The 115,343-nt window shown below is 48.8% G+C and carries 106 protein-coding genes and 1 tRNA gene (2 of these 107 running past the window's edge); 37 read left to right on the forward strand and 70 right to left on the reverse strand.

The features are described from left to right. From ACJ67_RS08255 to leuC, 18 genes are all read right to left on the reverse strand, one after another. Positions 1 to 398: the 5' portion of an O-succinylhomoserine sulfhydrylase gene (locus ACJ67_RS08255; RefSeq protein ID WP_049638664.1), read on the reverse strand. The gene continues 787 nt to the left of window position 1, outside the view; the window shows 398 of its 1,185 coding nt (coding positions 1–398); the start codon lies at positions 396 to 398; its stop codon lies beyond the left edge, outside the window. Positions 399 to 592: 194 nt separating this feature from the next. Next, positions 593 to 2,128, reverse strand: coding sequence for an amidophosphoribosyltransferase (purF, locus tag ACJ67_RS08260; RefSeq protein WP_049638665.1), 1,536 nt, complete (start codon positions 2,126 to 2,128; stop codon positions 593 to 595). Positions 2,129 to 2,159: 31 nt separating this feature from the next. Next, positions 2,160 to 2,678: a CvpA family protein gene (locus ACJ67_RS08265; RefSeq protein ID WP_049638666.1), complete on the reverse strand. Its 519-nt coding sequence runs from the start codon at positions 2,676 to 2,678 to the stop codon at positions 2,160 to 2,162. Positions 2,679 to 2,684: 6 nt separating this feature from the next. Next, positions 2,685 to 3,461 carry an SPOR domain-containing protein gene (locus ACJ67_RS08270; protein ID WP_049638667.1) on the reverse strand — a complete coding sequence of 259 codons (777 nt, stop codon included), beginning with the start codon at positions 3,459 to 3,461 and terminating at the stop codon, positions 2,685 to 2,687. 47 nt (positions 3,462 to 3,508) lie between these two features. Next, complete coding sequence (folC, locus tag ACJ67_RS08275) at positions 3,509 to 4,804, reverse strand: bifunctional tetrahydrofolate synthase/dihydrofolate synthase (RefSeq protein ID WP_082163970.1); 1,296 nt, start codon at positions 4,802 to 4,804, stop codon at positions 3,509 to 3,511. Next, positions 4,804 to 5,670 carry an acetyl-CoA carboxylase, carboxyltransferase subunit beta gene (gene accD, locus ACJ67_RS08280; protein ID WP_049638668.1) on the reverse strand — a complete coding sequence of 289 codons (867 nt, stop codon included), beginning with the start codon at positions 5,668 to 5,670 and terminating at the stop codon, positions 4,804 to 4,806. Before accD ends, folC begins: the two co-directional genes overlap by 1 nt. A gap of 51 nt (positions 5,671 to 5,721) precedes the next feature. Next, a complete protein-coding gene (gene trpA, locus ACJ67_RS08285; RefSeq protein WP_049638669.1) occupies positions 5,722 to 6,522 on the reverse strand; it encodes a tryptophan synthase subunit alpha in 801 nt (266 codons plus the stop codon). A 92-nt stretch (positions 6,523 to 6,614) separates the two neighbouring features. After that, positions 6,615 to 7,817, reverse strand: a complete 1,203-nt coding sequence (trpB, locus tag ACJ67_RS08290; RefSeq protein WP_018985133.1) for a tryptophan synthase subunit beta — start codon at positions 7,815 to 7,817, stop codon at positions 6,615 to 6,617. 22 nt (positions 7,818 to 7,839) lie between these two features. Then, positions 7,840 to 8,487 carry a phosphoribosylanthranilate isomerase gene (locus tag ACJ67_RS08295; protein ID WP_049638670.1) on the reverse strand — a complete coding sequence of 216 codons (648 nt, stop codon included), beginning with the start codon at positions 8,485 to 8,487 and terminating at the stop codon, positions 7,840 to 7,842. Next, complete coding sequence (gene truA / locus ACJ67_RS08300) at positions 8,487 to 9,278, reverse strand: tRNA pseudouridine(38-40) synthase TruA (protein WP_049638671.1); 792 nt, start codon at positions 9,276 to 9,278, stop codon at positions 8,487 to 8,489. Before truA ends, ACJ67_RS08295 begins: the two co-directional genes overlap by 1 nt. Before the next feature lie 81 nt (positions 9,279 to 9,359). Continuing rightward, entirely contained in the window at positions 9,360 to 12,236 is a 2,877-nt protein-coding gene (locus ACJ67_RS08305; protein WP_049638672.1) for a FimV/HubP family polar landmark protein, read from the reverse strand. Positions 12,237 to 12,444: 208 nt separating this feature from the next. After that, entirely contained in the window at positions 12,445 to 13,557 is a 1,113-nt protein-coding gene (gene asd, locus ACJ67_RS08310; RefSeq protein ID WP_049638673.1) for an aspartate-semialdehyde dehydrogenase, read from the reverse strand. A 42-nt stretch (positions 13,558 to 13,599) separates the two neighbouring features. After that, positions 13,600 to 13,719 carry an entericidin A/B family lipoprotein gene (locus ACJ67_RS08315; protein WP_156171663.1) on the reverse strand — a complete coding sequence of 40 codons (120 nt, stop codon included), beginning with the start codon at positions 13,717 to 13,719 and terminating at the stop codon, positions 13,600 to 13,602. 17 nt (positions 13,720 to 13,736) lie between these two features. Further along, positions 13,737 to 14,231, reverse strand: a complete 495-nt coding sequence (locus tag ACJ67_RS08320) for a YajQ family cyclic di-GMP-binding protein (protein ID WP_049638674.1) — start codon at positions 14,229 to 14,231, stop codon at positions 13,737 to 13,739. Positions 14,232 to 14,332: 101 nt separating this feature from the next. After that, entirely contained in the window at positions 14,333 to 14,644 is a 312-nt protein-coding gene (locus ACJ67_RS08325; RefSeq protein ID WP_049638675.1) for a pyrimidine/purine nucleoside phosphorylase, read from the reverse strand. Positions 14,645 to 14,819: 175 nt separating this feature from the next. Further along, positions 14,820 to 15,890 (reverse strand): 3-isopropylmalate dehydrogenase, encoded by a 1,071-nt coding sequence (leuB, locus tag ACJ67_RS08330; RefSeq protein WP_049638676.1) that lies wholly within the window; start codon positions 15,888 to 15,890, stop codon positions 14,820 to 14,822. A gap of 94 nt (positions 15,891 to 15,984) precedes the next feature. Then, the gene (gene leuD / locus ACJ67_RS08335; RefSeq protein WP_049638677.1) at positions 15,985 to 16,623 is read right to left on the reverse strand and encodes a 3-isopropylmalate dehydratase small subunit; all 639 of its coding nucleotides are present in this window, start codon (positions 16,621 to 16,623) and stop codon (positions 15,985 to 15,987) included. A gap of 12 nt (positions 16,624 to 16,635) precedes the next feature. After that, the gene (gene leuC, locus ACJ67_RS08340) at positions 16,636 to 18,042 is read right to left on the reverse strand and encodes a 3-isopropylmalate dehydratase large subunit (protein ID WP_049638678.1); all 1,407 of its coding nucleotides are present in this window, start codon (positions 18,040 to 18,042) and stop codon (positions 16,636 to 16,638) included. Positions 18,043 to 18,165: 123 nt separating this feature from the next. On the opposite strand from leuC, the gene ACJ67_RS08345 reads away from it, so the two are divergent. Then, the gene (locus tag ACJ67_RS08345) at positions 18,166 to 18,984 is read left to right on the forward strand and encodes a helix-turn-helix transcriptional regulator (RefSeq protein ID WP_231587129.1); all 819 of its coding nucleotides are present in this window, start codon (positions 18,166 to 18,168) and stop codon (positions 18,982 to 18,984) included. On the opposite strand, the gene cimA is transcribed toward ACJ67_RS08345, so the two are convergent. The 5 genes from cimA to ACJ67_RS08370 form a co-directional block, all read right to left on the reverse strand. Then, on the reverse strand, positions 18,985 to 20,574 hold the full coding sequence (cimA, locus tag ACJ67_RS08350; RefSeq protein WP_049638679.1) for a citramalate synthase: 1,590 nt from the start codon (positions 20,572 to 20,574) through the stop codon (positions 18,985 to 18,987). 4 nt (positions 20,575 to 20,578) lie between these two features. Continuing rightward, positions 20,579 to 21,802, reverse strand: a complete 1,224-nt coding sequence (locus tag ACJ67_RS08355) for an argininosuccinate synthase (RefSeq protein WP_049638680.1) — start codon at positions 21,800 to 21,802, stop codon at positions 20,579 to 20,581. A 269-nt stretch (positions 21,803 to 22,071) separates the two neighbouring features. Next, positions 22,072 to 22,986, reverse strand: coding sequence for an ornithine carbamoyltransferase (argF, locus tag ACJ67_RS08360; RefSeq protein ID WP_049639836.1), 915 nt, complete (start codon positions 22,984 to 22,986; stop codon positions 22,072 to 22,074). A 22-nt stretch (positions 22,987 to 23,008) separates the two neighbouring features. Then, positions 23,009 to 24,199 (reverse strand): aspartate aminotransferase family protein, encoded by a 1,191-nt coding sequence (locus ACJ67_RS08365; RefSeq protein ID WP_049639837.1) that lies wholly within the window; start codon positions 24,197 to 24,199, stop codon positions 23,009 to 23,011. 62 nt (positions 24,200 to 24,261) lie between these two features. Next, positions 24,262 to 24,753: a urate hydroxylase PuuD gene (locus ACJ67_RS08370; protein ID WP_049638681.1), complete on the reverse strand. Its 492-nt coding sequence runs from the start codon at positions 24,751 to 24,753 to the stop codon at positions 24,262 to 24,264. Between the two features lie 428 nt (positions 24,754 to 25,181). Here ACJ67_RS08370 and mqo point away from each other — a divergent pair, with 428 nt between their 5' ends. Together mqo and ACJ67_RS08380 are read left to right on the forward strand one after the other, a co-directional pair. Further along, the gene (gene mqo / locus ACJ67_RS08375; protein ID WP_049639838.1) at positions 25,182 to 26,669 is read left to right on the forward strand and encodes a malate dehydrogenase (quinone); all 1,488 of its coding nucleotides are present in this window, start codon (positions 25,182 to 25,184) and stop codon (positions 26,667 to 26,669) included. A gap of 143 nt (positions 26,670 to 26,812) precedes the next feature. After that, positions 26,813 to 28,573: an adenylyl cyclase gene (locus tag ACJ67_RS08380; RefSeq protein ID WP_197080590.1), complete on the forward strand. Its 1,761-nt coding sequence runs from the start codon at positions 26,813 to 26,815 to the stop codon at positions 28,571 to 28,573. A gap of 24 nt (positions 28,574 to 28,597) precedes the next feature. Here the strand turns inward: ACJ67_RS08380 and ACJ67_RS08385 are convergent, their stop codons facing one another. From ACJ67_RS08385 to rnr, 3 genes are all read right to left on the reverse strand, one after another. Next, positions 28,598 to 30,373, reverse strand: a complete 1,776-nt coding sequence (locus ACJ67_RS08385; protein WP_049638683.1) for an ABC transporter ATP-binding protein — start codon at positions 30,371 to 30,373, stop codon at positions 28,598 to 28,600. Positions 30,374 to 30,387: 14 nt separating this feature from the next. Continuing rightward, positions 30,388 to 31,149, reverse strand: a complete 762-nt coding sequence (rlmB, locus tag ACJ67_RS08390) for a 23S rRNA (guanosine(2251)-2'-O)-methyltransferase RlmB (RefSeq protein WP_049638684.1) — start codon at positions 31,147 to 31,149, stop codon at positions 30,388 to 30,390. 137 nt (positions 31,150 to 31,286) lie between these two features. Then, entirely contained in the window at positions 31,287 to 33,764 is a 2,478-nt protein-coding gene (rnr, locus tag ACJ67_RS08395; protein WP_053092891.1) for a ribonuclease R, read from the reverse strand. 35 nt (positions 33,765 to 33,799) lie between these two features. Between rnr and ACJ67_RS08400 the strand changes: the two genes are divergently transcribed. Further along, positions 33,800 to 33,884, forward strand: a tRNA-Leu gene (locus ACJ67_RS08400). A gap of 590 nt (positions 33,885 to 34,474) precedes the next feature. Here ACJ67_RS08400 and ACJ67_RS08405 read toward each other — a convergent pair. The 8 genes from ACJ67_RS08405 to pabC all read right to left on the reverse strand — a co-directional run bounded on the left by ACJ67_RS08405 (position 34,475) and on the right by pabC (position 40,361). Then, complete coding sequence (locus ACJ67_RS08405; protein WP_018985110.1) at positions 34,475 to 34,843, reverse strand: hypothetical protein; 369 nt, start codon at positions 34,841 to 34,843, stop codon at positions 34,475 to 34,477. Between the two features lie 102 nt (positions 34,844 to 34,945). Then, entirely contained in the window at positions 34,946 to 35,710 is a 765-nt protein-coding gene (locus ACJ67_RS08410) for an MBL fold metallo-hydrolase (RefSeq protein ID WP_049638685.1), read from the reverse strand. Continuing rightward, positions 35,692 to 36,477: a TatD family hydrolase gene (locus ACJ67_RS08415; RefSeq protein WP_082163976.1), complete on the reverse strand. Its 786-nt coding sequence runs from the start codon at positions 36,475 to 36,477 to the stop codon at positions 35,692 to 35,694. The genes ACJ67_RS08410 and ACJ67_RS08415 overlap by 19 nt, the downstream gene beginning before the upstream one ends. Before the next feature lie 39 nt (positions 36,478 to 36,516). Beyond that, positions 36,517 to 36,879, reverse strand: a complete 363-nt coding sequence (locus ACJ67_RS08420; protein ID WP_049638687.1) for a PilZ domain-containing protein — start codon at positions 36,877 to 36,879, stop codon at positions 36,517 to 36,519. A 28-nt stretch (positions 36,880 to 36,907) separates the two neighbouring features. Beyond that, positions 36,908 to 37,903 (reverse strand): DNA polymerase III subunit delta', encoded by a 996-nt coding sequence (gene holB / locus ACJ67_RS08425; RefSeq protein ID WP_049638688.1) that lies wholly within the window; start codon positions 37,901 to 37,903, stop codon positions 36,908 to 36,910. Further along, the gene (gene tmk, locus ACJ67_RS08430; RefSeq protein WP_049638689.1) at positions 37,900 to 38,505 is read right to left on the reverse strand and encodes a dTMP kinase; all 606 of its coding nucleotides are present in this window, start codon (positions 38,503 to 38,505) and stop codon (positions 37,900 to 37,902) included. Before tmk ends, holB begins: the two co-directional genes overlap by 4 nt. A gap of 22 nt (positions 38,506 to 38,527) precedes the next feature. After that, positions 38,528 to 39,535, reverse strand: a complete 1,008-nt coding sequence (mltG, locus tag ACJ67_RS08435) for an endolytic transglycosylase MltG (RefSeq protein ID WP_049638690.1) — start codon at positions 39,533 to 39,535, stop codon at positions 38,528 to 38,530. Next, a complete protein-coding gene (gene pabC, locus ACJ67_RS08440) occupies positions 39,522 to 40,361 on the reverse strand; it encodes an aminodeoxychorismate lyase (protein ID WP_049638691.1) in 840 nt (279 codons plus the stop codon). The genes mltG and pabC overlap by 14 nt, the downstream gene beginning before the upstream one ends. Positions 40,362 to 40,558: 197 nt before the next feature. Between pabC and ACJ67_RS08445 the strand changes: the two genes are divergently transcribed. Further along, positions 40,559 to 40,993, forward strand: coding sequence for a hypothetical protein (locus ACJ67_RS08445; RefSeq protein ID WP_049638692.1), 435 nt, complete (start codon positions 40,559 to 40,561; stop codon positions 40,991 to 40,993). A gap of 17 nt (positions 40,994 to 41,010) precedes the next feature. Here ACJ67_RS08445 and ACJ67_RS08450 read toward each other — a convergent pair whose 3' ends face one another. The 5 genes from ACJ67_RS08450 to ACJ67_RS08470 are packed head-to-tail and all read right to left on the reverse strand — an operon-like array spanning position 41,011 to position 45,814. Next, positions 41,011 to 41,505, reverse strand: coding sequence for an aminoacyl-tRNA deacylase (locus ACJ67_RS08450; RefSeq protein ID WP_018985101.1), 495 nt, complete (start codon positions 41,503 to 41,505; stop codon positions 41,011 to 41,013). 25 nt (positions 41,506 to 41,530) lie between these two features. Next, entirely contained in the window at positions 41,531 to 41,893 is a 363-nt protein-coding gene (locus ACJ67_RS08455) for a nucleotide pyrophosphohydrolase (RefSeq protein ID WP_049638693.1), read from the reverse strand. 27 nt (positions 41,894 to 41,920) lie between these two features. Then, the gene (locus tag ACJ67_RS08460; protein ID WP_231587131.1) at positions 41,921 to 43,108 is read right to left on the reverse strand and encodes a class I SAM-dependent RNA methyltransferase; all 1,188 of its coding nucleotides are present in this window, start codon (positions 43,106 to 43,108) and stop codon (positions 41,921 to 41,923) included. Beyond that, positions 43,101 to 43,892, reverse strand: coding sequence for a polyamine aminopropyltransferase (locus tag ACJ67_RS08465; protein WP_049638694.1), 792 nt, complete (start codon positions 43,890 to 43,892; stop codon positions 43,101 to 43,103). The genes ACJ67_RS08460 and ACJ67_RS08465 overlap by 8 nt, the downstream gene beginning before the upstream one ends. Further along, positions 43,892 to 45,814, reverse strand: a complete 1,923-nt coding sequence (locus ACJ67_RS08470) for a ribonuclease catalytic domain-containing protein (protein WP_049638695.1) — start codon at positions 45,812 to 45,814, stop codon at positions 43,892 to 43,894. Before ACJ67_RS08470 ends, ACJ67_RS08465 begins: the two co-directional genes overlap by 1 nt. A gap of 117 nt (positions 45,815 to 45,931) precedes the next feature. Between ACJ67_RS08470 and ACJ67_RS08475 the strand changes: the two genes are divergently transcribed. From ACJ67_RS08475 to ACJ67_RS08485, 3 genes are all read left to right on the forward strand, one after another. Continuing rightward, entirely contained in the window at positions 45,932 to 47,521 is a 1,590-nt protein-coding gene (locus tag ACJ67_RS08475) for a YdiU family protein (protein ID WP_049638696.1), read from the forward strand. A gap of 8 nt (positions 47,522 to 47,529) precedes the next feature. Beyond that, positions 47,530 to 48,003 (forward strand): Fur family transcriptional regulator, encoded by a 474-nt coding sequence (locus ACJ67_RS08480; RefSeq protein ID WP_049638697.1) that lies wholly within the window; start codon positions 47,530 to 47,532, stop codon positions 48,001 to 48,003. Positions 48,004 to 48,126: 123 nt separating this feature from the next. Continuing rightward, a complete protein-coding gene (locus tag ACJ67_RS08485; RefSeq protein ID WP_049638698.1) occupies positions 48,127 to 48,543 on the forward strand; it encodes a thiol-disulfide oxidoreductase DCC family protein in 417 nt (138 codons plus the stop codon). A 178-nt stretch (positions 48,544 to 48,721) separates the two neighbouring features. Here the strand turns inward: ACJ67_RS08485 and ACJ67_RS08490 are convergent, their stop codons facing one another. Continuing rightward, on the reverse strand, positions 48,722 to 51,046 hold the full coding sequence (locus ACJ67_RS08490) for a DUF1989 domain-containing protein (RefSeq protein WP_082163978.1): 2,325 nt from the start codon (positions 51,044 to 51,046) through the stop codon (positions 48,722 to 48,724). 332 nt (positions 51,047 to 51,378) lie between these two features. Here ACJ67_RS08490 and ACJ67_RS08495 point away from each other — a divergent pair, with 332 nt between their 5' ends. The 4 genes from ACJ67_RS08495 to ACJ67_RS08510 all read left to right on the forward strand — a co-directional run bounded on the left by ACJ67_RS08495 (position 51,379) and on the right by ACJ67_RS08510 (position 55,565). Continuing rightward, positions 51,379 to 52,845, forward strand: a complete 1,467-nt coding sequence (locus tag ACJ67_RS08495) for an NAD(P)-binding domain-containing protein (protein WP_231587288.1) — start codon at positions 51,379 to 51,381, stop codon at positions 52,843 to 52,845. A 115-nt stretch (positions 52,846 to 52,960) separates the two neighbouring features. Next, positions 52,961 to 53,566, forward strand: a complete 606-nt coding sequence (locus ACJ67_RS08500) for a dimethylamine monooxygenase subunit DmmA family protein (RefSeq protein ID WP_049638700.1) — start codon at positions 52,961 to 52,963, stop codon at positions 53,564 to 53,566. Beyond that, positions 53,563 to 54,516: a PDR/VanB family oxidoreductase gene (locus tag ACJ67_RS08505; protein ID WP_049638701.1), complete on the forward strand. Its 954-nt coding sequence runs from the start codon at positions 53,563 to 53,565 to the stop codon at positions 54,514 to 54,516. The genes ACJ67_RS08500 and ACJ67_RS08505 overlap by 4 nt, the downstream gene beginning before the upstream one ends. An 11-nt stretch (positions 54,517 to 54,527) precedes the next feature. Then, on the forward strand, positions 54,528 to 55,565 hold the full coding sequence (locus tag ACJ67_RS08510) for a DUF3445 domain-containing protein (RefSeq protein WP_049638702.1): 1,038 nt from the start codon (positions 54,528 to 54,530) through the stop codon (positions 55,563 to 55,565). A gap of 14 nt (positions 55,566 to 55,579) precedes the next feature. Here the strand turns inward: ACJ67_RS08510 and ACJ67_RS08515 are convergent, their stop codons facing one another. Next, entirely contained in the window at positions 55,580 to 56,959 is a 1,380-nt protein-coding gene (locus tag ACJ67_RS08515; RefSeq protein ID WP_049638703.1) for a PAS domain-containing protein, read from the reverse strand. A gap of 152 nt (positions 56,960 to 57,111) precedes the next feature. On the opposite strand from ACJ67_RS08515, the gene ACJ67_RS08520 reads away from it, so the two are divergent. The 12 genes from ACJ67_RS08520 (at position 57,112) to ACJ67_RS08575 (ending at position 72,588) form a co-directional block, all read left to right on the forward strand. After that, positions 57,112 to 58,845: a histidine kinase gene (locus ACJ67_RS08520; RefSeq protein WP_082164121.1), complete on the forward strand. Its 1,734-nt coding sequence runs from the start codon at positions 57,112 to 57,114 to the stop codon at positions 58,843 to 58,845. A 14-nt stretch (positions 58,846 to 58,859) separates the two neighbouring features. Next, positions 58,860 to 59,501, forward strand: coding sequence for a two-component system response regulator NarL (gene narL / locus ACJ67_RS08525; RefSeq protein WP_272227256.1), 642 nt, complete (start codon positions 58,860 to 58,862; stop codon positions 59,499 to 59,501). 358 nt (positions 59,502 to 59,859) lie between these two features. Beyond that, a complete protein-coding gene (locus ACJ67_RS08530) occupies positions 59,860 to 61,530 on the forward strand; it encodes an APC family permease (protein ID WP_156171704.1) in 1,671 nt (556 codons plus the stop codon). Positions 61,531 to 61,750: 220 nt separating this feature from the next. Then, positions 61,751 to 62,860, forward strand: coding sequence for an aminomethyltransferase family protein (locus ACJ67_RS08535; RefSeq protein WP_049638706.1), 1,110 nt, complete (start codon positions 61,751 to 61,753; stop codon positions 62,858 to 62,860). Positions 62,861 to 63,182: 322 nt separating this feature from the next. Further along, positions 63,183 to 63,974, forward strand: a complete 792-nt coding sequence (locus tag ACJ67_RS08540) for a ZIP family metal transporter (protein ID WP_231587132.1) — start codon at positions 63,183 to 63,185, stop codon at positions 63,972 to 63,974. Further along, positions 63,971 to 64,951 (forward strand): GTP-binding protein, encoded by a 981-nt coding sequence (locus tag ACJ67_RS08545; RefSeq protein WP_049638707.1) that lies wholly within the window; start codon positions 63,971 to 63,973, stop codon positions 64,949 to 64,951. The genes ACJ67_RS08540 and ACJ67_RS08545 overlap by 4 nt, the downstream gene beginning before the upstream one ends. Beyond that, positions 64,939 to 66,195, forward strand: coding sequence for a zinc metallochaperone GTPase ZigA (gene zigA / locus ACJ67_RS08550; RefSeq protein ID WP_049638708.1), 1,257 nt, complete (start codon positions 64,939 to 64,941; stop codon positions 66,193 to 66,195). Before ACJ67_RS08545 ends, zigA begins: the two co-directional genes overlap by 13 nt. 2 nt (positions 66,196 to 66,197) lie before the next feature. After that, positions 66,198 to 66,872 carry a DUF1826 domain-containing protein gene (locus ACJ67_RS08555; protein WP_049638709.1) on the forward strand — a complete coding sequence of 225 codons (675 nt, stop codon included), beginning with the start codon at positions 66,198 to 66,200 and terminating at the stop codon, positions 66,870 to 66,872. A gap of 241 nt (positions 66,873 to 67,113) precedes the next feature. Then, on the forward strand, positions 67,114 to 69,216 hold the full coding sequence (locus tag ACJ67_RS08560) for a TonB-dependent receptor (protein ID WP_231587133.1): 2,103 nt from the start codon (positions 67,114 to 67,116) through the stop codon (positions 69,214 to 69,216). Continuing rightward, positions 69,213 to 69,923 (forward strand): ABC transporter ATP-binding protein, encoded by a 711-nt coding sequence (locus tag ACJ67_RS08565; RefSeq protein ID WP_049638710.1) that lies wholly within the window; start codon positions 69,213 to 69,215, stop codon positions 69,921 to 69,923. Before ACJ67_RS08560 ends, ACJ67_RS08565 begins: the two co-directional genes overlap by 4 nt. Further along, positions 69,920 to 71,326 carry a DUF3526 domain-containing protein gene (locus ACJ67_RS08570; RefSeq protein WP_049638711.1) on the forward strand — a complete coding sequence of 469 codons (1,407 nt, stop codon included), beginning with the start codon at positions 69,920 to 69,922 and terminating at the stop codon, positions 71,324 to 71,326. Before ACJ67_RS08565 ends, ACJ67_RS08570 begins: the two co-directional genes overlap by 4 nt. Then, positions 71,323 to 72,588 (forward strand): DUF3526 domain-containing protein, encoded by a 1,266-nt coding sequence (locus tag ACJ67_RS08575; RefSeq protein ID WP_049638712.1) that lies wholly within the window; start codon positions 71,323 to 71,325, stop codon positions 72,586 to 72,588. The genes ACJ67_RS08570 and ACJ67_RS08575 overlap by 4 nt, the downstream gene beginning before the upstream one ends. A 10-nt stretch (positions 72,589 to 72,598) precedes the next feature. Here ACJ67_RS08575 and ACJ67_RS08580 read toward each other — a convergent pair whose 3' ends face one another. Then, positions 72,599 to 73,651 (reverse strand): M14 family metallopeptidase, encoded by a 1,053-nt coding sequence (locus tag ACJ67_RS08580; protein WP_053092916.1) that lies wholly within the window; start codon positions 73,649 to 73,651, stop codon positions 72,599 to 72,601. A gap of 215 nt (positions 73,652 to 73,866) precedes the next feature. On the opposite strand from ACJ67_RS08580, the gene pqqA reads away from it, so the two are divergent. From pqqA to ACJ67_RS08590, 3 genes are all read left to right on the forward strand, one after another. After that, a complete protein-coding gene (pqqA, locus tag ACJ67_RS14640) occupies positions 73,867 to 73,938 on the forward strand; it encodes a pyrroloquinoline quinone precursor peptide PqqA (RefSeq protein WP_081624291.1) in 72 nt (23 codons plus the stop codon). 222 nt (positions 73,939 to 74,160) lie between these two features. Further along, positions 74,161 to 74,475 carry a hypothetical protein gene (locus ACJ67_RS08585; protein WP_049638713.1) on the forward strand — a complete coding sequence of 105 codons (315 nt, stop codon included), beginning with the start codon at positions 74,161 to 74,163 and terminating at the stop codon, positions 74,473 to 74,475. A 183-nt stretch (positions 74,476 to 74,658) separates the two neighbouring features. After that, positions 74,659 to 75,354, forward strand: a complete 696-nt coding sequence (locus ACJ67_RS08590; RefSeq protein WP_049638714.1) for an OmpW family protein — start codon at positions 74,659 to 74,661, stop codon at positions 75,352 to 75,354. A 103-nt stretch (positions 75,355 to 75,457) separates the two neighbouring features. Here ACJ67_RS08590 and ACJ67_RS08595 read toward each other — a convergent pair whose 3' ends face one another. Further along, positions 75,458 to 76,291 (reverse strand): SAM-dependent methyltransferase, encoded by an 834-nt coding sequence (locus ACJ67_RS08595; protein ID WP_049638715.1) that lies wholly within the window; start codon positions 76,289 to 76,291, stop codon positions 75,458 to 75,460. Between the two features lie 255 nt (positions 76,292 to 76,546). Here ACJ67_RS08595 and ACJ67_RS08600 point away from each other — a divergent pair, with 255 nt between their 5' ends. Beyond that, complete coding sequence (locus ACJ67_RS08600; RefSeq protein WP_049638716.1) at positions 76,547 to 77,614, forward strand: YdiY family protein; 1,068 nt, start codon at positions 76,547 to 76,549, stop codon at positions 77,612 to 77,614. Positions 77,615 to 77,777: 163 nt separating this feature from the next. Then, positions 77,778 to 78,710, forward strand: coding sequence for a ribosome biogenesis GTPase YlqF (gene ylqF, locus ACJ67_RS08605; protein ID WP_049638717.1), 933 nt, complete (start codon positions 77,778 to 77,780; stop codon positions 78,708 to 78,710). Between the two features lie 15 nt (positions 78,711 to 78,725). Here ylqF and ACJ67_RS08610 read toward each other — a convergent pair whose 3' ends face one another. Next, positions 78,726 to 79,916, reverse strand: a complete 1,191-nt coding sequence (locus ACJ67_RS08610; RefSeq protein WP_231587134.1) for a GGDEF domain-containing protein — start codon at positions 79,914 to 79,916, stop codon at positions 78,726 to 78,728. A 203-nt stretch (positions 79,917 to 80,119) separates the two neighbouring features. Here ACJ67_RS08610 and ACJ67_RS08615 point away from each other — a divergent pair, with 203 nt between their 5' ends. Beyond that, positions 80,120 to 82,144, forward strand: coding sequence for a UvrD-helicase domain-containing protein (locus tag ACJ67_RS08615; protein WP_049638719.1), 2,025 nt, complete (start codon positions 80,120 to 80,122; stop codon positions 82,142 to 82,144). Between the two features lie 139 nt (positions 82,145 to 82,283). Here ACJ67_RS08615 and ACJ67_RS08620 read toward each other — a convergent pair whose 3' ends face one another. From ACJ67_RS08620 to ACJ67_RS08745, 26 genes are all read right to left on the reverse strand, one after another. After that, on the reverse strand, positions 82,284 to 83,252 hold the full coding sequence (locus ACJ67_RS08620; protein WP_049638720.1) for a glycosyltransferase: 969 nt from the start codon (positions 83,250 to 83,252) through the stop codon (positions 82,284 to 82,286). Between the two features lies 1 nt (position 83,253). Next, entirely contained in the window at positions 83,254 to 84,135 is an 882-nt protein-coding gene (locus ACJ67_RS08625; RefSeq protein WP_082163979.1) for a glycosyltransferase, read from the reverse strand. Beyond that, a complete protein-coding gene (locus tag ACJ67_RS08630; protein WP_049638722.1) occupies positions 84,116 to 85,642 on the reverse strand; it encodes a hypothetical protein in 1,527 nt (508 codons plus the stop codon). Before ACJ67_RS08630 ends, ACJ67_RS08625 begins: the two co-directional genes overlap by 20 nt. A gap of 40 nt (positions 85,643 to 85,682) precedes the next feature. Next, positions 85,683 to 86,813, reverse strand: coding sequence for a radical SAM/SPASM domain-containing protein (locus tag ACJ67_RS08635; RefSeq protein WP_049638723.1), 1,131 nt, complete (start codon positions 86,811 to 86,813; stop codon positions 85,683 to 85,685). Between the two features lie 149 nt (positions 86,814 to 86,962). After that, positions 86,963 to 87,757: a hypothetical protein gene (locus tag ACJ67_RS08640; protein ID WP_049638724.1), complete on the reverse strand. Its 795-nt coding sequence runs from the start codon at positions 87,755 to 87,757 to the stop codon at positions 86,963 to 86,965. Between the two features lie 4 nt (positions 87,758 to 87,761). Next, positions 87,762 to 88,367: a hypothetical protein gene (locus ACJ67_RS08645; RefSeq protein WP_049638725.1), complete on the reverse strand. Its 606-nt coding sequence runs from the start codon at positions 88,365 to 88,367 to the stop codon at positions 87,762 to 87,764. Positions 88,368 to 88,563: 196 nt separating this feature from the next. After that, positions 88,564 to 89,388, reverse strand: a complete 825-nt coding sequence (locus ACJ67_RS08650) for an FkbM family methyltransferase (protein ID WP_082163980.1) — start codon at positions 89,386 to 89,388, stop codon at positions 88,564 to 88,566. Positions 89,389 to 89,393: 5 nt separating this feature from the next. After that, positions 89,394 to 90,443, reverse strand: a complete 1,050-nt coding sequence (locus ACJ67_RS08655) for a phosphotransferase (protein ID WP_049638726.1) — start codon at positions 90,441 to 90,443, stop codon at positions 89,394 to 89,396. After that, a complete protein-coding gene (locus tag ACJ67_RS08660) occupies positions 90,443 to 91,252 on the reverse strand; it encodes an SDR family oxidoreductase (protein ID WP_082163982.1) in 810 nt (269 codons plus the stop codon). Before ACJ67_RS08660 ends, ACJ67_RS08655 begins: the two co-directional genes overlap by 1 nt. Next, positions 91,242 to 91,895, reverse strand: a complete 654-nt coding sequence (locus tag ACJ67_RS08665; RefSeq protein ID WP_049638728.1) for an HD domain-containing protein — start codon at positions 91,893 to 91,895, stop codon at positions 91,242 to 91,244. The genes ACJ67_RS08660 and ACJ67_RS08665 overlap by 11 nt, the downstream gene beginning before the upstream one ends. A 10-nt stretch (positions 91,896 to 91,905) precedes the next feature. Beyond that, on the reverse strand, positions 91,906 to 93,483 hold the full coding sequence (locus tag ACJ67_RS08670; protein WP_082163984.1) for a polysaccharide biosynthesis PFTS motif protein: 1,578 nt from the start codon (positions 93,481 to 93,483) through the stop codon (positions 91,906 to 91,908). An 8-nt stretch (positions 93,484 to 93,491) separates the two neighbouring features. Beyond that, complete coding sequence (locus ACJ67_RS08675; protein ID WP_049638730.1) at positions 93,492 to 94,037, reverse strand: GNAT family N-acetyltransferase; 546 nt, start codon at positions 94,035 to 94,037, stop codon at positions 93,492 to 93,494. Next, positions 94,034 to 95,083 carry a pseudaminic acid synthase gene (pseI, locus tag ACJ67_RS08680; protein ID WP_049638731.1) on the reverse strand — a complete coding sequence of 350 codons (1,050 nt, stop codon included), beginning with the start codon at positions 95,081 to 95,083 and terminating at the stop codon, positions 94,034 to 94,036. The genes ACJ67_RS08675 and pseI overlap by 4 nt, the downstream gene beginning before the upstream one ends. Positions 95,084 to 95,092: 9 nt before the next feature. After that, a complete protein-coding gene (locus ACJ67_RS08685) occupies positions 95,093 to 96,025 on the reverse strand; it encodes an ATP-grasp domain-containing protein (RefSeq protein WP_049638732.1) in 933 nt (310 codons plus the stop codon). Beyond that, positions 96,022 to 96,723 carry a metallophosphoesterase gene (locus ACJ67_RS08690; RefSeq protein ID WP_049638733.1) on the reverse strand — a complete coding sequence of 234 codons (702 nt, stop codon included), beginning with the start codon at positions 96,721 to 96,723 and terminating at the stop codon, positions 96,022 to 96,024. The genes ACJ67_RS08685 and ACJ67_RS08690 overlap by 4 nt, the downstream gene beginning before the upstream one ends. After that, complete coding sequence (locus ACJ67_RS08695; RefSeq protein WP_049638734.1) at positions 96,720 to 97,562, reverse strand: NAD(P)-dependent oxidoreductase; 843 nt, start codon at positions 97,560 to 97,562, stop codon at positions 96,720 to 96,722. The genes ACJ67_RS08690 and ACJ67_RS08695 overlap by 4 nt, the downstream gene beginning before the upstream one ends. Further along, entirely contained in the window at positions 97,552 to 98,451 is a 900-nt protein-coding gene (locus ACJ67_RS08700) for a bifunctional 2-polyprenyl-6-hydroxyphenol methylase/3-demethylubiquinol 3-O-methyltransferase UbiG (protein WP_049638735.1), read from the reverse strand. The genes ACJ67_RS08695 and ACJ67_RS08700 overlap by 11 nt, the downstream gene beginning before the upstream one ends. Positions 98,452 to 98,476: 25 nt before the next feature. After that, positions 98,477 to 99,526, reverse strand: coding sequence for a UDP-2,4-diacetamido-2,4,6-trideoxy-beta-L-altropyranose hydrolase (gene pseG / locus ACJ67_RS08705; RefSeq protein ID WP_049638736.1), 1,050 nt, complete (start codon positions 99,524 to 99,526; stop codon positions 98,477 to 98,479). Between the two features lie 10 nt (positions 99,527 to 99,536). Beyond that, complete coding sequence (locus ACJ67_RS08710; protein WP_197080592.1) at positions 99,537 to 100,385, reverse strand: nitrilase-related carbon-nitrogen hydrolase; 849 nt, start codon at positions 100,383 to 100,385, stop codon at positions 99,537 to 99,539. Beyond that, positions 100,345 to 101,673: a glutamate-1-semialdehyde 2,1-aminomutase gene (locus tag ACJ67_RS08715; RefSeq protein WP_049638737.1), complete on the reverse strand. Its 1,329-nt coding sequence runs from the start codon at positions 101,671 to 101,673 to the stop codon at positions 100,345 to 100,347. The genes ACJ67_RS08710 and ACJ67_RS08715 overlap by 41 nt, the downstream gene beginning before the upstream one ends. Before the next feature lie 3 nt (positions 101,674 to 101,676). Next, positions 101,677 to 102,441 carry a cytidylyltransferase domain-containing protein gene (locus ACJ67_RS08720; RefSeq protein ID WP_049638738.1) on the reverse strand — a complete coding sequence of 255 codons (765 nt, stop codon included), beginning with the start codon at positions 102,439 to 102,441 and terminating at the stop codon, positions 101,677 to 101,679. A 12-nt stretch (positions 102,442 to 102,453) separates the two neighbouring features. After that, complete coding sequence (locus ACJ67_RS08725) at positions 102,454 to 103,359, reverse strand: aldo/keto reductase (protein ID WP_049638739.1); 906 nt, start codon at positions 103,357 to 103,359, stop codon at positions 102,454 to 102,456. Then, positions 103,356 to 104,531 (reverse strand): UDP-4-amino-4,6-dideoxy-N-acetyl-beta-L-altrosamine transaminase, encoded by a 1,176-nt coding sequence (gene pseC / locus ACJ67_RS08730; RefSeq protein WP_049638740.1) that lies wholly within the window; start codon positions 104,529 to 104,531, stop codon positions 103,356 to 103,358. Before pseC ends, ACJ67_RS08725 begins: the two co-directional genes overlap by 4 nt. A 2-nt stretch (positions 104,532 to 104,533) precedes the next feature. Further along, positions 104,534 to 105,529, reverse strand: coding sequence for a UDP-N-acetylglucosamine 4,6-dehydratase (inverting) (gene pseB, locus ACJ67_RS08735; protein ID WP_231587135.1), 996 nt, complete (start codon positions 105,527 to 105,529; stop codon positions 104,534 to 104,536). Beyond that, entirely contained in the window at positions 105,530 to 106,450 is a 921-nt protein-coding gene (locus ACJ67_RS08740) for an SDR family oxidoreductase (RefSeq protein WP_049638741.1), read from the reverse strand. It lies immediately after the preceding gene. A gap of 73 nt (positions 106,451 to 106,523) precedes the next feature. Then, complete coding sequence (locus ACJ67_RS08745) at positions 106,524 to 108,308, reverse strand: ABC transporter ATP-binding protein (RefSeq protein WP_049638742.1); 1,785 nt, start codon at positions 108,306 to 108,308, stop codon at positions 106,524 to 106,526. 61 nt (positions 108,309 to 108,369) lie between these two features. On the opposite strand from ACJ67_RS08745, the gene ACJ67_RS08750 reads away from it, so the two are divergent. The 7 genes from ACJ67_RS08750 to ACJ67_RS08780 all read left to right on the forward strand — a co-directional run. After that, a complete protein-coding gene (locus tag ACJ67_RS08750) occupies positions 108,370 to 108,579 on the forward strand; it encodes a hypothetical protein (RefSeq protein ID WP_049638743.1) in 210 nt (69 codons plus the stop codon). Continuing rightward, entirely contained in the window at positions 108,548 to 109,681 is a 1,134-nt protein-coding gene (locus ACJ67_RS08755; RefSeq protein ID WP_049638744.1) for a glycosyltransferase family 4 protein, read from the forward strand. The genes ACJ67_RS08750 and ACJ67_RS08755 overlap by 32 nt, the downstream gene beginning before the upstream one ends. Beyond that, complete coding sequence (locus ACJ67_RS08760) at positions 109,674 to 110,270, forward strand: sugar transferase (protein WP_049638745.1); 597 nt, start codon at positions 109,674 to 109,676, stop codon at positions 110,268 to 110,270. Before ACJ67_RS08755 ends, ACJ67_RS08760 begins: the two co-directional genes overlap by 8 nt. Further along, positions 110,267 to 110,860: an acetyltransferase gene (locus ACJ67_RS08765; protein WP_049638746.1), complete on the forward strand. Its 594-nt coding sequence runs from the start codon at positions 110,267 to 110,269 to the stop codon at positions 110,858 to 110,860. Before ACJ67_RS08760 ends, ACJ67_RS08765 begins: the two co-directional genes overlap by 4 nt. Before the next feature lie 15 nt (positions 110,861 to 110,875). Then, the gene (locus ACJ67_RS08770) at positions 110,876 to 112,060 is read left to right on the forward strand and encodes a DegT/DnrJ/EryC1/StrS aminotransferase family protein (RefSeq protein ID WP_049638747.1); all 1,185 of its coding nucleotides are present in this window, start codon (positions 110,876 to 110,878) and stop codon (positions 112,058 to 112,060) included. Positions 112,061 to 112,065: 5 nt separating this feature from the next. Beyond that, entirely contained in the window at positions 112,066 to 113,985 is a 1,920-nt protein-coding gene (locus ACJ67_RS08775; protein WP_049638748.1) for a nucleoside-diphosphate sugar epimerase/dehydratase, read from the forward strand. A gap of 86 nt (positions 113,986 to 114,071) precedes the next feature. Further along, positions 114,072 to 115,343, forward strand: partial view of an ATP-binding cassette domain-containing protein gene (locus ACJ67_RS08780; protein WP_049638749.1) — the 5' portion only. The gene runs 636 nt beyond the window's last position; only the first 1,272 of its 1,908 coding nucleotides appear in the window; the start codon lies at positions 114,072 to 114,074; its stop codon lies off the right edge, out of view.

Below are 115,343 nucleotides of genomic sequence, written 5' to 3' on the forward strand. Positions count from 1 at the left end.
AAGGAAACCAGCGTCACCTCCAGCCCCCAGCGTTTGAGGATATTGGTAAATAATTGAACGGTTGTTCCAAAAATACTGCGTGACGCCACAATATGGTCGCCCGCGCTGCAAATACCCATGATGCACGCCAGAATCGCTGACATACCGCTCGCGGTTGCCACACACTGCTCTGCGCCTTCAAGGGCGGCCAGCTTGTCTTGGAACATGGTCACGGTTGGATTGGTAAATCGTGAATAAATATTGCCTGGTTCTGTGCCCCCAAAACGCGCCGCTGCCTGCGACGCACTTTTAAAGCGGAAACTGGAATTTAAAAACAAGGCTTCAGAGTTCTCTCCAAACTCGGTGGTGAGTGTGCCGGCCCGCACTGCCAGCGTTTCCAAATGGTATTGATCGTTCATGTTTCCTCAAACTTCTGTCCGCAAACGGACGGCAATAAAAAACCCGCTTTAGCATTGCGCTAAAACGGGTCTTTGGGGCTCTCGCTTTAGCGGAATTTATAATGCGCTCGCAAGCTGAGTTTGGCTTCGTTTAAAGTTCGCCACTCAAATCAGCGCAATTTCATTAAACGCCTTTTGCAGGCGCCTGTCAAGTCTTACTCCACGCCCACCAAATCTGTAGACAGCAGGTTCAAATCAAGTTGCGTGGTCGAGTTTGGGGGCAACTGTTTTTTGCTCATATCACTGCGTGCAGACTCAATCCGGTTCAAATATGCAGCATCAATATCGCCAGTGACATATTTGCCATCAAAGCAGCTGCAATCAAACTCCTGGAGGTGAGGATTAGACTTGGTAATACTTTCACGCAACGCATCGAGGTCCTGGTAAATCAAGGCATCCGCACCAATTTCGGCACAGATTTCTTCATCGGTACGATTGGTGGCCAACAGTTCGTGACGGCTAGGCATATCGATGCCATACACATTTGGATAGCGTACCGGAGGTGCCGCAGAGGCAAAATATACCTTGTTGGCGCCGGCATCTCTTGCCATCTGAACAATTTGCTGTGAAGTCGTACCGCGCACAATGGAGTCATCGACCAGCAGCACATTCTTGCCTTTAAATTCAATACCAATCGGGTTCAGCTTCTGGCGTACGGATTTTTTGCGCAAGGCTTGACCCGGCATGATAAACGTCCGGCCAATATAACGGTTCTTGATAAAGCCTTCACGGTAATCCAACCCCAGGGCAATGCCTAACTGCAAGGCACTTGGTCGGCTTGTATCCGGAATAGGAATCACCACATCAATCTGCTTATCGGCCCATTCACGCTTGATTTTTTCAGCCAGCAAGGTGCCCATATCCAAACGGGTTTGGTACACCGAGACGCCGTCGATGACAGAATCAGGACGGGCAAGATACACATACTCAAAAATACAGGAAGTCAGCTTTGGATTTTCGGCGCACTGGCGGCTAAACAGGTTGCCGTCCATATCGATAAACACCGCTTCGCCTGGCTCTACATCGCGCACAATGCTAAAACCCAACACATCGAGGGCTACGCTCTCAGAAGCCACAATATACTCTGTACCTTTGTCAGTCTCTTGCTTGCCGATGACCAATGGGCGAATGCCGTGCGGGTCACGGAAGGCCAGTAAACCGAAGTTGGCAATCATGGCCACTACCGCATACGCGCCTTTGCAACGCCTGTGTACGCCAGCGACAGCATCAAACACCATATCGCTGTTCAGCAACGCGCTTTTTGAGGTAGCTTCAATTTCGTGTGCCAGCACATTTAACAATACTTCGGAGTCTGAACTGGTATTGATGTGGCGTAGATCCTGCCTGAACATTTCGGATTTTAATTGTTCTGAATTGGTCAGGTTGCCGTTATGGCCCAATACAATACCGAATGGGGAATTGACGTAGAAAGGCTGCGCTTCAGCGGCACTGGAAGAGCCAGCTGTTGGGTAACGGACATGGGCAATACCCACATTACCGATTAAGTTACGCATGTGGCGCGTATGAAATACATCCTTCACCAGGCCATTATTTTTGTGCATGTGGAAAGTGTTGCCATCACAGGTGACGATACCAGCAGCATCCTGACCACGGTGCTGTAATACCAGCAATCCATCGTAGAGCAACTGATTCACCGGGTTCTTGCCTACAATACCGATAATTCCACACATAGTGACATCCTATCAAACACTCGATTACAAATTAAATAGTAGACTCATCTACCGGCTGCTGGTCCAAATGCACGTGCTCCGCAATACTAGATGGCATCCAGGGGAGCAATTTCAAGACCAGTGCCTCTACAGGGGCACTGAGCATGGCATTTGTCCAACGTATATCTTTTGGCAAATCAGTCATGGCCGCCAGCATGGCCAGGATACATACAATCAGCACACCCTTGGCAGTGCCAGCAACCCCACCAAGCACCCTGTTAAAACCACCCATACCAATGGCTTTCAGGAGAGTGGTTAACAACAGAGCACATAAGGCGCAGACAAACAGGACCAGTAAAAATACGATTAAAAAAGCTGCCATGGCCTTAATCGCTTCACCAGGGATTTGCTCAGGCATGTAATGCATTACTTGGCTGTTAAACCGGTTGGCCAAATAAAAAGCCAGCACCCAGCCCAGCACAGAGAAAAGCTCATGTATCGCTCCGCGCATCAGCCCCACCAGAATAGAGAAACCTATGATGCCCAGTACCAAGTAATCAAAAATGGTCATAACCTATCAGGACTTGGTTGCCACAATACCGCTAAACCCTGCTGCCTGCAGTTTTTGTAATGCTGCCGCAGCCTCATTGCGGGTCGCGTAAGTGCGCGTACGCAAACGTAGCTTCTGCCCGGCGGCATCTACACTTTCAGTGGCAGTTTCAAACCCGGCCTGCTTCAGTTTGGATTGCAGATTTTCCAAGTTCTTGGGATCTGAAAAAACGCCAAACTGCACAAAAAACTTACCACTTTTTTTATCGGATGCTGCTGGCTCTTCTTTAGGTTTGGCCGGCGCAACTTTGGGTTCAACTTTGGGTTCAACTTTGGGTTCAACTTTGGGTTCAACTTTGGGTTCAACTTTGGGTTCAACTTTGGGTTCAACAGTCACATGCTTGGTTGGCGCTGGTGGTTCTGGCATCACGACTGGCTTGGGCGCCTCTACTTTAGCGAGTTTTTGCGGCTCAGCGGCCACAGTGTTTGCTGGCGTTGCAGCGTCTTCGATATGGGCTTCAGCCACCTGTGCAGCCTGGGGTGTGTTTGGTGTATTGGCAGCAGAGGCTATTTCGTTATCGATGACCACCTCATCATCGGGTAACTCAAGGATGGGTTCACGATTGGCCTGGCGGTTAACAACCGTGATTTCAACATTGTCGTGACTGGATTCGACCACTCTGTCTTTAAGCACAAAAGGCAGGATAATCAACATCAGGACCACCAGGGCAATTGCCCCTACCAACCGCCTGCGAGCGGTTTTTTTGAGCAACAGTTCGTTGTCGGTCACAGCATCTCTAGCCATAATGTTTTGAAGTTCTCACTCAGGTCAATGCGCAAACAGGACAGCCTTTACAAGGCCCACTGATCAGGCGTTAATTCCAGTATCGCGGCCACCGTAAAGAATGAACCGAACACAATGATTTTATCATTTTTTGCAGCCTTTTTATAAGCAGACTGTAATGCAGCGGCCAAATCAGCATACGGGTAAATATGTTGGGGAGAAACATATGGGCTTAAACAGGCTTGCAGGAAGTCTATGCTGGCGGCGCGAGGATGCTGTATAGGTGCAACATGCCACTCATCAATCGCATTATGCAAAATATCTACCACGCTGGCGATATCTTTGTCAGACAGCATGGAAAACACGGCAATCACTTTTCCACCTTCTACGCTGAGGCGCTGCAAATTATCGCGCAAGGCACGGGCAGCATGGGGGTTATGCGCCACATCCAGAATCACATCAGGTGAGCGGTGCCAATACTGGAACCTGCCGGTCACCTCTGTCCCAGTCAGTGCCTGTAATAGCTGCGCTTCTGCCACGGGCAATCTGTCATGCAGTGAGCGCACGGCAAACATCACATTGGCGGCATTGTTCCATTGATATCGGCCAAACAAACTTAAGCTGCCAATATCCAGTTGACCGTGCGCATCACGATAGTGGGCTTTTTGCGTATCACTGACATCAATCTGGTAATCGATTCCAAAGCGATTCAATGTCACTCCCAGGGAGCGGGCATACAGCAACAAAGAGGCGGGAGGATGGGCATCACCGCAAATAGCTATCTGCTGCGGGCGATAGATGCCTGCTTTTTCATGACCAATCAATTCACGCGTATCGCCAAGGAACTCCATATGATCCAGGTCGACATTGGTCACGATGGCACAATCCGCATCGACGATATTTACCGCATCCAGACGCCCGCCCAAACCAACTTCAAGCACTACGACATCAAGAGGTTCTTGTTCAAAGGCCCACAATGCGGCCAAGGTACCCATCTCAAAATAAGTCAGCGTGATATCAGCACGCGCTTGCTCTACCGCAGCAAACGCGTCACATAATTGCTTATCCGCGATTTCTTCGCCATTGAAGCGCACGCGTTCCTGATAATGCAAGAGATGCGGGGAGGTGTAACAACCAACGCGGTAACCGGACAAAGTGTAAATACGCTCAAGCATGGCACAAGTCGATCCTTTACCATTGGTCCCCCCGACAGTAATGACGGTAAAGGGAAATTTCAATTGCAAGCGGTTTGCGACAGTTTGTACACGGCCCAAACCCATTTCAATGGATTTGGGATGCAGCGATTCGATGTAACCGAGCCAGTCTTCAACGGTTTTTGGCAGCTCGGGTATCACAGGTGGCATCAGGCAGCTTTGGTTAGATTCAACAAGCTGGACAATAACTGACTCAGTTTTGCACGCATTTCACGGCGGTCTATGATCATATCAATGGCACCGTGCGTCAGCAGGAATTCTGCGCGCTGAAAACCCTCCGGCAAAGTTTCGCGAACGGTCTGCTCAATCACGCGCGGCCCGGCAAAACCAATTAGCGCATTCGGCTCAGCCACAATCACATCGCCAAGCATGGCAAAACTGGCAGACACGCCACCCATAGTCGGATCAGTCAGCACGGAAACATAAGGTAGTCCGGCCTCAGACAATTTGGTCAATGCCGCACTGGTTTTAGCCATTTGCATCAATGACAAAAGCCCTTCCTGCATACGCGCACCGCCACTGGCAGAAATACAGATAAATGCACATTTATTCTCGATTGCTGCCTGCACGCCGCGCACAAAACGCTCACCGACCACAGACCCCATGGAACCACCCATGAACTTGAATTCAAACACCGCGGCGACCACAGGCACGCTTTCTATCGTACCGCGCATGACAATCAGTGCATCTTTTTCTTTTACATCACGCTGTGCAGCTTTCATACGCTCAGCATAAGTTTTACTATCCTTGAACTTCAACGCATCCACTGGCGTGACATCGGCCCCAATCTCAACACGTCCTTCTGCATCAAGCAGTACATTGAGACGATCACGCGCACCCAAACGATGGTGATGTCCACATTGAGGACACACCTCCAGGTTGGCATCCAGATCTGTCCGGTAAAGAACCGTCTGGCAGGAATCGCATTTATGCCACAGCCCCTCAGGCACATTGCGCTTCTGTACGGAGCCAACGGCGCGTTTAATCTTTTGTGGAATCTTGTCTAACCAACTCATAATCTCTCCTGCTTAAATATTGCGATGAGGTATAGTTTCGCTCTTGGCGGACTATACGGAATCAATCGCAGTACGCAATTCCTTCATTAATGCCTGCACATTATTGATCAGATTATTTGCATCCGACCCCTCAATCGCCAGCACCATACGGCTACCCACCACCACCGCATCAGCAATCGCAGCCACTTCACGGGCTGTCGCAGCGTCTTTCACACCAAAACCTACGCCAATTGGCAGGCTGGTTTGCTTGCGAATCTCAGCGACACGCTTTTTAACTTCAGTAATATCCAGGTTGGCAGCACCCGTCACGCCCTTGAGGGAAACATAGTAAAGAAAGCCCGTTGCCTGTTTCACAATCAAGTCTGTACGCGATGGTTCTGTCGTAGGCGACAACAGGAAAATGCTATCCATTCCCGCATCGGCGAGCTCGCGGTTAAATGCTTCGCACTCTTCTGGTGGATAATCCACCGTCAGCACGCCATCTACCCCCGCCTCTTTAGCCAAGGCTACAAATTTCGCACTCCCCATCGCCTCTATGGGATTGGCATAGCCCATCAGCACAATCGGCGTGTTTTGATTGGTTTCACGGAAGGTTTTCACCATTTCCAGGACCTTGCGCAGGCCCATTTTATGCATCAGGGCGCGCTCGCTGGCGCGCTGAATCACAGGGCCGTCAGCCATCGGGTCAGAAAACGGGACGCCAAGCTCAATCATGTCTGCCCCGGAACTGACCAACGTATGCATCAACGTCACTGTTTGGTCAGGATCCGGGTCACCTGCTGTGATATACGGAATCAGCGCCTTTTTACCTTGCGCTTTGAGTGCAGAAAATACAGATTGAATGCGTGACATAAGAATATTTTTTTAATGAACTCAAATAATGACGTGTTTTGCCACCCTGCCGAACGATGAACTCACCCCTCAGATCGGCAGGCGTATCAGCGTCACAGTGTAATGTTAGCCAGGCGTGCCACCGTATTAATGTCTTTATCACCACGACCAGACAAGTTCACCAGAACGACCTGGTCTGGGGACATGGTTTTTGCCATTTTCTCGGCATGTGCCAGTGCATGACTAGTTTCCATAGCAGGAATAATGCCTTCAGTACGGCACAGATTATGAAAGGCCGCCATGGCCTCATCATCGGTAATGGCCACATATTCAGCACGCTTGATATCTTTTAACCAGGCATGCTCAGGACCTACGCCCGGATAATCAAGACCTGCAGAAATCGAATGCGTCTCGATGATATTGCCATCCTCGTCCTGCATGAGGTAAGTACGGTTACCATGCAACACACCAATCGGACTATTTGCGGTCAGTGGCGCCGCATGCTGGCCGGTATGCAGTCCATGTCCGCCAGCCTCTACACCTATCAGGCGTACTCCTTCGACATCAATGTAAGGATAGAAAATACCCATGGCGTTTGAACCACCGCCAACACAGGCCACCACGGCATCTGGCTGTCGGCCTATCATTTCCTGCATTTGCTCTTTGGCTTCAATGCCAATCACCGCCTGGAAATCACGCACCATCATCGGATAAGGATGTGGGCCTGCCACAGTACCGATAATGTAGAAAGTATTAGAGATATTGGTGACCCAGTCACGCATGGCTTCATTCAATGCGTCTTTCAGAGTTTTGGAACCACTTTCGACGGGGACTACTGTGGCACCCAACAGCTTCATGCGGAAGACATTCGGCGCCTGGCGCTTGACGTCTTCTGCACCCATATAGACAACACATTCCAGGCCTAAACGTGCAGCAATCGTGGCCGTTGCCACGCCATGCTGGCCGGCACCCGTTTCGGCGATAACGCGAGGCTTACCCATGCGCTTGGCCAGTAAAGCCTGGCCGATTGTATTATTGATTTTATGCGCACCGGTGTGGTTTAAATCTTCGCGCTTAAGATAAATTTGCGCACCCCCCACTTTTTCTGACAGACGCTTGGCATGATAAATCGGGCTGGGTCGTCCAACAAAATGCTTGAGGTCGTAAGCGAACTCAGCCAGGAATTCAGGATCATGACGATATTTTTCATACATCACGCGCAGTTCTTCCAAGGCTTCCACCAAGGTTTCTGCAACAAAAACGCCGCCGAAAGGGCCAAAATGGCCGCGCTCATCAGGCATGTCATAGACTTTCATGCGTTACTCCGTCTCTCGTTTGTTACTCTAACCACCCATTACGTGCAGCATCACACTGCATCACCTGCTGCATGAATGCAGCTATTTTTTGTGAGGATTTAATTCCCTTTTCTGCCTCAACACCACCACTGACATCCAAAGCATAAGGGCGTACCTGAAGCATGGCCTGGGTCACATTATCAGGATTCAAACCACCAGCCAGAACTAGCGGCTTTTGCATACCAGCCGGGATCATTGACCAGTCAAAGGCCTCTCCTGTTCCACCTACCGCTTTTTCTGAATAGGTATCCAGCAATAATGCTGTCGCCGATGCAAAATCAAGCTCGCATTGTATCAAATTTACCCCTGGTTTGACGCGGATTGCTTTGTAATATGGCAGATTAAATTGCGCGCAATAGTCCGCAGACTCATCCCCGTGAAACTGCAAACAATCCAGGCCTGCGATCACGATCGCCTCACGCACTTCACTGGCTGTAGCATTCACAAACAAACCGACTTTGCTGACGAATGGCGGCAACATCACCGTGATCGCCTGCACCTGAGCGGGCAGGACAGCACGTGGGCTAGGGGCATAAAACACAAACCCTAACGCATCTGCACCTGCACTAATCGCTTCTAATGCATCCTGCTGACGTGTGATACCACAAATTTTAACTCTGGTTCTTGTCATCAAATATCCTGATTTCCCTCATCCCAGCGCGCCTCGCAATGAGGTAATTGCCAGCCAGCATCGTAATCGACACCGGTGAAATACAAACCATCGGGCATAAATGTGGGTGGTGAAAGTCGCCTGTCCTTATGCTCAAGCAACTCAGCAAACCCACTCACACTGAGCTTGCCCTGTCCGACATAGACTAACGCGCCCACCATATTACGAATCTGGTGCTGCAAAAACGCATTTGCCCGAAAACTGAAAATGAAGTATCTGCCATGCTGGATAACATCCGCCCGCTGCATAGTTCGTACCGGACTGCTTGCCTGGCACTCGCTGGCGCGAAAAGCACTAAAATCATGTTCACCGACCAGTAACTGAATGGCTAGTTGCATCACATCAGTATTAAGCGGCCTATGATACCAGCCTACACGGCCGTGCTGGCTAGCGGGGGCAACTGGATGGTTAAACAATATATATTGATAGCTGCGGGCGCGGGCACTAAACCGGGCATGGAAATCATCCGCCACCTCATTTGCCCACAATACCCGTACCCATGCGGGCAAATGGGCATTCGTGCCGCGTATCCAGGCACTTAATGGTCTGACCACGGAAGTTTCAAAATGTGCCACTTGCATCAATGCATGCACGCCAGTGTCGGTCCGTCCAGCAGCGTGTAATCGCACAGGCTTGCCCCCCACCTGCGCTATCGCCCTTTCCAGGGCATCCTGAACACCTGCGGCATTCGGCTGGCTTTGCCACCCTTGAAAATAGGCGCCGTGATATTCAATGCCAATCGCAATTTTCATGGCGCCTAGTATAAGTGCTGCATGCAATAACACCTAATGCAACAGTTAAAAATAAACAAGGCCGGAAATCCCGGCCTTGTGTTACGCAATTTTAGAGAGCAACTCGTTGGCGCGCTGTCGCTGACGCTCGCCTCCTTCGGCCAGCACCTCCTCAATCAGTTCCTTGGCACCGATGGCATCTTCCATATCTATGTATGCCTGGATCAAGTCCAGCTTGGTATTCACTTCTTCCGGCTCATCTTCCGGTATCTCTAGGCTTGTAGCTGAGGTATCGGCGACATCAAGAGAAATCTCTGGAAATGCAACTTCGTCCGAAGTAGCTGCAGGTGGTGCGACTTCATTTAAAGACTCGACTGGAGATGCCAGGTTGATCTCATCAATATCCAATACGTCATCATCAGACGCCTGCTTCGTTGTATCTTTTGGACCACCCAGCTCTAGTGACAACTCTGGTAAAGACTCAAAAACGGCATCTTCGGTCGAGAGCGTTTGTTCTCCACTGCCAATTGATAATGACTTGTTGGCACTCGTTTCAGCCACACTGACATCATCCTCCAGGTTCAATGAAGGCAAGTCCAGTGACTTAGGTGTTAACTCCACATCAGCATCCATGGATACATCATCATTCAAAACGGTTTGGCCAGAAGGCTCAACTTCGAAACGGAGAGGTTCTTCAGCTTCCGGCTCTGCTGCAACTTCAGCTGCAGATGATGCTAACTCGCGCGGCGCCTCATCAGGCTGTGTATCCGCAAAATCAATCGATGGCTCAACCTGGAGTGCATTCGTGGTCTCAGTTTCAGGTTGCAAACCAGTGACTTCATTCGTCTCATTTTGTGCAGCGACACCCTCCTTGCGTTCATCCGAGGCTTGCTCCTCAGATGCGCTGGCAGCAGCGACGGCTTGCGAAGCCTCATCAAACTCCAGTACTGGCGCCTCAAAGTTGAAGTTATATCCCTCTTCTTCAGCTTGCGCTTCATCGGCTGCAATCACAGCAGGCTGTACTAATTGTGCACTAGCATCTTCTGCGGAAACCGTACCATACAGCGGATTTTCCGGGTCCACTTTCTGGCCCATGGCGGTCACTTTGGACCAGGTAGCATCTGCCGGGCCTACTTTGGCATACAACTCACTGGCCAATGATTCAAAAGCGACTTTATTGCCAGTCGCCTGATAAATCTCAAGCAATTTCAACTTGAGCTCCTGGCGTTCTGGATCTTTCTGGATCGCATCCTTAAGGATTTCTTCAGCTTGAGCATCACGGCCATATGCCATGTAGACTTCAGCTTCTGCAATCGGGTCTACATCATGCGAATCTATCATGCCTCCGACGCCACTTTGCGAGAAGTCAGTCAGGAAGGAAGTATCGCCGGAAGCAGCAGCCTGTGTATCACCAAATACGGTGTTATTTTGCATCTCGGTCGCTGGCGAGGTCACAATCACGTCTTCAAACGTATCAATCTGTTTTTTACGACGTATCCTGATCAAGGCCCAGACACACAGCAATATTGGCAGTGCGATCAAAGCCCAGGGCAATACCGGGCTAATGTTTTTCAGACGCTCGAGCAACACATGCATAAATGAAGGCGGTTGACCAGTCTCCTCCGCAAAGGTTGCAGGTACTGGCGGCTCAGCCTTGGCTGGCGGCTGCTCAGCAGCAAGCTTATCCTGTGCTTCTGGAGGTGGTGCCGTTTGAGCTTGCTCCGCAGGTTTTTCCTGTGTTGCAGGCTCTGTTTTTACCCCAGCTTGGGATTCGGTCGCCTGCGCAGCATTTTTCTCAGCCTGCGCCATGGCGTTATTCTTCATTTCCATGAGCTTCTTCATGTCTGCAACTTGCTTCTCTAGCGCCGCAGCACGCGATTGCTCTTCTTTAATGGCATTTTCCTTGGCAGTCGCCTCTTCCTGCGCAGCGGTTGCTTTGCTAGCTGCCTTATCTGCCTGTGAGGTCGATTTCTCATCTCCCGCAGATAACTTCAATACATCTTTTCCAGCGTTGGCTTGCGAGGCTGGCTTGTCACCTGCACTGCCGATCTTGCCAGCCGATTGCTGGGCATTCCCGCCCATGTTGCTTGGCTCAGACTCTTTAACCACTTTAGCCAATGTGTTTTTGTAAGCTAGCCAATTCGCCGTGTGCTCTGCGACCAGGCTCCTGGCTTGCGGTCGGCTGATACTGTCCAGAGTGGCCTGATCAGGCATCCGAATAATCTTTCCAACTTTTAGACGGTTCATGTTCTTGCCATCAAATGCCTGCTGGTTGGATTGATACAAAGCAGCCAGCATTTGCTCGGTGCTGATATTGTCAGGTTTCATCTGCCGGGCAATTGCATATAAGGTATCGCCACGTTCTGTGGTCACTGAATCCGAAGGGGTCTCAGTGGTTTCAGGGGTTTCTTTAGGGGTGGCCTTTGCCTTGACTGACTTTGCCGACTTTTTCGGCGCAATTGCAGCAGGCTCCTTTGGCAACGTTTGGGTGGCTGGAGTAGCAGGTTGAATCGAACTAGGGGATGGTGCTGGCTGGCTGGCAATGGGCAAGCCAGCCGATTCGGAAACATAATTGGAGTTAAAACCTGGAGGATCAAGTAAAAGCGTATACTCTTTGACCAGACGACCTGTCGGCCAATCGACCTGGATCAACATGTCTAGGAAAGCCTCGGTAATTGGCTGCGTACTACTTAACTTGAGTACAGGCTGACCTTTGGTGTTATTGCCAACTTCAATCTTGATAAATGGGTAAGAAGCCGGTTTCTCCAGCATCTGGTCCTGATAGACCTGTTCACTGGCTAACGCTGCCTGAATACTATTCAGTTCATTAGGCGTCACCGCCAATAGCTCAATTTCCGCATTCAGCGGTTCCCCAAGTTTTGAGCTGGAAATCATGGTCCCTAAACCGGCTGCGTGCACCGAAAAGGCTGTACTCAAACTCAAGGCAAAGGCTATTTTTTTTAATTGAAATTTACTCACCGATTAACCCTTAGTAATTCATGGCGTTTGTCAAAATAGCATCATTCACACAGCCACGCAAGCGCACCCAGGCTGCTTGAGAGCAATAAACAGATGGATTTGAGGCTACAGTAACCATTAAACAGGATTGCACCAAAAGCAAAAGCCCGAAAAGACCATGATTTTATTGATAAATCATAGCTTTACGGGCTGCTACTTAAACAATTACTTAAGATTCGACCAGAATCCTCAACATTCTGCGCAAAGGTTCTGCAGCGCCCCATAACAACTGGTCACCTACGGTAAATGCTGACAGGTATTCACCACCCATCGCCAGTTTGCGCAAACGCCCTACTGGCGTCGTCAGCGTGCCGGTAATCGCTGCAGGGGTGAGCTCCCGCATGCTGACCTCTCGCTCATTTGGAATGACTTTAGCCCAGTCGTTCGCTTCAGCCAGCATCTGATTGATTTCATCCAGTGGCACATCTTTGCGCAGCTTGATAGTCAACGCCTGGGAATGGCACCGCATGGCACCGATACGCACACACAGACCGTCAATCACAATCGGGTTCGCTTCACGACCTAAAATCTTGTTGGTCTCTACGCCGCCCTTCCATTCTTCTTTACTTTGACCATTCCCTAAGTCCTTGTCGATCCATGGGATCAGACTGCCAGCCAATGGCACGCCAAAGTTAGATTTAGGCAACTCTTCGCTGCGGATGGTATCCGCCACTGTTTTATCGATCTGCAAAATGGCAGAAGCTGGATCTGCCAGCAAATCAGCGACGGAGGCATTCAGTACGCCCATCTGGCTAATCAGTTCACGCATATTCTGTGCGCCTGCGCCTGAAGCCGCCTGGTAGGTCATGGAAGTGGCCCACTCGACCAAGTCAGCCTTAAACAGGCCATTCAGTGCCATCAACATAAGTGAGACGGTACAGTTGCCGCCGATCCAGTTTTTGCCGCCATTGGACAATGCATCTTTAATCACATGCATGTTCACCGGGTCTAAAATGATCACGGAGTCTTTTTCCATGCGTAAGGTAGAGGCCGCATCGATCCAGTGACCGCTCCAGCCAGTTGCCCTCAATTGCGGAAACACCTCGCTGGTGTAATCCCCGCCCTGACAAGTGACGATCACATCCATCTGGCGTAAAGCGTCAATATTCTTGGCATCTTCAAGCGCAGGCGAATCCTTCCCAACTTGAGGCGCCGCCCCACCTGTTTGCGAAGTCGTGAAAAATTGCGGCTCAATATCCGCAAAATCGTTTTCCTGCATCATGCGCTGCATCAGCACGGAACCAACCATGCCACGCCAGCCTACAAACCCTACTTTTAACATAGTGACTCGATATTTCAGCCGGTCAAACCGGCATTACAGTAATTATTTGGAAGATTTTTGAACAGCTTCACCCGCTTGTTCAATATCCTTGCCCATGCCATTGATCGTATTGCACCCTGCCAATACCAACACCGCCAGCACCAATGTCATCCACTTTGCCATCTTTACTCTCCCAAGCATTAATCTCTAAAGTTACCAAATTTTAAAGGAAAATCAGTAATACTCTTTTTCACAAACGCAATTGCCTCTTGTAAGACATCACGCTTGGCACCATTCACCCGCACCGTGTCGCCCTGAATCGTCGCCTGCACTTTCATGCCGCTGTCTTTGATCAGTTTCGTGATCTTTTTTGCCAGGTCACTGTCGATCCCGTCACGCACACGCAACTCCTGCTTGACCTTGTTACCAGAAACCTTTTGCACATCTTTGTGTTCCAACCTCTTGGAGGATTCAGGCTCTTTTTTCTCCATGGCTGGCAAAAGGATATCTTTCACCTGGTCAAGCTGAAAGTCATTATCGCCAAACAGGGTAATCACTTTATCTTTTTCGTTGAACTCAACCTTGGCCGACGTGCCTTTGAAATCATACCGATTGGTGATCTGCTTCACAGACGCATCAATCGAGTTTTTCAAATTGACCATATCGACTTCAGATGTAATATCAAAACTTGGCATATTTAACCTTCACAAGCGATGACAGGACAAGGCGTGAGCGCGCAGACAGTACAACTCAGTACGGCAAGCGTTCACAACGCAGTCCTGTCGAGCAGTCACAATTATTCGAAGTGGCAGACGTAGTCTACTGTTTCTATTGTCTCAATATCAAAACTGGAATTCCCCGGCACCGTGAATTTCTCACCGCCTTTGTAAGTAGTCCAGTTCTCTTCGCCTTTTTGACGTACCTTGCATACACCGTCATTAATTTCCATCAACTCTGGAGAGCCAGTGTTGAAAGTCAATGTACTTGGAAAAATCACACCGACAGTGCAACGTGTTCCGTTCGGAAACAACACGGTATGACTCACACATTTGCCATCAAAATACACGTTGGCTTTCTTTTTTACACTGACGTTATCAAATTGCGCCATTTTAAATTCCTATTTAATTTCAATATGCTGCAAATAAGAGATGGACTATATCACATCAAAAACTGAGCGAGCAGGATGAGTTGCAAGGCGCACAGCACGGAGAAACCGGAATGTACATGAGTACATGAGGATTTCGAGTACTGCGCAACACCGCAAATCGCCTACGTAGCCAGTTTTACATGGCCGCCACGATCTGGTCACCCATCTCGGAGCAAGAAACTTTCTTCGTGCCCTCTTCATAAATGTCACCCGTGCGGTAGCCAGCAGCCAATACTTTTTTCACTGCGTTCTCAATACGTGTCGCAGCAGCCTCGTTATCAAAGCTGTAACGCAACATCATGGCTGCAGATAAAATGGTCGCAATCGGGTTAGCCAGGTTTTTACCGGCGATATCAGGCGCTGAGCCGTGTGATGGCTCATAAAGACCTTTTTTGCTTTCATTCAGTGAGGCTGAAGCCAGCATGCCGATGGAACCAGTCAACATGGAAGCTTCGTCAGACAGGATGTCACCAAAGATATTACCGGTCACCATCACGTCAAACTGTTTTGGATTGCGGATCAACTGCATGGCGGCATTGTCCACGTACATATGGCTCAGCTCCACTTCCGGGTATTCTTTTGCCACATCAATGACAATCTCTTTCCAGAATTCAGTGGTTTCCAGCACGTTGGCTTTGTCGACAGAACACAACTTCTTGCCGCGTTTCATGGCGATGTCAAACGCCACATGCGCAATCCGGCGCACTTCTGGCTCGCTGTAAATCATGGTGTTGAAACCTTCGCGCACGCCTTGCTCATTGGTACGCATCCCGCGTGGCTGGCCAAAATATACGTCACCGGTCAGTTCGCGCACAATCATGATATCCAGACCGGCCACCACTTCTGGCTTCAGTGTAGAGGCATTCGCCAGCTCAGGGAACAACACCGCAGGACGCAGATTAGCGAACAAGCCCAAGTCCTTGCGAATGGCAAGCAGACCACGCTCAGGACGCAACGGGCGATCCAGGTTGTCGTACTGCGGGCCACCGACTGCACCCAGCAATACTGCATCGGCTTTACGACAGATTTCCTGCGTAAACTCAGGGTATGGATGACCGTACTGGTCATAGGCCTGGCCACCGAGCGGCGCTTCGGTGAAGGTCATGTCCAGACCTTCTTTTTTCAAGACTTCCAGTACGCGCAAGGCTTGCGCAATAATTTCCGGACCAATGCCATCACCAGGCAACACTGCAATATTTAATGCCATTATTTTTTCCTTAAACTTAATATTCTTTTGTCATTCCTACTCAGGTGTGCCAATTGAAGCTTGCCTGGATTCCCGCCTTCGCGGGAATGACGGATCACGCGAACAACCAGGGCTGCGACGCCTTATGCTTTTCTTCAAATGTCTTGATTTTGTCTGCATGTTGCAAGGTCAGGCCAATTTCATCCAAACCGTTCAGCAGGTTGTGTTTACGGGTAGGCGTAATGTCAAAGCTGAATGACTTGCCAGATGGCGTGGTCACTGTTTGTGCTTCCAAATCCACATTAAGCGTGTAGCCTTCATGGGCGAAGCATTCTTTAAACAGGTTATCGACCTGCTCAGCAGACGCCACAATAGGTAAAATACCGTTTTTGTAGCAATTGTTAAAGAAAATATCCGCAAAGCTTGGTGCAATAATCACTCGGAAACCTTGGTCTTCAATCGCCCAAGGCGCATGCTCACGGGAGGAGCCACAACCAAAATTATCACGTGCCAGCAGCACTTGCGCGCCCTGGTAACGTGGCTGGTTGAGGACAAAATCCGGGTTCAGTGGTCGTGTGCTGCAATCCATGCCAGGCTCACCATAATTGGTGTAGCGCCACTCATCAAACAGATAAGGACCAAAGCCGGAACGCTTGATGGACTTCAAAAACTGTTTCGGGATAATCGCGTCCGTATCCACATTGGCACGATCCAGCGGGCAGACCAGGCCATTTAAAGTTGTAAATGCTTTCATAGTGTTCTCCTCTTATGCACTGCGCACATCAACAAAGTGACCTGCAATCGCAGCAGCAGCAGCCATTTCCGGGCTCACCAAGTGCGTACGGCCACCCGGGCCCTGACGGCCTTCAAAGTTACGGTTAGAGGTCGAGGCGCAACGCTCACCGGGACTCAAACGGTCTGAGTTCATCGCCAGGCACATGGAGCAGCCGGGTTCACGCCATTCAAAACCGGCTTCAATAAAGATTTTATCCAGGCCTTCAGCCTCTGCCTGGCGCTTCACCTGGCCAGAACCCGGCACCACCATGGCGAGCTTGATATTGCCAGCCACCTTTTTGCCTTTGGCGACGCTGGCCGCCGCGCGCAAATCTTCAATGCGGGAGTTGGTGCAAGAGCCGATAAAGATTTTATCCAGTTGAATTTGGTCAATCGGCGTATTGGCGGTCAGGCCCATGTATTTCAGGGCATTCTCAATACTGGTGCGCTTGGTTGCATCCGTTTCCTGTGAAGGATCGGGCACGGTAGAGCCGATAGGCAATACTTGCTCAGGAGAAGTCCCCCAGGTCACTTGTGGCGCAATCTCGGCACCATTTAATACCACCACGGTATCAAATGTGGCGTCAGTATCTGATTTCAATGTGTTCCAGTAGGCCACTGCCTTGGTCCAGTTCTCACCTTTAGGCGCATGCAAACGGCCTTCAAGATAAGCAGAGGTTTTTTCGTCTGGCGCCACCAGGCCTGCACGGGCACCGGCTTCAATCGCCATGTTACACAGGGTCATGCGGCCTTCCATGGACAAGCCACGAATCACATCCCCACCGAACTCAATGGCGTAGCCGGTACCGCCAGCGGTACCGATTTTACCGATAATGGCCAGTGCCACATCTTTTGCAGTGACGCCTTTACCTAATTGACCATCCACGCGTACCAACATGCTTTTGGATTTTTTAGCCACCAGTGTTTGTGTTGCCAATACATGTTCAACTTCGGAGGTACCAATCCCGTGAGCCAACGCACCGAAAGCACCATGAGTAGACGTATGGCTGTCACCACAAACCACGGTCATGCCTGGCAGTGTGGTGCCATTTTCAGGCCCAATGACATGGATAATGCCCTGGTCTTTGTTTTTAAACGGGAAATACACCAACGCACCAAACTCTTTGATGTTGTTGTCCAGTGTTTCCACTTGCAGGCGAGAAATCGGGTCTTCAATGCCCTTGTCCCAGTCTTTAGTTGGTGTATTGTGGTCAGGGTTAGCCACAATGCTGGAATTGCGCCATGGCTTGCGCCCTGCGATACGCAGACCTTCAAACGCCTGCGGGCTGGTCACTTCATGGACCAGGTGACGGTCGATATAAATCAAACAGGTGCCATCCGCTTCTTCGTGCACCACGTGCGATTCCCATAATTTGTCGTACAGCGTTTTGCCTGCCATGACAGTTCCTTTCTTACCATGCAAATATTGATAAAACCCGCGCAGAATACCTAAGTTTTAATACCCTTACAAGAAGATAGTTTATACTAGTATTAACACTACTACTTTAATGCTGTTTTTATCATGCAAGCCATTGAACCAACAGGTAAAACAATTGTGGATACCCGCCGTCAGGAACTGGCTGAATTTTTGCAGGCCATGCGTCAACGAGGCAGCCCTGAAGAATTTGGTTTCCCATCAGGCTCCCGACGCCGCACCCAAGGTTTGCGACGGGAAGAAGTGGCGCAGCTGGCAGGCATCAGTGCCACCTGGTATACCTGGATAGAACAGGCCCGCGAAGTGAATGTCTCGGCGGATGCCTTAGCCCGGCTGGCTACTGCACTTAAATTAAGCAAGTCTGAACGCAGTTATTTATTCGACATGGCTGACCGCCGCGATCCGCAAGCACATCATGCCGAAGTGGACACTGCGCCAGAAACCTTAGTCGCCATGCTGGCCGAAATACAGATTCCAGCCTATATCATGGGCCGTACCTGGGATATCCTGGCCTGGAACCCACCTGCGGGAGCCTTATTTACCGGGCTGCTGGATAAGGAGTGGCCATCAGACCAACGCCCTAACCTACTACGGTTTGTATTTATTTACCCAACAGCCAGAGAGTTTGTGGTGAATTGGGAGATGCGGGCACGACGACTGGTGGCGGAGTTCAGGGCAGATAGCCGCTCTCGCCTCGAAGAGCCTGACGTCAAGCAGTTGGTGGATGAGCTCAGCAATGCCAGCATGGAGTTTGCGCAATTCTGGAAACAGCACGATGTGCTGGAAAGACAAGGTGGGCAACGCGAGTTTCAGCATCCACAATCTGGGTTTATTCAATTCCAGCAGGTCACCTTACGCCCGGTGGAACAAGAACATTTAAAACTGGTGTTACTGCAACCTGCCTGATCAGGCAGCCACCCTAGGCTTAACGGTTTGCACCAGTTTGTATTCCAGCGCATCCTTCAGCGCCAGCCAGGAGGCCTGGATAATGTCAGAGGATACGCCTATCGTGGCCCAGCTGGAATGCTGGTCGGAAGATTCGATCAGCACGCGCACTTTGGCAGCCGTCGCCAGGTTTGAATCGAGTACGCGTACCTTGTAATCAATCAGCTTGATATCCTTGATGGCAGGATAAAACGGCTCCAAGGCTTTACGCATGGCTTTGTCCAGCGCATTTACAGGGCCATCCCCCTGCGCTGTCGCCGCAGTCTCCTGTCCACGCACACTTAGATGGATGCTGACAGAAGAGTTGAGGCCATCTGCCGAAGGCTCATAGATATTGACGTTGTATTGCTTCAGGCTGAAAAAAGGCTCAAACTTGCCCAGCAGTTTTTGCATTAACAGCTCAAAAGAACTCTCGGCATTTTCAAACTGGTAGCCTTCATGCTCGAGTGCTTTTAAATGCTCCAGGATATTAATGGCCGCTTCAGACTCTTTGGTCAGTGTCGGGTCTAGCTGTTGCAGCTTTCGTAAAATCGCGCCACGCCCTGCCACTTCAGACACCAAAATCTGCCGCTCGTTACCCACCGTGCCTGGGTTGATGTGTTCGTACGACTTAGGGTTTTTATTCACGGCATCAATATGCATGCCGCCTTTATGCGCAAAGGCATCCTGACCCACATAAGGCGCTTTGTCGTTGAAAGCGACGTTCGCCACTTCACTCACAAAGCGGGCCGCGGCAGTGAGCTCCGAAAGCTGCACTTCAGAAATACAATCCAGGCCGAGTTTGAGCTGCACATTAGGGATAATCGACACCAGGTTGGCATTGCCGCAGCGCTCGCCGATGCCATTCATAGTGCCCTGCACTTGAACGGCGCCCGCCTGGACAGCGGCCACAGAGTTGGCGACAGCCATTTCGCAATCGTTGTGGCAATGAATGCCAATCTGCACTGACGGAAACTGTTTAACAACGGTCTCAGTCACGGCGAAGATTTCATTTGGGAAAGTGCCGCCGTTGGTGTCACACAAGGCTAGCACATCCGCCCCGGCATCCACCGCCGCTTGCAGCGTCTGCATGGCGTAAGCGGGATTGGCTTTATAGCCATCGTAGAAGTGTTCTGCGTCAAACACCACTTCTTTGCCCTGCGCTTTCAAGTAAGCAATGGTGTCACCTATCATCGCCAGATTTTCTTGCAAGGTCGTCCGCAAAATGTCGGTGACCTGGTAATCCCAGCTTTTGCCAAAAATCGCCACCGCTTCGGTATTCGCTGATAACAGCGATTGCAGGTTTTTATCCTCCGCAGCGGTGATACCGATACGGCGTGTGCTGCCAAAAGCAATGATTTTGGCGTGCTGCAATGTCAATTCGCCAACGCGCGCGAAAAACTCCAGATCTTTAGGATTAGAGCCCGGGTTCCCCGCTTCAATATAGCCGATGCCCAGTTGGTCCAGGCGTTGCACGACCTTGAGCTTATCCTCAACTGAAAACGAGACTCCCTGTGCCTGCGCGCCATCACGCAGGGTGGAATCATAGGCAATGACGCGTCGGTTGGCCATAAAATTACTTTTTACGGTTGTGGAGGTTGGCCGCAATACGCATACGCAAAGCGTTCAGCTTGATAAAGCCGCCTGCATCTTTCTGGTCGTAAGCGCCTTTGTCGTCTTCAAATGTAGCAATGGTCGAATCAAACAGTGAGTCAGTCTTGCTGTCACGGCCAACGACAATCACATTGCCCTTGTAGAGTTTGACGCGCACCCAGCCATTCACAGTGGCTTGGGTATGATCGATCAAGGTTTGCAAGGCGACACGCTCAGGGCTCCACCAGTAGCCGTTGTAAATCAGGCTGGCATAACGTGGCATCAAGTCATCTTTCAAATGCGCTACTTCGCGGTCCAGTGTGATGCTTTCAATCGCACGGTGCGCTTTAAGGATGATGGTGCCGCCAGGCGTTTCATAGCAACCACGGGATTTCATGCCAACATAGCGGTTTTCCACCAGGTCCAAACGGCCAATACCGTGTTTACCGCCAATGCGATTCAATTCAGCCAGGATTTCATGTGCTTTAAGCGCTTTACCATTCAAGGAGACAATATCGCCATTTTTGAACTCAATATCCAGGTATTCCGCTGCATCTGGTGCTTTTTCCGGGGAGACGGTCCAGCGCCACATATCTTCTTCGGCTTCTGCTGCCGGATCTTCAAGGTGACGGCCTTCGTAAGAAATGTGCAGCAAATTAGCATCCATAGAATAGGGACTGCCGCCTTGCTTATGTTTCATTTCGACTGGGATACCATGTTTTTCAGCATAGGCCAGTAATTTTTCGCGTGAGAGCAGATCCCATTCACGCCATGGCGCGATGATTTTGATATTCGGATTCAAGGCATAGGCGCCCAGCTCAAAACGCACCTGATCATTGCCCTTACCGGTCGCGCCATGTGAGATCGCGTCGGCTTTGGTTTCATTGGCGATTTCAATCAGGCGTTTGGCGATTAATGGACGGGCAATCGACGTCCCTAACAGGTACTCACCTTCATACACCGTGTTGGCGCGGAACATCGGGAACACGAAATCACGCACGAACTCTTCGCGCAGGTCATCGATGTAAATTTCGCTGACGCCGAACTTATTGGCTTTTTCGCGGGCCGGTTCCAGCTCCTCACCCTGGCCCAGGTCGGCCGTAAACGTCACCACCTCACATTGGTAGGTGTCTTGCAACCATTTCAAAATCACGGATGTGTCCAGGCCGCCAGAATAGGCTAATACTGCTTTTTTAATATCGCTCATTGAAGTTATATTTCCATAAAAAATATTTTTACCTCACAGCTAACGAGAGGAAAGAGAAAGCCCTTAAAAAGCTTTTCTCTGTGGCCTCGATGTTCTCTGTGGCTAACACCTGCTTTTGGCATCAAATTGATTGTGACGCCAGGCTGACACGCGTGATTTAAATTTGGTGTCAGCGTGAAACTATAAAAACACAAATTTTTTAGCCACAGAGATCACTGAGGACAAGGAGAAAAAACCTTGGAACACGCTGTGATCTCTGTGGTGAAAAATCAAACCTTGCCCAACAACAAAAATTCCATCAACGCTTTTTGTGTGTGCAATCTATTCTCTGCTTCATCCCACACGACGCTTTGTTTGCCGTCGATCACTTCGGCAGCGACTTCTTCGCCACGGTGCGCAGGTAAGCAATGCATAAATACAGCTTCCGCCTTGGCGACCTTCATCATGTCGGCGTCCACTTGCCAGTCTGCGAAGTCTTTACGACGCTCTTCGTTTTCTGCTTCAAAGCCCATCGATGTCCACACATCGGTGGTGACCAAATCCGCGCCGCGTGCAGCTTCCATCGGGTCAGCAAATGACTCGAAATGGGAGGTGCCATACAGGTTGGCACGCTCAGGCTCCACTTCATAGCCGGGCGGTGTAGAGACATGCACATTAAAGTCCAGCACCTCTGCGGCTTGCAGCCAGGTATTGCAGACATTGTTGCTGTCGCCAATCCACGCCACGGTTTTGCCCTGAATCGAACCACGGTGTTCAATAAAGGTAAATATATCCGCCAGTATCTGGCATGGATGATATTCGTTGGTCAGGCCATTAATCACTGGCACGCGCGAATTTTGCGCAAAACGCTCGATGATGCTTTGCTCAAATGTGCGGATCATCACGATATCGCTCATGCGCGAAATGACTTGCGCCGCATCTTCTACCGGTTCGCCGCGACCCAGCTGTGAATCGCGGGTATTGAGGTAGATGGCTGAGCCACCCAACTGCTGCATACCGGCTTCGAATGACAGGCGTGTACGTGTGCTGGCCTTTTCAAAAATCATGACCAGCGTGCGATCTACCAGCGGCCAGTATTGTTTGTAGTCTTTAAACTGCGATTTAATCCATTTGGCACGATGAAAGATGTGTTCGATCTCGTCGCGGGTCAGGTCATTAAACTGCAAAAAGTGTTTGATACTCATCATATGTTGGGCGCCTGTTCGATCAAGCGCTTGCCTTTAAAAAATTCAATATCAGTGGCGTCAATCTGCTGACCAGCTCATCGGCCTCCTGTTTACTCATGACAAGCGGAGGCAATAGACGGATCACTTTCTCAGAAGTCACGTTAATCAGCAGCTTCGCAGCCAGCGCCTGCTTGACCAGGTCAGCACAGGGTTTGTCCAGTTCAATGCCTATCATCATGCCCGCATTGCGGATATTGACGACGCCCGTTGCGCTTTTCAGTGACTCGGTAAACTGCTGGCGGATGTAATCGCCGACCGTTTGTGCATTTTCGCGCAGCTTTTCTTCGGCAATAATGTCCAGCGTCGCCAACCCGGCAGCGGTCGCCAACGGGTTACCGCCAAAGGTTGAGCCATGCTTGCCAGGCGTAAATGTTTCAGCCGCCACGCCACGGGCGACACAGGCGCCAATCGGTACACCTGAACCCAGGCCTTTCGCCAGCGTCATCACATCCGGCAAAATACCGGTATGCTGGAAAGCAAACCAGGTACCGGTTCTGGCAATGCCAGACTGCACTTCGTCCAGCATCAGCAACCAGCCGTTGGCATCGCAGATTTCACGCAGTCCTTGTATGTAGCCTTTGAGGCTGGCAGGAATATGGATACCCCCCTCACCTTGCACCGGCTCTACCAGGATAGCCACTACGTTGTTTTTGTGTGAGGCGATGGTTTTCACCGCTTCAAGGTCATCAAATGGCACTCGCAGGAAACCGCTCACCAGAGGCTCAAAGCCCGCCTGCACCTTGCGGTTGCCCGTGGCAGACAAGGTCGCCATGGTCCGGCCATGAAAACTTTGATCCATGACAATGATTTCAGGATGATCAATGCCTTTATTGTGGCCATATAACCGCGCCAGTTTGATCGCAGCTTCATTGGCCTCACAACCGGAGTTACAGAAAAACACGCGGTCCATGCCTGACAGCTCAGCCAGCTTGTCAGCCAGTGCTGCCTGCTCTGCAATTTGGTAGATATTTGACACATGAATCAACCTGGCAATTTGCGCATTCAATGCAGCCACAAACTTGGGATGAGCATGACCCAAGCCATTCACGGCCACGCCAGACAGCGCATCCAGATAGCGATCACCGGCAGTGTCCGTCAACCAGACACCCTCACCTTTGACAAAAGTCACCGGCTGCCTGCCATAGGTGTTCATTAAGTGTTCCGAATGCATTTCAAACCCTTTTTCAAAAAACAAAAACGGCGGCTTAAGCCGCCGTAAACGTCTTAAACCCGCTAAAAACCCAATACTGCGCGATGGCTCAATCCATTGGCCATGAAAAATAACATGGGCAGTGAGAGCACTAAATTAGTACGTGATGCCAGCATGGCCACACGTCGCGCTTTATTTTTTTCTGCATCATCCGCTGACACCATCCCAAGAATTTTTTTCTGGTTAGGCCAAATGAATACCCAGACATTCAACAACATGATAGTGCCTAGCCATGCGCCAACGCCAATCAGTTCAAAACCCTGACGTAAGGCGAAGGCATCGGTGAAGTGCGCCCCTAGCAAAGCCGCCCCTGCCAGCCAAGTCACAACGGCTGACCAGCGAAACCATAGCAACGCACGTGGCACGATATGCTTGTTAATTCCAGCGGCAGTTCCATCTGAGGCTGCAGCTTTAAGACCAGCCATTTGCACCAAGTTAAAGTAATACAACAATCCAACCCAGGTAATTCCTGCCAGGAAATGTATCCATCGTGCGAGTGCTGGTAGCAGTTCCATGAATCAGCCTCCAGCCACAATAAAATTTTTCAGGAAAAAAACCAAAGCCAGGGTTAATAGCAACCCTGATATGATGGACCCAGTCACAGATTCCAGCGGATTTTTCATACACACCCCAATCATCTATCCCACAATCACCCTGACGATCCGGCAAACTCAGTTTAAGTCCTTGATAAAGACTTGCACATGTTTGCCCTAACTTCAAGTCAGGACTCGTTTTTTTCTAGTTTTGAACCATTTCTGGCGAATGCTAGAGATTACCGCAAAAGCCCGATGTTGACAAGTTTACGCCAGCGCCATCGCGGTGAGCAAACACGCAGCGACTTGAGCCTAATGCAGCGTGTTTTTCGATTTATATTATAATGCGCGGCGGTATTAACATTGTGCGTTTGACATCCAGGCGCCTCAACACAGGGGAATCGTATACCATGGCAACAACTGATCTCGATGTATTGCTGGTCGGTGGCGGCATTATGAGCGCTACGCTGGCAGTTCTGCTACATCGACTCGACCCAACCCTGCATATTTGCATGGTAGAACAACTGGAAGATGTTGCCCTTGAAAGCTCTGATGCCCTGAACAATGCAGGCACAGGTCACGCCGGTTATTGCGAACTCAACTACACGCCCAAAGCCAAAAATGGGGATATTCAAATCCACCGAGCACTGGAAATTAATGCCGCTTTTGAAGTGTCTTTACAGTGCTGGTCTACACTGGTCAAAGAAGGCATATTAAATGCGGCTGACTTTATCCAACGCGTGCCGCATCTAAGTGCCGTTTGGGGGAGTGAGGATGGTGCTTTCTTGCGCAAGCGGTTTGAGTTATTACAAGCACACCCGCTGTTTGCCGAGATGCAGTGGAGCGAACAACCCAATATACTCAACGACTGGATGCCACTGATGATGTCTGGCCGCCAGGCAGCTGAAAAAATATCAGCAACGCGTGTGGCCCATGGCTCAGATGTCAATTTTGGTGCCCTGACACGCCAATTGGTCGCTTACCTCAAAACACGTCCCAACTTCACGTTGCTGACACAATCCCGGGTCACCAAACTTAAGCAACAGCAATCACGTGAACAAACAAGCTGGCAAGTGCGCATCCAGGACATGGTGTCTGGTCACACGCAACACTATCATGCAAAATTTGTCTTTTTGGGTGCCGGTGGAGGCGCACTGCCCTTATTACAACAATCAGGCATCCCAGAAGCGCATGGTTACGGTGGCTTTCCAGTCAGTGGCCAGTGGCTGATCTGCAATAACGATCGATTGATTAAAACGCATCACGCCAAAGTGTATAGCCAGGCGGCGGTAGGTGCTCCGCCCATGTCCGTCCCGCATCTGGATACACGCATGATACAAGGCAAACCCGCTCTGCTGTTCGGCCCCTATGCAGGATTCACAACGCGTTTCCTGAAACAAGGGTCTCGCTTTGACCTGGCAAAATCGGTCAAACTCAAAAACATCAAGAGCCTACTCGGTGCCGGACGCCATAATATGGACTTGACCAAATATCTGATTAAAGAGGTGTTTCAAAGCCACGAAGAGCGCATGGCGTCTTTGCGTGTCTTTTTACCGGATGCGCGTAGTGAGGACTGGCAACTGGCGCATGCTGGCCAACGCGTCCAAATCATCAAGCGTTGCCACCAGCACTGGGGCAAGCTGGAGTTTGGTACCGAAATTGTCGCCAGTGCCGATGGCAGTCTGGCCGCATTACTTGGGGCCTCACCTGGCGCCTCTGTCAGCGTAAAAGCAATGTTGGATGTACTACACCGATGTTTTGGTCACCGCATGCAAACGCAGCCTTGGCAGGATGGACTGAAATCCCTGATTCCGTCTTTTGGTGAATCACTGATTGACGATACGGCGCTGCTCTCTCGCGTCCGCAAAGACACCTTAAGCACCTTGAACCTAGGCTAAGCTCAAGCGGTTAGCGCTGCAAAAAAGTGTCTCATATTGATGACATTTTTAAGGGAAATTGGGAATAGGCTATGAAAAAATTTGAATTTCATCCGCGCTGTTGCGGTCATGTATAAATGATTTCTCTTGGAAACTACTTATCTATGCGTTCGTTTTTGCCAGATTATTCCATTCTCAAAGCCCCTACACTTAAAACACTAGGCGCTGGATTTGCCACCCTTCTTCTACTCGGTTGCCAGGAAACAGAAGCCCATAAAGTGCAGGCAACCACCCCTGACTTTGGCCAAAATGTCATTATTCTAGACCCAGGCATGCCATCAGATGACATCCAGCAAAAACTGGACACCTTATTCAAACAGCAGGAAAGTAACCAATTTGGCCCTGAGCGCTACGCGGTGTTGTTTAAGCCTGGTGTTTACCACAACAAAATCAAACTTGGCTTTTACACACAACTATCGGGTTTGGGACAATACCCTGACGATGTGATGCTGCAAGGTGGCATTGAAGTCAAAGCCACCTGGCATGAAGAGGACGCCACACAAAACTTCTGGCGCAGCGTGGAAAACTTGTCTGTCACACCGGACAACGGCACCATGCAATGGGCCGTCTCGCAAGCGGCGCCATTACGCCGTATTCATGTACGTGGCAATATGCTGCTGGATGACAACGGCGGCTGGTCCAGCGGCGGCTTTATTGCCGACAGCCTGATTGACCAACAGATCAACTCCGGTACGCAACAGCAATGGCTCACCAGAAATTCGACGCTGGGTAGCTGGACCAATGCCAACTGGAATATGGTGTTTGTCGGCGTTAAAAATACACCCGATGCTGAACACTGGCCCAACCCGCCTTATACGGTAGTTGACAAAACGCCTGTGATGCGTGAAAAACCTTTCCTCACCATCAACCAGGCTGGTGCTTACGAGGTATTTGTGCCTGCTTTACACACCAACACACAAGGCATTTCCTGGCAAGACGCGCATTTGCAAGGTGAATCACTACCGATTGAGCAGTTTTACATTGCAAAAGCCGCCACTGACACTGCAGACAGCATCAATGCGGCTTTAAATAAGGGCAAGCACCTTTTGCTGACCCCAGGCATTTACAAGCTGGACAAGGCCTTACAAGTCATTCGCCCCAACACTATCATCCTTGGCCTTGGGATTGCGACTTTAGAGCCCGTGGCCGGCAACGTCGCCATGACGGTGGCTGATGTGGATGGCGTCAAACTTGGTGGCATCTTGTTCGATGCAGGTGAAAAAAACTCGGACACTCTGCTGCAAGTGGGTGAACGTAAAAGTGCTGTCAGCCATGCAGGAAACCCCATCACCTTGCAAGACGTGTTCTTCAGGGTGGGTGGTGCTGCCGTCGGCAATGCAACCCATAGCGTGATGATCAATAGCAATCACGTGATTGGTGACAATTTGTGGGTATGGCGTGGTGACCATGGCAATGGTATCGGCTGGGCAAGTAATAAAACTAAACATGGCATTGTCGTCAATGGTGATGATGTCACCATGTACGGTTTATTTGTCGAGCATTTCCATGATTATCAGACTGTTTGGAACGGCGAAAACGGTGCAGTCTATTTCTATCAGAGTGAAGCACCTTATGATGTACCTGACCAGCAAGGCTGGATGAATGGTAGCGTCAATGGCTTTGCTTCTTATAAAGTTGCTGACCATGTGACCCGCCATACAGCCATAGGCATGGGCATTTATTGCTTTTTTAATGAAAATCCCAGTGTCAAACTCAATAGCGCGATTGAAGCGCCGCAGGGGCCCAACATCCGCTTCAGCCATGTGACCAGCGTTTCACTGGGTGGAACAGGCGAAATCACGCATGTCCTGAATGATATTGGAGAGACCGCCAAACCTGGTCATGAAGTGAGCAGGCTTCCATAAGCCTACGACGCGAACAGCCAGTTTTCAGGCTGTTTGCGACCCATAAAGCCGCTGGTAAACACTGCCAGTGCGATTGACCAAAGCATCGTGCTGGCCTTCTTCAATAATGCGGCCACCATCAAACACTAATACGCGGTCGGCTTCTTTTACCGCAGACAACCGGTGCGCAATGATGATTGTGGTGCGGCCACGCAGGAATTTTCGCATGGCTTGATGCAACAAGGCTTCGGTATGCGTATCCAGCATCGAGGTTGCCTCATCAAGAATCACTATTTGTGGCTGCTTGAGCATCATGCGGGCAATGGCCAGGCGTTGACGTTGCCCGCCAGATAACCGGACACCGCTGCGACCTAACGGTGTGTCCAGCCCTTGCGGCAGATCACGTACAAACTGCGATAACTGCGCCACTTCCAGCACCTGCCACAAGTCGTCATCGTCATAAGGCTGACCCAGGCTCAAGTTCTGCCGTACGCTATCATTAAACAGCATGGGATGCTGCAAGACGACGCCGATATGTTCACGCACCTGGGCATAACCCAATTGTTCTATTGCCTGACCATTAAACAGGATTCGACCTTGATTGGGCGCATACAAGCCAAGTAATAGCTGCACCAGTGTCGATTTACCTGCGCCCGAAACCCCAACCAACGCCACTTGCTCACCCGGCGCGATAGTCACTGAGACCTCTGCCAGGATAGGATCGCCTTCGCCATATGAAAAGGTGACATTTTGTAAATTGATGGCGGCGGGAACCTGACCAGAAAATGCATGCACGGTGGCTGGATAATGCGGTTCCTCTTCTGCGGCGAGTACCAGGTTGATCCGCCCCAGCGCGGCTTTGGCAGCATAAAAGGAAACCTGAACTGACAGCAATTCCTGCACTGGCCCCATCATGAACCATAAATAGCCAAACACGGCGATCATTTGCCCGACTGAGAGTGTGGAGAACACGACCATCAACATGGCGACGGCCCGGAAGATCTCAAAGCCAAACAGAAACACACCAAAAGATAAACGCGACAAGGCATCTGATTTCCAGCCTGAAGCAGTGGCTGCTTCACGGACAGCCTCAGCCGCCTGTTTGGCTTTATCTAGAAAGCGTTTGTCGCTATTGGTGGCGCGCAATTGCTGCATGACTTCCAGGGTCTCAGTCACGGATTGCGACAGCATTTCAAACGCGCTATTTTCACGCTGCTTCCACGCTTTAACCTTTTTACCCAGCACCATGGTCAGTGCAATCACAAACGGATTCACTAACAGGATGATCAGCGCCAGTTGCCAGTGCATCCATAACAACACAATCGCCACCCCAATCACGCTCAATATGGCTACCAACACCTTGGCAATGGTCTCACCCAAAAACTTGTCCAAGGTTTCAATATCTGTGAGTAATCGTGCCGTCACCTGCCCTGCGCCCAGGTTTTCATACACCTGCATGCGGATACGGGAGAGTTTATCGAGCAAGGTCTGGCGAACGCCCAGGGTCACTTGTTTGGACAAGCCGACAAAAATGCGGGTGGTGGCGACACCAAGCAGCACGCTGCCCAATCTCAGACTCATGGTCATCAGCGTGACGGTTAAAATGATGGCGACTGGCCCTATCCAGTCATGTGGCAACAACCAGGTCATGAACTGGGTCAGCTTGCCAGGTTGATTCAACAGCACCTCATCGACCAGCAAAGGCATTAGCAACGGGATTGGCACCGCCACAATAGCCCCCATAAAAGCCAGCGCCTGCCCTAACCACAAACGCTCGGACTGCTGGCGCGATTGCAGCCATAAATCACGCAGTGTCAGCATACAATCAAGCCCGATTAAGCTTTACCGCCAGCCAATACGCGTTGTCTGCGAATTTCATATAAGGCAATCCCACTGGCCACGCTCACATTCAAACTCTGTACCGATCCAAACATCGGAATGGTAATGAGCGAGTCACAGGTTTCTTGCGTCAACCGGCGCATGCCATCGCCCTCAGCCCCCATCACTAACGCAATCGGGCCCTCCAGCTTGCTATTGTGCAAAGTGCCAGGCGCATCCATGGTAGTACCAACAATATGCACGCCAGCCTCTTTCAACTCACGCATGGTGCGCGCCAGATTAGTTACCGCAATAAAAGGCACTGTCTCTGCGGCGCCACTGGCAACCTTACGCACGGTACCATTCAAACCAACAGAACGGTCTTTAGGCGCGATAATGGCATGGACGCCCATGGCATCCGCCACACGTAAGCAAGCACCAAGATTATGAGGATCCTGCACGCCATCCAGGATCAGGAAAAATGGCGGTTCATCGAGATCTGATTCCAGAACATCGTGAATATCCTTGTATGGCATGGGCGTTTCCACCACGCGTGCAATGACCCCTTGGTGACGACCATGCGCACCGATAAAACCGTCCAGGCGTTGACGCTCAGCTTGTATCACTCGAATATTCTGTGACTTGGCCATGTCGAGCAGGTCACGCATGCGTGCGTCTACACGCTCCTGATCAATAATAATTTCCTGAATGCTGTTGCCATGCTGACGCATGCGACTCAACACCGCATGAAAACCAAACAAAATGCGGGTTTCTGACATAGTGACTCCTAAATTTCTTTTGATGACCTTTGCAAACCATACGCAAAAGCTTAAAAATGAATCACGCAGCAAACAGGCTAAAACTGCTGGCTGCGTGAATTGACTACTCAATCACATGAATGCGACTCAAGACGCTATTATCGGGCTTTTGCCTTTGGTTTGCCTTTATTTTTTTGTGCCGAATGACGGCCTTTGTCTTTTGCCGAACGCGATTTACCTGCCGCAGCCTTGCCTGCAGAAGCTGAAGCTGGCTTACCACGTGAGGACTTGGACGCTGGAGCGGCTGGTTTTGTAGCCGTCGTCGCGCTTCTGGCCCAGGCCGTTGGCGCCGCTTTCGCTGTAGCACTCCCGGGCCTAGACACCCTCACCTTTTTACTGACAGACTGAGGCTCATCGTCGCCAGCGTCGTCATTTTCGGCATCGGCAGGCGCTTCTACTGCGCCAACCAGCGTAAAGTCTATGCGTGATGTTTCCAGATCTACGCGTACAACCTTCACTGTCAAGCGGTCGCCCAGGCGATACCTGACGCCCGTACGCTCACCCACCATTTCATGCCTAGCCTTGTCATGGATAAAGTAGTCATTCCCCAGGTCGGTCACATGCAACAAGCCTTCGACATACACCTCATCCAGCGCAACAAACAAGCCAAAACTGGTGACGCCAGCCACGGTGCCGCTAAATACTTCTCCGACTTTGTCCTGCATGTAAAAGCATTTCAGCCAGTTGGTTACATCGCGTGTGGCATCATCGGCACGACGCTCTGTCATTGAGCAATGTACGCCCAGCTGGTGCCAGTCTTTGGCCTGGTAGCGCTTACCCTCCACCACGGCCTTGATGGCACGGTGTACCAGCAAATCCGGGTAGCGGCGGATGGGTGACGTAAAGTGGGTATAAGCCTCATATGCCAAACCAAAGTGGCCAACATTATCCGGGCTGTACACGGCCTGCTGCATGGAGCGCAGCATCACGGTTTGTAATAACTGTGCGTCCGGGCGTGATTTGATGCGCTGCATCAATTTGGCATAGTCTTTGGCACGTGGACTTTCACCACCGCCCACACCAAACCCGAACTCGCCCATAAACAGGCGCAACGCTTCCAGTTTCTCCGGCGTCGGGCCTTCATGGATACGGAATAAACAGGTCTGCTCGTTCTTGAGCAGAAAGTCAGCGGCACAGACGTTGGCTGCCAGCATGCACTCCTCAATTAGCTTGTGTGCATCATTGCGGACGACAGGCACAATCTTGTCGATTTTACCGTTATCGTTAAATACCATCATGGTTTTAACAGACTCAAACTCCACTGCACCGCGTTTTTCACGTTGTGTCAGCATCAAGCGGAAAACACTGTTCAGGTTTTGCAAATGCGGCAAAAGCCAGGCGTATTCCTCGCTCAAGGCGGCATCTTCGCCCTGCAATAAGGCCGCCACTTTGGTATAAGTCATACGTGCTTTTGAAAGCATGACTGAGGGGTAAAACTGGTATTGTTTGACCACACCCTGGCCATCCACCTGCATATCGCACACCATGCAAAGGCGCTCAACGTCAGGGTTCAATGAGCACAAGCCATTAGATAAGGCTTCAGGCAACATGGGGATCACGCGCCGCGGAAAATACACAGAGTTGCCGCGGTCATAGGCCTCTTTATCCAGCGCATCACCCGGCTGTACATAAAAACTCACATCGGCAATCGCCACCACCAGCCGCCAGCCCTTACCTTGCGGCTCAGCAAATACGGCATCATCAAAGTCACGGGCCGTTTCCCCATCAATGGTAATCAATGGCAAGGCACGTAAATCCTTGCGCCCCTTGTAATCTTTGGTTTGTACGGTTTTGGGAAAGTCTTCCGCCTGCTTGAGCGCAGCCGGATTGAATTGATGCGGTAAATGATGCTTGCGCAGCGCAATCTCAATCTCCATGCCACTGTCGGCATAGTTACCGAGGATTTCCACCACCTTACCCATGGGCATGGAGTGTGAAGACGGATATTCCGTCAGCTCTATGGTGACGATCTGCCCGACTTGTGCGTCCATATCCAAGTGATAAGGGATCACAATATCCTGGCTGATGCGTTTATCTTCTGCTGCCACAATGGTGACACCTTGCGCACGGATCACACGCCCAACCAGCGTCTTGTTGGCACGCTCCAGCACTTCAACAAGTTTGCCCTCAGGGCGGCCTTTACGGTCTACTCCCGCCAAGCGAACCATGGCACGGTCACCATGCATGACCAAAGTCATTTCTTTAGGTCCAAGAAAAATATCTTCGGGACTCTTGGTTTTATCATCTGGGACAAGAAAACCATAGCCATCGGTATGGCCAAACACAGTCCCAGCAATTAAATGGATTTTATCCGGTAAACAAAATGCGCCCTTGCGGTTGCGCATCAACTGGCCATCGCGCTCCATCGCGCCCAGCCTGCGGTTAAAGATGTCCCGCTCATCAGGACTGATATCCAGCAGCACATAAATCTGCTCGGCACTCAGGGGAACACCCTGATCTGACAACAACTGCAACACCAGCTCCCGACTGGGCAAAGGTGTCTGGTATAACTCGGCTTCTCGCTTGGCCTGCGGGTCATTTGCGCGCAGGGATTTTTTAGTTTTTCTGGTTGACAATATTTATTCTTCCTTTAAAATGCACAGCTTCTTTAGCCCAGATGGCGAAATTGGTAGACGCGCTAGTTTCAGGTACTAGTGTTTAACGACGTGGAGGTTCGAGTCCTCTTCTGGGCACCATCAAGCAGCTTACCAGCTGCGCCAAATTAGACTCCCAAGCAATCGATATTCTTACTGTACTCAAAAGAATTTGCCTGGCTACTGCTTGAATCAACATAAAGCAAGTTTAACACTCTTTCCCACTCGCGCCTTAATTAACTCAAACTTCTCTTTGGACAAGCTAAACCATGATTTCATTCCAGCGCTTTGGCTCCATCATTTAATATCTTTTGAGTGTAGTGGTAAATTTCCAGTGCCATTTAATGCTCTAAGTATCGTGTCAGGTAAAGCTGTAACTTTAATTAATTGCCCCTAATCTCCTTAGTTTTAATTATCTTTTTTCAGACCCACTTCCTCTCTGTACGTTTTTTCTTTGAAACGCTTGAGCACAACCAAACAAAAAGACCCAGGCATGACCATGGATCTCCTATCACCGTCGGTGAGGCCCGGCTAGTGCAATTAGTATTCTCTGAATAGCCACAAACCCAGTGAACACCTTTCAAAAATCGCATGAGCAATTTATTTTGATCAACGGTTCTTTTTGAAGGAACGAGCAAAAATAAAAAACCCCGGTCACCCGAGGCTTTTTAGAAACTACCATTTTTAATTACTTATCGGTTATTAAAAAAACCAATATTCATCACCCTGTCATTCACAAAAGTGACTTCGGTTTCTTTATAAGTATGTTTATCGTCGTATCTCACCAAATTTTTGTAGTACCACATTTCAACCTGCACAGGCTTTGAGTTGTCTTGTTGCTTACCCATGGTGCCTATCATGTTGTTGGCGTTGCTTGGTTTCACAGACTGTTGCTTTTTAAAAGGCTGCCCGAGCTTTTCTATAATCAATTTTTTTGATTTACCACTAAAGCCGCTGATAAATTCATCTTCTGTGTAAGTCTTACCGGCGAATGCGCTTGTCGCCGCCATCAGCACTGAAGCTGCTACCAGTATGGCCGAAATTTTTGCATATAACTTCATGTTTACTTCCTGTTATCCAAAATCGAGTTGCTGAATTATTATTTGGTGCAAGTATAACTGCTTATCGCCCTATTTGGTTGACCTGGCATGCCAGCAATATGGCTAAAAATGCAGTTGCAGTCCATCATAACCAACGACGACATTGGCTGGTAACCGGGGTTGCAAAGCGTGGTATTCGAGTTCGTGTGTCATGTGTATCAACACATTACGCTTGGCGCCTATGCGCTCAATCAAGCCCAGTGTTTGTTCCAGGCAGACATGGGTGGGATGCGGTTTTTCACGCAGGCAGTCAATCAGCAGGACATCGACGCCTTGTAACAAGGCATACGAGCTTTCGGGGATCTCTGACACATCGGTCATATAGACAAAATTACCGATACGGTAAGCGTAGATGCGGATCTTGCCGTGCATGATGGGGATAGGGATGACCATTTGCCCGGCGGCTTCAAAAGGCCCCTCAACGATATTGGCAGCCAGCACCGGCAAATCCCAATATTGGGGAATTGGGTCGCGCAGGGTATAGCCAAATTTTTCCTGAATATGGCTAATCGCCTCCGGGTAACTGTAGAGCGGAATCTGGCAGCGATTCACTTGGCAAAAGGCGCGCAGGTCGTCAATACCATGCAAATGGTCTGCATGTGTGTGGGTGTAAAGCACCGCATCTACCCGGTTCATTTTTTCACGCAACGCTTGCTGGCGTAAATCAGGAGAGGTGTCTATGAGGATGACCCTGCCGTCATCAAGGGTCACCATGCTAGAGCAGCGCGTGCGCTTGTTACGGGTATCGGTGGAGGTGCAGGTATCGCAACGACAGCCAACGGCAGGTGTGCCTGCACTGGAGCCTACGCCTAAGAGAGTGACTTGCATGGCTGAGCGTGCTTGAATAACTTGAAGAAATTGGCTGTTGTCGTTTCCATGAATTGCTGTAATGGTACGTCTCGCAAGCGGGCAACCTCTTCAGCGACATGCCGCACATACGCTGGCTGATTGGTTTTACCACGGAAAGGAATAGGAGCCAGATAGGGGGAATCGGTCTCTACCAGAATTTTATCTAATGGCACCTTTTGCGCGACGTCTTTCAAAGCCTGCGCATTCTTGAATGTCACAATACCGGAAAACGAGATATAAAATCCCATCTCAATGGCTGCCTGCGCCACCTCCCAGCTTTCGGTAAAACAATGCATGACTCCCCCGACCTCTGCTGCGCCCTCTTCCTGCATGAGGCGCAGCGTATCTTCGGCCGCATTGCGTGTGTGGATAATAAGCGGTTTACCTGTGGCCTTGGCTGCGCGGATGTGGGTACGGAAACGGTGACGCTGCCACTCCAGATCGCCCGTCAGGCGGAAATAATCCAGCCCTGTTTCGCCTATCGCCACCACACGAGGATGGTTGGCCAACCTGACCAACTCCTCCACTGTCGGCTCCTGTATGTCTTCGTAATCCGGATGCACGCCGACTGAGGCGTATATATTCGGATGCTGCTCAGCAATGGCCAGCACTTCAGGGAATTTATCCAGTGTCACGGAAACACACAGGGCATGCCCGACTTCATTGCTACGCATGGTGTCTAGCACCTGGTCCATATTCTGGACCAGTTCGGGGAAATTAAGATGGCAATGCGAATCGACTAACATGTGACTTAAAGAAACTCGATAACAGGATTAAAAATGGGGCTAAATGGTATTGGATGGTCGGCTGGATTTGAGTGCTGCACCCAGGATGGTTTCAATGCGTTTCTTGGCTTCGACACCACCATCTTTGTCCGAGAACTGTATGCCTATGCCTTGTGGCTTGTTGTTAACCGCTTGCGGCGTAATCCAGATGACTTTACCGACTACCTTAAGCTTGTTTGGATCATTGAGCAAGGTGAGCAGCATAAATACCTCCTCCCCCATTTTAAACGGCTTGCTGGTGGGGATAAACAAGCCTCCCCCCTTGACAAACGGCATGTAAGCGGCAAACAGGGCCGCTTTTTCACGGATAGCCAGCGACAAAACACCTGGTTTTGCAGCAGCGGGTGGTAAGGTATCGTTCATTGCCTAAGCTCCAGAATGCCTGGCGATGCTAGCCAAACATTTTCTTATACTGCAGTAATAGCTGTTCCAGCTGTAGCTCCTGATTGAGCGGATGCTGTGCTGTCATTTTAAAACGATTTAGTTGTTGTTGAAATGCCAGCAATCGCGATAAATTGACACCAGATGCCAGGGGTTGCATAGGCCCGGCATCACCAGGATGGTAACGCAGTGGTTGCTGGTTGCAAGATAACCATACATCCAGCAACCACTTTTGCAATGCCTGTATGGCCTGCTCCATGCCAAGTTTGATCAACACGGGCACCACGGCGACGACATCCATCTCAGCCCCTCGCAGCAATTGCGGCCGGAACTGCTGATACCAGCCATGCAAATCCAGCTCGTCCTGTAATACCGTCGTGGGCGCACCACCACTGTAGTGCCACACCCACTCCGCATGAGCAACTGATTGTGACTGCAGCCATTGCAAGCCCTGCTCCATGCTGGGCACAGGCATTTCCACCTGCATGCAACGGCTTAAAATCGTTGGCAGCAAGGCTTGCCGCTGATGTGACACCAGCAAAAACTGCGTCCGTTGCGGTGGCTCCTCAAGCAATTTCAATAAGGCATTGGAGGCGGCAACATTCATGGCTTCAAGCGGATGAATCAACACCACGCGTATGCCATCCACTCTATGTGTGCTCAAGGCGAGGTAATCATGCAAGGCGCGGATCTGGTCAATCAGAATCTGCTGCCGTTTGCGCGTTTTCTTTTTACTGCTTTCGCTGCCACTGTCATCATCTTCAGGGGTGATTTCCCTGAAGTCTGGATGTGCGCCTTCCGATAGCCAATGGCAGGATTCGCACTCGCCACAAGCCATCCCATTTTGTGGTTGCAGGCACAGCAACCCGGCAGCCATGGTGCGTGCAAAATCCAGCTTGCCTATGCCAGCTTTTCCATGAAACAGCAAGGCATGGTGGCGGCTATTCCCTGCTTGCATCCATTGCGAAAACAGTAAATCTTGCCATGGATAAAGCTTTTTAATCATATGGATAAAATGACTTCTTCAACTGTTTTCTTCACTTCCTCGAGCGGCCTATGTGCGTCGATGACGCGGAACCTTTGCGGATACTCGGCAGCCCTCTTTAAGTATTGAGACCGTAATCGGGCAAAAAATTCCGCCCCCTGGGCTTCAAACTTATCCGGCGCACGCGCGCTGGCCAGGCGTTGCAAACTGACTTCAACCGGTACATCAAACAGCAAGGTGACGTCAGGCTGCAACTCACCTTGTACCCATTGCTCCAATTGTTGCATCTTATGCATGGGCAAACCCCTGGCCCCACATTGATAGGCATATGAAGCATCGGTAAACCGGTCTGACACCACAATCGCATCACGCTGCAAGGCAGGTAATATCACCTGCTGCAAATGTTCGGCACGGGCGGCGAACATGAGCAAAGATTCTGTTTCCACATGCATCTCCCTGTGCAACAAGAGTTCACGCAACTCTTCCCCAAGTGGTGTGCCCCCTGGTTCACGTGTAGAAACGACCTCACGACCACCTGACGCCAGCAGTTGCAGAATGGTTGGGATGTGCGTGCTCTTGCCTGCGCCATCCATGCCTTCAAGCGTAATAAATAGACCCGCCATTACCTCATCATCCCTCAGTCATTTAGTGCTTTTTTAATTGATAGGCCCGTACCGCCTGGTTATGTGCTTCCAGCGAGCTGGTAAATACATGCCGTCCTTGCCCATTTGCTACAAAATACAAGGCATTCGTCTTAGCCGGATGCAATGCAGCCTGAATAGAAGCCAACCCAGGCAAAGCGATCGGTGTGGGCGGCAAGCCGCTACGCGTATATGTGTTATAAGGCGTATCCGTTAACAAGTCTTTCTTGGTGATATTGCCGCGATACCGCGTGCCCATGCCATAAATCACCGTGGGATCGGTTTGCAAGCGCATGCCTTTACGCAGGCGGTTGACAAACACGCCTGCAATTTGTGGCCGCTCTTCCTCTACCCCGGTTTCTTTTTCCACAATCGATGCCATCACCAGCGCCTCATACATGGACCGGTAAGGCAACCCAGCCTCACGCCCCTCCCAGGCGGCAGTCAAATGCTGCACCATTTTCTGGTAGGCCCGCTTGTAAAGGTCGACATCACTGCTTTGCGCATCGAGGAAATAAGTGTCGGGGAAAAACCAGCCTTCAGGATGTTGGTCCTGGCCGCTGACCAACTGCATCAACTCATGGTCTGACAGCATTACCGTGTCATGACGGATCCCGGGCATTTGTGCCAGTTTCTGACGGAAATCGGTAAAGGTTTTTCCCTCAGTTAATTGCAACTTGAACTGATCAAAGGTACCATGCTTGAGAATATCCAGCAAAGATAGCACTTGTAACGGCGTATTCAGGGCGTAATCTCCCGCCTGTAATTTGTTGCCACTCCCTGTCAGCTTGACCATGAGCAAAAAACTGTATGGCTCAGTCAGCACGCCCGCAGCCACCAACTGATCAGCAATCCCGCGCACACTGGCCCCGGCTGGAATCTGCAACCCAATTGTTTCTGACGCCATGGGCAAAGGCCGGATCATAAAAATCACCATCCAGATGCCAAGTGCCAACCCACCGAGGCCAAGCAATGCAGCCCCGTATTTCATACCCTGCTTAATGAACCACATAATTCAAATATGCTCTTAATTCCTTGGCCCAGTCATTGCTGGCAATCGCCTGCTCATCAATCTGCGTCACCTGCAATACACCATAAACACTATTTGCGATCACCACCGCATCGGCAGTCAACAGGTTTTCCATCAATAAGCTGGTGGTCACGACAGTGTTGCCACGCGTTTTGTACCAGTCGAGAATTTTTTGCCGCATGACACCGGCCACGCCGCAATGGTCCAGCGCTGGTGTCATCACCAAACCATCTTTGCTGATAAACAGGTTGCCGCTGACAGCTTCAATCACATGATCATCATAATCACGCAATATGCCATCAAAAAAGCGGGGATCCTTGAGTTCTGCACGGGCCAATACGTTTTCAAGACGATTCAGGTGCTTGATGCCAGCCAGTAATGGCTGCGAGGCCAGCCGGGTCTGGCAGGTATATAGGGCGACTCCCGCACTGTAAATCTCCGCAGAATACTCTGGCAGCGCACTATGGACAAACACTCGCGTGGGTTCACAAATGGCCGGCGGCGCATATCCCCTGGCGCCATCCCCGCGCGTAATGATAATCTTGATGATGCCGGAGGATTGCTCGACCTCCAAGGCAGACGCCATAAAGTACTTGAACTCCTGCATCAGCAATTCCGCTGATGGGCACACAATCTGGATTTTGCTGCAATCGGCCACCAGCGTCTGGTAATGCAACGGCCAATCCAGCAACTCCCCATTGAGCAGGCGCATGGTGCGGAAAATACCATCCCCGTAGGCGAAACCACGGTTGGTCGGCGCAATGCCAGAGACCAATTTACCATTGACGCAATAGCGGACTGAGGTCATGAGATGCCAAAAAGAGTGATATCGAACAAGGCTGAAACCTTACCATAAATCGTCGCTGTCAGCCTCGCCACATCATGAAAAACAGCCATCAAACGGTAGTCAAATAGCGAAATGAAGGACTTTCTAAAGTTTATTAGAACAATGCCGTTAAAGAGTTAAGGCGTAATGTATCCCTACTATTTTCACGAGGTAAGGCCATGTCAGTTTCAACCATTCAAACCAACCTCTCAGCATTATTGAATAAAGCCTATAACTCCGGCTCAAGCGACGCCATCAGCCAGCTCGCCAAGGAAAAGACAGCAAGCCCTGAAAGTACTGACTCCTCTTCAGCAAGCAGCCAGGTCACGCTAAGCGGTGCTGATAACACAGCAGCCACCTACACCGCTAAAGGTTTGATGCAACAATTACGGCAATATCAATTGAGTAATGCTACCTTGATATTTGGCAACGGGGATGATAGCAATGAAGACACCACCGGCCTCACTGGCTTAATGGGCGGATCATCCAATACTGAGCAGGAAGGCATGAGCGAGGACTGGGTAGCTGCTATCAGTGAAAATCCCGGCAAAGCGGCCGTCATGGTCGCCAGCACTAAAAGCAGCACGCTCAATACCATTCTCGGCAATGATTAACCGCTGATATACCGCCGCTACTCCTTGACAAAACTACCTTGCGTTTTGCTGCTCAACAATTGCATCAAATCGGCTGAGCGCACAGCCAAGGCATAACCAAGCACACCGCTACCTATCACTACCGTCTCATAGCGAGACACACTGCTATCGACCAACACACGCAACCCTTCAGGTAAAGCGATGGGCGGCACAGCACCCACGACATAGCCGGTTGCTTCCGGTACTTCATCATACTCGGCCATCCGGCATTTACGTTCGTTTAAATGGCTGCGTAACAAAGCCCAATCAGCGCGGCCACCACCAGCAACAGCCAGCAAACAAAAGCCGCTGCTCTCTCCTTTGAATACCACACTGCGCACCACAGACTGCGGGTCTAAACCCTGGGCAGAAAGTAATTCTTCCAGGCTACGAATAGGTTTCTTGTCTTCACTGAGTGGGATTTCAATGACCTGAAACTGGATGTGATGTTGCACGAGCAACTCAGTGACGGGCGAATGAATATTGGCGGTCATGGGTGTATTCCTTCACAAATCGCAATCAATCAATGGACTGGTATTCGGTGTATTTTGCATTGCTACCCTTGCATTTTTCAACCGGGTATTTTTGTGCATTGAGGTCGATTTTCGCATTGGCAGCCTGAATCAAATTAATGCCACATACCTCAGCAATGCGCAGCAGGTAGACAAAGGTATCTGCCAGCTCCTGTCCCACTTTTTGCCTGGTTTCTTCATCCAGTTGGCGGCTATCTGCTTCTGTCATCCATTGAAAATGTTCAACCACTTCGGCGGCTTCGACGATCATGGCCATCGCCAGGTTTTTGGGCGAATGAAACTGTGCCCAGTCGCGCTCTTCAACAAAGGCATTCACACGAGCTCGCAACGCATCAATTGAATCAGTCATCTTGCTATCCTGTTAACAATCAAAAGCTTACTGAGTATCATCCACCACTGGTGACTCTGCCTTCTCACGGCGGTTGCTGCCTGCTACCATTTTGATCTCGAACAATCGGCATTCCAGCGGGCCATTATACAAAGGCGTTTTTTTGCTGGGGCTTAAACGCATCAGCTTGGGCATCTGCAAATCGTTGGTGAGGAAATAGGTGTTCCAGCCAGAAAATCGTTGTTTGAGCGTGGCGGCCATTTGCGGATAGAGCGCGGCCAGCGTTTCATCTTCACCAATACGCACGCCATAAGGCGGGTTGGCAACCAGCACACCACTCTCGGCAGGTGGCACTACCTGGGTAAACTCCCAATGCGTCAATTGCACGGCGTCCAGCCAGCCAGCCATTTCCAGGTTCTGCTTGGTGACGCGTACGGCGCGTAAATCCATATCTGAACCGTAAATGCTTTGGAAAGTCACTGGTTTGACGGCTTTAGCTGCGGCATTGCGGATTTTGCGGAAGGTATCAGATTCAAAGTTTTTGAGTTTTTCAAAGCCGAAATGACGGTTTAACCCTGGCGCAATATTGAGCGCCATCATCACTGCCTCGAGCAAAAACGTACCACTGCCACACATTGGATCCAACAGGGCCTGGCCAGGCTGCCAGCCGGTGAGCTTGAGAATACCCGCAGCCAGGTTTTCACGCAACGGCGCTTCTATGCTGTTTTTACGGTTGCCGCGCTGGTAAAGCGGGTTGCCAGAAGTATCCACATAGAGCTGGTAGCTATCGCTGGTCAGGTAGACGTGCACGCGGACCGCGGGTTCGCGGGTATCAATATTCGGGCGGCTGCCGACGGCCTGGCGGAATTTGTCGCAAATTGCATCTTTGACACGCAGGGTAATAAATTCCAGGCTTTTAAGCGGGCTACGCACCGCCGTGACCTTGACCATCATGCTGTGCTTCACATCAAACCAGTTGGGCCAATTGATTTTTAATGCGCCCTGGTAGATATCGTCTTCTTTGGTATATTTGCCTCGCCCCACTTGCATGAGGATACGTGTTGCCACGCGCGAATGCAGGTTGGCGTGGTAACAGACCGACAACTCACCACTAAAACTGGCGCCGCCATCGGTGGCTTTGATATCACGCGCCCCGCTCTGCTTGAGCTCATCGACGAGAATGGCTTCCAGGCCACGCGGGCAGGTTGCGAAAAATTGATTCAGGAAATTAGCCACCGAGTTGAAACTCCTTGCCGTTATTGGGGTTTGCGCCTTGCAGGCGGTCTATGAGGTCTGGAAAGTTGATATTGTGCGTTTGCATGGCTTCTTGTACACGTTTGCGTAAAGTCGCCAGATCCGGGATAGGCAGTTCGGGGTTGAAGCCGAACACAATGATGTTGCCAGGCTTGCCTGTAGGCATCATCAGCACACGTTGACCGAATGTCTGCTCCATGCGCTGCATGTAGATATCAAACTTCTTGTCCGAGCCCCACAGGTTGATCGTAAACAGGCCGTTAGGGGTCAAGGCCTCGGCACAATCATCAAAAAAAGATTGTGTACAAAAGTCTGGCGGCAAACCATTGCTACCAAACGCATCCATCATGAGCCAGTCACATTGACCCGGATGCTGTTGAATGTAAGCAATACCGTCACCTTCGATAATCTGCAGGCGTTCATCATCGTCAGGCACGTAAAAATGACTGCGTGCTACCTGAATGACCTGCGGATTCAGTTCAATCACGGTCTGCCGGATCTGCGGACAGAATTTCCATACATACTTGGCAATGGAGCCACCGCCCAAACCAACCAGTACCAATTTACTGGCATCTGGCTTGAACAACAGGCTGCTCATCGCACCCCATGAATACGCCAACACCAAGGCATAAGGGTCTTTGACCTTCATGCTACTTTGTATGGTGGGGGAGCCCAAGTGCATGGAGCGTACGCCGTCTGTTTCAGTGACTTCTACCATCTCAAAGTCGGACACGGCTTTATGAATTTTTCGGTTGAATTTAAACATTACGCGCTCTCTGCCTGTTCATCCGAGTGACTGGCGGTTTCAACGGGTGCATTGTTTTCTTCTGGCATGGCTTCTGCTGACATCGCCTCTTCAACCACTTGCAAGAATTTGCTCTCCAGTTCCATCAGCAAGGTATCCACTTTCTGCACCGCCAACCTGACTTTAGTGCCAGGTTTGGTCGCTGGCAAACTGTGCACCTTGGTCATATACGGCAGGTTTTCAAGACGCACCAGGTTTTCACGCCAGACGGTCGCGTCGATTTCAGTGATATTTTCCTGGATCAGGTATTGCAAGCACCAGTAACGTTCCATGCGTGTCTGGAATTCGTTATAGGCATTATAGGTTTGATCAAAATTCCGCATATGGCCGACGATTTCATCGCCGTTGGCTGCATAGACAGGGTCTTGTAGCGTCAGCACACTGATCAGTTGCCGCTGGTTGATTAAATCCACCGCACGGCGTAAGGGAGAAGTACACCAGGCATATTGCGCCACGCCCAAGCCTTGATGGCTTTCAGCCTTGGTCGTCATATACACTTTGCCGCCATTTTGCGCGCGGTAAATACCAGGCACGCCATGCTCGGCCAGCAACAGGCCCCACTGGCTATTGGCGGCAATCATGAGCTCGGCCACCAGTTTATCCATGGGGGAACCGCGCTGGCGATTGATAATGCTGACAATCCCATCGGTGACATAAAAATTGAAATCCACAGGTTGTGGGCGCGTCGGGTCATATTTGCCACGGGCTTTTTCCAGGCTCTCAGCAAGACGGAACAGGAACACCAGCGATGACCACAATGGATGTCCGCTATCCTGTTCTAAAGTGGTTTCATTGAAATAAGGTTCCAGCGTATCGTGGCGCAGGTTATCTGCAATCTGCACCCGCTCCAGTCGGCTTTGGTGATGCACGATGCTGAAATCAGGCGCGACTTCCAGGTAAAGCGACAAGGCTGGTTTGGTCTCACCCGCATCCAGGCTGAATGGCCGGATTGCCACTTCTGGCAACATGGTAATCTTGTGCCCAGGCATATACACGGTGGAGAGGCGCTTCATGACCTCATTGTCCAGTGCCTCACGCGGTGCAACCCCCAACGACGGCGCCGCAATATGGATACCTACCTGCGTATTGCCATTAGCTAGCCGTGTCACCGACAAAGCATCATCAATTTCAGTGGTGGTGCTGTCATCAATACTGAATGCCTGCACGTCAGACAGCGGTAAATCGTGTGGACTTTCTGCCAAAGAAAATGGCGGGAATTCAGTGCCATGCGCAAAATACTCGCGTAGAAACGCACCCAGATGGTAATCATGCACAGAAGGAATCGCGCCAACATCATGTAACACCTGGATAGGCAACTTTTTGAGCTCAGCAGCCGCCTGGTCGAGGGCTTTCCACTCCAGGCTATTCTTGTCTGGCGCATACAACAACTGGTCAAGCTTGCCTGCGAAGCTATCTGGTAGTGTCGCTGCTTTGAGCTGAGTCACCATTTGCGCCATCAGCTCGGCTTGCTTGCGTTTTTTTTCCATGCCAGCCAAGGCCGCTTTCAAGGTATCTTCCGGCGCCGCTTTATACTGCCCCTTGCCTTTGCGGTAAAAATACATGGGCGCGCCATGTAATTTAATGGCAATAGCGGCTGCCTGTTGCCGACTGGGCTTGCCGCCATAGTACTCTTCAGCCAGCGCTTCAAAACTGAATTCAGCCTCACCACAACATTCCCACAAGAAGTCTGTATCCAATGTGTCAGCCTCAGCCTGTGCGGCTTCCAGAAAACCTGACAGGCTACCGTCAAACCGCATCAGTACATTAGCGGTTTTGATTTTGCTGCGCTTGCCCGAGCTCGCTTCGACCTGCATGCTGCTATCGGCCTCGGACATAATGGAGGCGACTTTAAAGCCTCCATCTTCTTCATAAAAAACATTCATCTGGGAAATAACTGTGTGAGGTTCACACCATGGATATTCAAAACGCTATTTTACCCGAGAAGCGCACTGTTTTTTGGCAAGCAGTGAACTTTAAGCAGCGAGACCGACTAAAATAACATGATGAAGCCGCTTAATTTTGATAACCGTTTTGTCCGAGAACTACCGGGCGACCCTATCCGCCACAACTACACCAGACAAGTCAGTGACTGCTTGTGGTCTGCTGTACAACCGACGCCCGTTAAAGATCCGCAACTGATCGCCTACAGCGCGGAAGTGGCCGATATGCTGGGCCTCACAGCCGCCGACTTGCAAGACCGTGAACTGATACAAACGCTGGGGGGCAATGGCATGCTGGACGGCATGTTTACCTATGCCACCCGCTACGGCGGCCACCAGTTTGGGCATTGGGCTGGTCAACTGGGCGATGGGCGGGCGATTTACCTCGGCGAACTGGTGCACGGCGAAAAACGTTTTGAGTTACAGCTCAAGGGCGCTGGCGAAACCCCCTACTCACGTTCAGCCGATGGCCGCGCGGTATTGCGCTCCAGCCTGCGCGAATTTTTATGCTCGGAAGCCATGCACCATCTGGGCGTACCAACCACGCGAGCCTTGAGCCTGGTCACCACTGGCGACCAAGTCGTCCGCGATATGTTTTATAACGGCAATCCGCAGCTCGAACCAGGCGCGATTGTCTGCCGCGTGGCGCCCTCATTCACGCGCTTTGGGCATTTTGAACTGCTTGCCAGTCGCGAAGAGCTTGTGCTGTTAAAACGCCTGATTGGCTTTACGCTGGACCGCGATTTTGCCGACTGGTGGCCCTCCACCGGCCTGCAGCTGGATGTCAACAATCCTGCCCCCGAACTGATTGAAGTCTGGTTTGAAGAAGTGTGTGCCCGTACGGCAGTCATGATCGCGCACTGGATGCGTGTGGGCTTTGTGCATGGCGTGATGAATACCGACAATATGTCCATCCTCGGCCTGACGATAGACTATGGCCCCTATGGCTGGATAGACAATTTTGACCCTGGCTGGACACCCAACACCACCGATGCGCAAGGCCGCCGTTATTGCTTTGGCCGCCAACCCGATATTGCACGCTGGAATCTTGAACGGCTCGCAGAAGCTTTAAGTACTATCCTGCCCTCGCAACAAGGTCTTGAAGACGGATTAGCCACCTATGACCAGACTTACTTCCGCGCCCTCACCACCAGTCTCGCTGACAAGTTTGGCTTTGAGCACTGGCAGGAGGGGGATGGCGAGCTCATCAACCAGATTTTTGAGATCATGACCCGTGCCGAAATTGACCAGACGCTATTTTTTACCTACCTTGCGCAGATTGACCTGCAACAGCCGCAAGTGAGCACACTGCAAAACGCTTTTTATACGCAAAAAGGCTGGCAGGATTTTAACCAGGATATCCAGACCTGGCTCATGACTTATTGCCAACGCCTGGCGCAATCCCAGCAATCATTAGAGCAACACCAGCACCGCATGGCTGCCGCCAATCCGGTCTATGTGCTGCGCAATTACCTGGCCCAAGAAGCGATTGATTTAGCGATGAGTGGCGACAGTAGCCGCCTGCTGGAATTACTGGAAGTATTACGCCACCCGTATACCCTGCAGCCTGGCAAAGAAAAGTTTGCGGAAAAGCGCCCCGACTGGGCAAGACAAAAGGCGGGTTGCTCCATGCTGTCGTGTAGTTCATAATTTTAGCCATGGTTACCGCTGAACAATTGATGATAGAAGCCGGGTTACGCCCTACACAAGCACGAACGGCCGTGCTCACGACGCTGATCAACTCGCATACCGCCTTGAGTCAGCCTGAAATCCTCAACGCCTTGCAAGGCGTGAAAGAAATCGACCGGGTCACGGTGTATCGCGTCCTCGACTGGTTGCAGGAAAATGCCCTCATCCACAAAATATCCACCGAAGACCGCGCCTGGAAATACCAGTTAAACAGCCCCAAACGCAGCTTTAAAACGCCGAGCACCTCCTCTCCGGGCATGCTTAACAACCACGGCCACGCCCACCTGCTCTGCCAGTCCTGCGGCACCGTGTTATGCATACACGAACTCGCTGCACATATTCCACAAGCGATTTTTGATACTTATCAGGTGTCAAATATTGAGATTAGCTTGAAGGGATTGTGTCCGGATTGCCAGAAAGCGGCAGCAGTCGCACACGCTTAACCTGCTGGTGTTGTAGGCGCAATGAGCACGAGAACTTGCGTGATTTTTGATGCTCATAAGTGAATGGATTCAAGGGCTAAGACCAGCGCTTTAATCTAGCAGTATCCCTTTGAGAACTTAATCATGCGCTCACAAGTTACCTTTCCGCTGACCATTTATTACGATGCCTCCTGTCCCTTGTGTCGGACCGAAATGGAGACGCTAAAGCAAGCTGATGCTGCCAATCAGCTAATACTGGTCGACTGTTCACAAACTGCAATGCAGTTACCCGACAGTTGCCCAGCCACGCGCGACGCCCTGATGAACAGGATTCATGCGCAAGACGCCATGGGACGCTGGATCAATGGTGTCGATGTGTTTGCCGCGGCATACAGCGTGACAGGCTTCACAAAGATAGGCAGATTCTGGTCTAGCCGGATACTGCGGCCCATCTTGAGCAGAGCCTATCCGTGGGTGGCCGACCACCGGCAGTGGCTCAGCAAAACACCCTTGCCGTGGTTGCTACATAAGCTCATCTCAAAAAACGCCAAGCCTCGCTAGTTGGCTCATCACAATGACCTTAGTGATTGGTCTGGCGAAAACCCTTACACTCTAAACCTTTGCCATGCTGGATGCACTGACTCAGTGTATGCATCACAATGCATCTCGGAGAAACGCACCCAGCAACACAAAGGCATTAAGACCATGTACGACACAGGATCTATATGTCTCATCAGCCTCATGCGAGCAGTTTCTCGCGCTTAGGGTCATAAAAAGGCAATTTCACTACCTCTCCCGCCAAACGTTTCTGTTGCCCATCCAGCTTACCTATTTCCAGGCGCGTACCTATGCTGGAAAAATCAGGTGCCACGCGCACGATGGCAATCTGTTTTCCCATCAATGGCGAATAAGTGGCGCTGGTGACGATGCCAACCGGGAAACGCCCATGATAAACATGATCGCCATGACTGGCAGGGTCTCCACCTTGCAGAATCATGCCGACTAAACGATGTCGGCTCTCCGGCGCTTGCCGCGACAAGGCTTCACGGCCGATAAAGTTTTCCTGTTTGCTATGTAAAGGCACACTGAAACCAGTGCCTGCTTCAAATGGAGTGGTGCTGTGGTCAAACTCGTGTTCAGCCATACTCAAGCCGGCTTCAATGCGCAGGACGTCAAGTGCATTCAACCCCATCGGGGCAATCTGAAAGCGCTGACCCGCTTGCCACACAGCATCCCATACTGCTTCGCTGTCATCGGGGTGACACCAGACTTCATAGCCCAGTTCACCTGTGTAACCTGTTCTGGAAACCATCACGGGTACCCCTGCAGCCCCACCTAGCCGGCCAATTGTAAAGTGAAACCATTTGAGCTTTTCAACTGCGGGCTGACTATCCGGGGTCCAAATCAGCTTGCTTAACAACTCGCGGCTGTTCGGGCCCTGCACAGCGAGATTGTCTAGCTGTGCACTGGCGTTGCGGATGCTGACTTTAAAACCTTTTTCTTGGGCCTTTTCCCTCATCCAGATACCGGTGTATTCCGCACCACAACACCAGCGAAAAGCCTGTTCCCCCATACGAAATATGGTGCCATCATCGATCATGCCGCCGGTTTCAAGACAAATCGCCGAGTGCGCAATTTCACCGATGGCCATGCGGCTGATGTTCTGCGTTAATACATACTGCAAAAAAGCCACCACATCAGGGCCGAAGATTTCAAATTTGCGTATCACCGACAAATCTAGCAGTGCCACGCGTTCACGACAGGCGAGATATTCTGCATTCGTCCCCCAGCCATCGTATTCAGTGGCCACCCAATAGCCTGTATAGTCGATAAATTTTTTGGTCAATGCGGAAGTTCGGGGGTGAAAACCAGAAGGTTTGGTCATGCGAGGCAGCTCCTCAGAAGTGTTGCGATAGGCAATGGCGCGTGGAAAGTCTTGTGCAGCATCGTAAATACGCACATGAATATCGGTCGGATGCCAGCCATTGGCAGGGTCAATATCGTCAGGACAAGCGGAAGAGGCGCAGACAAGGTCTCGCTCAGCACGCATTAAAATATAATCTCCCGCCCGTGACCACGGTTCATCCATCAGCACGGCGCCCGAGGCGTCAATAAAGGTGTTAAAAAACAAATTAATCGCTGGCCAGCCAGCCCGTGGTGCAATGCCATAGTGTGCCAATCGTTGGTTAAAGTTGTCGGTGCAACTGGCATGGCCGAAATAGCCACTGTCCTCGTAATATTTGGGGGTACAAGCCAGTAGAAAACTATCGTGTCGACCCACGGTATCCTGCACCACTTCTATCATGGGTTTCAGATCTGAACCAAGGTATCGTGAGTGCAATCCGGGTACAGGATTGCTCAAGCCCATCACCGTTCGGGTCGCTGTCGCATCCAGTCCCAACACAATGCCTTGTTCCAAAGCCTGTTTATCAAACGCAATAAAATCCGAGCATTGCTTGCCAGACACATCAATAATCTGAATCCATTCGCCTTTTTTGACTTCATAGGTCTGTGCCGTGGCGCGATTAACCCTCAATTCGTGCTTGATTGGCGCCAATGGTGCGGGCAAGAGTGATTCTGCCAGATTGGCGTAAGTCACGGTAATGTCCACTTCGGTGACTGGCGTGTGCGCTTCAACAGACATGTTTGGGCCAGCCGCGGCAATCACGACAGTCAAAGCATTTGTCGCTGTAAATTTGGCATACTCTGCACCTGACACTGTGATTGCTTGCTGCAAAGAAGCGTCATCCAGCTGCCAAGTGTTTAATTGATTACGCAGCCTTTGGGAGGCCGCACCACGCTGCTGAAGTTGCTGTTGAATGCCTATCGCGACGCCAGGCGGACGCTTATCGAGTAACGCAGGGGCCAATGTGCCATGAGCATCCAATACAATCAGCTCGGTGCTTTGCGCTTGGTCTGGGCTTAGAATTTCAAGCCGGTCGCCTGCGCTCAGGGATAATTGAATGGCCTGTTGTCCATCCAGACGGTACTTGCTAATAGGCTTGGCGAAGGAAGCGCCAAAATAATAGTCCTCCCCCCACCGCTGTTCTTTGATTGCTTGCATCGATTCACCATATCTTACGAAGTGTCCAAGTTAAAAGCTTGCCTATCCTATGGATATCTATTAATAGGTTGATATTCACCAACAGGCTGTTATCCAATGCACTAATATTGACTTTGACGGCATGAGATTCAATTACCCTCATGGCGTACCTCTTTGGTATTAGGCTTCGCCTTCACTCAGCCATGTCAACAATGCATAAGCGCCAGCGATTCCGGTGTATTAACAAGGTTTGGCCTATGCGCGGTTATCAAAACGCACTCAACACATCTCCAGCTAAGGCCTCATCAACGTGATGACCCCACCCTCACTTACCCAATTGGGAGTACTTCTTGATGAGGATTTTTCATCTTGGTGAAGCAGGTTACTTTAGCGGCATCGCGCTTCTAAACGCGGCGCAAACTAATCAATCAGATTTATGGAGAATCCTAATGTCAACGCGAATAGCCATACTCGGCGCGGGTCCAAGCGGCCTCGCACAGCTTAGAGCCTTTCAATCAGCCCAGGCAAAAGGCGCTCAAATTCCAGAAATTGTGTGCTTTGAAAAGCAAAGCGACTGGGGTGGGTTGTGGAATTACACCTGGCGTACAGGGACAGATGAACATGGCGAGCCTGTTCATGGCAGTATGTATCGTTATCTTTGGTCTAACGGTCCCAAAGAGTGTCTGGAGTTTGCCGACTACACGTTTGAAGAACATTTTGGCAGACCGATCGCCTCATACCCACCACGCGAAGTATTGTTTGATTACATCAAAGGTCGCGTAGAGAAAGCAGGTGTGCGCGACTACATTCGCTTTAATACGGCTGTACGCAATGTCATCTTTAGTGAGGTGACTCAGAAGTTCACCGTGACGGTGCAAGATCACACCACGGATACCATTTACGCAGAGGAATTTGATTACGTGGTCTGCGCAACAGGGCATTTCTCTACCCCAAAAATCCCAAGTTTTGAAGGCTTTGACAAGTTTGGCGGCCGCATCTTGCATGCCCATGATTTCCGGGATGCCCTGGAGTTTAAAGACAAAGACATTCTATTGGTTGGCAGTAGTTATTCCGCAGAAGATATAGGCTCGCAATGTTACAAATATGGGGCACGCAGCATCATCAGCTGTTACCGCACCGCACCGATGAATTATAAATGGCCAAAAAATTGGGAAGAAAAACCCAATCTGGTCAGAGTCGATACGGATACTGCTTATTTTCTCGATGGCAGCTCGCGAAAAGTGGATGCAATTATTCTGTGCACCGGCTATTTACATCACTTTCCATTCCTCGCAGATGATTTACGCCTAAAAACCAACAATCGACTTTGGCCACTCAACCTGTATAAAGGGGTTGCATGGGAAGACAATCCAAAATTCTTCTATATCGGCATGCAGGATCAGTGGTATTCCTTCAATATGTTTGATGCGCAGGCTTGGTACGTGCGAGACATTATTTTGGGACGTATTGAATTACCGGCAAAAGCCGAGATGAAAGCGCATAGCATGCTATGGCGTGAAAAAGAACTGGCGCTACAAACAGCGGAAGAAATGTACACCTACCAAGGCGACTATATTCAGGAGCTGATAGATGCCACTGATTATCCGTCATTTGATATTCCTGCGGTCAACAAGACCTTCCTTGAATGGAAGTATCATAAAAAGCAAAACATCATGACTTTCCGTGATCACTCTTATCGCTCCTTGATGACGGGCACCATGTCCCCACCGCATCACACACCTTGGTTAGAAGCGTTGGACGACTCCTTGGAAGCCTATCTCTCCGATAAAAGCGAATTGCCTGCGGTGAAAGAGGCTTAACTTAAACGATACGTTAGTTAAAAAATACCTGCTTTAGGGTGCTCACTTCATCCTATGCAAAATGCCCCCCCTATTAAGCATATGATTTAACGGAAAAATACGATGGAAAAATACCATGGAACGCGGATATTGGATTCGAAGTAAGCCGGTCTATTCAACCTTGGTCTGGCAACAACAGGCAAACGCACATATTGTGCTGGTTGAAGGCAGCGCTGGGGGCCTGGCGGCAATGAAGTTATTCCAGCAAATGCATCCAGAGCACCCTACCAAAGTACTCTATGCGAGAAACCCAGTGGTGCAACAGGATCTCAGCATCCCCTTAAGCAAGGTCGTGCCGGATGCGCTGTTGATGTTTGAAACGACAGAGGAGTCTCTCGTTGCATTTGAGGCCCATTTATCCAGTGCATGCATGGGCTTACGAATCTACGTGGCAGGCTCTGAGCGCTTTATCTGGCAGATGGCTCAAATGGCTGACAAGTATGGCATTGATGACAGTGACATCATCAAAGAGCTCGTTGGCACCTTAGCTAGGCCTATCTATTGCGTTCATTGCAAGACCATCTCTTATGAAGCGCATACCAATATCAAAAAATGTGATGGCTGCGGCAAACAACTGTTTGTCAGAGACCACTTTTCTAGACGCCTTGGTGCTTATATGGGGCTGATGGTGGACGCTGAAGACCCTGGGCAGATTCCAAGCATTGAGGAGATTTATCCTTGAGTACATTTAAAGTTGTTGTTTCAAATATTCAGCAAATCACTCCGCTGATTAAGCAGTTCTCTTTTATCAGGGAGGATGGCGCAAGTTTCCCTCCATTTTCAGGGGGAAGTCATGTGGTGGTTGCGATGAACATCAATGGCCGACTCCATCGCAACCCTTACTCACTGATGGGCTCTCCGCAGGCGCCTGATGCTTATCACATTGCCGTGCGCCTACAAGAGCACTCACGCGGCGGCTCGGCTTACCTCCATCATGAGGTCAAGGTTGGGTCTCAATTAGAAATCACGTATCCAAACAACTTATTCGCACTGGATAAAAGAGCGCGAAAACATCTCCTCGTCGCTGGTGGCATTGGCATCACTCCATTCATGTCGCAGATTGATGATTTAATCAGGACCAAAGCCAATTACGAATTGCATTACGCCTATCGCTCTCAGGATCATGCGGCATTCACCTCTGCCCTTAAAGAAAAATGCGCTGAAAGAGTCCATGTGTATGTTGAAAGCGAAGGACTCAGCATTGATCTAAAAGCGCTATTAAGCAAACAACCCTTGGGCACCCACGTCTATGTTTGTGGACCGAATGCAATGGTGGTTGCTTTAATTGAAACGGCGCGGTCACTGGGTTGGCCAGAAAATCATATCCATAGCGAACAATTTTTAGCGCCCCCTTCAGGTGAACCATTCAAAGTGAAATTGGCAAAATCTAACATTGAAGTTCATGTCCCCGCAGAAATGAGCATGTTGGAAGCGATTGAAGCGGCAGGGGTGGATGCGCCCTACTCTTGCCGTGGCGGCGCATGTGGCCGCTGTGAGCTGGAAGTCATCCGAACTGATGGCGTGCTGGTGCATCAAGATCACTATTTATCAGAAGCAGACAAGGCGGCTGGCAAAAAGATTATGCCTTGCGTCTCGCGCGCAAAATGCCAATCCTTAGAAATCAATCTTTAACAGGAAATGCTATGAGCTTAGCTTTTAAAAAAGAAACCTTTCGCGATGACTATACCTACCAAAACTCAGCCGAAGCCATTAGACGGTTTCCATTTCCGTTTGCAGAAGACAGCTACATGTATTCAGTGAATATTGAGCCTCACACCAAGGGGCCGGTGGGTGCTGTGACTGAATTTGCCTTTGATATTGATGAGCACTACGTCGCTGAATGCGAGGATAAAGCCAAAACATTAGCGCTAGATGCGGGAAGGTACCAGGCCTTGCCACACATGGCGGAGGCGCAATGGGACTTTCTGGAGCTCACGATGGAAAGTTTATCAAACGACTATCCTGAGCTATTTTCGCTCAAAAAAGACGGTCTATTGTGGACATGGGAAAATAAACCGCTTGGGATCAAAAACACGTTTACCTTTGGCGACAGCGCCTCCTTTGACATGGATCCAATGGAATATATGGGGAGACAGGTGCAAGGTGACTTTGTGCTGCTAGATCAACGCAACGGGACTTTGTATGCCGATGCTGGCTTTATCACCAGTCAAGCAGACTGGTCGCTGGCCTTTGATGTGGGCATGGCCTGGCATGAGTGGCACGGCCCTGTCCCGCAAGTGACGAAACTAGGTGTGATGGACCGCGCTTTAAAGTTCCTCATGGCCTTGCAATTGGGCGCACCCGTACGGCGTTTAAATTGGACAATGACAATTAACCCAAGGCTAGACACGTCGCCCGAAAACTATCCCTTGTGGGGCGGCGACCGTAATAAAGTCACCATCGACAATGTGGGCGAGCTGGTTCATTTACGTGTTGAGTTACAAAGCTTATTCAGATTGCCGCGCAGCAATGCCATACTGTTCAGTATTCGCTGCTATTTAATCAGTATGAATGAGTTGACCACTTCCGCACGCTGGGCAAAACGCTTTCATCGCGTACTAAAGTCATTACATCCAGATTTAGTGGAGTACAAGGGCTTAACCAAATTTAAAGATTTAACGGTGCAATGGCTGTCTAAAAAAGATGATGGCGCAGAAGTGGCGTTAGGGACGCACCCATAACGCTGGATACTTTCTCACATGAAATACTTTTGTAAGCTCTGTATGGCCTGCGATCCATCCTCTTGAGCCACATCGGTAATGAAACCTTCAAGTGCTAACAACTCGCCGGCACTTGAAAATACTCCTTTACCCTGCTCTAGGACCCATTTAACCGCGCCAGAACGGGTATAAATACGATAAAGTAATTGGAATTTTTGTTGATGCCTGATTTTCTCTTGCACACGATCCCACGCGATATTGCGGTCATCAGGATGAATAATCTGGGCATAGGAAAAGTTGGGGTTGCCTATCATTTCATACGGCTCGTAACCCGTAATGTCAACCGCGCCTTCACTGACAAATTCAAAACTCCAATTTTTATCATTTTTACAACGATAAATCATGCCAGGCGTATTGTTGATGAGCGCATTAAGCAGATGACGATGGCTTCTCTTCGTAGACTCCGTGAGCTTCATTTGGCTGATATCGGTCAGGGTGCCGATGATGCTGGATCGTTCGCCTTTGTATGCGGTGGTGTTTTTAGCACGCAACTCCACCCAATGAGAATCGCCATTTCTGGCAATCAGACGAAACTCTACGACGGTCTTATTGCGCTTTCCTTGAATGAGAGAAGTGATTCTCGCTTCAGCCAACGGTTTATCTTCTGGATGCACAAAAGTTAGTAAGGGTTTATTGAGGCACTCTTGTATTGTGTAACCTAACATTGACTCCCAAGAGTGGTTTAAGTATAGGATTTCTTGATTCACTTTAAGATAAAACACAATTTGTTCTATGTGATTGATGAGTTGCTCATGGATTGAGTTTTCAAACTCACTGGACTCCACCACTTTTGGTGAGAGACTTGATGAGAATTGAAGTAAATTCACCACAGATCGACTGTCTTCTTGTATGGGTGAAATGGAGACGTGTGTCGGTAAAATGCTGCCATCCAGGCACAACATACGAATGCGTAAGTGGTTCTTTTTATCTTGTGTTGCCGTTGTCTTTGCAAATAAAGAAGCCAGCAGCTGATGATCGCCAGGATGAATAATATTGGTCAGCGGCATCCCGACCACCTGCTCCTGCATGCTTAACATGCCAATTTCCATCAGAAATGCTTTGTTCGCAAACTTAACAATGTAGCCATCAATGACTGCGGCGGGTGTAGAAAGATTGCTGGACACATCGTTGGCCCAAGTCACGGTACGATCCATCGAGGGCTGGGGATGACGCGTATAATGTTTACGAAAGATGGGATAGATTGCAATCAACAACAAGGAAGTCAATGCGGTGGTTGCAGCGATCATCAATGCAGATAAATGCGTGTTAAATGAGGCGCCAGACACCCACCATGAATTAAAGACGATAAAAAAAATGACACTCAATATTAGTGTGCTAAAAACAAACAAACTCATCTAAGCGCCTTTCACGGGAAATTTCAGTGCCGGAGTCATCCTTGAGCATTCAATTTGCAAGACTGATCAAAAGCATCAAAGATCTGACAATACACACATTGTATGCAAAGCTTATCATATTAATTTTTTGTATTACTTCCAGCTTGATACTCATGCAGGCTGGCTCTCTCTTTTTGCTCGACTACACTGCTAATAATCAAAAAGTCATTCAAGACATCACCAAAGAGCAGATTTTCTGGCAACATTTTTCAGACACCGCCATCGGAGAAGCACCCGAGAAATTGACCGAAGCAATCCTTAAGGCCGATCCCCATTTACGCTTTGATCTCGGCAACATGGTGGCACAGATTAACAGTCATGATGCCACGCAAGTCAACCAACTGTTGCAGAAACTCAGAGAAGCAAGAGAAAAAATCAGTGACAGCCACTTTCAACAAGCGTCCATCACCTCGCAACGACTCACGGTTCAGACCTTAATCTCAAGCTATGAGCAATTGGTCGCGCTATTGTTGCAACAGGTCGAGGCAAAGCAATCAGTGATTTCACTGCTGCAGCTGCTGAGCATTTATTTAGCCATCAGTTGCTTGATCACCATCGCGTTTAGAGCGAGAAAGCTCCTGGTTGATCGTATGGATACGCTAGTCAGTTTTGCTGGCCTAGACGCGCAAAATGAACAGCGCGAGCAGGATGAAGATGAGTTTGTCAAAATTGAACGCCTGGTCTACGAAACCTCGGCAAGACTAGAAGGGTTTAAAGCAGAAAACGAATGGTTCAATCAAAATAGCAGTGAACGCCTGCGTCGTTTAATTAGATCACAAGACTTTCTGCATGAATTTGTAGAATCTATCAACAACACTTTATTAAGCGAAACGGTCTTACGCAAAAGTTTATTCTCGCTGGAAAAGGCCTTAAACATTTTAAATGTCTCTCTCATTTTTACCGAAAATGACTTGGGCATTTCAACAGAGCGCGTTTTATTTTCCAATCACAAACCAGAAAAACTCAGTGACGCCATTTTAGAAGATCTCACCACAACCAATCTGGTGAGATTCTGTACCAATGACAATTCGTCACATGACAATGGCTTTCAATGCATTGCGGTCGGCTTCGTCACCCCCACGGGGGCATTGGGCGTGTTACAGGTCGAGGCGGATCTTGAGCATGTGTTTGATGAAACAGAAACGCAATTGGTCGAACTGACGGCACATTTACTTTCTATGGTGATGGGCTTCCAGGGACGGGAGCAAGAGGGTCGGCGTCTGGCATTGTTAGAAGAGCGTGCGGCCATCGCCCGCGAATTGCATGACTCTCTGGCGCAATCACTGTCGTTCATGAAAATTCAAATTTCACGGCTGCAAAGTGCAAGCAACAACCAGTTAGAGACGAATGAATTTCGCGGCATTGTCAACGAATTGCGCGATGGCTTGAATACGGCTTATCGGGAGCTACGCGAGTTATTGGCAACTTTCCGCGTACATATGGATGTGCGGGGATTAAACTCGGCAATTCAAACTGCCATTGATGAGTTTACCCAGCGCTCCAACCTCTCAATTTCCCTGGATAATCGTCTGATAAACTGTCGCTTGACTGTCAATGAAGAGTTTCATATTTTACATGTATTGCGTGAGGCACTCTCCAACGTAGTGCGCCATGCAAACGCAAGTAGAGTGGAAATCTCTCTTAACTTTCAAAGCAGTGGAACCATCATTATCATCGTTGATGATGATGGTATTGGCTACACCGCCACTGAAGCGTCAGGCCATTATGGACAGAGCATCATGCAAGAGCGGGCAGAAAGCCTGGGGGGAAATGTTGCGGTTCTCAGACGCAAACAAGGGGGCACGCGAGTGCGCTTGATTTTCACGCCACAGTTGCCTCAATCATAGAAAGACATTTAAAAATGATGCAGACCCAATACAAAGTGTTCTTGATCGATGATCATGCCCTCTTCCGCAAAGGGGTTGGGCAAATCATAGATGCAGACCCTGCATTCAAAGTGATCGGTGAAGCCGCCTCAGGGCAAGAGGGTTTGGATACTGCCATTGGCTTTAAACCAGACATTGTGTTGATAGACCTCAACATGAAAGGAATGAATGGCATAGAGACCTTACGCCAATTTAAAGCGTTAGATCTCACTGCCAAATATGTGGTGCTGACGGTGTCAGATGCTGAAGACGATTTATTAGAGGCCTTGCGCGCAGGTGCTGATGGCTACTTGTTAAAAGACATGGAGCCGGAAGACCTCTGTGCCAACTTAAAAAAAGTCGCTAATGGCATGACGATTATTCAAGACACACTCACTGAAGTGCTAAGAACAGCCCTTTTAGAGCCCAAACCTCAACGTAAAGATGAGCAGGCTTCGCTCACTGAGCGTGAAAGAGAAATCTTGCAATGTCTCAGTGACGGACTCAATAACAAAACGATTGCCCGCAAACTTGGCATTAGCGACACCACTGTGAAAGTGCATATCAAACATTTATTGAGCAAACTTAAATTAAGCAGCCGCTTAGAAGCCGCAGTCTGGGCACACAATCAAAAATAAGATGTACTAGCGCAGACCTCGTGCCTTTTTAGCGCTCAGCAAAAAGGCCTTTTCAAATTGTGCGTAGGCGCAAGGTCACGCATACGCGCCTATCAACACCTCCCCCCTCCAACGCTCCCTTGAAATCTTCTCCAGCTACCCCTTAAGGAGTAATCCGTAGTGAGAATTTAGTAAACAGCTGCAAATCATCAAAATAGATTCCATTGTGGATGTATTGACTTAATCCCATGTGCAGTTGATATCTGATTGTCATTGAACGTTGATCTTCTTATTAGCCTTTCTTGAAATCAGTAGATAGGTGAAAAAAGAAGGCTTTTAGGGAAGGGAAAATAAGGTGAGTATAAATTCTTCGATTGACATGTATAACGCCGGCTACGGTGGTGATGCTGAAAGCAAGCACACGCTGCATCGCAAGATTGGTTGGCAAGGTGCATTTTGGGTCGCGAGTGGCGTACCAGCGCTTGTATTGTTTTCTATGGGCGCCATTTCGGCAACGGTAGGCAAACCAGCTTGGTTGGTATGGGCCATTTCTATCACATTTGGTTTTATTCAAGCATTTACGTATGCAGAAATTGCAGGCTTGTTTCCACATAAGTCTGGCGGTGCTTCGGTATATGGCGCGGTTGCATGGGTAAGATATAGCAAGTTTATCGCGCCAGTCTCAGTGTGGTGTAACTGGTTCGCATGGTCTCCAGTATTGGCTATCGGTTCTGGATTGGCTGCAGGCTACATTTTAAGTGCCTTATTTTCCCCAGATGCCGCCATCAACACCTGGCAAATTACTCTCATGGATTTGAGTAGCATTAAAGCTGGCTTAAGCTTAAGAATTAACGCAACGTTTATTCTCGGGGCTGCCGTTTTACTGACAGTGTTTTCGATACAGCACGGTGGTATTTTACGTTCTGCCAAAGCAACCATGATCCTGGGGGTCACCGCGTTAATTCCACTCATGCTGATAGGCTTGGTGCCTATCCTCACCGGCGACATGCCTATGGCGAATTTCTTTCCCTTGGCGCCTTTAAGTTATGACACAGCCGGGAATGTGATTGATGGTATTTGGAATATTGAAGGCTGGAAATTAATGGCGGCTGGCTTGTTTATTGCTGCCTGGTCAACGTATGCCTTTGAAACCGCCGTCTGTTACACACGAGAATTCAAGAACCCTAAAACAGATACTTTTAAGGCCATTTTCTACTCAGGTCTGCTGTGTATTGCGGTGTACACACTGGTGCCCATCGCTTTTCAGGCGCATTTAGGCTTAGGCCATTTGGTGACGCCAGCGGTGACAGATGCCGCGGGTAACGTAACGACTGGCGCGGTATATGATGGGATGTTGGCACCAGACATTTACAGTGGCATGGGCGTTGCCGGGGTGTTGTCGAGTATGTTGGGCGGCTCCAAGCTGATTGTGACAGTATTGGTGATTATGCTGGTTTTGGCGCTTTTGCTCTCGATCATGACCTCCATGGCCGGTTCTTCTCGTACGCTTTATCAAGCCTCTGTCGATGGCTGGCTGCCCAAATACTTGTCTCAAGTCAATGAGCATGGCGCGCCTACCAAAGCGATGTGGACAGATTTGTGTTTCAACCTGCTGTTATTGCTGATGTCAGACTATGTGTTTGTATTGGCTGCATCCAATGTTGGTTACATCATTTTTAACTTCCTCAATCTGAATTCCGGCTGGATACACCGCATGGACAGACCGAACTGGGACCGTCCATACAAAGCGCCTACTATCCTACTGTTTTTAGGCGCGTTGCTCGGTTTTGTTAACCTGGGATTGATGGGATTAGGCGCTGACGTCTGGGGGGCAGGCACCCTCAATGCCGGACTGTTTTTTGCAACCTTGATTGTGCCGGTTTTTATTTACAGACACTTCATCCAGGATAAAGGTGTATTTCCATCAGCCATGCTAGAAGATATGCAACTAGACAATGCAAAGGATGGCGTCATGAACCGCGCTGGCGTGCTCCCTTATATAGCGTTGCTGGTGGGCGTCTTCATTGTCTTCTGGCTGCATAGCATTTAGTTCAACTATTTAGTTCAAATTGGGACGCGTGGCCTAACCAAGGGTGAGCAAGTTTGATTGCTCACCCTTTTTTAATCCTTGCTCTGGGTGAGCTCAACTTTTTGAAGGTGTCACTTGAAGACAACTTTACTTCTTAAGTAGTACATCCTAAAGAGAGTGTTGAACAAATCTTTATTTTTATAGTATTCCGAATCATCAATTTAATGGGAGAAAAGTCATCATGTCTAGAAACTCAATACTCAATACTCGACACCGGGAATTAGGGTCAAATTTAGATGGCGACACGTGGAACAATATGCCTATTCCTTGGAGCTATCACACGGATGTCAATGATGAAGTGGTCGCGGTGAGGAGTCGCGCCGGCTTATACGACGTGTCTGGCTTAAACATCATCAATGTGGATGGCCCAGATGCAGAAAAGGTCCTTGATAGGCTGGTAGCAAAAGACATCACCAAACTCGAACCCGGCCACAGTGTCCTGGCTGCAGAAACGGATGAATCGGGTGCAATTTGTGATGACATCATGATTATCAGAGACAGTACAAACAGCTTTCGACTCTCCCACGGCTCAGGCAAAACACCGGAAAACTTAAAAATGCTTGCGGCTGGCAAAGACGTGACCATCGCGCCCGATCTTGATGCGCATATTTTATCTTTACAAGGCCCTCAGTCCTTAGCGATATTAGCGCCGCATGTCATCGACTTTGACCTGGCAAGCTTGGATTATTTTAAGCACAAGCCCACCCGCCTATTTGGTAAAAATGTCGTCATAGCACGTGGCGGTTATTCCGGGGAACGTGGATACGAAGTCTATTGTAAAGGGCAAGATGCCATTGAAATATGGGATAAGATTTTAGAGGTTGGCAAGCCTTTTGGCGCGATCCCAGCCTCCTGGAACTCGCTAGAGTTAACGCGCATTGAAGCAGCGCTGTTGTTTTTTCCATTCGAAATGCCTGAAGGTGATACCACGCCATGGGAAATCAACATGGGCTGGGGTGTGGACCTGGATAAAAAGGGAGACTACATCGGCAAAGCGGCTGTATTGGCATCCAAAGGCAAAGAGCGAGTAAAACAAGCTGGTTTAATCTGCAAATCACCAACGAGTGTTGAGTCAGGCGCAAAAATAGTCAAAGATGGGGTAGAGATCGGTGTCGTCACCAGCGCCTCCTTTAGCAATTATTTAATGCAGTCTTTAGCCATGGTGCATTTAAAGCCAGAATACACAGCGATTGGAACGGAAGTAGAAGTGGTGTGCAGCCATCAAAAAGTGTCCGCCTATGTGGCCCCTACCCCCTTTTATGATCCTATGAGACGACGGACGCACGCTTGATGACGATAGCGCGTGCGATATCAGGCTGGCGATGTTGCATGTGCATCTAACAATCATGCAATAGAAACTTGTAAGCGACTGTATACGGCGGGTACCACGCTGTATACAGCAATGACTACCCTTTTAGCGCTACCTCATTGATGACATGTTAATTTCAAAGAGTGACGGCTAATGATGATTGCATCGTAAAAATATTCATTGCGTAAATAGCAGGTGCCTGTGAATGGGATGCCTGCTTTTTTTACACACAAAATTGCAACATTGTTGCAATTAAATCCCCCACCCTTTAAAATGCAACAAAATTGCATTTTAAAGTTCAAGCATGTTATTCCTCAGTTTAATGCTGGCCTGTACTGCAGGTGGTGTGGTTTCGGTACTGATCGCCGGCTGGTTATCAAATACCCTGTTCGCCAATCATGCGCGGCGCATGGTGGCATTTGCCGTTGGTGTTCTTCTCGGGTTTGCTTTCACAGATTTATTACCGGAAGCCTTAAATCAAGGCATCAACCTGACCAACGCAGGCTGGATGCTGGTAGCCGGGATGTTGTTGTTTTTCATTCTGGAGAAGCTGGCATTGTGGCGGCATTTCCATCATGCGGACGCTGCACTTGTTGCTACTCAACCGGTAGAACATCAGTCTGGTGGCCAAGTGGCCATTATTCTGCTGGGCGATGGCATCCATAATTTTGTCGATGGCATCTTGCTGGCGGCCAGTTTCTTAACTGATATCAAGCTGGGATGGGTGACGGCATTTGCGATAGTCGCGCATGAAATCCCGCAAGAAATTTCAGATTTTATGGTGTTGATCAATGCTGGCTTGAGTAAACCCCGTGCGCTCCTGCTCAATATGCTCTCGGGCTCGGCCATGATTTTGGGTGGCTTGGTTGGCTGGTTGAGTTTTACCCATATCGCTCCGTTGATTCCCTACGCCTTGTTACTGGCCGCGGCCAGTTTTATCTACATCACCCTGGCAGACTTAGTGCCAACGCTGCAAACGCAATATCGCCCGCAGGATTTACTGGTGCAATGCCTGTTGATTGCTTGTGGTCTCGGCGTGGCCTGGATTTCACCGTTTATTCAGCAACAGATCATTACACTTTGGGGAACCGCATGACGCAAGCCACACCCAGAATACCCGTCACGATTTTGACCGGCTTTTTAGGCGCAGGTAAAACCACCCTGCTTAACCGCATTCTGCAAGAGCGACATGGCCAGCGCATTGCCGTGATTGAAAATGAGTTTGGCGAGACCGGCATAGACGGCGAACTGTTGATTCAGGGCGACGAGCAAATCGTGGAAATGAATAACGGTTGCATATGCTGCACCGTGCGTGGCGACCTGGTGCGTATTCTGGGTGATCTGGCGCAAAAACGTGCAGCGCAGGAAATTAGCTTTGACCGCGTCATTATCGAAACCACGGGCCTGGCTGACCCAGCGCCTGTTGCACAAACTTTTTTTGTTGAAGATGACGTTTATGCCAACTATCACCTGGATGCCATTATCACGGTGGTGGATGCGGTGCATGCCATGCAACAACTGGATGCGCATCACGAGGCGCAAGAGCAAGTGGGGTTTGCTGACCGTATTCTGCTGTCAAAAACGGATCTGGTCACACCAGAAGCAGTGAGGACCCTCACGGCAAGACTACAGAACATCAACTCCAGAGCAACCTTTCACAGCGTGCACTTTGGACAAACCGACCTCAGGCAGATTCTGGATATTGATGGATTTTCACTGGATGCCATCCTCGAAATCGAACCAGACTTTTTGCGTGATGTGAGTCACGCGCATGATGACGACGTCACCTCGTTTGTGTTTAGCAGCGAGCGGCCATTTGACCTGCAAAAACTGGAAATCTTCCTCGAAACCATCATCCATGATTACGGCCCGCAGCTACTGCGTTACAAAGGCATTGTGCATGCCTACAACGATCCACAACGCATTGTTTTTCAAGGCGTACACATGCTCATGAGTGGTGACCATACCACGCAATGGCAGCCTGATGAGCGCAAAGTGTCTACGCTGGTATTCATCGGTACCGACCTCCCTAAAGAACTTTTCACGCAAGGACTCAATTTATGTCTGGTTTAAGCGCTTCTAGTCTCAAAAAACTCCCTGTCACCGTACTCTCCGGCTTTTTGGGCGCGGGGAAAACCACGCTGTTGAATCATGTACTCAATAACCGCGAAGGAAAGCGTGTCGCGGTGATCGTCAACGACATGTCTGAAGTCAATATCGATGCCCAGCTGGTACGCGACGGCGGGGCCGAGCTATCACGTCAGGAAGAAAAACTGGTCGAAATGAGCAATGGCTGCATCTGCTGCACCTTGCGAGAAGACCTGCTGGTCGAGATCACCCGCCTGGCCAAGGAAAACCGTTTTGATTACCTGCTGATTGAAACCACCGGTATCTCGGAGCCCTTACCGATTGCCGAAACCTTCACCTTTGCCGATGAAGAAGGCGTTTCTCTGGCCGACGTGGCGCAACTGGATACCATGGTCACGGTGGTGGATGGCTACAATTTTCTCAAGGACTACAGCTCACAGGAGAGCCTGACCGACAGAGGAGAGTCCCTGGGCGAAGAAGATGAACGCACCGTGGTTGACCTGCTGGTAGACCAGATTGAATTTTGCGATGTGCTGGTATTGAACAAGACCGACCTGATGACACTGGAGGAAATCGCCCGTCTGGAAGGTATCCTCAAAACGCTTAACCCGCGTGCACAGATCCTGCACAGCAGTTTTGGCAAGGTGCCGTTAGAGCGCATCTTGCACACTGGCCTGTTCGACTTTGACCAGGCTGCCGAAGCGCCTGGCTGGCTCCAAGAGCTACGCGGCGAGCATGTACCGGAAACCGAGGAATATGGCATCTCAAGCTTTGTTTACCGTTCACGCATCCCGTTTCATCCGCAACGTTTATGGCAATGGCTGAATAGCGAATGGCCAGGCGTAATCCGCTCCAAAGGCCGCTACTGGATTGCCTCGCGCCCGGAGTTTTGTGCCATGTGGTCACAGGCCGGGGCGGTCACGCGCACCGAGCTGGCAGGCATCTGGTGGGCGGCCACACCCGCGACACACTGGCCCCAGGATGAAGAAAGCCTGCAACATATTCGTTCACGCATGCAGGCTCCTTATGGTGATCGCCAGCAGGAGCTGGTCATCATCGGCATGCAGATGGACAAGGCTGCACTGACGGCGAAATTTGATGCCTGCCTGCTCACGGAAAGTGAGCTTGCACAAGGGATGGAAGCCTGGCGCAAGCTGCCAGATCCCTTTCCACACTGGTCAGTGAATCTACAGGATGAAGACGAGGCTGCGCTGGAGGAGGTAGTTTAATCATGTTGACCAGCCTCCCCTCATCCACCAGCCAAGCGCCTGTCGCTACTATTTGGCCAGACTTTAATCCTATGGATTTACTGTCTATTTTTGAGCGTACACAGCAGATCACAGTGCTACCCCGGCCCGAGCAACCAGCCTTAACACACTACTTGCAACAGGTAAGCGCAAAAATGGCAGGTGGCTTCAGGCTAACACTGCCCCCTGAGCAGGCAAGTCCAGACATGCTGGATCATCAATGGCGATTACCGGAAGCGGCAGGCAAAACGGCCTTGTTGACTGATATCTGCCAATTGGTCCAGCTGTATGCCGACCTCATGGATTGCCCGCAGGTAGGCATCCGACTAGAAGTGCTGACGCAAGCCATGTGTCCCAGGTTTCACGTTGATCGCACCGGCATCCGGCTACTTTGTACCTACACTGGCCCGGGGACTGAATGGCTGGAGGACGCTTTTTGCAATAGAGCGGCATTAAAACAGACGCACGCATCGCTTGAAGCCTTTCATTCAGCGCTGATTCTGCATCCGCAAGGCTTGCGACAGGCCTCGCAACATGCGCTTGTATTGTTGAAAGGTAGCCGTTGGCAAGGTAATGATCACGCCGGAGTAATTCACCGATCCCCGCAGATTCCTCCGGGCGTCACACGCGTGGTCCTGGCACTGGATGCGATTTGGTAGCGTTTGCCTCACATAGAGGTGTCACACAAAAGTAACATGCGGTAGCAAACACGTTTATCAATGCCTATCTGGTGTTTTTTTATAGATTTTGAACGTTCAGGGGAATCACTAGCCCTCTATAATCTTTTTATTCAGGCATTTATCGTAAAAAAACCATGTTGCCAGCGAGAGCGAATAACGAATATTCAGGAACAATTTTTACCAGATTTTTTATATGAAGTACTCACAGGGAAGAAACATCATGATGCACAAAAAAACGATTGCCAGCTTGCTGGCAATGATGGTGTTGCCGGCAACTCAAGTGTATGCCGAAGACGCCATGGCGTTAAAAAAAACCAATAAAAGCAATGCAAATCAAACGGATGAAACGGCAGCAAGCGTGGAGCTGGATAGTGTCGTTGTCCTCGGTAAAAAAGAACAAGTGACCACGACAGACAAAGGGCTGGCAGGCTCTGTCGATGTCATCACACGCGAAGAGCTGGAATATGAACATGTGACCGATACGCTGGAGCTGTTTAGCAAAACGCCCGGTGTCGTCCTGTCACGCTACAGTCAGGGCATCGTCAACACCGAAGTCTCTATCCGTGGCTTTAGTGGTGACGGCGAAACACCTAATGCCAAAGTGTTGGTGGACGGGATTCCCTCCAACCTGTTTTCAGGCTTGAGCGAGCTCGATTATTTATTCCCAACCAATATCCAGAGTGCACAAGTATTTAAAGGCACCAGCGACGCCACCACGGGTCTGTTTGCCACCGCAGGCAGTTACAAAGTCGAAACGCGTAAAGATGCGGGTAAACAATTGCAATTTGGCTATGGCAGCTTTCAAACTCGCGAAATGCAGGGCTACTATGGCGAAAAGCAAGGTGACTTGACACAAAACTACGCGATTGGCTATCGCAAAGGCAACGGTTTCCGCGATCACACCGAAAACGAAAAAATAGCCTTGTCTGGACGATGGCAACTGGACTTTGATCAGTCAACGCTGGCGTTGAGCGCTAAATACGGAAAATATAACTCCCCGGAAGCTCCCGGCTACATGCCAAAGGCACAAACCCGTTCCAACCGCACCGGAGTTGCTCCCAATGCACTCAACGATAGCGGGGAAAAAGAATTCAAGCATCTGAGCCTGCATTATGATTATTTCTTTAATAACAACGTGGATTTAAGCCTAAAGACCTATTGGCAGAACTTTGATCGCGAACGGAATGTGCGTTTTATTGGGTCACCCGGCGTTGAAAACAGACAAGATAATCAAACCTCCACAGGCTTGATTGCCAGATTAAACTGGAAAATCAATTCACAGTGGGCATTTGAAACAGGCTACGATATCGAGCATCAAAAGGTTGATCAGTTCAATCAACGCGTCAATGCAGTTGGCGTCAATGTGATTCGGTTAAGCTCAGACTTCGACTTTACGGCTCAAGGCATCTATGCAAAAGTTGAAAATACGCCTGTAGACTGGTTACGCTGGAACTTTGCTTTACGGGCAGACCGACTGGATGCAAAAGCCAATGATCCTATTATTATCGGTACAAACGGCAATCCAACGCGGATGATTCCAACCGACTTATATAGTGATTCCAGCATCGTCCAGCCAAAATTTAATGTATTTGCCAATCTGACTGAGCAACATACTCTGTTTGCAAATGCTGGTCGCAGTTTTCAAACCCCCACCAGCTTCAATTTAAATCAGTTTAATTCCGCAGCAGGCCCAAATTTTGGCACCAGAACTGACATCAAGGTTGCGATTAATGATGGCTGGGAACTCGGCTTAAAAAGTAGCTGGATACCAGATTTAAATACGCGGGTATCTTACTGGCAACAAAAAGCCAAAAACGAGTTTATTACCATCGACACTATACGTCAGCCGCTTGGGGAAACGCTAAGGCAAGGTCTCGATGCCAGCTTCGATTACAAGCTCAACGATGCATTCAGCTTTTGGGGCAATATATCCAGGGTCTATGCCAAAATTGAAGAGCCAAACGCCCAAAACCCGGAGTTCAAGGGAAATAATATTCGCAGCATCCCCTCCTACACAGCCTCACTGGGTATGCAATTTGTACCCAATGCGGACTGGATTGCCCGTGTTCACGTGGACAGCCAAGGCGACTACTACATCAATGAAAGTAACCAAGGTGGTAAATATGGCGGCTATACACTCACCCATGCCAATATCGATTACAAAACCAGCTGGGGCCGCTTGAGCTTGTTAGCGAATAATATTTTTGATCGCTATTACGAGTATGTGTTTGACTTCAACTCAAACGGCAGCGCAGGCGGCGTGAACTTTGCCCCAGGGGCAGGCCGTAACTTTATGCTCACTGCGACCGTGGATTTCAAATGACCGCATTATTATCCATTGAACAACTCAGCCTGCGCTTTGCAGGCCGGGACATCCTGCAACAGCTTGCGCTGACGCTGCATGCCGGAGAAGTAGTTTCGGTGCTCGGCAGTAATGGGGCCGGCAAATCCACTCTATTAAAAAGCATTCTTGGCTTGCATGACACAGCGGAGCAAACCGGCAGGATACAGATTGCCGGAGTGGACATTGCTCAGGCTCGCCAGCAGGCGTTATCTCAACTGGCGTATGTCCCTGAACAGCCTGCGGTATATGGACATCTTTCTGCAATTGAAAATATCCGTTACTTCCTAAGCCTGAGTGTGACCAGTCAGGCCCCGGACATCAACAATTGCCTGCGCATGGCCGGCTTGCCCGAATCATCCTGGCACCGCCCGTGCAGTGAGTACTCCAAAGGCATGAAACAAAAGGTGATGTTGGCATTCGCACTCGTCAAACAGGCCAAGTTGCTATTACTGGATGAACCTAATTCAGGCCTGGACCCGCAAGCCACGGAGGAGTTAAACCAGTTAATTGTGCAATGTAAAGCACGGGGCATGGGCGTGCTGGTGGTGACACATGATGTGTTGTCGGCTATTGCCTTTTCTGATCGTTTACTGATGTTGACCAATGGGCGTTTACAACCGGTTGCATTGAACGACTCCTCACTTACACTTGATGGGCTCAAAAAACTCTACCAGGGGCAAGTATGATGTCGTTGATCTGGAAGATCGCCTTGAATGACTGGCGCCGATTATGGCACGCGCGCATTCCAGCCATGTTAATGCTGGTCCTGATGGTGTTATGGGCAGTTGCCATTCTCGCCGCTCATCATCACTGGCAAGACCATGCACGTAATGTGGAAGAGGTCACTCAACGCAGTCAGCATGACTGGCAATCCCAACCAGACCGGCACCCGCACCGCGTCTCGCATTACGGTGATTTTGTTGCCAAACCGGTTCATCCGCTCAGCGTGATCGAGCCCGGCATTCTCGATCAATCTGGCCATCTTGTTTACCTCGAAGCACACCGCTTGAACAGTGCTAACTTTAATCCGGCGACCGAGGCCACCAGCCTTGGCCGTTTCCCGCTGATTACGCCAGCCATGATCGTGCAATGGTGGATACCGCTGTTTTTAATCATGATTGCTTACGCCAACGTCACCGCCGATAAAATGACCAGCATACTGGCATTTATGCGCGGCAATGGCGTCCCCGGATGGGCGATTGCCGGCGGCAAATGGTTGGCCCTGTTTTTACCGCTGTTTTTCCTGCTGTGTGTGCAGGCGGTGTTGGCCTTCGCCTGGAGCTGGCACAGCGAACAGGTATGGTCCAGGCTGGGCATGATGTTACTGGCACAATCTTTCTATATCGCCGGATGGTGCCTGCTGGTGGTCACCGTGTCCTGGTATAGCCGGCAATTACACGGCGCGCTGTTGGCCTTGCTGATATGCTGGGTGTGTATTTGTATTATTGTCCCACGCGGACTGGCGAACATCGCACAGATTTCGCACCCGACTCAACCGCGTAGCGAGGCCGAATATGACGCAGAAACCAAGCTCCGGACCCTGGGAGACAGCCATAACGCTGACGATCCGCATTTTGCTGCGTTTAAAGCAAGTATCCTCAAAAAATACCATGTTTCCACTGTCGAAGATTTGCCTGTGAATTATCATGGACTTCTGATGCAGGAAGGCGAACGCCTGACCACTGCGGTCTACCGCGAACAGCAAATGCTGCATGACACTCAACTGGCCAGGCAGAATGAAAGTATCCGCAACTGGTTATGGTTAACTCCGGCACTGGCATTGCAATATATTCAGATGGCAGGCAGTGGCAACGACCTGCCACATCACCAGGCCTTCATTCGCCAGGCGGAAGAGCGGCGTTACCAGCTAATTCAATACCTGAACCAGATTCACACTTTCAAGGTGCAGCAGCATGACGATAAAAACACACGCGTGTCTGCAGATTTCTGGAAAAAAGCGCCACGTCCGCCAGTGCATCTTTCACCATTAAGCGTCAGCAAGCAGAGCATTCTGGCAGGTTTTCTTGTGCTATTGGGCTGGCTATTGCTCCCTGCTTACCTGCTTTTTAAAGTCTCTCACCGCCTATGAAACATGAATTAACCCTGTTGCTCAAGCAACGCAGCATGAGAGTATTGCTTTGCCTGAGCCTGCTCCTGACTGGATTCAGCCTGTTCAACGGCTGGCAAAATATCCGTCACATCCATGCCCAAATTACCCAGGCTCAGCAGGAGGAAACCCTGCGCAAGCAAGATTACCTCAGTCATCACCAACATGACGGAACGCTGGATGCAGGGGAACTGGGCTATTACCAGTTCCATAATATCTATTACGTACCTGCCGAATGGAGTTTTATCGCGTTGGGCAACCGGCTGGTCATCCCCTATATACAGCGCATACGCTTACTGGGCCTGCAAGGGCAACTGTATGACGGTGAATCGCATCATCCTGAATATGTCATGCTGGGCACGTTCGACTATGCGTTCTTGCTGGTATTTTTTGCGCCTTTACTCTGCATTGCACTGATGCATGACCTCAAAGCCAGTGAGCAACAGGCGCAACGCTTACTATTCTTGCAAAGCCAATTGATTCAGCCGCGACGCTTCTGGACCAACCGCCTGATATCCCGCTGGTTGATGGTCACCCTGTCGTTTGCCTTGCCGCTCTGCCTTTTTGCCGCCTTGCAGCAACTTTCACTGGCGCCATTATTGCAGGTGTTGGCGATTACATGCTTGTATACTCTATTTTGGTCGCTACTATGCGCCGCCGTCAGCCTGCATAAACGTGCGCTCAATGCTAATTTCAATGCCATGCTGCTCACTAGCGTTTGGGTATTGTTATGTGTCGTGCTGCCCAACCTTTCACAGCTCTGGTTGCACTCCCGATATCCATTACAGGATGGCAGCCAGATTGCCTTGCAGCACCGGCAATGGGTACACGGCGCATGGGATTTGCCTAAAGAAGACACACTGACGCCATTTTATGCACTTTACCCGCAATGGAAAGATTCGCCACCAGTGACAGAACGCTTTCACTGGAAATGGTATTTCGCCTTTCAGCATATGGCAGATGTGAAGCTGCAGCCACAGGTCGCCGCGCGTGAAGATACACTGATGCAACGTGATCGGGCGACCGGTCTGCTGGCCTGGGTTTTACCGACAGGATGGGTGCAACGCAACCTGGAAGAGATTGCACAAAGCAATGTGACGCACTTGCTTGCGCATAGACAGCAGATTGAACGCTTTCATACCGCCTTGCGGCATGCAGTGTACCCGTTTTTGTTTGAAGAAAGACCGTTTACCGCGGAAGACTTCCAGCAAATGCCTTCTTTCGAGTCTGTAAGGGCTAATTGAGCGCTGGCAATTATTGTAAGACGCCAATGTCTGTGGTCGATTCGCCTTGGCGGATGGGCGGTGTTTCTTTTTGCATCAGCACCGTCCCGGCCACCGGGGCATACAACGTCTCCAAGGGCTGGCCAAAGTAATTTTCCACCCGCCCAACCGCCTGACCTGATGCCACGGCATCGCCGACCTTGACCAGCGGATAAAAAATGCCAGTCACAGTACTGCGCACCGCCACCAATTTGCGATAAAACACAGGCGCTGACTTCGGCTGGGCCGTGGCTGCAGCCTTGGCGCTTGCGTTTAACGCGGACGCATCAAGCATCCCTAGATGGCGCAAGGCGTTAAGACAAGCCTGTAGAATCAGCGCGCTATCCTCTGCCGAGCGCTGGCCCAACTGCCCGACCTCCAGTGTCAGGCCCGGCTTGCCTCTGGTTTGCGCCGTATTCGGATAGGAAATGGAATGCGCAGGGTCATGGGGACGCTCGTCGTATAGCACAATCTGCGGGACGCCCAGTGACTTGGCAAATGCCAATGTTTTCTCATCCAGCGGCGCCTGATGCATGACTGGGGAATAGACATGCGGCAACAAAGTCTGGTTGGCACTGCCGGAGTGAATATCCAACAGATAATCGGTCTTGCTGATGATCTGCTCAGTCATAAAATAGGCAATCTGTTCGGTCAGGGTGCCATCGGCCTTGCCGGGAAACACCCGATTGAGATTTTTCTCATCCACCGGACTGAGGGCAATTCTGTGTCCGTGAAAACCCTCCAGATTGGCAAGGTGTATCAATATTAATGTCCCATGCAATTGGTCAGGCTGTATGGTTCGAGCTAATTGCTGCAAAGCAAATATCGCTGGAAACTCATCGCCATGAATCCCCGCGGTCAGTGTCAAAACCGGGCCAGAGAATTGACCATGAATGACCGTGATCGGCAATGCTGTCTTGCCGACAGGCTGCATCCATGCCTGCACATTTCCCGGTGCCACGTGCTGTCCAATGCCAACAAATGGCGCTTGTGCAAACGCACCACAGATGTGAGAAACCATCATCATGATAAACAAATAACGCATTACCATCCCAACATTGCAACATTGTTGCGAAAAAGAGGCAATTGTACATGAATAGCGCCCATTTCCAGAGCATCATAACCATCTATAAATCTAGGTAAAATCATGAGCGGTTTTTACGTATAGACCTCAGGCGCAGATCGAAACACCGGCGTATATTAATAGTCATACAAGCACATCAATTAGATGTACTTTCAAACAACTTAAAGGAGATTATCATGTGGACTAAACCAGCTGCTACCGAAATGCGTTTTGGCTTTGAAGTGACAATGTACGTCATGAACAAATAATCAGTGCCGTGTTTATCACACGCTGAACGAAACCCGCCGCAAGGCGGGTTTTTTGTTGCCAGTTGTGGTCTCTAAAAATACTCTCCATTAACTGCAACTTAAATAGCGCTAACAAGGCTTAGCCGCAGGAACCTTCTATTCGTGAGGTTTACTAACTCATCATGATTAGCCCTATAATTACGTCATTATCTCGTCTTATGACGTTTTCTCACGGAGTATCGAATGCGTTTACAGTCTGTTTTAGTTTTATTATTAGCCGCGACGCTGAGCCAGCCAGCATTTTCTCGTAATATCAGCAATGAGCAGGCGGAGGCTGCCAGCGCGCGGGATGCTGTGGGTGACGCCATGAGTAAGCTCAGTGATCTAGAACAAAAAATCAAATCTCAAGAAGCGCTTGTCGCACGCGAACAGGAACGGTTAAAGCAATACCAGTCTGAAAAAGCCCAGACTGAGAAGGACCTTGAAAACAAAAAAATGATTTTTGAGCAAAAATCAAAAGTGCTCGATGATGCCTGGAAACAACGTAACGACTACTGATTGAGTCCCAGCCTTTCTCAAACACCAGTTTCAGGACTGGTGTTTTTTTATGTCTTCACGTGACATGCGCACCTGATTGACAATGCTTTTGAGAAATCAAGGCAAGTTGACCTGCGTCAATACCCCATGCTCATTGCCGACCTACAATGCACCCAAGTTCAATGCACTAATGGAGTGATCACAATGAAAAAAACCGCAATCAGTTTAATGTTGGCAGCGTTATTGCCTGCCATGAATGTACAGGCAGAACAAGGCGATTGGGTTGTCCGCTTGCGTGCCACCAATGTCAAACCAAATGAAGACAGCAGCCTGGGCAAATACGTCAACCAGAATGTTGCCAACGTCATGACACCAAGCGCTGAACTCAAAGTGGACAGTAATACCATCCCTGAGCTTGATATCAGTTACTACTGGACAAAGAACATTGCTACGGAGTTGATCCTGGCATTGGGTACAAAGCATGATGTCAAGATTAGTGGTGACAGTGGCGGTGTGGTCAATAATCAGAAGCTAGGTGAAGTAGACTTATTGCCACCGACGCTGACCGTCCAATGGCACTTTAACCCAGATGCAACATTTGACCCTTATATCGGTGCTGGTATCAATGCCACCTTTATGCTGGACCGCTATTTGAGAGGCTCAGCAGGTGCAATTAACGGTGAAAAAATCAGGCTTGACCGCAGCAGCTTCGGTCCTGCCCTGCAAGCAGGTTTTGATATCAACCTCAAAGATGGCTGGCTCATCAACGCCGATGTGAAGCGTTTGTGGATTGACACGGATGTTGAACTGAATAGTGCGATCACTGGCCGTTGGACAAAAATTGACGAACTGGATATCGACCCATGGGTGATTAGTTTTGGCGTAGGCAAACGCTTCTAAACCCACTGTTAGTACAGTCTCTTCCCTGGGGCAGTAATACGCTCCATTCACCTCTGATACTACCCCAGTGTCAGAGGTTTTTTTATGGAAATTTAATCCACGGTCACTCGAAATTAAAACGCGACGACAAGCTAGTGAGATTCAGCTGCTCTAATAGTTGCAGGCCGCGCTCACGCGCACTCCGTTTGCGCTGTCCGGTATATTTGGCAATGATGAGTTCATTTTTCATTGAGTGTTCCCAGCCCACCAGCTCCGTGACGGTCACTTGGTAGCCATGTGCTTCCAGTGCCAGGCAGCGCAACACATTGGTCACCTGGCTACCAAACTCACGTGTATGGATAGGATGTCGCCACAACTCACTCAAAAATGTTTTAGAGAGTGTTTCAGCCTTGTGCTGGCGCATCACTTCAGCCACCTCGGCCTGACAGCAAGGCACCAACACCATAAATTTTGCCTGCTTTTGCAAACCAAACTGGATGGCGTCATCTGTGGCTGTGTTACAAGCATGCAATGCAGTCACGATATCCACTGCTTCCGGTAATTTTTCTGACGCCATGGCCTCAGCCACGGTAAGGTGTTCAAATTGCATGCGGTCAAAACCACATTCCAGCGCTAGCTGGCGTGACTTTTCAATCAACTCGCCTCGGCTTTCAATGCCAATCACCTGGCCGCTCGCATGCTGCTTGAGCAATAAATCATACAAAATAAACCCGAGGTAGGACTTGCCTGCGCCATGGTCCACCAAGACTGGCTGAGGCTGCTTCTCCATCACCACCTGCATCAATGGTTCGATGAAGTTGACCAAATGGTAGACTTGCTTGAGTTTGCGGCGACTATCCTGGTTGAGTTTGCCATCACGCGTCAATATATGCAGCGCCTGCAACAACGGGAGAGATTGGCCAGGCTTCACTTCGGGTGGCAATTGTAGGTTGACCATGTGGATGAGTGCTTTAAAATGCTAAATATACAAGTTTAACATGTCGCCGAAACAGTATCGCTATGGCTGCCATGCCCTTCCCTGAAGCATTCTAGGGAACTCAACAGCTGTTTTGAGCATCTTGTTTATCATAGGCAGTGAAATCAATGTGCATAAATGCAAATAAACATTGCCACTTTTGCAGCCATGTTGGCATATGCTGCATCAATCTGCTGCCTTGCAGCGCTGTTGTCTCAATCGTACCAGGGAGTTTTTATGCCTGACAGTTTAACCAAGCTGTTTCTTGTTTGTTCACGAATACACCTCAAAGCCGCCCAGTTGTTTACGCTCACGCTCTTCCTACTTACAAATTCAGTGTTTGCGGATACGGTATGGCTGAAAAATGGCGATAAAATCACCGGCACCTTGGGCGCCAAAATCTCCAACAAGCTCACCGTCAAAACCACTTATGCAGACGAAGTCAAAATCAACTGGAACGATATCCATAGTATAGACGCCGATAAGCCTATTCTCATGCAGCTTTCAGATGGCAGCATTGTCAACGGGCGACTGGTACATACCGAGGAAGGCCAGGTGATTCTGGATGAGGAAACCAATAGTGTCCTGGTTGATACCGAACTCAATGAAATCCACTATATCAACCCCACCCGAGACCTCATAGGCGAAGGCTATGTCTGGACAGGTAACCTCAGCCTTGGCGGAGCTTTTAACAGTGGCAATAGTGACAACCGCAACATGCAGTTTAATGGTGAGTCAGTCTTACGTGGCCTGGATGATCGGTATACCGTCCAGGGTTATTACTACTGGGCAGAAGATAATGGCAATCAGACACAGAATAACGCACGTGTCCGCGGACAGTATGACCACTTTTTTACCAAAAAATGGTTTAGCTACCTCAACACCATCCAGGAAAAGGATCGGTTCAGGGATATCAGGCTACGTAGCCAGTACGGTGTGGGTACCGGTTATCAGATTTTTGAAGGAGACAAGCGTAACCTTTCACTAGAAGGCGGTTTAACCTGGATCAAGCAAGATTATTACGAAGAAACAGACGAAAACCATGCCGCATTGCGCTGGGCGGTAAACTATAACCAATATTTGTTTGACTCTTTTGTACAGGCATTCCATCGTCACGAAGTGTTATACACTCCCAGATCGCCTTCTCAAGTGCTGGTCTATAGCTCCACCGGTTTACGCTTCCCCTTTATCTTTGGTCTGAGTGCGTCCACCCAGGTAGACTATAACTATGATAGCCGCCCTGTGGATGACCGCAAAAAAGGTGACACGCGTGCGTTATTCACTTTAGGTTATAGCTGGAAATAAGGGGCAAGTTAAGCATTTAGTGAGTCGCCACATCAATGCTAAAATGATCGCTTGATTGCTTTAGTCCATGCTGATTCCAAATCATAGGAAACAGGACTAAAACAATCAGGGTACGGCAAGCACATTGAACCCGTATTTTTTGAGTTGAGGATGGAGCAAAAATATGGCGATACAATGGTTTCCGGGGCATATGACCTCTGCCCGCAAAAAGGCAGAGGAAACACTGGAGCATATTGACGTCGTGATTGAGGTGCTGGATGCGCGCGTCCCCGCAGCCAGTCATAACCCCATGATTGAGGAAATGCGCAATTTCCGCCAGCGCCCCAATCTTAAAATCCTCAATAAAGCTGATTTGGCCGACCCGCAAGTGACGCAGGCCTGGTTGAATTACTTTAACAGCCAGCCCAATACCAAAGCGGTCGCCCTCTCCTGCAAAAAACCTGGCGATGCCAAGAAAATCCCGGGATTGTGCCGTCAACTGGCGCCTCACCGCGGCACCCCCTTAAAACCATTACGCATGATGATCATGGGCATTCCCAATGTCGGTAAATCCACATTGATGAACGCCCTGCTCAACCGCCGTGCCGCCAAGGTCGGTGACGAACCAGCCGTGACCAAAAGCCAGCAACGCTTTGACCTCAGCGACAGCCTCAATATTACGGATACGCCAGGGATGATGTGGCCAAAAATCGAGCATGAATCAGATGGCTATCTGCTTGCTGCGAGCCATGCCATCGGCCGTAATGCCGTGATTGATGAAGATGTGGCCGAATTCCTGGGCAACCTGCTACTGAAACAATACCCGGCGCTGATGAATACGCGTTACAAACTGGACGCCATGAAGCTGGATGTGAACAGCATGGATGGTATTGACCTGCTGGAAGCCATTGCCAAACGCCGCACTTACAAACGTAACGATGGTGAATGGGATATGGAACGCACGGCCATGGCCCTTCTCACGGACTATCGCAGCGGTGCGATTGGCCGGGTTAGCCTGGAATCTCCGCAGAGCCGGGCTGAGATGCTGGTACTCGCGGCAGAAAATACGGCAAAAAAAACAGAAGAGCAGCCTCAACCGGAAGCCGATACGCTTTAGACTTCATTTTAAATATTAGGCAATCAAACTGGCATGACGTTTTGCGGGTTTACCCTCTTCCGCTGACTTAGCCTGTAATTGCTCAACATTGCTGGCAATGCGGTTACGGCCCTCTTTTTTGGCCTTGTACAGGTTTTGGTCAGCCGCAGAAAATAGCCCTTCGAGCACATACCCTACGGTCTCTGAGCTGACTGCGCCAACACTGACCGTGCATTTGATGGCTTGTGTTTCGCTACGCATGCTTTCCACGCCGGCAATATTCACCGGGGTCACCTCAATAATACGGCGGATACGCTCCGCCAGTATCATGGCTTCATGCTCACCCGTGTTGGGCATCAGGACACAGAACTCTTCTCCTCCATAGCGGCCAATCACATCGCCGCCACGTAATGCGGCGCGTATGGTGCCAGCACATGACTTGAGTACCACATCGCCAACCAAGTGGCCATAGACGTCATTGACCTTTTTAAAATAGTCCAGGTCCACCATCAGCATCCCCATAGGCAAGCGCAGGCGTTGTGATACAGCCTGCATGCGCGTGGCTGCTTCTTGCAAGCCACGTCTGTTTAATACACCTGTCAGGCCATCCAAGGTGGCAATCGCCTGCAATCCAGCCTGGGCGCGGACATGCATCACCAATAACAGCAGGCTGGTCACAGTCACCATCGATAGCATCATGAATGTGGTCAGATAGGCATGGATAGGCCAATGCGGAAATGTGTGCAAGTGACTGTCATCCGTTAACACCACCTTGACCGCGAGCACGACCAGCATCAGGCTAACCAAAGCAAACAAGCTGCAACACAGCCAGAAAACGTTGGCCACAAAATCCTTGCCGTGCCCTACCAGGCTGCGCGTAGCGTGACCAAACACATACATCAATGCCGTCAGATTGAACAACAGCAACCATCTGTCTGGCAGATACATATTAATCATGACAGCATTGCCGGCCAGCATCACCGTGATCACCACCAAGGTGCGGTAACGATAGACACGATAACCTCTAAGCAATCGAATACCGTTGGCGAACAAGCTCACACCGAGTGCGATAATCGTGACTGAGGTGGCAATATAAGCGCTGTGGCGGCCATATATCAATGACGTTTCTGAAAAGAAATAAACCGCCAGGCCCAAAGCAAACACCAGCAATCCGCGTACCCAATGCATGATCAGGCTACGTTGCTGATAGGCGCCAAAAATCAGCAAGACCAGAACCTGCGTTAAGGTAAGTCCAATTGATGATAGAATGACACTGTTGAGATCAAACACAGGGACGGACAAAGTTTGTTTACCTGAGAAGCATATTACTATGGTTGACCAACTATACCCATTTAAATGAAGGGGTTAAATAGTCCATACAGGCTAATATTCCCTACCGCTTTGTTGTTTACCACATACCCTGAAGTCCCATGCAGCATCTTCTGAATCCTCCCCAACGCGAAGCCATCCATTACCTAGATGGACCCTTACTCGTATTGGCTGGCGCCGGTAGTGGTAAAACGCGGGTGATTACGCAAAAAATTGCCTATCTGATTAACCAGGCCGGTTATAAAGCCAACCAGATTGCAGCAATCACCTTTACCAATAAAGCCGCCCGTGAAATGCAGGAACGTGTGACACCGTTGCTTGAGGGCAAAAGTGGCAAAGGACTGACGGTCACCACCTTTCACTCCCTAGGCCTGCAAATCCTGCGCCAGGAAGCCGCCCTACTCGGTTACAAACCTCAGTTCTCTATTCTGGACGCCTCGGACAGCTTTAAAATCCTCAGTGATATCCTGGCCACTACAGACAAACAGCTGCTGCGTAAAACGCAATGGCAAATCTCCAGCTGGAAAAATGCGTTTGTGAACCCGGATCAAGCCAAATTGCAGGCGGATGAAGAGCTCACCCATGCCGCCGCCCGCGTTTACCAGCTATACCAGCAAACTCTGCGTGCCTATCAGGCGGTGGATTTTGACGACCTGATCAAAGTCCCGGTAGAACTGTTTGACCAGCACAGCGACATGCTGGATAGATGGCAGCGCAAACTGCATTACCTGCTGATTGATGAGTACCAGGATACCAACGCCTGCCAGTACAGGCTGATCAAGCAACTCACCGGTCTGCGAGGCCAGTTCACTGCTGTAGGTGACGACGACCAGGCTATTTATGGCTGGCGCGGTGCCGACGTGGAAAACCTGCGTCAATTAACTGTGGACTTTTCCAAGCTTAAAGTGATCAAACTGGAGCAAAACTACCGGTCAACGGTGCGTATTCTGCGTGCAGCCAACCACGTCATCGCCAACAACCCAAAACTGTTTGAGAAAAAACTGTGGAGCGAGCACGGCACTGGTGATTTGATTCATGTTACGGCGACCCAAAGTGAAGAACACGAAGCCGAAACGGTCGTTATGAAGTTACAGGCGCACAAATTCGAGCACCGTACGACTTATAAAGACTATGCGATCCTCTACCGCAGCAATCACCAGGCACGCATCATTGAGCAGTTTTTGCGCAACCACAAAATCCCCTACACTATTTCCGGCGGGCAATCTTTTTTCGATAAAGCAGAAATTAAAGACATTACCAGCTATTTGCGCCTGATCGCCAACGAGGACGATGATCCGGCCTTTATCCGTGCTGCCACGACGCCCAAAAAAGGCATAGGCAACACCACATTAGAGCGACTCGGCGAATACGCCAGTGCGCATAAAATGTCTCTTTTTGCAGCCGCATTTGAAGGCGGCTTCCAACATGAAATCGGCGCCAAGCAACTGGACGATTTGCTGACCTTTTGCCGCTATATACAGACATTACAAGGCCGCGCCGTCAAAGATCCGGCCAACGAAGTGCTAGGAGATCTCTTAGCTGCCATTCAATATGAAAGCTATCTCTACGACGGCGAAGAAGCCAGATCCGCGGAAACGCGCTGGGGCAACGTGCAGGAGTTTGTCGCCTGGCTCAGCAAAAAAGGTGAAGCCTCCACTGAGTACGGGAATGAGTCCGAGGGCAAAAACCTGCTAGAACTGACACAACTCGTGTCGCTAATTACCATGCTAGAAGGCCGTGAAGACGGCGAACCCGACGCTGTCAAACTCTCCACCCTCCACGCCTCCAAAGGCCTGGAGTACGGTCACGTATTCTTGATTGGCTGCGAAGAAGGTATCCTGCCGCACACCAACTCCATAGACGCCGACCAAATTGAAGAAGAGCGTCGCCTCATGTATGTCGGCATCACGCGCGCGCAGAAATCACTCAATATCACCTGGTGCAAAAAACGTAAACGCGCGGGGGAAATGCAAGCCTGTGAGCCCAGCCGCTTTATTAGCGAGCTGCCCAAGGACGATGTCAAACACTTCGGCAACCCGTTTAATGGGCCGGATCAGGTACTAAGCAAAGACTATGGCAAAAGCAAGATGGCTAATATTAAGGCAATGCTGGCGGCCAAACAATAAATATAGGTAAGTAATCAATAATATAGATGAAGGTGAATTTTTGGCTCAATGACTTGAAACAAATCAGGAACCATCAAACTTAATGAAAATCGTGAAACTGTAAGCTCAGATTTGAACTATTAACTCATTATTTGAAAAGTTAATTTTTATTGGGCTCGACCCTAAATTTGCTAAAGCCCATCCACGCAGTCAAGCGCCCAGCAATTGCCGCCATATCCAATAACATCGCTACGGGAATAATCGCAATTGGCTGCCACCAGTGCTCCCACCATATTTTGTAACCGGCCCTTCGTAAGGGGTCTAGTACCCCTCTAAAGAGCAAATAAGGCAACAACCCTAATATTGCAGGTGAATAGCCTAAGGCCATCAACACGTAAACCAGCGACACGACGAACAGCATCAGATTCCTGGATAAATTACTCAAGCCTGCAATGGTTGCGCTTTGTTCATAGACAAACCACTTTTTAACGCCCGCCCATAAGTTTGTAGGAAAATGTCGATAGTGGACCGCTGTCTCGCTGCAAGTGACCCTAGCGATATTTTCTGCCAAAATGCGCTTATTCCACAGTAAGTCTTCACCAGAACGCAAATGCTCTTCAAAGTACCCGGCTTTTAGAAACACATCCTTGTGAAAAAGCGAGGCTGGCAATATAGGTGCACGGTTACCCTGTCCATAAGACACTGCGCATATCAGCCGGCCAAAAGGATGCTCATCAGAAAACTGGCACATGCCATATACTGCCTGGGCTTGATTGTCTTGCATACAAGCCCAAAGTTTACTCAGCCAGTCAGCTTCAGGCTTGATACCCACATCAAGAAAGGCGATCCACTCAAAAGTTGCTTGCTTGACACCCGAGTTTCTTGCAGCGCCCGGGTAACCACCAGGATGATGAATCAATTTAAAGCGAATCCCCATCTGCGCTGCACGGCTTGACCAGGATTCAATCAGGGATACACTTTTGTCAGTAGATCCTGTGTCTACAAAAATGATCTCTGAAGGCAGTGTCGATAATGCGAGGATACCATCCAGCGTCTCGGATATGGTCGATGCTTCATTCCTGACCGGGATGACAAGGGATACTGGCAGGCTAGGTTGAGCGGTGATCATGCTACTTTCTGAACAGGCTGCGCAGGCTTAAGCGCATTAAAGACAATACAAACCACAATCGGCAACGCCATGCATGACCGTCGTTCAGTGCAACCACATGCAGCCTCGCCTGATGATCAGCCGAAATGGATTTAAACGTTGCAGGCATAGGCGCAAGATGCGTCGCTATACTGACATTACTTGCCACCCATAAACGCACGCCTTTCCTTCGCCACAATAATGAATGAATCACATCTTCACTGTAGGCTTTGCCCGCAAATGGATAGTAGTTCTCCAGCACCAAGTCGTCTCTATGACATATCACACAACCACCAGGCACCCATTGAGCTTCAACCAATGCATTCGCTGACACAAATCGCCGGTCAACGGCATAAGGAATGCCTGCCTTATCGACTTTCCCCATACGCCTATGGCCCCAAGGCGCACCGCCAATCAGGCTCGCCATGAGGCTTTTGACGAAACCTTTGATACTTCTTTCGTACTGGGTTAAATACTCCTGCGTGTCCGCATTCATAAAAAGTGGCGATACTGCATTCCTCGGGCCGAGTTTAACGAAGGCATCATACAGTAAGCCTATGCTTGTTTCGGACAGAACGACATCATCATCCATTTGCATCACGTAATCACTCTTAGCCTGAGTAAGCCCGATTGCTCTTTGCGCCACCTGACCACGACAAGGTGTCCAAACTATCCTGACGCATTCATCTTCAACAATATTTGCTTGCGGGGTTACACCTTCTGGGATGCAAACCAGGATTTCGCCAGGAACACTCAAACCATTTCTTAAGTACTGTATGGTTTGCTCTAGCTCTGCTCCTGCCAAGGTCGCAATAACGACTGAAACAGGAAGCGTCTGCCTGCTGTTATTCCCTTCCATTTTCATCTTTCATTTCTGACAAGCAGGTCAGTAACACCTCTGGCCTTAACGTTGAAAAGACGCCATTACAATACTCTATGATGCCTGGTATCTGGTCATTTGAAGGGTAGTCAGTTTCTTTTACGAGCTGAATAAACTCATCTTCGGTTTGAATAACCGGATGTTGTGGCTCACTAAAGAGTGGATCCAGTGTCATCTCACCACTCAATGAGACATATATCGGTCCAGACCCAGCCATCACCGAAGATATAACCGCAGAACTCCCACGGTAAAGCACCCACTTCGCCTGTTTCGCATCCTCTTCCAGACTTGAGGAAGATAAAATAATATTTGGCGGCAACTTGGCCAGAAATGTATACTTTTTCAATAACGAGCTAAATGGTAGCACCGGATGCAAACGCCATATAAATCGTATATGCGGCAGCCTGAGTGCGCAATTGAGTGAAAACTTAAACATGAAGGCCGTCTCGTAATCTAGCCCTTCAGGAATCACTAAACAACTTGGCTGTTGTTCTTTTGCTGCGGTCTCTTCTGCTGATAAAGTTAACCGATTCCCAGCTCTTAGGGACCCCAGATTGGTGATAACCTGATTTGTACCCTTTAATGAGATTGAAAGTGCCTGGAGTGCCAACTCTCCAGAAGTGAAGACAATATCGGGATCACAAGCGCCACTTACAAAGCGCTTAAGCCCATGCTGCAATCTGAAGAGTGTGCTATGTTGATAGCCAGCGCGGCGTGTCGCGGGCGAATGTTTTCGCGTTTGCAAAAAAACAGCCCTTTCCCAGGCATGTCCCTCAAAGGTTGTCATGACCAGTTTAGCTTTCGACTGTTTGGCAATATGGCTCACTTGCAATCCGATACGCATGGCATTAGAAGAAGCTGAGGATAAAGCCTCGGCTGCGGCAGCTATTCTTATGCGTGACTTGATGGAATCATCACGGACTTTTGGCAGCAGCATGGATGACTCTCTTAACAAGCCGAATAACATCTTAAGTTCTGCCCAAAAGCCAAGACTATTTGGCAGCACCACTCGCTTCAAGCCAACGTTGGACTGAAGCAGCTGGTAAGTGGCATTGCTTGAGTGATTTGTCTGATCAATCAGAATCTGAGTCACTTTATATCCATTGTTTATCAGTATTTCCGGCAAATCTCCAAAATAAATATCTGAATCAATGCTCATTTGCTGAGTATTCAACAAATGAGAAACAATAATGATATCGGCCTGTGTTGGTTGATACCGCCCCTTAAAGCAACTGATAAGAGTTGCTTTTACTCCACGGGCCAACTGACGCAAAGTTCTGACAAATTCGACCAGGCTTCTTTTTATACCTAGCCACTGATATCTTGTGCCAATAATCGGCGCATCGAATATCTTTTCGTAGTGTTTTAAGAAAATCGGATGCTCGCGAATGACATGAAGCCATGAAATTGAAACGCGGCACAACGAGTGTGAAGCCTCAGTCAAAAGGACATCACACTCCTCGGTCAAAGTCTGGAATTGTTTTTCATTCATAGCAGAGGGCTACGAAAATAGGATATTGCAAAAAACCAAATCAGGCTTTCTGTTTATAACGCTCGTTCAGTACTTCTTCATCAATTTCCTTGGCATCAGCCAAATTGAAGAGATCAGTATTGGAAAGTTTTACAGCTTCTTCCGCTGGCAGGTTATGCCGATTGGTGTATACCAAAGCATCTGCGTGTGGAAGCAATTGGTCACACTGGTTGCAATAAGGGAACATTTCGAATTGTTTTTGCCGGTGTGCATAGCGGAGCAAGCGATACTTGGGCCCATTCAAAATTTCCAGAACCGGTGTAGTAAACGCATTACCAAGAATAATCTGGTTGTTGTAATCGTAACAACAAGGAATCACTTCCCCGTTCCACTGAATCTGTAACGGCCCATTCTCAGGACGACCGCAGGTATTCTTGATTTCAACTTCCTCAACACGATCGCGGTAGTCCCTGCCATCACCAAAGTTGTGTGGGCGCCAGATTTCGATCGCGTCCACTATTGATTCCCAAAACTCGCGGAATTTACCCGTATCCGCCTTGTTTTCTTCCATTTCCAGGTAGGAAACCTGAATCTTAGTTTTAGCTCCCAACTCGTCGCGTAACTTCAAAAACTCCATCATGCCAGTCATGGTTTTATTAAAGTCCAGACCCTGCATCACCGCATTGTAGGTTTCCGGGGACATACCATAAAAACTGATGCGAATTTCATCCAGGCCAGCTTCAAGAATTGTCCTTGCCCGCTTGCTGTTTAGAATAGAACCATTAGAAATGATATATGTGGATAAACCTTTTGATTTGGCGTATTTGATTTTCAGTTCGAGGCGCTTATCCAGCATAGGCTCACCAAAGCCAGTCAAAACGATTTTCTTCGCGCCCAGCGCCACGACCTCATCAATGCTCTTTTCATACAAGGCCTGGTCCATAATGCCATGCTCCCTGGCATGTTCATGCTTATCCCTGGGACACATGATGCAGGAAGCATTGCAATGATCCGTCACTTCATACCGAACTTCAGGATGTAACAATTCAGTAATCGGCGCATCAAAAGGAATTGTCTTAACGAAAGCTTCTGCATTTTTACCTGGCAAGTCAACACTACCGTCATTCAGCAAACTCCGGGTGCCGTATTTGTCTTCGCTGTGAATTGGAATAATGACAGACTTGGAATTCATGCTACCTGGCCCTTTTATAAAACCTTCAAAGTATACCTTCGATTATTAATATCAGCAAAGAAAGCCGCCAAAGTCTTGACACTTATGTAGCCAGTTGCCGCTTGAAATGCATCTTCTCTTATCTTAATCAGAAAAAAGTGAGGCTGATCCTAACCATGAAACACATCAAGTACATCGTTTTTAATTTTGAAGATGGAGGGTCTGGCCATGATCATTTTACTTTCCACGCTCAGTAGGGTTGGCGAAGACTGGAGTTTATCAAACGCTGTTAAATGCACGCCTCCAGGGGCTATGTGTGCATCATCAACAAATACCTGTTTATTATCCATATCAAATAGCGTTAGCTTTATGTGCTGTTTTTTATCAGTAGGATTGGCAATAGCGAGCTCATAATCGTTGTTCGGAATGAACTGATATTGCAATGCATATCGCCTTTTAAGCCAACTACAGCCGCCAAGCATTTCGAGTCTGGAGCCATTGAGTGAGACTGCATCGAGATTTCCGTGCACATAGGATCTAAGCGGAGCATCCCGATACTGATAACTGACATAACCTCGTTCTGCAAGGAAAGAGCCCAGATGACTGATCACATCAGGGGTCACCATATGAAAAACACAAAATGTCCCAACCTCTCCATCATTTTCACTCAAGAAATCAGAAATTTTCAGGGTTTTTCGCTGGTTGGGTATCAGTTCAATCTCTTTGATCCTTAACATAATACCCGCGGCATCAAAGAACATTATTTTTGCAACATTGGGCACTGGTTGACGAGCCCCAAACATGGCGGAAATATCAATCAGTTCAAAAAAAGTCTCCCAATCCCGATTACATCGCCATAAAAACAAATCACTAACAGGTGAGCCTGCGATCGAAGGCTGCTTTGTCAGCGGCTGCTTAAAAGTCCAAATTGCACGAGAAATTCTTTGTTTTGTGATTTTCATCATAAGGTCAGGCCTTTTGTTGGCCAAATTCTGAAAACCAGGCAGACTTAAGCCACTTTTGTGCTTCCCAGCGCTGACCATGAATCACGCTGGATGCTGGCGGATGGGTATGTTCCAGGCTCATATATTTGCCATCTGCACTTTTAGTAAAATATAAGGGAATTCCTGACATATTCCGACATACCACAACAGGTAAAGCTTCCTGGGGAATATTCAAATCATCCAGCGGAATCACATTGAGCTGATTGTTTTTGATAGTAAAGGATTTGACCAGTTGATCAGGTTTGTCGGCAATATAGATTTCCATCATGGAATATCTGTCTTCCGCACTTTTTTCGACATTCAAAAATAGGAGGAAATTCTCAAGCATGGCGCCATATTGCATGAATGGAAAAAAACTGAGCAATGATGCCTGCGCCGGAAAAGGCGCTATTTCACCCTGGTAAGAAGTAAACCCATCTGCTGACTCGATCCCCAGAGTCGCTCGCCATTCGGGAGTATGAGTCACAGAAGGCGCGTTTTCGAGAGTTTCTGAACGCTCCGGCCTTGGTGCGTTATCCAGACTTAACAGGGGTAACACCCGCCCCCCGACCTGAGCAGAAACATCAGACATTGAGATCGACCGCATTTCGCCATATCGAAGTTGATCGACAACCTTGGAGCGCCATATATTGTTTTCAGACCAGGTGAGATTAATAAAACGCGGAGATTCATCACGAAACTCCCAATTGTTAGGGCTAAAATTACTAAGGGTGGTTACACCCTGGCACCCAGGCGCACTTAAAATCGGGTAGAAAGGCATCTTTTTATCAATCCTTCCTCACCCACCATTGATTGAACTGCCCGCTCGCATTGAGACTACATTTGCGATACAAGGATAATCCAGCTGCTTCAAGATGTTTAACTGATTCAATGGCCTGATCAGTAAAGTTATCGTCTAACTCAATTAAAACACTTTGAATTTGGCTTAATACCTCTGCCCCGCCCCTCAGAATAAAATGTTCTATGCCATCTACATCAATTTTGATGTGTGTGGGCATAGGCACACCCAGCTTTTCCACCACATCGATCATTCTTAATCCTAGTGTCTGATATTCAAAGACACTCTGCAGACTATCACCATGCTGGTCAAAATCCTGGCCAAAGGTAGACAAGGCACCTCCCCAGGAAGTATTAGTCATTTTAAACAGACTTTTACCTGTAGCATCGCTCAATGCAATAGGGACAATAGTAATGCGATTTTGAAGTCTGTTCAGATAGATATTTCTAGCAAGGAATTCCAGATTAAACACCGATGGCTCGAAGGCATATACATGTGCAGTGCGTTTCTTTGCTGCATAGATGGAATATAGGCCAACATTTGCACCCACATCCCAAAACACACCCGACTCAGGGATAGTTTCAAGCCAGGTGAGCGTATCAGGTTCTTTGGTAGAAAAGGTCTCAGCGCGATAAACACATAACTCATTTGGCGCAGAAAATATCAGTTCTACATCTTTATGCTGCACGCGTACCTGCTTATTTACAAGGTAGTTGGTAAACCCTCTTGTGAAATAGGTACCTTTGACCACCCCTAAAAACACTCTCCCAAGCTTATTAATGAGGCGTTTACAAAAATTTTTCTTTAAATTCATTTTTTCTAAATAGTAAGATCAGCTTCTTTCAAAGCGTTGATTTGTATAGGTAGTACGTGATTCCATCTAAAATTGCCTTGCAAGTTTAAACGAAGAATAATAAAAATGCGCCGTAAAATTTCTGCCTTGGCATAAATATTCAATTTGGAAAGATCAGGCACTATATGCCTCTGTTCCACAAGCCGATGAATATCGCTCTTTAACGCATTGATTTGTATAGCATTCATTTTTTGAAACACGACCGCTTGCCGGGATAGCTTAAAGAGATTGAACGCTAATGCAGGGTATGTTGGTGCGATCTGGAATGACTCGACATCCAGAATAGCAGCCACATCTGTGTTTTTCATGAGTAGGTTGTGTGGATGCAGGTCAATATGGCAGGCATTAACGGGTGCCATTAAATCGCTGCTGATCGCGAGCACTGTCAGCAGTTCGTGCTCAATCTGGTGGAGCATGTTGCGTAAATCCGTGGTAGACAAGCCAGGAAAACCTGCTGAGAAATTATTGATGGTTCGGACACTGGTGAGTAACTCGGCATCATCCTTACCAATAGGTTGAATTATAGGTAACTCTGGCGGTGGATGAATCGCTGACAAAGTCTTCCATAAGTCAAGGATAACCTTGACTGCATTCGTATGCTCGACAGCCCCCCCTGCAAAGAAATCACCTTCGACAAAAGCCATCAACACCCAATCTGACTCGCGGTCAGAAAAAACAAATGCATCTGAGCTATCCGGTTTAAGAAAAACCGGCAAGGGTAAACCAGCCTCCCTGAGTTGCATACTCAACTTGAGTTGGTGCGAGACAAGTTGCCGTGACTGTTCTGACAAAATATTGAATTTTTTCAGCACGCACGCAGCATTTCCATCCTGAATCAAAAAGTTATTTGAGTTGATCTCCATGCCACCAAACTGGCTGACATTAATACGAGCGTTAGTGTATCGTTGAAAATGCCTGCCCAGAAGCGCACTAATCTCCTGATGCATTTCAGTACTGACTACTGAAGTCACTTGACTGGAAACCGAAAAAATATCCGGTTTAAAAATGTCATTCATTACAATGTCGCTTTAGATAAGCCACCATCTATACTCAAGCTTTGCCCGGTAATATAGCCTGCCTCGTCAGAGGCAAGAAATGCAACCAGACTGGCAATTTCATCTGGAGTTGAGAACCTGGCCATCGGAATTCTGGCCTTGGCCGCATCCAACACTTCATCATAGGTCTTGGCATCGCGCTCAGCAATTCGCTGGGTCAGGTCAACCATCCGGTCAGTCAGGACGGCACTTGGACAAACCGTATTCACGGTGATCCCTAAAGCTGCCAATTCTATCGAAATTGCTTTGGAAAAAGCAGAGACGCCGGCACGTAAAGTGGCGGACAATACCATTTCAGGACTGGGCTCCTTGGCTTGCAATGAGGTGATATTGATAATCCGCCCCCAGCGCTGTTGTTTCATGAAGGGCGCTGCTGCTGTAGCAAAGTGTATAGGCGCCAGCAGCGTTTTTTCTATTGCCTCATGCCATGCGGCATTATCCACAGTAAGAAAACTGCCAGGAGGCGGGCCACCGGCATTATTAATTAAAATATCCACTCTTCCGAAAGCAGTGTGCACCTGCGAAATCGCCTCTTGAGCTGCGCCTTCTGCACCAACGTCCATGGCCAGCGTCATAGGGGTATAGTGATACTTATCTTCTATTTCACGAACAAGCGTATCCAGATGCGCCTGGCTTCTTGATAAAAGGCATAATTTCATGTGTCTGGAGGCGAAGTGGAGGGCAATTGCCTTTCCGATTCCTTTGCTGGCACCTGTGACCAACGCTACTTTGTTTTCAACACTCAAAACACACCTCTCATCAATTCTCAACTTTTAAAAAACCCATGCTGACCGCATTTTCATAGACAGCATAAAAATACGACCTGATTTCCGGTAAATCTTTTTCAACCATGGGGATGACCCACTTTTCAATCTCCCGTAAATAATCCCTTCTGACCTGTTCAGACGGATTCAAACACAAAAGATACAGATTATCGAGCTTATCAAGCGCCTTGACTTGCCTGACGTAGACTTCCGATGCATAGATATGCTTGTAGTAATCGTCCTTGTAAGCCTCATCCCATTGCAGCGCCCGGTCCACGGTAAGCACAGTAACGGCTTTTGCCACCTGCTCCCCCACCTTGTTGGAGATATCATTTGCATTTCCGCCTGAGACTTCAAGCACATTATGCAACAGTGCCGTTACCGTGCCTTCAGCCACGGGGTTACCCGACAAAGACACATACATCTCTGCGACGCGCAACGGGTGCATAAGGTAAATACTTTTGTTGAGCCCTGGGTGGTGATACTCCAGCTGATTTGCAAAATCCCAGGCACGTTTTGCAATCTCGTAATGCTCGCATGCGCTCATCCGGCGATTAAATTCACTATCCATGTCCAGTACCAGATCCTGGTTTCTAAACAAATGCAATCTCGCCTCTCGCTCTAGTTCTATATCCCGCAAAATGGTCATTTTCAACTTTCTAATGCAATATTGGCTTAACTACGCCAGCCATGTTTTGGAACAAATCTTCTTTGTTGCAAATGAGTCTGCAGTCAGCACTTCGCTCGAGGACATCGACCAGACTATTAGAGGGATCATAGTATACGGATGGAATATTCAGAGAGTCTGCAATAATACTCGGTGATGAGTAAGGCATCACAACGACATAGTCGCTAGCGTTCACAAGTTCGAATAGATCAGCGGTATGCGGAACGTTAACAATGCGGCCATCAAGCACAAGCCGATCTATAAACTGGACATATGTTGCGTCATGAATGTCGCGATGCCCTCTTTTATGCTTGATACTCACTTGCACATTTTTTCCATACTCATACTTCAGCCTGTCAACCACTTCTAAGATATGCTCAATAAACGCAATGCAATTTGCACTGGAATAATAGTTATCAATCAAGCCTATCTTCTCGGAATATGCCTTGCTCACCGGCGTGACATCAAAGATAGTGACCTTAAATGATGAATGTTGCAGTGCGCGTTGTTTCTTGGTCTGATGATTCAGGTACCAAACCACAGGACCAACAACATGAAAACAGCCAGGCAGCGATAAATCATTCTGCAAATATCTGCTGAAAGCGTCGTTCCACACCCAGTAATGATCAGCACGAAGAAACAGGTTGTTGGGTAGCGGCGCCGGCGCCGGGTCGTCCTTGTAAACAAATGGCACGACATTTTGCGAATAAAAAATCATATGGGTCTGAAAATTGCGCCCTTTGCTTGCTCGGGACCACAACGGCTGGGCATCGTACAAAGAATTGGTGAGTACAATATTTTCGATTGCCTGTTTTTTGTTCAATATTGCAACCATTGGCAAAGTGGCAATTTCTCTTGCGAGCATGACTATTTCAGGCCGTTTGATTAAATGCAGATGAAACTCAGCCACGTTCTTTGCCTGTTGCCATAAGCCTTGCATAAAGGCAACCAGACTCAGGGGCGTGCCCATCATGAGTGCATATATCGGGAAGCGGTAAAAGTGTAAATACCCATCTTTAGAAGGCAAACGTGTTTCAGCCGTGTGAATGAAAAGACGCGTAGCGTGATTGAGTACAGAAATATCTGATTTTTTACAAAAATCGATAAATGCAGAATATTGATTGCTCGCATCTATACTGTCAGCACTTAATCCAAATACCAGGGTTGCAGGGGAAGTTACAGGCTTTAGTTTTGAAATAGTCAATGCATATACCAACACACAGAGATTACAGAAAGTATGTAGATAGTAATCAGCCAGATTCTTAAAAAAGAATCTAGGGCCTACCTGTAAATGCCACCCTTTTGAGCCAGCACTGATAGCCAGTACATCCGTCGTCAGGACATCCTCACTGCGCGAAAGGTCATCTTCATGCTGGAATTTTCCTGTTGCATTTAATTGCATAAAGGCAGGTAACGCTAGGGCAATGGCGCGCTGCGTCAGCCTGTTTGCCAATTGACTGGCACTGAAGCCAAAGGCATGTTTCATCTTTTTTGCCAGTGCTGTTTGTAGCCTGCTGCTTAAATGATTAAAAAGCCGATAGGATTTGGCAGTTGTAGTGAGGGGTTTCATTCGAACTCTTAATGCAGAGATGAGTTGGTAAAAGCAAACACTTTTACCGTTTCCGCCTTGCCATCCAGCAGGTATTTACCTTTAACATCCCAGGCCCATTGGAAGCCGGCTTTTAAGAAAGCCTTTTGCGATGCGACATTACTTTCATAAGCGGCAGCTTCTATCCACCTGAGATGAAATGTATTCTGTGCCCATGTCGAGCAGGCTGCAATCGCTTTATATCCCAAGCCTAAACCCCAGCACTTTTTATCAAAAATACAAATACCCATGCTGGCAATCTGGTGGTAGTTGTCTATGGAATGTAAGCGGATAGTGCCTACATGGGTCGATAAATTATCCAGCCAGATACCAAATAAAACAGCATTTGCTGACTGGTTGTTGTAAGCAACAAACTGCTGCACAGACTGCATGGTTTGCGGCGCCTGTTTGACTGCATCCAGATACCTGTTAATTTCCGGGTCATTCAGGCCGTTGATATAACCCATATGAATATCGCTCTCGGTCAAGGCTTTCAAATAGCCGCCATCAAACCGAATGATATCTATTGGAGTCATGCCAATACATCCCAACTCACAGGGGTGCCTTTAGTGACAGCCGCCTTCAGTGTCCGCCCTATCACATTAGATTTGAGTTTTGGCATTAAACCATCTCCAGGGCGCAGCGCCTGGACATCATCAGCAGTGATCTCCTGCCCTGCGGCAACATCCTTAACAAAAAACAAGGAGCGACGATACTTTTTGAAACTTGTTTCAAGGTCACCCTGCACATATGAAACCTTGCCCAAAGCGGCATGCGCATTTTTAGTTTCAGACACTAACTGCGCCAGCTCTTTAGGTTCCAGTGAAAAGCTTGAGTCTACCCCGCCATCGCTCCTGGCCAGGGTAAAGTGTTTTTCGATGACGGTTGCGCCTAGCGCGGTAGCGGCTACTGAAACGCCTACATCCATGGTATGGTCAGATAAACCAACGTGTACATCAAATGCTTGAGACAGATGAGGAATAGTAAGCAGGTTAATTTCGCTGGGTGGTGCCGGGTAAGCGCTGGTGCACTTTAATAACACAATCTCTTTAGCACCATGATTGCGGGCCACTTGTACTGCTTCGGATATTTCAGCGATGGATGCCATACCGGTCGACATAATCAACGGTTTGCCTGTGGCCGCACACAAGGCGATCAACTCATGATCAACCAGTTCGAAAGAGGCGATTTTGTAAGCAGGGGCATCGAGGGAGACCAGTAGTTTCACGGCCTCGGCATCAAATGGTGAACTGAATACCGTGATCCCCAGCTCACGACCATAAGCAAATAATTGTGCATGCCACTCCCAGGGAGTAGAGGCCTTGGCATAAAGATCATACAAATGTTCGCCATCCCATGGATTGCTGCCTTTAACCCTAAAACGCGGATGGTCCACATTTAAAGTCATGGAATCAGCAGTATACGTCTGCAGTTTAACAGCATCTGCTCCTGCCTCTTTGGCAGCCTTGATAATATCTAATGCACGTTGCAGTGATCCATTATGATTGGCTGACATTTCAGCAATGATGTAAGGAGGGACACTTTTACCCACTAGCCGATTATCAATCAAAAAGTCTTTCATTTTATTCCTTTATTTTTCTAGAAGAACCGCACCTTGCGTTCTTACAATAGTGGCTCCATAAGGAATCTGCGGAAAACTAACCGCTTTACCTTCAGCTTCATCCAGCGCCCACAACACATCATCAAAGCCTATCTGATGGCGCATCATGACGGTCGAGGAAAATCTGGGGTTAATTTCAAACACTCTGGGGCCTTGCGCTGTAATACGCAACTGTATATTCATACTACCGCGCAGGTCGAGATTTATTGCGATCGCTGCGCACATAGCGGTCGTCTCTTCATGTTCAATCACCCTAGCCCATCCGGTAAAACCACCTGTCAGCCTTCTTAGCAACAGCAGTGTGTGTACTTCGTTCTGTTTCGTCCTGTAAACCGCACAGGTGACTTCAGCATCTTCCGGCTCAAGGTACTCCTGGAAAATAGCTTCCGGATATTTTGAGCTAAAGTAATCGGCATCCTCTTGCGAATTGACTTTAAATACGCCTCGCGAACCAGAGCCAAATCTGCTTTTGATCATACAGGGAAATTGCAATGCCCCATGCGCTACATGGCGTGTCCAAGGTGCTGGAATGTCAAAACGCAGCAAGGCATTAATCGTCTCCAGTTTATCCAGTCCCGCTTCAATTACATGGTATCCGGCACTTATCCACTTTACAGTTTGGTCATCCTTAATCAAAGGCAGCAGTACGCCAAGCTCGGGTTCAGTCATCGGAATCACCGCATCAATCTCATGCTCAGTAATGATTTTCCTGATGGAGGGTAGATAACTGGCATCATCGGCACGTGGGATAGTCAAGAACTCATCGACAAATAATGTGCCGCCGTGCTGGGTATGAATATCCACACCAACCAGATATATTCCTGATCGCTCCTTCTTGAGAATGGTGGCAACACATTGAGCAATATCCCCGCCAATGCCGGTAATCAGTATTTTTTTTATCATGTTCTGGTCAGCACTTCATGTAGATAAGGCAATTCAGGATCATTCTTGATACATTCATGTATCAGGTAGGTAGGATCGTAAGCTTCACATCTGAACTCAACAGTATTGGTGTCGGTATCGTATATCGCCCACTGCGCACCCGGCTGGCGGTTTCGGGGCTGGCCAACCGAGCCGGGATTCACCACCAATGTATTCCCTATCATTTTAGACATGGGATAATGCGTATGCCCTAGCACAATCAAGTCAAAATCCTCTACTTTAAAACCATCAAATATCTGCAAGTCTGTATCGGGATAGATGTAAATATCATTATCCCATGGAGAACCATGACATAACAGGATGTTCCGCCCTGAAATATTAATTGGTTGCGGATGAGGTAAATTGCATAATTCATCTAACTGTTGAAACGTTAATGCTTCAAGTGCTAGTTGAAGACCGTGTCCATAACGTTGGGTTATTCGCTGCAAATAACTAAGATCTGCTCTAGCCTGTTTGAGCATGACTTCATGGTTACCCAATACTATGTACTTATTTTCCCAGTCTTTAAGAAGTGCCAAAACCTTTGCAGGATGATAGTAGTAACCCACCAGATCACCGGTGATGAGCAAATGAGAAACGGCGTTTGATTTTGCAGCGGCGAGTACTACCTCTAGTGCATGATCATTGGCATGAATGTCCCCCATCAAACCTAGCTTCATACAAACAAATCCGCATAAATATCGTCAACCGCAGCTTTAAAGCTATAGCGTGACTGAAGCAGCGGTGATGGGTGAATAATCTGATCTTGGGCCTCTTGGCCTTTAAGAACTTCTACTGTGCTATCCGGAGAAAAGCGCAAGCACAAGATATTCAGCATGTCCGAAATAGTAAGCACCTCTGAAGATGCTACCGAGTGTATACCTGTCAATCTTCTCATTGTCGCAGAATAGATCATCTGCGCCAGATCTTTGACGTATAAATAGTTGCGCTTTGCCCGTCCAGTAGCTACCTGCTGAGGCCTGCCTCCATGAGTCAGAGCATGAATTGCCTTATTGATACCTAAATGCTCTGGACCATGCGCACCGTAGACACCACAAATTCTTAAGATTGCAGCAGATCCTTCTAAGTTAAGCAAGGCTTGCTCTGCTAGAAACTTACTTCTTCCATATGCAAAACCAAAGCCTGACTTTGAATCTTTGTCAGAAGAAAAGTCATAACAATCGAGTAAGGCGGTTGACGAGAACAAGAAAAACGCATCATGCTCTTTTGATACCTGAGCCAGCTCGCGAGTTGCCGCTACATTAGCAGTAAGTAATGTATTCAGATTAACGAGACCTAAATCAACTTTAGCTGCTAAATGAATAATCGCATCAATTTTAGGCAAACCGCTAAGTTCGGCTCTACTCACATCATCAAGGTCAAAAAAAACCTCATCCGGTTGCGCGGGCTTTCTGACAGCCTTTGTCACTTTCCAGCCATAGCTTTTAAACACCGCTGAGACTTGTTTGCCAATAAACCCGTTTGCGCCTGTGATTAATACATGTTTTTCATGCTTCACTTAAAGGCCTCGCACGTAAAAAGATGGTCAAGTCACGACCAACACCTACTTTAGCCATCGCAGACCATAAGGCAATCACATCCTCTGCAGGCTGCTGCTGAATATAGTTCTCGATTTGAACTCTGGCTATGTGGGCACTTCTTCCCACAGCGGGGTTTGTCACGTAATTAGAAGCAGAATTGAACAAAAACCAGTCAACAGGAAAGTCTGCGATGATCTCAAGGGGCTCCCAACCAGTACTCGTGACTGTTTTTTTCAAACTGTCATAATCGTAGTAATTCAGATGGTCTGGAAGCGCTACCCAGAATGGCTCTTGTATGTGGGTCTTTTGCAAGGCAGTTAGCTGCGTCACTGAAAAGTCATTTGGGACAGTCACAACTGCAATACCGTCCGGTCTAAGTACTTTTTTCAACGCTGCTAATAAATCAAGCGGATCTACCACATGCTCTAATACATTTTGCAACCATACCAGTTGATAGGTATGCCCACTGAGGATTTCCTGATGGAGCAACTCAAACACATCGCCCGTGACCAGGTTTTCCATGCAATCCGGATTTTTGGACATGACCCCTGCCGCACTGAAATCAATTCCTTTTACATTCCATCCATGTTTTTTGAAAAAACTTAAGGCATAACCTTCACCACAGCCAACATCTAGCAATGTCTTTACCTGTGAGACATTTTCAGCTAACAGTTGATTAATGACGTAAAATTTTTGCGCTAGCTTGGTTTCAAAATACGTCAGCTCATCTTCAGTATAAGTGGCCTCATAACTTCCCAGGCTCTGCTGATAATATTTATTTGCATAATATTCCTTCAGCGCTTCTGAAGAAGGTTTGTTGATTACCTCCCAAAAACCAAGAGGATTCTTTTTTAATTCTGGATGCACGCTTTTAACTCTTTTTAAAAATATGCTATGAATCTATCGACAGTATCGACTCTGCAACAGCATCGGGTGATGGATGAATGAAGTTCAAGCACTTTTGACTTAATTCCCTGACAAGATGAGGTTGGTCAAGAAAATCTTTTATCACTTGCAGGTAACTCGCTGCCGACAGACCAGTCGCCCATCCCAGAAAATGAATGCCGCCTGCATCAGAAAAATCTTTGGTGGTACGTTCTTGGTTACTCGCAAAAATAACTGTAATAGATGGCAGACCTAGAAAACAGCGCTCCCACATGGCGGAACCTCCTGCGCCAATAGCTAAGTCGGCATTGAGCATCAATTCGGCAATATAATTGATTTGGCAATGAAAATTCATATTTATGCCGAGCTGACATTGTTCAGCGATCTTATGTCTATTGGGATTGGAATTGCCAACCACAATATCGAAAATGATATCTCGCCTGTTAAGCTGCATGATGCTCTCAATCACTGTTTGTGTCTGATTTGTCGTGTCACTCGAACCAAAGAAAACTAAAATGCGCTTAACCTTACCAGACCTCACTTTCGCATACTTCCTTGCTTCGTAAAACTCATCACGCAACAGTAGATACGCAGGCCCTAAAAAAGTCCTGCATTGTGTAGGCAACAAATGCTGATACCTTAGTTCTGCATCGCTGTAGTAGTTCTGGTCTAGCAACATATCACAGACATGTGCACGATTAGCCAGATCATCAATGACCATAAGTTTTTTTACTTGTGATTGTAGTAGTCTCTCCCATTTTGCATCGAGAGCATAGTGGTCAACAATCAGCCAGTCAGGGCTATTTTTAAACAATGAATAAATAGTTTGTTGGGTGCAGGTGGCATCAGCTTCCTGACTTTCAGAAACATTACTTGCCAGTTGAGCATATTCAAACCCGTGACTTTCCAGTATTTGGAACATATCCCCTGGCAAAACAGCAGATATAAACTTAACAGTTGCCCCTTTATGCCGCAGTTTAGTGGCAAGCGCAACACATCGCATTAAATGTCCACTACCGATGCTAGTTGAAGCATCTACCCTAATGACTATGTTCATTGATCACTGGCTAAAGTATTGTTTTATAAAACTCAACCCTGCGATCAGGACTGGTTTTAAAAGTTTTTTTGTATCCAAGCCACAAATCTAAGTCAACATCTACGAAGGATAACTCTTCTGTGAAGAACTTATGTTCCATGATCTCCCCTACTGGAGAGATTATCTTCGAGCTTGGCACATAATTTAAGCCATTTGCATCTTCACCTATTCTGTTAACACCGATCATATATACCTGATTCTCAATAGCCCGCGCTTGTAATAGTGTATCCCAATGTTGAATACGCTTTTGTGGCCAGTTGGCGATATTAATCAGCAGATTGCAGTCTTTTGATAATGCACTGAAAAGCTCTGGGAACCTTAAGTCATAACAGATTGTGAATCCAAGCTTGAAACCACAGAAGTCCATACTTGACAGATGATCACCTGAATCAAAGTGTGCATTTTCTCCAGCAAAAGAAAAAGGATGGATTTTGTGGTAGCGCGCCTCCTCTTGACCATCTTTTGAAAAAGCAACTAGCGTATTCAAGCATTTTCCGCTCGCAGCGGTGAGCACTACACCGGCAACAATGCCTATATTGTGTTGTCTGGCGAGTGCTCCAAATGCTTGTACGGTTTCCGAGTTTGAAGCTGACTCAGCAATCTCTAATGTGTTGAAGCTGAAACCAGTAAGTGTCATTTCGGGGAAAATAACCAGATCAGCGTTTTGTTCGGCTGCCGTTTTCACAAAAAACTTGCATCGCTCCAGATTCCAAGCTTTGTCTTCCCATTTTTGGTCTAATGAAACAAGTGCAATTTTCAAGTGAGGCCTGACAAATGAATTATATTTTTTTACGGAAAACAGGTTTTGCAGGCGCGCCAATTAACAGATCTTTGGTAGTACCGGCTACAACCGCCTGTTTGTAAACATGACATGACTCATCAAAGGCTCTAACAAAAAGATCTAACTCCACTTTTTGGTGAGACCAAGTTGTGTAGAATAGCCCTTGGAAAAGAACCCCTCGAGCAATCATTTCCTGCATCATCAAAGTTCTAAACGCATCGTCAGGCGTACCATCTGCGTTTTTACAAATCAAGGCCAGCAGGCATGGATAGCCGATCCACTGAAGCACATTTTCGAGTGCATGTGCCTTAATCACTTGCTCTAAACGCAACTTTAATGAGGTTCCGTTTTGCCAGTTCTTACATATCATGTTGTTCTGTTTGAATGCATGAATTGTGGCATTCATAGCGGCCAAGCCTATGGTTTCAGCACCATGCGTGGTTGAAATCAAAAATAGTTTATCGCTGCCGGTATTACGTATCCCACCCAACTCCATCACATCAGCGCGGCCAGTCAGTGCGCAAGCTGAAAACCCATTGGCAATGCCCTTGCCCCAAGTGGTGAGGTCAGCCTTCACTCCAAAGTAATTATGTGCGCCCTGTAAGCTCCATTTGAAGCCTGATACCATTTCATCGAATATCAGTAATACGCCCCGCTCTTTGCATAATGCAGCCACTTTTTGCAGGAAATCATCTTTAGGTGGATCAAATTTCACCGGTTCCAGAATCAGGCAGGCAATATCATGGTCGTTTGAAGCCAACAAAGTCTCAACAGACTCATAATTGTTGTAGCTGAACAATGCGGTAAATTCCCGGGTCTTTTGTGGAATACCGGTATCGCAAGGGGTAGTAACAATAAACCAGTCATCAAAACTGAAAAAATTATGCTCGCGACAGATGGCTACCTTGTTTCTGCCAGTAAAGGCTCTAGCCAGTTTAACGGCCGCAGTAGTCACAGTGGATCCGTTCTTGGCAAATTTAACCATATCCCCTGAGTCTACCGTTTCAAGAAACAGTTTGGCAGACTCAAGCTCAATTGCTGCGGGACGCTGGAAATTGGTTCCCTGGAATGCAGCATCAGCAACCGCCTGGGCCACGGGTTCATAACCATGCCCAATACTTACCGAAGTGAGACCCATACTGCAATCGAGAAACATATTGCCATCCAGATCCCAGACGTACGCTCCTTTACCATGGCTGATGGCTGCAGGCGCCTGCTCGGGAAACTGGTCGTCCCCTTTAGAATAAGTGTGTGAGCCTCCAGGAATAAGATCGTGAATTTCTCTGGAAAACTGTTTGGACAATTCAAAACGCTGGCTTTTTTTCATACATTACTCTTTAGCTTTCTTAAAATCCCATAGTGGCACAGGCACGACATAGCTTGCCACGAGCGACTTTAAATCCTCTCTTGAATCAAGGAAATCTATGATTTCCTGAACCGATGGCAGCGGCATTGTGGCTTTCAACCCTTTGGCAATGGCACGGCAAAGAATGAGATCTTCAGGATTATCGACCGTGACCCTTAGATCCAGCCTCCTTAAACTTGCTGCTGGCAGAATCACCTCGATTTTGAACTCATCAGGATGCGTACGCGGGTAATTTGAACAATACTCGGAACGATCTTTTGCCTGACCTCTCTCATGGAAAGTCTTAAGGGAGGCTAAGGTATAGATCTCAAACGCCAGTCCTTCTGGCAATTGATCGGTCACAGTCATGTCGTTTTGATTTTGCAAATGGCTGTTCCATGCCGGTGCGATTAATGAATAGTCTACCCACGGACATTCTGTGGTAATTCTGAAAACATCTGTGGCACCTGCATGTTCGGCAGCAGTGATTAAACGCAACAATACATCGTCATGGTCGCCCACAATGTAGGGAATATCATGCTTTTCGGCCACTTCGGTGAATATGGCGTTCGCTTTGCCTTCTGCAATAGCCAGTACAACGTCATCAATCATATCAAAGCGTTGCAGGCTTTCAATAAGCTGATCCAATATGGATTTTTCGTCATACAAAAGCTGCATGGGTTTACCGTATAATCGGGTGCCATTATTTCTGCAGGCCAGAACAGCCACTAATCGTCTATTTTTTTCCATGTTAATCGTGGGTTAAGGTTTTTCTCTTGCGCCATCCGCAAGCCAAACGAGTGGGTTAATCAATTTTTGGTTCTCGGAATGAAATGCTGAGAAATCAGGTAACGCGGCAGGAAGTGCCGCCACAGACGCTGTAATTTCTTGCAATTCCTGCGCGGAAGTCACCCCTACTAGTGCATAATCTATGCATTGCAATGATTTTATATATCCAAGCGCGCCTTGCAACAAGTTCAATTGATTTGCCGCAAGAAATGCATGATATTCAGCAAAAAAAGGCTTGAATTCGTTGAAATAAGACTTGAGCCGACTCGATTCAGTGAGTAATAGCCCTTGCAAAAACACCGAGCGTGCATGAATTTCTATTTGCTGTGACTGCAAAAAGCGCAGACTGCCACTATGTGAGAGGCGCTGATCGAATACATTGATGGGTAACTGTACAATATCAATGTCTATATCGCGAATATTGAACAGTTTTTCTATCTGCTGTTCGCTATAAACTGAAACCCCTATTTTCTTGACCAGGCCTCGCTGACGAAGGCGATACAGACTTTCAAGGATATTTCCACCACCATCAGCCAGTACATCGTTTATCTGATGCACCAGAACCCCATAAACAGAAGGTTGACGAAGCCGGGTTAATGACTCACTGAAGCATTGCTCTATATAGACACAATCTGCCGCAGTGACAGTGGCTTTGTTTAACTGGGGTGTTTTGGTTACTACTCTGAAATCTGTTTGCAAGCCACTTGCACCTAGCACCGCCTCACTGTCACCATAATGGAAAGCAGTATCGAGCAGGTCTATGGACTCCCGTCTGGCAAGCTCCAATATCACCCTGACTTCCTCCGCTGCAGGCATGCCAGAACCGTTGGAAATACCATAATCCAGACCGAACTGTACCGTCCCCAACCCAACTTTCACATCAAAACCTTGTTCAGCGTATCAATGACATACTCTTGCTGATGACTTTCCAGTCCATAATATTCCGGCAGGCTGAGGGCTTGGGCATAATACTGTTCTGCCACCGGATAATTACCAGCGGCAAAGCCCTGATGCAGATAATAAGGTTGCAAATGGACCGGGATATAATGTACCTGACAATGTATACCCGCTTCTGAGAGTTTTGTCATCACCTGCTGCCTGGTCAGGCGCTCCGAGAAGGCAATTCTCACTACGTATAAGTGCAATGCACTTTGATCACGCCATGCAGATTGACATGGTTTAATCTGAGCATGCCCGGCAAAAGCTTGATCATAGCGCGCAGCAATCTCTTTGCGCCTTGCCAGGAAACGGTCAATTTTGTTCATCTGCGATGAACCCAATGCAGACTGAATATCGGTGATGCGGTAATTAAAGCCAAGTTCCTGCATTTCGTAGTACCAGGGGTTGGTTTTACCATGAGTAGTCGCCATGTCGTCAAGCTGGAACTGGTCATCCAGTTTATTGATGCCATGACTGCGCAACCTCAGCAGTTTTTTATACAACTTTTCATCATTTGTAGTGATCATACCCCCCTCACCCGCGGCAATGATTTTCACCGGATGGAAGGAAAACACGGTCATGGAAGAATATTTGCAATTGCCGACACGGCTGCCATCAGCATATAAACCACCTAAGGCATGCGAGGCATCCTCAATCACAACGGCACCATTTTCTTGTGCGATCTTGCTAATGGCTGGCATATCACAGGGCAAGCCACCAAAATGCACCGGAATAATGGCTGACACTTTTTTTAATGTGTGACAGGTTTGCCGTAGTGCTTCTGGAGACATATTCAGCGTCTCGGGATCAATGTCGCTGAACTGGGTTTCTGCACCGACATACTGTGCACAATTGGCGGAAGCAACAAAGGTAATGGGAGAAGTCACCACCACGCTTTCTTCGTTCAGATTGGCCGCCAGACAAGCAATATGCAAGGCTGCGGTGCCATTAGACACCGCCACGGCATATTTGGCACCTACATATTGGGCAACCTGATTTTCAAACGCTTCGACTTTGGGCCCCTGTGTCAGCGCGCCATTCCGGAGCACATCAACGACTGAAGCGATATCATCTTCATCCAGAAAATGCTTTCCGTAGAAAATTTTTTGCATGGTTAAATCTCGATTTTTTCTTTGCCTAACAGATCGATCAGATCTTGCTGTGACATCCATACCGTGTTGTTATCGCTACTATATGAAAACTGCTCTGGCACCTTTTTCCCGCCTTTTCTTTCCAGATAGGCCTGAGCATCCCACCAGTCAGAGGCTGGCTGAATCACATAATGATCATTAAACTCTGCCGTGTTGATTGCATCATCTTCGGTAATCATGATTTCATGCAGTTTTTCGCCAGGGCGGATACCAATAATTTTAGTGCTGCACTCTGGTGCAACCACTTGTGCAACGTCCATAATACCCATGCTTGGAATTTTGGGAATGAAAATCTCCCCGCCTTCCATTCTTTCCAGCGAATCCAATACAAACTTAACGCCTTGGTCCAGCGTGATCCAGAAACGCGTCATGCGCTCATCGGTAATCGGCAACACGCCTTCTGCACGTTTTTTCATAAAGAACGGGATGACACTCCCTCTGGAGCCGATGACATTGCCGTACCTGACCACTGAAAAGCGGGTTCTGTGACGCCCGGAGAGTGCATTGCCAGCCACGAATAGTTTATCCGAACATAATTTGGTTGCACCATACAAGTTGGCAGGGTTGGCTGCTTTGTCAGTGCTCAACGCAATCACGCGCTCAACGCCCTGATCAATACAGCAGTTCACAATATTTTCAGCACCAATAATATTGGTTTTAATGGCCTCCATCGGATTATATTCCGATGCGGGTACCTGCTTCATTGCAGCTGCGTGAATGACGATATCGACACCATCCAGGGCACGATTCAAACGCTCTTTATCCCTGACATCACCCAAAAAATAACGCAATCTGTCTGATGTGAGGTATTGCTGCATTTCAAACTGTTTCAGCTCATCGCGACTAAAAATGACCAGGCGCTTGACCTTTGTGGTTTCCAATACCGTTTTGATAAACCTTTTGCCAAAGGAGCCTGTTGCACCCGTGACCAATACCGATTTGCCGTCCAGAATAGACATTTAACTCTCCATCAAAGAATTTCTAATTTCATCTGCCCAACCTGAATCAAGTTGGTCTTTCAACATCATTAACTGCGCATCCAGGGACAGTATTGTAGATGATGTTGTCCTTTTTAATTTAGTATTATCCAAAGACATGTCTTTAGGCCTGATTGCGGATAAAGCCACACTCTCAACACTCACCTCACGAATGAGTGCCGGATTAAAACCAAACACATTGCATAACTTTAAGCCAAAATCGCTTTTAGAAAGCCGCTCATCCGAAACAACATTGAATATCCCGCTGGCATTGATTTGGAGCAACCGTGTCAATTGTTCTGCCAAAACCGAAATAAGGATTGGGCTGAAATAAACATCCTGAAACAAATTGATTGGCTTCTGCTGCCGCATGGAATCAATAATCCAGTCGGAGAATGAACGTCTTTTGGGGTGGCCCCAGCCAAAAAAATTGGTACGCATGACAAGCGCACCGGGACAAGCCACCATCACCAGTTGCTCAGCAAGAAGCTTGCTGCGTGCATATTCATTCAGGGGGGTGGCAGGCGTCAGCTCGTCCCTTTTTGGCTCAAGGCCATTGAAAAGGTGGTCAGTGGAAATATGCACCAGTTTGACACCTACATTACGACAGGCGGCGGCAACATCACGGCTTAAATGTGCATTGACCTTCTGCGCCTCTTCTGGATTTTTCTCACAGGCATCAACGTTTGTCATGCCTGCGGCGTGGATCACCAGGTTAAATCCATGCTCCCTCATCACGGTACACAACGCATCTTGTGATGCAGGCAATGGCAACGTTTTCACCCGGCTGAGCGCTACCCGCGTGTGATGTAAACCCAAAGTCACTTGATTGGATTGCCTGAAATAGCTGGCAAGGTTTAAAGCCAGTAAACCACTGCCACCAGTAATGAGTATATTCAGCATTCTGTTGTTTGAATTAGAGACTATTATTCTATTAGCAATGTTGTTTAAGCTCGTTGCGCAAATGCTTCAATCATCAAGGCTGTCCATCAATGATATGGCTGTAGGAACCTGTTCGATGTATGGTCCCATTTTTCAATTCCACAATCCGGTCACACGTTTTTAATGTGGACAAGCGATGGGCAACAATCAAAACCGTTATATTATCGCCTAATTGTGCGATGGATTGCATGACCGCATGCTCTGTATTGGTATCCAGCGCACTCGTTGCTTCATCAAACACGATGACTTCTGCTTTCTTATAAAGCGCTCTTGCAATACCTATTCTCTGACGTTGCCCCCCAGATAGTTTGACCCCACGCTCGCCCACCACTGTGTGGTAGGTATCTGGCCATGTCTCAATCACTTCTGAAATTTGCGCAAGACTGGCTGCTTGTTTGACTCTTGCCATGTCGATACTATTCCTGGGCACGCCAAAAGCGATATTTTCAGCCACGGTGGCATCTGTCAGAAAAATAGTCTGCGGCACATGGGCTATTAATGCCTGCCAAGCTCGGTAATTTAACGCATTGATTTCTACACCATCTACTTGCATGCTACCTGAAGTCGGCTCAAGCAATCCCATGATAATGTCGATCAGGGTGCTTTTGCCACTCCCCGTTTCACCAATAAAACCAACTTTGCTTCCTTTTGTAATCTGCAGATTCACGCCCTGCAGTACAGAGGCTGCGGCTTCATGATATTGAAAATTGAGTTGATTGAGTGTGATCGATTGAGTAAAACCCAGTGGAGCACCCACTGACTGGCCATAAGCCTCAGGAAAAGGCTGCTTTAATAAAGCCAGCGTGTCTTTGAGATTGCCCTGATTGCCGAGGATACTGGTCCATGAAGCATAAGCTTGCTGGACAATAGGTAACATTCTTTGCGCGCCAAGTGCCAAAGCACCCAAGACAGGTAATGCATTACCTATACCCAGTTCGCCCAGCATTAAGTGACAGGCAATCAAGGCGATCAAGGCTGTTCCTAGTGCCTCAATCAGATAACGTGGGCACTGACCTATAAACAAGGTATTTGCTTGTGCTCGGCGCATTTTGTAATCTGCGGCCTGATAAGTTTTGCAATAGGTTTCCTGCGCACCGTCTATCAATACATCCCTGATGCCTCCCAGGCCCTCCTGCAAGGCTTTAACTGCAAACGTGAGCTCGGTGGTTACGGCAGCGCTATTCGCTCTTAGCTTCTTGCGGGTATATCTGATAATGACCAGGTAGATCACAGAGAACATGCCCAATGTGAGCAGTGCGACCTGGTAATCAATAAACATCAGTGATAGCAGAATAGCAACCAGCATCATCAGGCTGCTGATCAATGCCAGCACAGGATTAATCACGCCACTGACAACGGCATTTGATTTCACGGTGAGCCCGCTGATCAAGGTACTACTGTTCCGGCTAACGTGAACAGCATAAGGCTGATACAAAGTACGGCGATAGATATCAATACTGATATCAGAACCTGTTCTGCAGGAAAGCTGATTACTGGCCCACAGCAGGGTCACGCGCATCAGCCCGGACAACAGAGCCAGCAAACAAAACCCCACTGTCAGAAAAAGCACCAGGGACTGTGTGGTGTGAAGGCTCAACAGGCTGATCACAGGCTTTAACAATGGAAAAGCCAGCACCTTTTCGGGTGACGTCAGCGCCATAATGAAGGGAAATACCGCGCCTATCGTGAGCATTTCTGATAAGGAGCTTAAAACTGTGAGAATCAATACAAGGATAAATTGTATGCGCCGCTGCCTGCTGACGTGACTCCACAAGTCATGCAACAGACTCAAATAACTATAATGAGGGGGATAAGACATTCGAATCGCGCACCTTGCCCTGTTAGCTGTGTAAAAACATACAATAGCAGGAGCCTTAAATTTGCATGAGATTAAAATCTCATTTTTTTATAAACAAAATATTTTAACACAAGCAGGCTTTGGCAAGAAAACAGCAACTGCCTCTCAGGATTGCAGCCTGAGCAGCATGACCTCAACGCAATCCAACACACCTGAATATCCATTTTCATGTGAATTTTGGTTTAAACTTGGCAATAATCATGAAAAAAATCTGCTTCATCCTGACCACTGATATCGCGGTCAAAGCCTTTTTGTTAAACCATTTGCGTGCATTATCCAAAATGTACGAGATCAGCGTCATTGTAGGAACAGAGGATCCCGATTTTCTGGCAAAACTGGGCATTCAGGCTCGATTGATACCCCTGCCTATCCCCAGAAACATCGCGCCACTAAAAGACCTCTTCAGCTTGATCAAGCTGATGTTTTACTTCAGAGCGTTCCGATTTGACGCTGTGCACAGCGTCACCCCCAAAGCCGGGCTGCTTGCCATGCTGGCTGGTTTTTTGTGCAGGATTCCGGCACGTATACATACACTCACTGGCCAGGTATGGGCTACCCGGGAGGGCTTGTCCAGAAGCTTACTCAAGACACTCGACAAGCTATTGGCAGCCTGCGCCACGCACGTGATTGTTGACAGCCCGTCTCAGCGCGACTTCTTGCTGAAGGAACAGGTGATCTCTGCACAGAAATCCAGGGTTTTTGGCGCGGGCTCAATCTCAGGCGTCGATACAACAAGATTCAAGCCAGCTCCAACCATCAGGCAACAGCTCAGATCAAAGCTGAATATACCCGAGGGTACTTTCCTGTTTCTTTTTCTTGGTCGGCTCAACCATGACAAAGGCGTGCTAGACCTAGCAACGGCCTTTGTGCAAGCCCAGTTGCCCAATAGCCGCCTGCTTTTCGTAGGGCCGGATGAGCAGTCCATGCAAACGCATATCAGGCAACTGGCCAGCGTAGATAAAAGCCTTGTACAATTTATTGATTACACCAATACCCCTGAACATTACATGGCAGCCGCCGATGTGTTATGCCTGCCCAGCTATAGAGAAGGATTTGGCTCGGTGATCATTGAGGCCGCCAGCTGTGGCATTCCGGCAATCGCTTCCCGTATTTATGGCATTACGGATGCTGTCGAGGAAAGCAGTACCGGATTATTACACCCAGCCGGAGATGTGCATGCCATCACGCAGGCGCTGTTGCGTATACATAATGACAAAACGCTCTACCAATCGCTGTCTGACGCGGCCTATCAGCGTGCACTCAGGCAATTCGATAGTAAAATCATCACACAGGCATGGTGTGATTTTTATGAGAAAGTGATTTTTAATGGTTAAGCGGCTGATGGATGTCTTGCTGGTGATATTGGCATTCTGCCTGCTATGGCCATTGATTTTAGGGGTTGCTTTAATGGTGCGCTGGAAGCTCGGCACGCCAGTCTTGTTTAACCAGACGCGTCCTGGCTATCTTGGCAAGCCATTCAACATTTACAAATTCAGGAGCATGACAGATGCCAGAAGTGCTGATGGTGCATTGCTTCCCGATGAAATACGCCTCACCAGGTTTGGGCGATTGTTGCGGTCGACCAGCCTCGATGAGTTACCCAATTTGTGGGTGATTTTCAAAGGAGACATGAGCCTGGTCGGGCCGCGCCCCCTACTCATGGAGTATCTGCCTTTGTATAATGCCCAGCAGGCACGCAGACATCTGGTCAAACCAGGACTGACAGGATGGGCGCAGGTCAATGGCAGAAACGCCATCAGCTGGCAGGAAAAATTCGCCCTGGATGCCTGGTACGTCGACCACCAGAGCCTGTGGCTGGACATAAAGATTATTCTGCTCACCATTAAAAAAATATGTGTGCGCGAAGGCATTAGCGCAAAGGGGGAAGCCACCATGCCCAAATTTACCGGGAACGACGCATGAGCCACTATTTGTATGGTGCCGGAGGTCATGGCAAAGTAGTGTTGGATGCCTGGCAAAAATCCGGCAACAGCTGCGTGGGTTTTGTCGACGACAAATCGCTGTCGGAATGGGAACGGCTACCGGTGCTGCCCCCTGCCGCCATCCCTGACCATGCAGCATTGCACCTGGCCATAGGCAACAATGCCGTACGGGAAAAACTGTCTCTGGCACTCAACAAACACTGCTTTTTTAACGTGATCCACCCGTTGGCAAGTATTGCAGCTTCAGCGCGGATCAACGAAGGTGGGACTTTTCTGGCGGCTTACACCATTATTGGCCCTGATGCAGAGATAGGTCTGCACAGCATTATCAACCATGGGGCGATTATTGATCATGACTGCAAGGTGGCACACTTTTGCCACGTCGCCCCCAATGCCGTCTTGGGGGGAGGCGTGAGCATAGGCAGCCATGTACTGATTGGTGCAGGCGCAGTAGTGTTGCCCGGCTTGCGCATTACCGACCATGTTACAATCGGCGCCGGTGCGGTAGTGACCAAAGACATTTTGAATGCTGGCACCTATGTTGGCACGCCCGCAAGAACCTTACGCTGAATAACTGATTACTAGATGCTAAACCACCCTTTGCTTTCCCCCTGGCCTCGTTATGAGCAAGACGAAATAGACGCTACCACGGCTGTTTTGCTCTCCGGGCAAGTGAATTACTGGACCGGTGACATTGGCAAACGGTTTGAGCAGGAATATGCGCTGTCGGTAGGTAAACGGTTCGGCATTGCCTTATCCAATGGCACCGTTGCATTAGAACTTGCATTACGTGCATTCAATATTGGCCCAGGTGATGAAGTGATCGTCGCCTGCCGAAGTTATGTCGCCAGCGCCAGTTGTGTATTGCTCGTGGGCGCCACACCGGTGTTTGCAGATGTGGATTTAGACAGTGGTAATTTAAGCGCTGAAACCATTGCGCCCCATATTACAGCTAAAACAAAAGCGGTGATTCCTGTGCACATTGGTGGTTTGCCCTGCGATATGCCAGGCATTATGCAGCTAGCGCATCAACACAACATCAAAGTCATTGAGGACTGCGCCCAGGCACATGGCGCCTCTATCGCCAATATCAAAGTAGGAGGATGGGGTCATGCCGCCATTTTCAGCTTCTGCCAGGACAAAATCATCTCCACCGGGGGCGAAGGTGGGATGCTGGTACTTGATGATGAACAGGCTTACAAGGCAGCCTGGGCATACAAGGATATCGGCAGAGACTTTGATGCCGTTTTTCACCAGCAGCATCCACCTGGATTCCGCTGGTATACCCATACCGCCGGCTCCAACTTCCGCATGACCGAAGTGCAGGCTGCCATCGGTCTCAAGCAATTAGCCAAGCTTGATGCATGGATTAGTCGCAGAAATGTCATTGCGCAAAAACTGGTCTCTGCATTATCGCAAGCCACATTTATCAGGGTTCCCTCTGTGTCACATTCTAATGTCACACATGCTTATTACAGGGTGTATGGGGTGATTGAGCTGAAGAACCAATCTGACGCCGAAAACCACTCGTTCCGCAATGAATTCGTTGCAAGTCTCTCTGAGATGGGATTACCCTGTTTTTCAGGGTCTTGCAGCGAAATATATCTGGAAAAGGCGTTTGAATCTTACTATGATGGTCAAAGAATGAGGAATGCAAAATATTACGCTGAGCGTGCATTTTGTTTGCTAGCGCATCCTACCATTACCGATGACCAGGTTGATCAGGCAGTAAAATTAATCAACACTCTATTGGCCAAATACCACGGTTAGTCACCATGAAAAATAGTCTCCGTCGATTGCTCATTCCTTTGGCTATCTTGCATGACCTGGTAGCGGCTTGCCTAGTATGGATTACAGCATATGCTTTACGCTTCAACTTTTCTATTCCAGATCAATTTTACCAGTCAGTACTCATGATGTTGCCTGTAGTGGTACTGATTGAGATATCTACATTTTATTATGTCGGGCTTTATCGTGGCATTTGGCGCTTTGCCAGCATCCCTGACTTGAAGCGCATTATCAAGGCCGTGGCCATTTCATCGGTGTTATTGAGTTTAGGTGCATTTTCCTTGCAGCCGGAATTAATCATTCCACGCTCGGTGCTGGTCATGAATCCCCTGCTTCTTATCTTATTTATGGGAGGCAGCCGGTTTGCCTATCGTGCATGGAAAGAGCGCCGCCTGTTTAACGTCACGGCTGCGCAAGGCAAACCAGTGATCGTCATCGGTGTAGAAGATGCCTCTTTTAACCTCATCAGAGAACTCAGCAAAAGCCCCGAGTGGCGTGTGGTGGCGATGATAGACCCCAATAACAAGCTGGTCGGGCGTGAAATCATGCATACCAAGATTGAGGGCAAACTGGAAGACATTGAACGCATCGCGGCGAGACATGGTTGCCAGCATTGTATGATTGCCATGCCGGGCAGTCGGCATGAAAAAAGGCGGCTGGCAGTTGAGGCGGCCAACGAAGTTGAGGGCATGGAGGTATTAACCTTGCCAGCCATGTCTGATTTAATTAGCGGCCGTGTCAGCTTATCGCAGATACGCAAAATTGATGTGGAAGACTTACTGGGGCGTGATGTTGTGCAACTGGATACGCATGGCTTGAGTGCGATGCTAGCCAATAAGGTGGTGCTGGTGTCTGGGGCTGCAGGTTCGATTGGCTCTGAGCTTTGTCGCCAGATATTGAGTTTTCATCCGACCCAGTTGATTTGTCTCGATATCTCTGAATATGCCCTGTATACCCTGCAACAGGAGTTTAGCCAGTGGGAGACTGACTCTGAATTACTGTATTTGGTCGCCGACGTTAAAAATCGTGTCCGTTTGCAGCGCATATTGCAGGATCATCAGCCAGATGTGGTGCTCCATGCCGGCGCCTATAAGCATGTTCCCATGATGGAACATTTTAATGTGGTAGAAGCCCTGCAGAACAATGCTTATGGCACTTACCAAATTGCTTCTGCTTGCCAGGCAGCCAGTGTACCTACCTTTGTACTGGTCTCAACAGATAAAGCTGTGAATCCGACCAATGTCATGGGTGCTAGCAAACGTCTGGCAGAGCTTATTTGCCAAGGCCTGCAAAATAATTATTTATCCGGGACACGATTCATTACTGTGCGTTTCGGCAACGTGTTAGGCAGTAGTGGTAGCGTGATTCCAAAATTCCGCGAGCAGATTGCGCATGGCGGGCCCATCACTATTACCCACCCTGAAATCACGCGTTACTTTATGTCTATCCCCGAAGCTGCACAATTAGTGCTACAAGCTGCCACGATGGGCAAAGGTGGCGAGGTGTTTGTGCTGGACATGGGCACACCGGTCAAGATTATTGACTTGGCCCGGGACATGATCAAGTTATCCGGCCTGCAAGAGCAAGATATCCGGATTGAGTTCACCGGCTTACGCCCGGGTGAGAAGCTCTATGAAGAGTTGCTGGCTGATGACGAAAACACTTTGCCCACCAGCCATGAAAAATTGCGTATTGCGCAGGCACGCAGTGCAGATACTGTCTGGTTAACAAACTTGCTGGAATGGTTGACTACCATCCCAAATTTGCAAGAGGCCCAAATCAAGCAGGATCTGCAGCGCTGGGTAGTGGAATATCAGCCTGACACCCGTCCGGCACCAGATGTTTCCTTGCGCGGTGGCATGCTGTCATTGGATACCCTACCCTCGCCTTCATCACACATACACTGATATATTCTTCATCTTTAACTACTAAGTATATTCATGTCGTTTACAATGTAGACCTCATTGAATAAGCACTGTTCTATTTTTTCTTTATGCCTCATATCACGCTTGACAATGCCAGCCTGGCATTTGGTCATCATGCCTTGCTTGCCCAAGCATCATTCCAGTTAGATCCAGGTGAACGCGTTGGTTTGATTGGTCGCAATGGTGCCGGTAAATCCAGTTTGCTAAAAGCGATTGCCGGCACCATCAAACTTGATGAAGGCACCGTATGGCGGGCGCCTAGCGTACGCATTGTCTACGTGCCGCAAGAACCTGATCTCGATGATACTCACTCCGTATTTGAAGCCGTTGCAGAAGGTCTGGGCAGTTTGCAACAAACCATGATTGACTATCACCAGATCACGCATGAGATGAGCTTGCCAGATGCCAATATTGAGGCACTGATGGAGCGCATGCAGGCATTGCAGCATGAAATGGACGCACAAAATGGCTGGGTTGCGCAAACACGGGTGGAGACCGTACTAAGCCGCTTGAAGCTGGATGCAGATGTACTGGTTTCCACACTCTCAGGCGGTTGGCGTAAACGTGTTGCACTTGGGCGTGCGCTTGTGGCAGAGCCTGAAGTCTTGTTACTGGACGAACCGACTAACCACCTGGACCTCGAAGCCATCGAGTGGCTGGAAGATTTGTTATTAGGCTTTAATGGCAGCGTGTTGTTTATTACCCATGACCGTCGTTTTTTGGACAAGTTAGCGACACGCATTACTGAACTTGACCGCGGCAATCTGACAGACTTTGTAGGTAATTTTTCACAATATCAAATCAAAAAAGAAGAGTTACTCGCCGTTGAAGAAACGCATGCAGCAAAATTCGATAAATTTCTGGCGCAGGAAGAAGTCTGGATCCGCCAGGGGATTAAAGCGCGCCGCACTCGTAATGAAGGACGCGTGAGAAGATTAGAAGCACTCCGTTTAGACCGTGCAGCCAGACGTGAGCGCCAAGGCGATGTCAAACTCAACCTGGATGCTGGCGAACGCAGTGGAAAACTGGTTGCAGAGCTTGATCAGGTCACTAAGTCATATGGTGACAAAACACTCATCAAAGGCTTCAGCACACGTATTTTACGTGGCGATAAAATAGGATTGTTAGGACCCAACGGCATTGGAAAATCCACACTATTAAAACTCATTTTAGGGGACATAGAACCAGACAGTGGCGACATTCAGCGTGGCACAAAAGTCAACGTAGCCTATTTTGACCAGATGCGCGAGCAGTTAGATGAAGAAGCCACCTTAGCGGATACCATCAGCCCGGGCTCTGATTTTGTTGAGATTGGCAATGAACGCAAACATGTGATCAGT

This window comes from Methylophilus sp. TWE2, assembly GCF_001183865.1.
GTDB lineage: Bacteria > Pseudomonadota > Gammaproteobacteria > Burkholderiales > Methylophilaceae > Methylophilus.

Excerpts from the sequence above, each read along its gene's own strand:
- purF (WP_049638665.1), bottom strand. The coding sequence starts at position 2,128 with ATGTGTGGAATTATCGGTATTGTAGGCAAGAACCCGGTGAATCAGTTG.
- ACJ67_RS08265 (WP_049638666.1), bottom strand. The coding sequence starts at position 2,678 with ATGACCATTTTTGATTACTTGGTACTGGGCATCATAGGTTTCTCTATT.
- ACJ67_RS08270 (WP_049638667.1), bottom strand. The coding sequence starts at position 3,461 with ATGGCTAGAGATGCTGTGACCGACAACGAACTGTTGCTCAAAAAAACC.
- folC (WP_082163970.1), bottom strand. The coding sequence starts at position 4,804 with ATGCCACCTGTGATACCCGAGCTGCCAAAAACCGTTGAAGACTGGCTC.
- accD (WP_049638668.1), bottom strand. The coding sequence starts at position 5,670 with ATGAGTTGGTTAGACAAGATTCCACAAAAGATTAAACGCGCCGTTGGC.
- trpA (WP_049638669.1), bottom strand. The coding sequence starts at position 6,522 with ATGTCACGCATTCAATCTGTATTTTCTGCACTCAAAGCGCAAGGTAAA.
- trpB (WP_018985133.1), bottom strand. The coding sequence starts at position 7,817 with ATGAAAGTCTATGACATGCCTGATGAGCGCGGCCATTTTGGCCCTTTC.
- ACJ67_RS08295 (WP_049638670.1), bottom strand. The coding sequence starts at position 8,487 with ATGACAAGAACCAGAGTTAAAATTTGTGGTATCACACGTCAGCAGGAT.
- truA (WP_049638671.1), bottom strand. The coding sequence starts at position 9,278 with ATGAAAATTGCGATTGGCATTGAATATCACGGCGCCTATTTTCAAGGG.
- asd (WP_049638673.1), bottom strand. The coding sequence starts at position 13,557 with ATGTTAAAAGTAGGGTTTGTAGGCTGGCGTGGCATGGTTGGTTCCGTG.
- ACJ67_RS08315 (WP_156171663.1), bottom strand. The coding sequence starts at position 13,719 with ATGGCAAAGTGGATGACATTGGTGCTGGCGGTGTTGGTATTGGCAGGG.
- ACJ67_RS08320 (WP_049638674.1), bottom strand. The coding sequence starts at position 14,231 with ATGCCAAGTTTTGATATTACATCTGAAGTCGATATGGTCAATTTGAAA.
- ACJ67_RS08325 (WP_049638675.1), bottom strand. The coding sequence starts at position 14,644 with ATGGCGCAATTTGATAACGTCAGTGTAAAAAAGAAAGCCAACGTGTAT.
- leuB (WP_049638676.1), bottom strand. The coding sequence starts at position 15,890 with ATGGCATTAAATATTGCAGTGTTGCCTGGTGATGGCATTGGTCCGGAA.
- leuD (WP_049638677.1), bottom strand. The coding sequence starts at position 16,623 with ATGAAAGCATTTACAACTTTAAATGGCCTGGTCTGCCCGCTGGATCGT.
- leuC (WP_049638678.1), bottom strand. The coding sequence starts at position 18,042 with ATGGCAGGCAAAACGCTGTACGACAAATTATGGGAATCGCACGTGGTG.
- ACJ67_RS08345 (WP_231587129.1), top strand. The coding sequence starts at position 18,166 with ATGCAAGCCATTGAACCAACAGGTAAAACAATTGTGGATACCCGCCGT.
- cimA (WP_049638679.1), bottom strand. The coding sequence starts at position 20,574 with ATGGCCAACCGACGCGTCATTGCCTATGATTCCACCCTGCGTGATGGC.
- ACJ67_RS08355 (WP_049638680.1), bottom strand. The coding sequence starts at position 21,802 with ATGAGCGATATTAAAAAAGCAGTATTAGCCTATTCTGGCGGCCTGGAC.
- argF (WP_049639836.1), bottom strand. The coding sequence starts at position 22,986 with ATGAGTATCAAACACTTTTTGCAGTTTAATGACCTGACCCGCGACGAG.
- ACJ67_RS08365 (WP_049639837.1), bottom strand. The coding sequence starts at position 24,199 with ATGCATTCGGAACACTTAATGAACACCTATGGCAGGCAGCCGGTGACT.
- ACJ67_RS08370 (WP_049638681.1), bottom strand. The coding sequence starts at position 24,753 with ATGGAACTGCTACCAGCACTCGCACGATGGATACATTTCCTGGCAGGA.
- mqo (WP_049639838.1), top strand. The coding sequence starts at position 25,182 with ATGGCAACAACTGATCTCGATGTATTGCTGGTCGGTGGCGGCATTATG.
- ACJ67_RS08380 (WP_197080590.1), top strand. The coding sequence starts at position 26,813 with ATGCGTTCGTTTTTGCCAGATTATTCCATTCTCAAAGCCCCTACACTT.
- ACJ67_RS08385 (WP_049638683.1), bottom strand. The coding sequence starts at position 30,373 with ATGCTGACACTGCGTGATTTATGGCTGCAATCGCGCCAGCAGTCCGAG.
- rlmB (WP_049638684.1), bottom strand. The coding sequence starts at position 31,149 with ATGTCAGAAACCCGCATTTTGTTTGGTTTTCATGCGGTGTTGAGTCGC.
- ACJ67_RS08405 (WP_018985110.1), bottom strand. The coding sequence starts at position 34,843 with ATGAAGTTATATGCAAAAATTTCGGCCATACTGGTAGCAGCTTCAGTG.
- ACJ67_RS08410 (WP_049638685.1), bottom strand. The coding sequence starts at position 35,710 with ATGCAAGTCACTCTCTTAGGCGTAGGCTCCAGTGCAGGCACACCTGCC.
- ACJ67_RS08415 (WP_082163976.1), bottom strand. The coding sequence starts at position 36,477 with ATGTTAGTCGATTCGCATTGCCATCTTAATTTCCCCGAACTGGTCCAG.
- ACJ67_RS08420 (WP_049638687.1), bottom strand. The coding sequence starts at position 36,879 with ATGAACGATACCTTACCACCCGCTGCTGCAAAACCAGGTGTTTTGTCG.
- holB (WP_049638688.1), bottom strand. The coding sequence starts at position 37,903 with ATGATTAAAAAGCTTTATCCATGGCAAGATTTACTGTTTTCGCAATGG.
- tmk (WP_049638689.1), bottom strand. The coding sequence starts at position 38,505 with ATGGCGGGTCTATTTATTACGCTTGAAGGCATGGATGGCGCAGGCAAG.
- mltG (WP_049638690.1), bottom strand. The coding sequence starts at position 39,535 with ATGTGGTTCATTAAGCAGGGTATGAAATACGGGGCTGCATTGCTTGGC.
- pabC (WP_049638691.1), bottom strand. The coding sequence starts at position 40,361 with ATGACCTCAGTCCGCTATTGCGTCAATGGTAAATTGGTCTCTGGCATT.
- ACJ67_RS08445 (WP_049638692.1), top strand. The coding sequence starts at position 40,559 with ATGTCAGTTTCAACCATTCAAACCAACCTCTCAGCATTATTGAATAAA.
- ACJ67_RS08450 (WP_018985101.1), bottom strand. The coding sequence starts at position 41,505 with ATGACCGCCAATATTCATTCGCCCGTCACTGAGTTGCTCGTGCAACAT.
- ACJ67_RS08455 (WP_049638693.1), bottom strand. The coding sequence starts at position 41,893 with ATGACTGATTCAATTGATGCGTTGCGAGCTCGTGTGAATGCCTTTGTT.
- ACJ67_RS08465 (WP_049638694.1), bottom strand. The coding sequence starts at position 43,892 with ATGTTTAAATTCAACCGAAAAATTCATAAAGCCGTGTCCGACTTTGAG.
- ACJ67_RS08470 (WP_049638695.1), bottom strand. The coding sequence starts at position 45,814 with ATGAATGTTTTTTATGAAGAAGATGGAGGCTTTAAAGTCGCCTCCATT.
- ACJ67_RS08475 (WP_049638696.1), top strand. The coding sequence starts at position 45,932 with ATGATGAAGCCGCTTAATTTTGATAACCGTTTTGTCCGAGAACTACCG.
- ACJ67_RS08480 (WP_049638697.1), top strand. The coding sequence starts at position 47,530 with ATGGTTACCGCTGAACAATTGATGATAGAAGCCGGGTTACGCCCTACA.
- ACJ67_RS08485 (WP_049638698.1), top strand. The coding sequence starts at position 48,127 with ATGCGCTCACAAGTTACCTTTCCGCTGACCATTTATTACGATGCCTCC.
- ACJ67_RS08490 (WP_082163978.1), bottom strand. The coding sequence starts at position 51,046 with ATGCAAGCAATCAAAGAACAGCGGTGGGGGGAGGACTATTATTTTGGC.
- ACJ67_RS08495 (WP_231587288.1), top strand. The coding sequence starts at position 51,379 with ATGAGGATTTTTCATCTTGGTGAAGCAGGTTACTTTAGCGGCATCGCG.
- ACJ67_RS08500 (WP_049638700.1), top strand. The coding sequence starts at position 52,961 with ATGGAACGCGGATATTGGATTCGAAGTAAGCCGGTCTATTCAACCTTG.
- ACJ67_RS08510 (WP_049638702.1), top strand. The coding sequence starts at position 54,528 with ATGAGCTTAGCTTTTAAAAAAGAAACCTTTCGCGATGACTATACCTAC.
- ACJ67_RS08515 (WP_049638703.1), bottom strand. The coding sequence starts at position 56,959 with ATGAGTTTGTTTGTTTTTAGCACACTAATATTGAGTGTCATTTTTTTT.
- ACJ67_RS08520 (WP_082164121.1), top strand. The coding sequence starts at position 57,112 with ATGCAGGCTGGCTCTCTCTTTTTGCTCGACTACACTGCTAATAATCAA.
- narL (WP_272227256.1), top strand. The coding sequence starts at position 58,860 with ATGATGCAGACCCAATACAAAGTGTTCTTGATCGATGATCATGCCCTC.
- ACJ67_RS08530 (WP_156171704.1), top strand. The coding sequence starts at position 59,860 with ATGTATAACGCCGGCTACGGTGGTGATGCTGAAAGCAAGCACACGCTG.
- ACJ67_RS08535 (WP_049638706.1), top strand. The coding sequence starts at position 61,751 with ATGTCTAGAAACTCAATACTCAATACTCGACACCGGGAATTAGGGTCA.
- ACJ67_RS08540 (WP_231587132.1), top strand. The coding sequence starts at position 63,183 with ATGTTATTCCTCAGTTTAATGCTGGCCTGTACTGCAGGTGGTGTGGTT.
- ACJ67_RS08545 (WP_049638707.1), top strand. The coding sequence starts at position 63,971 with ATGACGCAAGCCACACCCAGAATACCCGTCACGATTTTGACCGGCTTT.
- zigA (WP_049638708.1), top strand. The coding sequence starts at position 64,939 with ATGTCTGGTTTAAGCGCTTCTAGTCTCAAAAAACTCCCTGTCACCGTA.
- ACJ67_RS08555 (WP_049638709.1), top strand. The coding sequence starts at position 66,198 with ATGTTGACCAGCCTCCCCTCATCCACCAGCCAAGCGCCTGTCGCTACT.
- ACJ67_RS08560 (WP_231587133.1), top strand. The coding sequence starts at position 67,114 with ATGATGCACAAAAAAACGATTGCCAGCTTGCTGGCAATGATGGTGTTG.
- ACJ67_RS08565 (WP_049638710.1), top strand. The coding sequence starts at position 69,213 with ATGACCGCATTATTATCCATTGAACAACTCAGCCTGCGCTTTGCAGGC.
- ACJ67_RS08570 (WP_049638711.1), top strand. The coding sequence starts at position 69,920 with ATGATGTCGTTGATCTGGAAGATCGCCTTGAATGACTGGCGCCGATTA.
- ACJ67_RS08575 (WP_049638712.1), top strand. The coding sequence starts at position 71,323 with ATGAAACATGAATTAACCCTGTTGCTCAAGCAACGCAGCATGAGAGTA.
- ACJ67_RS08580 (WP_053092916.1), bottom strand. The coding sequence starts at position 73,651 with ATGCGTTATTTGTTTATCATGATGATGGTTTCTCACATCTGTGGTGCG.
- ACJ67_RS08585 (WP_049638713.1), top strand. The coding sequence starts at position 74,161 with ATGCGTTTACAGTCTGTTTTAGTTTTATTATTAGCCGCGACGCTGAGC.
- ACJ67_RS08590 (WP_049638714.1), top strand. The coding sequence starts at position 74,659 with ATGAAAAAAACCGCAATCAGTTTAATGTTGGCAGCGTTATTGCCTGCC.
- ACJ67_RS08595 (WP_049638715.1), bottom strand. The coding sequence starts at position 76,291 with ATGGTCAACCTACAATTGCCACCCGAAGTGAAGCCTGGCCAATCTCTC.
- ACJ67_RS08600 (WP_049638716.1), top strand. The coding sequence starts at position 76,547 with ATGCCTGACAGTTTAACCAAGCTGTTTCTTGTTTGTTCACGAATACAC.
- ylqF (WP_049638717.1), top strand. The coding sequence starts at position 77,778 with ATGGCGATACAATGGTTTCCGGGGCATATGACCTCTGCCCGCAAAAAG.
- ACJ67_RS08615 (WP_049638719.1), top strand. The coding sequence starts at position 80,120 with ATGCAGCATCTTCTGAATCCTCCCCAACGCGAAGCCATCCATTACCTA.
- ACJ67_RS08620 (WP_049638720.1), bottom strand. The coding sequence starts at position 83,252 with ATGATCACCGCTCAACCTAGCCTGCCAGTATCCCTTGTCATCCCGGTC.
- ACJ67_RS08625 (WP_082163979.1), bottom strand. The coding sequence starts at position 84,135 with ATGAAAATGGAAGGGAATAACAGCAGGCAGACGCTTCCTGTTTCAGTC.
- ACJ67_RS08630 (WP_049638722.1), bottom strand. The coding sequence starts at position 85,642 with ATGAATGAAAAACAATTCCAGACTTTGACCGAGGAGTGTGATGTCCTT.
- ACJ67_RS08635 (WP_049638723.1), bottom strand. The coding sequence starts at position 86,813 with ATGAATTCCAAGTCTGTCATTATTCCAATTCACAGCGAAGACAAATAC.
- ACJ67_RS08640 (WP_049638724.1), bottom strand. The coding sequence starts at position 87,757 with ATGATGAAAATCACAAAACAAAGAATTTCTCGTGCAATTTGGACTTTT.
- ACJ67_RS08645 (WP_049638725.1), bottom strand. The coding sequence starts at position 88,367 with ATGTCTGATGTTTCTGCTCAGGTCGGGGGGCGGGTGTTACCCCTGTTA.
- ACJ67_RS08650 (WP_082163980.1), bottom strand. The coding sequence starts at position 89,388 with ATGAATTTAAAGAAAAATTTTTGTAAACGCCTCATTAATAAGCTTGGG.
- ACJ67_RS08655 (WP_049638726.1), bottom strand. The coding sequence starts at position 90,443 with ATGAATGACATTTTTAAACCGGATATTTTTTCGGTTTCCAGTCAAGTG.
- ACJ67_RS08665 (WP_049638728.1), bottom strand. The coding sequence starts at position 91,895 with ATGACCATTTTGCGGGATATAGAACTAGAGCGAGAGGCGAGATTGCAT.
- ACJ67_RS08670 (WP_082163984.1), bottom strand. The coding sequence starts at position 93,483 with ATGAAACCCCTCACTACAACTGCCAAATCCTATCGGCTTTTTAATCAT.
- ACJ67_RS08675 (WP_049638730.1), bottom strand. The coding sequence starts at position 94,037 with ATGACTCCAATAGATATCATTCGGTTTGATGGCGGCTATTTGAAAGCC.
- pseI (WP_049638731.1), bottom strand. The coding sequence starts at position 95,083 with ATGAAAGACTTTTTGATTGATAATCGGCTAGTGGGTAAAAGTGTCCCT.
- ACJ67_RS08685 (WP_049638732.1), bottom strand. The coding sequence starts at position 96,025 with ATGATAAAAAAAATACTGATTACCGGCATTGGCGGGGATATTGCTCAA.
- ACJ67_RS08690 (WP_049638733.1), bottom strand. The coding sequence starts at position 96,723 with ATGAAGCTAGGTTTGATGGGGGACATTCATGCCAATGATCATGCACTA.
- pseG (WP_049638736.1), bottom strand. The coding sequence starts at position 99,526 with ATGAACATAGTCATTAGGGTAGATGCTTCAACTAGCATCGGTAGTGGA.
- ACJ67_RS08715 (WP_049638737.1), bottom strand. The coding sequence starts at position 101,673 with ATGAAAAAAAGCCAGCGTTTTGAATTGTCCAAACAGTTTTCCAGAGAA.
- ACJ67_RS08720 (WP_049638738.1), bottom strand. The coding sequence starts at position 102,441 with ATGGAAAAAAATAGACGATTAGTGGCTGTTCTGGCCTGCAGAAATAAT.
- pseC (WP_049638740.1), bottom strand. The coding sequence starts at position 104,531 with ATGCAAAAAATTTTCTACGGAAAGCATTTTCTGGATGAAGATGATATC.
- pseB (WP_231587135.1), bottom strand. The coding sequence starts at position 105,529 with ATGTCTATTCTGGACGGCAAATCGGTATTGGTCACGGGTGCAACAGGC.
- ACJ67_RS08740 (WP_049638741.1), bottom strand. The coding sequence starts at position 106,450 with ATGCTGAATATACTCATTACTGGTGGCAGTGGTTTACTGGCTTTAAAC.
- ACJ67_RS08745 (WP_049638742.1), bottom strand. The coding sequence starts at position 108,308 with ATGTCTTATCCCCCTCATTATAGTTATTTGAGTCTGTTGCATGACTTG.
- ACJ67_RS08755 (WP_049638744.1), top strand. The coding sequence starts at position 108,548 with ATGAAAAAAATCTGCTTCATCCTGACCACTGATATCGCGGTCAAAGCC.
- ACJ67_RS08760 (WP_049638745.1), top strand. The coding sequence starts at position 109,674 with ATGGTTAAGCGGCTGATGGATGTCTTGCTGGTGATATTGGCATTCTGC.
- ACJ67_RS08765 (WP_049638746.1), top strand. The coding sequence starts at position 110,267 with ATGAGCCACTATTTGTATGGTGCCGGAGGTCATGGCAAAGTAGTGTTG.
- ACJ67_RS08770 (WP_049638747.1), top strand. The coding sequence starts at position 110,876 with ATGCTAAACCACCCTTTGCTTTCCCCCTGGCCTCGTTATGAGCAAGAC.
- ACJ67_RS08775 (WP_049638748.1), top strand. The coding sequence starts at position 112,066 with ATGAAAAATAGTCTCCGTCGATTGCTCATTCCTTTGGCTATCTTGCAT.